Below are 103,410 nucleotides of genomic sequence, written 5' to 3' on the forward strand. Positions count from 1 at the left end.
CGCTGTTGGCGCGGCATCGCAGCGCCTGTTCTACGCGTGGCGATGCGGCACTCTGAGCAGACCTGCAAGAAACACCTTCGACTGTTTCATCTCATTCGTACTCCGTGTTGAATGGATACAAGACTGTCTATAGCCCGGCGCGCTTTTTCGATTCAAGCCTTGATGGAAACTGCCGCACCAGACGATGGCATTTCCCTCCCCCTCGCACGGTGCGTCAATCCACCCTGACGCATCCGGCTCAATGCAACATCGGGCTCCCGTCGTGATCTCCATCTAGGTCAAGTTGCGGACGGTGTGCTAGTCATCCGTTGACTGTGGCTGCATGCAGTTTTCCGCTTTCGCTGCGCAAAGTGCAGAAATGCAGCCATTTTCAGCGTGTCTGAAGAAGAATGCGTGGCGTGCACTGCGCTGGCATGGGTGCGCGCACAGCCAAGGAACCCCGCGACGTGCTTTGAGCTGATGCGGTAGTTGGATGGGCTTCCATCAGAAGCTTCACTGGCCGTCGCGCTGCTTCTGTGCAGTCAGTCATCGAAACAGAGACGGAAGGACGCGCTGCACTGTCGGCAATGCCTGCGTTCTGCTGCGGGATGGCGCGTGCTTGGCCTATCACCCTCCGTGGCATGCCGTTGCATGCGTACGAAGGCCGTGAGCGATGAGTATCTGCGAATCAGTCCACGTTTCTGGAGCAGCTTGGGCTGATAGCGACATGCAGTAGGCGCCGCCTACTCAAGCTCAAAGTTCAACAGAAACAATCGACCTCGTTTCTTCTGCACCACGTCTTCGACAGATCCTGATCGAAGTGGTCGTAGGCGACCCCAAGTGCTGAAGAAGCGTCCGCACCATCTCCTCCAGCACATGCCTTTTCAGCACTGGCAAATGGGATAACCCCCATGAGAAGCGCAGCGAAACCAAGACAGTGAACGTTATGCATCACCGTGTCCTCCCGGCTATTTGCATCCACATCCATCGCCCGGCTTCGGATAGTCAATGTTCCTGACGTTTCCAGTCCTCGGATCAGATCTTTTGATGACCCCACTTGGTGTCGCTGGATAAGAGAAGTAGGGATTGCCAAAACGAGCTGCCGTTGCGGCATCCAATACCGCAGTCCCGTAATCTCCCCCATTGTCTCCCCCTCCGTGAAGAGTTCCGGATGAGGGCTTGCCTGGTACTCGGGTAGACATGGTACGCGCCATTCGATCATTTCAATACCGGATTGCGTGGCGCTCCATCCGGGCTACGCTGACTGAGGATTGTTATATATGTCGAACGCCAAGGTGATCTTCAGCTCCGCGAGCAGCTTCAAAAGGCCATTTTCCAATACGAACCCTGAGTTTTCGGGAGAGAACCACCCAATGAAGTGCTCCACGTGCCCTCCGGTGGAAGACAGGCGATCCAAAAATGACTTTTTTTCAGCCAATTCCTTGCTGAAGCGCGATATCACAAGCTCGAATGGCTCATCGCCTGTGGGCAGCTCATAGCACCAGAAAGTTTCTTTTCTGGTGCCAGGAACCTCTTTCCCTTTTGGTGTCAGCTTCTTATCGCCAGCCGTGTAAGAGATCCTGGGATTGAGTCCAAGTTCAGCGCTTATTTCATCACTTGCGATACTTGGATGTGTTATTCGAAGCGAGATTCTGTATCGGATCGAATTACTCATAGCAGTTAATCACCCAAATGTCCTTGATCACTTCCCACACCATCTTCATTGATCCATACGTTTCTATCAGGACTAATTCCAAACCAGTCTTTGGCCCCGGCATTTATCCCTGCCTTGATTCCATGAATATCGTCTCTGCTAAGGCCCGGCCACTGATCGATTGGTTTTTTACCGGCTGGGCAGTTATCAGGCTTCTGTTCTCTGGAAGCCTTCGCTTTCGACATCTGCGCATTCGGGATAGTGCAGCCAGTCATCCTGCACCATGCCCAAGCGGCAAAGCCGGTGCCTAACGCCTTCGGTGCCAGGTTGGCAGCTCCCCCTCCAGAAACCACTTCTGCACACGCAGCGGCTCCGTAACGAGCGCAACAGGCATCAACCGTTGTCGCTTGTAATCCAAGCCGATCAACGAAGCTGATCGGATTACCCCCACATAGGCATAGGTGCTGATTCCCTCAGCCAACCCAATGGGATCACTTTGCACCTACCGCGCAACGCTCGCATCATAGTCGCGGAAGCCGTTGTACCAAAGCCCTGATTCTGCATCGTAGTACTGCCCAGGGAAGCCAATGTTCAGTCCGCCAATATCGTCCTGCTGAACACTGCGCCCGTATGCATAGGTGTATGCCTTCCAGACCGTCTGCCGCCCTGCGTTGGTCACGAAGTCCGGCCGGCCAAGGTGATCGGTATGGACGAAGTTCAACTGTCCGTTTCGCGCCAGGCCCGACGTCCCCCCGGCTTGAGTAGTGAGCGGGTTTAGAGTCCGGTGCTGATGTTATCTTTCTTCGTCGCCAACTGCGCGGCGTACTGGGCAGGTGTTAGCCCGCCAAGCGCTCGCTTGGGTCTTTCTTCGTTGTAGTCGCGTCGCCAGCTTTCGATGCTGGTACGGGCGTGAAGCAATGTCGGGAACCAGTGCTCGTTGAGGCATTCGTCGCGTAGCCGCCCGTTAAAGGACTCGACGTAAGCATTTTGGTTCGGTTTGCCTGGTTCGATCAGACGCAGGGCAACTCCCTTCTCGTAAGCCCAGGCCACCATCGCCTTACCGCAAAATTCCTTGCCATTGTCTGTCCTGATCACTCGCGGCAAGCCTCGCTGCATGGCCAGTCTGTCGAGCACCCTCGACACACCTTGCCCGGATATTGCCCGCTCCACTTCGATGGCCACAGCTTCGTGGGTGGCGTCGTCGACGATGGTCAGGCACTTGACCACCCGGCCTTCCGCAGTACGGTCGAACACGAAGTCCATCGACCACACCTCATTGGCGGCGGACGGACGCAGGAGGGGCTGGCGCTCGCCCACCGGTACCTTCTTACGCTTTCTGCAACGCACCTGTAGGCCCGCTTCCTGGTACAAGCGCTCCACTCGCTTGTAGTTCACGACCAGCCCCTTCTGTCGCAGTTTCAAATGGATCATGCCCACTCCGTAGCGTCTGTGCCGGTGCGCCAGCGCAGCGATCTGCTCGCGCAGCTCAGCGTTGCGATCGGCCCGAGGCTCATAGCGCAGCGCGCTAGCGCTCATCCGCACCACCGTCAGCGCTCGCCGCTCGCTCACCCCCTTCTCGACCATGCTCCGCACCAGCAGCCTGCGCGCCGGTGCGGTCACCACTTTTTTCGCAACGCATCCTTGATGACGTCGTTCTCGAAGACCTGTTCTGCCAGTAGCTTCTTCAGGCGTGTGTTCTCCGCCTCCAGGTCTTTGAGCCGTTTGGCGTCGGTCACGCTCATGCCGCCGAACTTGCTGCGCGACAGGTAGTACGAGGCCTCGCTAAAACCATGCTGGCGGCAGAGGTCCTTGATGGGCATGCCGGCCTCAGCCTCGCGTAGGAAGCCAATGATCTGCTCTTCGGAAAAGCGCTTTTTCACGTCCAATCTCCTTGTCATTGAGAATTGGACTCCAAACCGCTTCGCTACTCAATCTCGGGGGGACGTCGGGCCCACCAGCTCGCCGTCGAACCATTACGACAACGTCGAGCAGGGCGAAACCGAGTTCCTGTTCAGATCGCGCCGCGCACCGGCAGCCTGCTGATCGCACCGACAGCATTCACCCACACCCATCGCGGCAACCGGCCGCAGGGCGGCGACACGTTCATCGCCACCCGCTGGATCCTGTTCCAGAGCGGGGAGAAGCTGTACGGCGGCGGGTGAGATCTGCGGGCCAGTTCCCATAAACGCCCGAAATGCGGGGCGGGACCGAGCCGATGGCGACACACGGTAGGCGCCACCTACTCAAGCTGAAAGTTCAACAGAAACAATCGACTTCGTTTCTTCTGCACCACTCGGCATGGTGGTCAACGGAGCGCAAAAACTCCACAAGAACCAAAATTATGGATGCCCCATGTCGGGAGGGTGGCTAATACAACACCCTCATGGGGGAATACGCCCGCCGTTCGGTTCTTGCGGTTTTTGACCTCCCGACGCCCTCGCCCTCACCGGCGAGGGCCCTTCCGCATTGGAGGCAATCATGACAACCAACCCGATCAAACCGCCCGAAGGCGCATCCCCCTCGCGCAGGCAGCCCCACGCGCCCCGCAGCATCCATAACGTGCGCGCACTGCCGCAGGTGGGGCCCGAGGACCGCGATGCCGTCGGTCCTATTCCCTTCGTCATGCTGCGTGGCGCCTGGCTGCGCGCACTGGGGTTCGACGTGGGCGTGCAGGTAAGGATCGAAGCCATCCCCGGCCAGCTCACCGTCACATCGCTGTGGCAGACCCCACCGCCCGACGCTGCCGCTCCGGCGCCCGCGAAGCCCACCTTGCGCTACGCGGAAGTGGGAGATCGGTAGCGCAGGCCGGATGCGCTGAAAGCACTCAACGCGGAGGGTTGCCTCAACGCCACCCCGGTGTTGAGCATGTGGCACCATCGCCCTTGAACGCCATTGGCTCTGCATCAACGATGTCCGCGTTTGGGACTCAGAACAGCAACTGCCTGAAGCGCTTTCAGTAGCTTTGCGCGCAGAAGGGACTGAGCGGCGGCTTCCTCACTGTTCCGGTCGTGGTTTGCGCCCGTATCGTAGGGGTCTCTCCGCAGCCGTTTTCACGGCCACGTTTCGTGAGTGCAGAAACATTGGGGGAACCCACACCAACAGGATGCTGGCAAGCAACGCCCCGCCCACCCATAGCCAACGCCCGGTCAGTGCTCCCGCTATCAGGAGTATTCCTACCGGTGCGGCCACAATCTGGGTATAAAACAGAAAAAGCGCATACTTGAGTCCGCCAAAGCTAGACTCAAGCGCTACGCCACAAATCGAACACGACGTTCGCGTTGTCTTTTCGAGTGATCGAAGAATCGAGAATCCTTGTCCCTCCGCATGACAGTATGGACAAGAGAACCTAAAGGGCGACGTCAGTTGCATATCGCTTCCCCGGTTATGGCAGCCACGGCCAGTGCCCCGCAATTATTGCAAGTTGCCTTGAATGCTGATCCATGCTTTGCAGATACTTCGGTTCTCAAACCCACCGCTGGGCCAACGCCCTTAGCCACCGCGCCGCCCAACGGCAGCTCGCCCTGCTACCTAGTAGCCATTGTGGTCGTGCGCCTCATCTATGCGGCGGGATTGATTGCTTTGTCTCGACTGATCTTCTGCACCACAAGAACTGCGGTCTCAAAAGCAAAGTAAACCACGCCAAGCATTGCCAGATAAATCCAGCCGCCTGCAATGGTTGGACCACAGTAACGTCCAGTTAGGCACTTGAAAATTCGTGCAGTGACCTGCACGTCAGCCCAGAGTGCTACTGCTGCTATCAATGCGATGAAGACCAACGATGCCGCTCTTGAGATGGGAGACGACTTGCTTTTGGATAGGCTCCTCAACGTTTGCCAAGCCCGGAACGGAAGTAAGCCGATCGAAGCAAGGCCAACGAAGCCAAACAAGTAAATCAGAGAAGTGAAAAACGATGCGCTCACGGTTGCGTCCTTGGCTGGCGTAGCAGATTCCCAGGGAGCCAGTTTTCCGCTTCCCCCTGGCATAGGCATAGGTCAGCCTCTACATGTAAGGACGCATGCGCTCAATCTTGTGCGAACACTTCTTGACAATGTACTCGGCGCCGCCGCCCTTCACCGTGCCTCCCGGATAGTTTGAGGGCGTGAAACCAACAAGGCAAGCCTCCATCACCGCCTACGAGGTCGGCCGACGGCGCATCCAGGTCTCGGCGCTGCCGACCATCGCGCGGGCGCTGGGCGTGTCGGTCGAAGAACTGATCGGCGAACCCGCCACGCCCGCCAAGCGCGGGCCGGCACCGAAGCTGCAACAGCAGCTCGAACACATCACCCGACTGCCCAAGGCACAGCAGCGCTTCGTCATGCAGATGATCGATACCGTCCTGCAACAGGAGACCACGGGCCGCTAAACGACGAAGCCCCGCGCTTGGCGGGGCTTCTTCTTAAAAGACGTTTCGTAGTAGTAGCACCGCCGCTGCAATTGCAATAGCCGCTACTACTGCGGCAACAGCGCGCTTTTGCCAAAGGCTTCGATTCAAAAGCGCAGAGCTACTTGCTGCCAAGTAGAGTGCTGAAAATGCAGTCCAAGTTGATCGCTCAACACAAGGGCCTGCACTTAGGTTCCCCGGAGAAAACAGCATCAAGAGTGAGTACAGCCAAGCGGCTAAAAGGGGCGCTATAAGAACTCCAAACAACACAACCCACCATTTTTTCGCTAGTGCAAAGGTCAGAATAGAGACGCCTATTGCAACAGCAAAAAAAACTGCTGCCGCAAACATCTCATTTGACGACCACCCGCACCCGTGCAACGAAATCGAGAACAAGCCGCTAATGACGGCCGCCGGTACTAAGCACAGAGCCGCAGCACGAAAGTTCATTGCCCCCATCCTAGCGCTCTACTTTGCGCATCCTCAAGATGCCTTGTGTTCCGCCGCGATAAACCGATGCCATTTCTGGATGAGCGGCGAAGGACGCATTTAGGAAACTCTCCATTGCTGCCTGATTTTGATAGGAGTAGGTCTCGTTGACCTGCTCATTGAAGATACGTTCTGCCTCCGCATCCATGTTGTCGCATTGCTTCCTCTTGTCCTTGTCTGGTATGCGCGACACACCTGCAGGATCAGGGAACAACTTGGATGCTCTGCCGATCCATTTGCCGATACTGCTAACACCACCAGCTGCAGCAGGCCCCCATGTCCGTTGTATCTCGCCAAACCTGGCGGAATCAAAAGTCACCGTGTACTGATAGCCGCGGCCATTGGGCAATCCATAAGCGCGAACGTCAAACAACCCCAACGGATCGATCGCATTAACCGGATTCCCCCCGACATAGGCATAGGTGTTCAATCCACCAGCCAACCCAATCGGATCACTCTGCACATATCGCGCAATGCTCGCATCATAATCGCGGAAGCCGTTATACCAATGCCCCGACTCTGTATCGTAGTACTGCCCGGGGAAGCCGATGTTCAGTCCGCCAATATCATCCTGCTGAACACTGCGCCCGTATACGTAGTTGTATGCCTTCCAGACCGTCTGCCGCCCGGCGTTGGTCACGAAGTCCGGCCGGCCAAGGTGATCGGTATGGACGACGTTCAACTGCCCGTTTCGCGCCAGGCCCACCAGCTTGCCATCGAACCAAAGGTAGCTGGTCCAGGTGCTGTCGGTCAGCTCGGACATCAACTGGTTCTAGCCGGCATAGTAGTAGCGGCTGGTGGCGTTGACGGCGGTGGTAACCGCCGTAGTGGCACCGATGTTCATGTCCTTTCCCCTGGAACGCCCCTCATGGGCGACAGCGGATTGTTGGCGCAGGGCCGGCCGGGTGTCCAGCCGCCGAGCTAGAACAGCGATCCCTGCGGCGAATCCTCGCGCGGGGGCAAGGGGCGCTGGAAGCGGCTGCAGTCCAGGCGTGGCCAGTGGCTGTTCTGGGCGTCGAAGCCCAGCCGCCGGCGCGCGAGTTTGAAGCGGTTGGAGAGCAGGTCGGCGTAGACGCCTTCGCCGCGCATGCGGGTGCCAAAGGCGCTGTTGTAGTCCTTGCCGCCGCGCAGCTGGTTGATGGTGCTCATCACGTGGGCGGCGCGGTCGGGGTGATGGGTGTCGAGCCAGTCTCGGAACAGCGGGGCCACTTCCAGCGGCAGGCGCAGCAGCACGTAACCGGCGGTGGAGGCGCCGGCGTCGTGGGCGGCCTCGAGCACGGCCTCCAGTTCGGCGTCGTTGATCCACGGAATCACCGGAGCCACCATTACGCCCACCGGGATGCCGGCGGCGTGCAGCCGCCGCATCGCACGCAGGCGGGCGTGCGGGGCCGAGGCGCGCGGTTCGAGCCGGGCCGACAGATGGGGGTCCAGCGAGGTCACCGAGAAGTCTCAAGGGGAACGCTGATCGATTGGCAGCGGCTGCTGTCGCCGGAAGCCAAGCCAGCATCGGCAACACAATGAAATGATTGCACGTTTGCTAACGATCTACATTATATTTTCGCCCGTACTTATCAGGCCGACTCAAAGAATTTTTGATTTTTGCGTTTCGAGAATGAAGATACATGGAGGGCACAAACATGACGACACCACCTATTAGCAACGATGCAGAGAATAGTAGCCAATCTGCTCTCAATGCAGTTGAAATCAACATTAGACCGGCCGGTGCAAGCGCAAGCAAAGTCAGTATGTAGCATGCCCCTGATTTCATGGCACCAAGCTCGGAAACTATCTCAGCACCGCAGTTATTGCATTTCGTTTCTATTTTTTTCTCTATCGAATCAGCGATGAGAAAAGCTTGGCCAGAAGCACTGCAGCTGGGGCAAGAAAATCGAAAGATTGATCTCATTCGCATATATTCTCTCCTAGTACGGCTGCAACTGCCAACGCCCCTGAATTGTTGTGAGCGGCCTTCAGTGCGGACCCATACATAGCAAGCATCGCGAGTTTAACTCCGTTACTTCTACCAAATGCAGAACCAACTGCGTATGCAACTGCGGTTCGAGAAGCTAGCTGAAGAGGATACTTGCTTGTCGCAGCCGCTACTACCACTGCGGTCTGATGCGGATGACTTGCTGCTTGTATCGCGGCTCCGGACATCAGATAATTGGCAGTTGACACGTCATTCTGAGCAGTCGCTCCCATGGCGCCTCCGCTCGAGACGGCCGCTGCTATGCCCCAGGCAATCCCATCCTTGTAGCTATTTGCACCATCGGCCAATTGCGTTAGAACTCCCTTGTCTGGAAGCGAGTCTCTGATCTCTGTAAAGGAGGCCGACTGACACGAGCAATCCTTCAATCCCCAGGGATCGAGTCTCGCTATTGGGTTCCCGGCAGCGTATGAGTACGTATTTAACCCACCCGCCAACCCAATCGGATCACTCTGCACATACCGGCCAATGCTAGCGTCATAGTCACGGAAGCCGTTGTACCAAAGCCCTGACTCTGCATCGTAGTACTGTCCGGGGAAGCCGATATTCAGTCCGCCGATATCATCCTGCTGAACACTTCGCCCATATGCGTAGTTGTATGCCTTCCAGACCGTCTGCCGCCCTGCGTTGGTCACGAAGTCCGGGCGGCCGAGGTGATCGGTGTGGACGAAGTTCAGCTGGCCGCTTCGCGCCAAGCCAACCAGTTCGCCATCGAACCAAAGGTAGTTGGTCCAGGTGCTGTCGGTCAGCTCGGACATCAACTGGTTCTGGCCGGCATAGTAGTAGCGGCTGGTGCTGGCGTTGCTCTTGGCGACGCGCTGGCCCTGGGCGTTGATGACGTAGTCCGTTACCAGGCCATTGATGTTGCTCTGACGCATCCGGTTGTACGCGCTGTACGCATACGTCTGAACACGCGAACCGGCCGTCTCGCTGATGCGGTTGCCGAGCGCATCGTACTGATACTGGCGGGCACCATCTTGATTCACATAGTCCAGAACACGATTGCTGTGTGGGTCAATGGTGTACTGGGTGACGTTCGGTCCCGCCTCGTAGCGGTCATGGTTGCCACCGGCGTCATAGGACAGGCGATTGGTGATATCGAACCGGGCTAGTGTGGTCAACCGGCTCAAGGCATCGTAGCCGATCCATTGATTCATCGCCGGCGCGATCGGGTCGATGATCGCGTTGATTTCATTGTTGACGCTATAGGAGTAGCCCTTGTAGTCCCGCGCCGTGTGATCCTGCTCTCTCACCGACATGTCGGTGAGGCGGCCATCAAGGTCATAGGCGTAGTAGCGGACCAGCCCATTGCCGTAGTTCAACCAGTTGCGCCTTCCCGTCGCCTGCCAGTTGGCCTGCACGATGACAGGCTGGGCCACGCCACTGGAAATGAGCGACATTGAGCCCATGCGACCGTCGACACCATATCCATACTCGACACGATCTCCGTTCGGGTAGCGAATCGCACTCAAACGGGAAATGGCATCATAACCATAGCTCACCGTATGGTCGGTTCGGGTTCCTGCGATGGTGGTCCAGTCGCGGCGGCTCATCAACTGGCCACCTCCGTTGTAGGCAAACTCTGTTGCCGTTGCGGGGGTGGACACAGCGCATAGACGACCCTTGCCGCCGCTACAGCCATCGTAGCTGAACTGGTGAATTTCTCCCTCTGCAGAACTCAACGTGAGCCGGCCCAACCCGTCGTGTTCATAGTAAACAACGCTGCCGTCGTTCCGGGTGACCGATGTATGGATGCCGGCTGCGTTGTAGTCGTAGGTTGTGCGCCCCGTATCAGGACTCTGCTGCCAGCGCATCTGACCGAGCCCGTCATGCGCGTATGTCGTATTCAAGCCACGCGGGTCAGTGACACGCACGACCCGGTCGCCAAGGTCGTAGGCAAAGGTCGTCTGGCCGCCAGCGGCATCGGTCTGCTTCACCAAGCGGCCCAGCGGGTCGTACTCCAGGGTTGTCGTCCGGTTCTGGCCTTCGATGATCTGCGTCCGGCGGCCTTCGGCATCGTACGTGTACTGGGTGTGTTGGCCATTGCTGCCGCGTTCGGCGACCAGCCGCCCCATCTCGTCGTACTCGTAAGAGGCACTGAACGCTACGACATTCAACGCCATAAGGCTCAGGGTCATGATCGACATCAGCGCGCACCTCCCTGGACGGAAGCTGGATAGTCCGTGTGGCGAAGCTCGGTGCGCGTCACGTTGGACGCCGCGTCGTACTCGTAGCGCGTCCATGCATAGGTGCCATCTCCTCTGGGCTGCAGCTCACTCAAGCGACGACGGGCCGCATCGTATTCATAGCGCACGACAATGCCGTCAGGCCGGGTAGCACTTGCCAGGTTTCCCGCACCGTCATAGCTCAGGATTGTGGTGGCCCAGCCGCTTCCCAAGTTCCTGCGTTGTGTGGCGACCCGGCCACGCGCGTCGTAGCTGGTCTCGACAACTTCGCCGTTGGCACCCAAGATCCGCCCAGGTCTGCCCATCGCGTCATGGTTACTGAAGACGTTCGCATGCCCGAGCGCGTTGGTCACGCTGAGCAGGTCACCCGACGCGTTGAAAACGGATGTGACGTCGTCAAGCGCCAGCGGCCCATCCATCTTCACGGTCGCCTTCAACCCGTTGGGGTGGTAGGTGTAGTGGAAGTAGGTTGTGCGGCCCTGGCCGGGCACACCTCGGGCACTGATATTGCGTACTGAAATGGAGGCCAGATTGCCTCTGTCTTCGTAGGTGTAGTCGGTCTCGCGATCGCCGTGGACGGTTTCTTTCAGGAGTCGATTGCGGGCGGTATCCCAGACATAGGTAGTCGTACGCTGGGCCGCGCTTCCCACTGCTTCGACCTGCTTGAGGCGATAGCCCTGCGCACTGTAGTCGAAGTCGGTCAGATTGTTGGCAAAGTCGTGAACCAGATCCGGGTTGCCGTTGGCGTCGTAGGTTCGTTCTTTATAGCTGGCGGCACACCGGGGCGACGCGTCGCCAGTGATTGATACCTGCCGTCCATCTTCATAGTCGTAGGTCGTCTGTCGACCAAGCGGATTGACTTCAGTGATCCTGATCTGGACGGGGCGCTGCCTGGTCGACGGCGCCGAATTGCCAGCGATTGCCGATGCGGACGCGCGACCAACTGGCGGAAGCTGTGGTTCCTGGCAGACATATCCGAGCCTGGGATCGTATTCGCACCAGCCCGTTTCTTCGCTTGCCGTGTCGCCGCCAGGACGGATCGGCGCCGGCGGCAGTGACACCTGTTCCGAACTTTGCACCGCGTAGCTGAAGGTGTGTCGCTCTACACCGCCGGCGTGTTCTGTGAGCACTGCACGTTTATTGGCGTCATACGCGAAGGTGGAGTATCGAACCCCATTGAACGATTTTCCCGTCAAACCACCCGGGTAGCGGGCATCTTCATAGTGATAGCTCACCGTGGTGGCCGGTGAGCCCGGCAGCAGGACACTGGCCAAGCGCCCGCGGCCAGTTCCAAACACGTCTGCTGTGTAGGTGTATTGGAATGCAGTGCCGGCTGGGTCGGTCACCTGGGTGAGCTGCCCATTGGTCCAGGTGAATCGTACGGTGCGCCCGGAAGAGTGCGTTACCGTTTGGAGGTATCTGCTTTCGTACGCAAAGTTCCAGAAAACACCCTGCTCATTGCGAAGCTGGGTGATGTAGCCATCGGCATTGTAGGTTTCAACGCCCCGTCGCTCGTTGTACAGCGAGAACCCACCGTCGGCAGTTCGCACGATGTACGCCACCGGCTGCGCCCTGTCTTCGTACCAGCGGTTCGTCGCCGGATCAAACAGGAACTTGATCCGGCGCCCGTCCGGTTGCTGTGCCCATGCGACGTTCTGGCCATCCGAGAAGGCGAGGGAGTAGTCGAAATTGCTCAGCCAGTGATTGCCGAACAGCCCGGTCGCGCTCCAGTGGTGGTTGTAGACACGTTGCAGGTAGAGACCCATTTCCCCGACGCTGGCGAAGTCCTGCTCGACCTCGACCTTGTTGCCGGTGTACAGCACCACCGGATTACCTTGGGTCTCCCCGCAGTCGTCCTTTCGGTCGTCTGTTTCCTGCTCAATCGCGGAGGGTGCGCTCAACGCGCCGCCGAGACCGTAATTGCCCAGGCCAACGATAGATAGTGAAGCATAGAGAGGGGTATCCAGCAGTTGATGCGGGACTTGTACGGCAGGAAGATCAGTGAGCTCCGGCTTGTCTGACTCGTCAGCATTGGCGGCTACGGAAGCAAGTGCAAGGAGAATGGCTAGCGACGTACGTGTCTTTCGGAGCTTCATGCTCTTCCTGATCCTAGGCGAAGGTGGCACGGGGGTCCCTGCCGACGGGCCAGCGACCTTTTCACCTGATGTTAACGCACGGTTCACACAGTTTGAATAGGGGTTCTCCCTCCATTAGTTCACTGTTTTGTATCTCAACGCGACAAGGCAACGGCGACGACAATCGCTACCGCAATCGCCACGAAGATCGGCACCATCACCATCAATGCGGTGCGACCGTCTTTCGCGGTTTTCTTCTCGTAGGTAAGCAATGCGTCAGCATCGAGGTAGGCGCGGCCATCCTCGACGTCCTTGATGATGCCCTGCGCGCGCAGCTGCGTGAGCGTGGAGTGCAGTGCCGGCTCCAGCCCGGCAGTGGGAACTGCCTGCTCGGGGGACAGCGCCTGCTGGTCGTTGAAGTGCGCCAGCACCTTGCGCCGTTGCGCCTGGATCACGGCAATGATCGTGGCGTTGACGGCGGTGGTAACCGCCGTGGTGGCACCGATGTTCATGTCCTTTCCCCTGGAACGCCCCTCATGGGCGACAGCGGATTGTTGGCGCAGGTCCGGCCGGGTGTCCAGCCGCCGAGCTAGAACAGCGATCCCTGCGGCGAATCCTCGCGCGGCGGCAAGGGGCGCTGGAAGCGGCTGCAGTCCAGGCGTGGCCAGTGGCTGTTCTGGGCGTCGAAGCCCAGCCGCCGGCGCGCGAGTTTGAAGCGGTTGGAGAGCAGGTCGGCGTAGACGCCTTCGCCGCGCATGCGGGTGCCAAAGGCGCTGTTGTAGTCCTTGCCGCCGCGCAGCTGGTTGATGGTGCTCATCACGTGGGCGGCGCGGTCGGGGTGATGGGTGTCGAGCCAGTCTCGGAACAGCGGGGCCACTTCCAGCGGCAGGCGCAGCAGCACGTAACCGGCGGTGGAGGCGCCGGCGTCGTGGGCGGCCTCGAGCACGGCCTCCAGTTCGGCGTCGTTGATCCACGGAATCACCGGAGCCACCATTACGCCCACCGGGATGCCGGCGGCGTGCAGCCGCCGCATCGCACGCAGGCGGGCGTGCGGGGCCGAGGCGCGCGGTTCGAGCCGGGCCGACAGATGGGGGTCCAGCGAGGTCACCGAGAAGTGCACGCTCACCAGGTTCTTCTCGGCCAGCGGCGCGAGCAGGTCGATGTCGCGCTCCACCAACGCGTTCTTGGTGATCAGCGAGAACGGGTGCTGGGTTTCCAGCATCACCTCGATCAGCTGCCGGGTGAGCTTGAGCTTGCGCTCGATCGGCTGGTAGGCGTCGGTGTTGATGCCGAGCGCGATCGGTTGCGGCACGTAGCCGGGGCGAGAGAGTTCCTTGCGCAGCAGCTGGGCGGCGTTGGTCTTGGCGAACAGCTTGGTTTCGAAGTCCAGGCCGGGCGACAGGTTGAGGTAGGCATGCGAGGGCCGCGCGAAGCAGTACGAGCAGCCATGCTCGCAACCGCGGTACGGATTGACCGATTGGCTGAAGCCGACGTCGGGCGACTTGTTGCGGCTGATGATGCTGCGCGCAGTCTCCGCACGCACTTCGGTGCGCAGGCGCGGAGTAGCGAATTCGTCGCTGTCGTCCGGCTCCCAGCCGTCGTCCACGGCTTCGCTGACGGTGACCTCGAAACGGCCCGCCAGGTGCGTCGTGGAACCTCGGCCTTTGATCGCGATACCCATGATCACAGGCTAGCCGGACGGGGTCTCAGCGATTGAGACCCTGCAGGCAGGCGAGGGGCTGGCAACGGCGTGTGCATGGTTAGCAGTATTACTAACCACAACCCAAAAGGGAAGCAGAACCCTTGTGCCTGCTGGGTTTGCGGGCCCTAGGCGCGGGTTGATCCCCAATGTTGTCCACAGGCCACGCTGACGGGTCACGCCACGTCAGCGATGGGTCTCAGAGCAGCGCCAGGTAGCCTTTCACTGTGGCGTCGAGGCCGTCGTACAGGGCTTCGCTGATCAGCGCATGGCCGATCGAGACTTCCAGCACGTCAGGGACGGCGCGCAGGAAGTCGGCGAGGTTGTCCTGCGACAGGTCGTGCCCGGCGTTGACCCCCAGGCCCACCGCCTGGGCCCGGCGGGCAGCGTCGGCGAACAGGGCCAGCATGGCGGTGGCATCGCCGGCGGCGTGGGCCTCGGCATAGGGGCCGGTGTAGAGCTCGATGCGGTCGGCGCCGATGGCAGCAGCCTGGGCCAGGTCCGGGTTGCCGGCATCGACGAACAGGCTGACCCGGCACCCGTAGGACTTCAGTGCGGCGATCAGCGGGCGCAGGCGCTCGGCGTCACGGGCGAAGTCGAAGCCGTGGTCGGAGGTGAGCTGGCCGTCGCCATCGGGCACCAGCGTTGCCTGCGCGGGGCGGGTCTGCTCGCACAGCGGCAGCAGGCCCGGATAGCCCTCGCGCGGCGGGGCGAAAGGATTGCCTTCGATGTTGAACTCGATGCCACGCGCGGTGGTCAGCGCCGACAGCGCCAGCACATCCTCGGCGTGGATATGCCGGCGGTCCGGGCGCGGGTGCACCGTGATGCCATGCGCGCCAGCGTCCAGGCAGGCGCGGGCGGCCTGCAGGACATCCGGATCGGTGCCGCCGCGCGAGTTGCGCAGGACGGCGATCTTGTTCACGTTGACGCTGAGCTGGGTCATGGGACTACAGGGGGTCGGGGTCGTCGGTAGCCGGCTGCTGGCGGGCCTGGGCCTGCTCGCGCAACCGGCGCAGTTCGAGGGGATCGATAAGCTGGCTGGTATCGCGCTGCAGCCCACCGAAGCGGGCAACGTACAGACCGCGCACCCAGGCCAGCAGGAACAGCAGCGTGCCGGCCAGTGCCAGCATCATCCATCCCATCTGGGATGCCTTGAGCGCGAGGGCGAAGCAGCCCAGCGCGAGCAGCAGGAACAACCAGTACATGTCAGCACTCCCCGTTTGACCCGGGCAGTGTAGCGCCGAGGCCAAGCGCGGTTCCACGCAGCCGGTCTCAGAGCAGCGGCGAGGCCAGGCGGGCGAAGGCTTCGGGCACCCGGTGACGCCACAGGGCGCGCTGGCGGTCGTTGCGCACCGGCACAGCGGCGTCGAACTCGGCACTGAGCAGGGCGGCGAGGGCCGCCACGCGGTCGGCGTCGCCGAGCATCATCGACAGCTCGAAGTTGAGGCGGAAGCTGCGGTGATCGAAGTTGGCGCTGCCGACGATGCAGACATCGTCGTCGGCGATGAAAGCCTTGGTATGCAGCATGCGCGGGCCGTACTCGTAGATCTTGACGCCGGCCTGCAGCAGCTCGTCGAAGTACGAGCGCGCAGCCTGGGTGACGAACCAGGAGTCGCTCATCTTCGGCACCAGCAGGCGCACGTCCAGACCACCGAGCGCGGCCGAGGTCAGCGCCATGCGGGCGGCCTCACCGGGGACGAAGTACGGGGTGACCAGCCAGACCCGTTCGCGCGCCTCGTGGATGGCGGCCACATGCAGGCGGTGGATCGTTTCCCAGGACGAATCCGGGCCGGATACCAGCACCTGCGCATTGATGCGGCCATCGCCCCGACTGGGCATGTCGTTGGGCCACAGTTGGGCGATGTCGAAGCGCTCGGGCGGTTCGCCGCTGGCGTAGATCCAGTCTTCGATGAAGACAAGCTGGAGGCTGCGCACGACGTGGCCGCGAAGGCGCATGTGCAGGTCGCGGTACGCATCGGCGCGGCGGCTCTCATCTTCCTCGTCGGTGATGTTGATGCCGCCGGTGAAGGCTTCGCGGCCGTCGATGATGACCAGCTTGCGGTGCGTGCGCATGTTGAGCCCTGGCCGCTTGAACGGCTTGAGCAGCTGCCGTGGATGGAACCACACCACCTCGGCGCCTGCCTCGCGCAGCGGCGCCAGGAAGCGTTTGCGGATCGCCGAGGAGCCCACCGCATCGAGCAGAAGGCGCACGCGTACGCCGGCGCGGGCGCGCTCCACCAGTGCGTCGCGCAGGGCGGTGCCGGCGTGGTCGGGGTTGAAGATGTAGTACTCCAGGTGGAGGTGGTCACGCGCCTGCGCGATGGCCGCCAGCAGGGCCCGGTAGGTGGCCGCGCCATCCACCAGCCATTCGACCTCGGTAGCCGAGCTGGGGGCCAGGCCGGTGGTGGCCTGGGCGATCTTGGCCAGCTCGGTGCAGTCGGCATCGGGCGGACACACGCTGCTGTAATGCTCCATGCCCGACCGCGAGCGCCCGCGGCGCAGGCGCTGGCGCTTCACCTTCTGCGGGCCGAGCAGGTAGTAGATGAAGAGGCCGAGGTAGGGCAGGGCGGCCAGCGACAGGATCCAGCTCAGCGTGGCCACCGGCTCGCGCTTCTGCAGCATGATCCAGCCGGTCAGCCAGAGCAGGTACAGCACGTAGGCCACGGCAAGCAGCGGGCCCAGGTGGGGAATGCCCGCGATCCAGTCGCGGAGGGTATGGAAGGTGGCGAGCATGTGCGGATGATAGCGGGCTGTGCCTCCAGCGCGGCGCCAAAAAAAAAACGCCCCTGTCTCCAGGGGCGTTTTCCAGTCGCGTCATGACTGTGGTCTTGCGTATTACTGCTGTACGAAACCGATCTTCTTCATCTGAGCATTCTTCGCGGCAGCCAACACCTTGGCCATCACGTCGTACTCGGAGTCCGGGCTGGCGTCGATGCGCAGTTCCGGCTGGTTCGTCGGGTCCTTCTGGACCTCCTGCTCCATGCGCTGCTGCAGCTCGTGCACGGGAACCGGACTGTTGTTCCACGTCACCTGGTTGCTGGCGTCCACCTTCAGCTCGATCGGCGGCGGCGGCTCGACCAGCTGCGGCGGTGGGTTGAGCACACGCTGCGGCAGGTCCACGGCGATCGGGTAGGTCATGATCGGCGCGGTGACGATGAAGATGATCAGCAGCACCAGCATCACGTCCACGAGGGGCGTGACGTTGATGTCGGCCATTGGGCCCTTGTTACCACCGGTACTGAATGCCATGACTTACTGCCCCTTCTCTTTGGTGGCAACGAAGCCAACATCGAGCATGCCCTGTTCCTGCGCAACCTTGGTCATCTCGTTGATGACGCGCATCTTGGTGGTGCGGTCACCACGCAGGTTGAGCGGCGGCTGCGGGGTCTGCTGGGCGGCGGTCGCCAGGCGAGACTCGAGGGTCTGCTTGTCGATTTCCTCGTCGTTCCAGTAGATCGAGCCGTCTTCCTTGACTGCCAGGGTGATCGGGCCCGAACGCTTTTCAGCGTCTTCCGGGTTCTGCACCAGGTTGGCCTCCGGCAGATCCACCTTGACCTTGTGGGACATCAGGGGCGCCGTGATGATGAAGATGATCAGCAGCACCAGCATCACGTCCACGAGGGGCGTAACGTTGATGTCGGCCATGGGGCCGCCGCTGTTACCACTACTGAAAGCCATAACGGGCTCCGTCTAGATCGTGTTGACTACGTTCTCGCCTGGGTACAGCGCGTCGCAATTAGCGGACGCGCGAACCGGTGGCGAAGAAGTCGTGCAGGTCGTGAGCGAACGTATCGAACTTGCTGATCGTGGCGCTGTTGATCTTGCTGAAGAAGTTGAAGGCGAACACGGCCGGGATTGCCACGAACAGACCGATGGCGGTCATGATCAGGGCTTCACCCACCGGGCCGGCAACGGCGTCGATGGAGGCCGAACCGGTTGCACCGATCTTGATCAGCGCGCCGTAGATGCCCCACACGGTACCCAGCAGACCCACGAACGGAGCGGTTGCGCCGACGGTGGCCAGCAGGGTCATGCCCGACTGCAGGTTGTTGCTTTCGCGGGTCACGGCCTGACGCAGGGCGCGGTCGACGAACTCCGAACGGCTCAGGTTCTCACCCAGGCCACCGGTGGCGCCGCCTTCGGCACGCTGGTGGTGGGCAGCGGCCTGCGCAGCGTCCAGGGCGATCTTCGAGAAGGGCTCGGAAGCCGGCTGCTCTTCCATCGCACGGATGGCGTCCTGGGCGTTCGGGGTATCCCAGAACAGGCTCACGACCTTGTCAGCAGCGCTCTTCAGGCGGGTAGCGCGGAAGATGTTGATGACGGTCCAGTACCAGGACATGGCGGACATGATGACCAGGGTCAGCAGCACGACCCAGGAGACGGCGAAGTCGCCCGGCTTGGTGGTCATTTCGTGGATCAGGTGCTCGAAGCCCATCTGCGAGAGGGCGTTCGACGAGTTGCCCCCGGCAGCAGCGGCGATGAAAATTTCCTGCAGCATGACGCTTACCTTTGTTGTGTGTGGTGATAAAGGGTGTGGCTAGAAACAACCGATGGAACGGTGGCCGGCGGGCCACCGGCGACCATCAGTTCAGCGCAAAGTTGACCGGGACGCGAACGCGACCTGCGACCTTCTTCCCGCCCGACTCCGCAGCACGGAAGCTCCACTTGCGAGCTGCTTCCATCGCGGCGCGGTCAAGGTCACGGTTACGGCTGGACTTCTCGACCGAGACATTGGTGACGTTGCCGTTGGCATCGACATCAATGATCAGGATGACTTCACCCTGGATACCTGCGCGGAACGCGGCCGGCGGGTAGCGCGGGGGGTTCATGTTCTTCGACGAGATGTCGACGCTTGCCTCGATCGACGTCGGCGGAGCCGGCGGCGAGGGGGGCGACGGCGGCGTGACGATGTCGTTCGGACGCGGTTCCGGGACGTCGACCACAGGCGCCTGCGGCGGCGGCGGCACCGGCGAGGGCTTCGGCGGCGACAGGTTCTTCACCGGCGGCGGCGGAGTATCCTGCGGCGGCGGCGGCGGCGGCGGCGGTGGGGGCGGCGGCGGAGCGTCGACCAGGGTCACCATGATGTTGCGTTCCTTCTCCGCAGCGGCCTTGGGAGCCACAGCCGGGATCAGAAGCATCATGAAGGCGGCGAGATGCAGTGCGATTACAAAAGCGATACCCACGATACGCGGCCAGCTGAAGCCGGTGTCATCGCGTTGTTCGTACCTGTGAACGACTAGTTGTTCCGTCATGCGCCAAGAGCTCATTAGTGGGGCCGGGATACCCGGGGACAGGTAGCCCATGATCAGCGGTGCATGACACCGCAGGAACCTCCAAGCTTATACCAATCCTGAGCGCCTGCGCATCAATCGCGCGGGCGTTCAGGCGTTATTCCTACTTACTTCAGGTTGATGATTTTCTTGGCATCCGCCTGGTTCTTCACACCCTTTGCCAGCGCCTGCTGGGCGGCCTGCTTGGCCTCCGGGATGCGACCTTCACTGTGCAAAACACGTGCCAGATTCAGGTAGGTTTCACCGTCCTTGGAAAGCGGGGCGGCCTTCTGCCACGCCTCGATGGCCTGCGGCACCTGGTCGGAGTAGTAGTAGGACTGGGCCAGCGCCAGGTACACCTGGTAGTCCGGCTTCAGGATGCCCTTCTGCAACCCTTCGTTGATGACCGCGATGACGTCCTTTTCCTTGTTGTCGGTGTTGGCATAGATCGAGTACAGCTGCTTGTACTCACGCTCTTCGGTGAGCTGGCCGGAGGCGCGCAGCTTGTCCATCACCGAGGCGGCCTTGTCCATCTGGTCGGCCTGCATGTACATGCTGGCCAGGTTCAGCTGGGCTTTCTTGTCGTTCGGGTTGCGGGCGGCCAGCGCTTCGGCCTGCTTGACCGCTTCACCGGTCTGGCCGGCTTCGGACATGGCGGCCATCAGCAGCTGGTTCCAGCTGTCCTTCGGTTCGGTGGCACCGGCGATGGCCTGCTGCAGCACCGGGATGGCATCGGCGTAGCGCTGCATCTGGTACAGGGCCTGGCCCTTGATCACCAGTTCTTCCGGCTTGGCCGACTTGCTCTCGGCGAAGTACTTGTCCAGCGTGGCCAGGCCTTCCTGGAGCTGGTCGTCCTGCAGCTGCAGCTGGCCGAGCATCAGCATCGACTGGAAGTAGCCGTTGTTGTCCAGGCCGTTGAAGTCCAGCGCCTGCTGCAGATACTTCTTGGCCGCTGCGTTGTCTTCGGTCTGGTAGGCGGCCTGCGAGGCCAGCTGCGCAGCCAGCGACTTGTCGTAGGCATTGGCGTCGGCGTTGGCGAGGATCTCGTCAGCCTGGGCGCGGGTTTCCGGGAACTTCTGCTTGTTGTAGTTGTCTACCAGCTTCTGCAGCTTGCTGCCCATCTTGGCAGAGGCCTTGACGGTCGGCTCCTGGCGGGTCGCGTTCGGGAAAAGCACTTCGGCCTTGGCCTGCTTTCCACCGCGGCGATCACTGGAACGATCGGTCGAACGCGTCTGGGCGACGGCATCGGTGACGACCACGCCACCGAGTGCGGTCGCGATGAGGACGGAAAGCACGGCTTGCTTGTGGTTGCTGAAAATCATCTTTCACCTCGATCGGAACCGCCGTGGCGGCATCAAAACGGACTGTCAGAAAAATCTGAGCCGCCAAACGTATCAGAAACCGATGGCGTGAGAAATCGTTTCCGATGCTGCAATACAGCATCCTTTGGTCGAATCATCCGCACCGTGGACGCCGCCCGGCCGCCTGGGCCTGCTGGTACACGTCTGCGAGGGCGGGCGCGTCGCGCTGCAGTTCCCGGATCCGGTTGCTGGGATCGGGGTGGGTGGACATCCACTGCGGTGAGCGCCCGCTGCTGGCCGCCATCATGTTCTGCCACAGATTGACCGCCTGCGCCGGATCGAAACCGGCCTCGGCCATCAGGCGCTGGCCCAGCACGTCCGCTTCGGATTCCTGGGTGCGCGAGCCGGGCAGCAGGAAGGCGGTCTGCGCGGTCATGCCGCCGAGCTGGTTGACCGTACTGGCCGCAGCATCGCCGTACGCAGCGCCGGCGAGCATGCCGAGCACGCTCAGGCCGGTCTGCGCGCCCATCTGGCGGGTGATGCGCTCCTCGTGGTGGCGGGCGATCACGTGCCCGATCTCGTGCCCGATCACGGCGGCGAGCTGGTCCTGGTTTTTGGCGACGGTGAGGATGCCCGAGTTCACCCCGACCTTGCCGCCGGGCAGGGCGAACGCGTTGGGTTCGCTGTCGACGAACACGGCCGTTTCCCACCGTACGCCACGGTACTGAGGCGGCAACTGTGCGACCAGCGCATCGACCACGCACTGCACGTAGGAATTCTGCCGGCCGTCAGTGCTGACTTTTTCCTTCTGCTTGGTCTGGGCGAACGCCTGGGCGCCGAGCTGGTCCAGCTCGGCCTGGGACACGCCGCCCACCATCTGACGCCGACCGGTCGGCGAGGTGGTGGTCGCGCATGCGCTGACCAGCAGCGCGATCGCAAGTCCCAACAGAACTGGTTTCATCAATGCGTCCCCCGTGTTCATGTCCGCAGTGTCGTATGTGACGGCTTAATTTTTCGTCAATCGGCCCAGCGGTTCAGTGCAGGCCGAGGAACACCAGCGCTGCCAGGGCGATCGCGTTGTTCAGGCCGTGCGCGACGATCGGTGCCCACAGGGTGCCGGTCTTCTGGTACAGCCAGGCGAAGGCCGCACCCATGCCACCGTAGACCAGCCACAGCTGCGCGATTTCCAGCGGGCCGTTGGCGCTGGTGCCGGGAATCTCATGAACCAGGGCGAAGGCCAGGCTGCTCAGCAGCATGCCGAGCAGCGGCCGCCCGGCCTGCCACAGGCGCCCGAACAGGACCCGGCGGAACAGCAGTTCTTCATAGGCCGGCGCAAGCACGACAGCAAACAGCGCCAGGAAGAGCGGAAAGCGCGACAGCGCCTGTTCCATCAGGCCAAGGTTGGTCGGGACCGGCTCGATGCCGGCCTGCTTGGCCAGGAAGGCAATGCCGTTGCTGCCGATCACGACGCCGGCAGCGACGAGGACGGTCCAGCCCCAGGTGCCGGGGCGGCGGGCGGCGCTGCGCGACGCGGCCTGTTCCACGGGGGTGGCGCGACGGCGCCAGAAGTACAGCAGCAGGGCGGCACCGCCGGTGGCGATGAGCGCCATCAGAATCTGGGCGAGTGCGCCGGGTTGGCCCAACTGTGCGGTGAGGTCGGCGGCCGAACCCACCGTATCGCCACTCTTGGCGGCGGCATAGCCGACCATGATGCCGCGATACACGCCCCAGACCAGGCCGGCCATCAGGCTCAACCCGAACAGTACGATCGCGGCGATGCCCAGATCGATGAAGAAACCGGCCAACGGGGAGCCGGGTTTGCTGGTCGCCGGCGGAACCGTCGGCGGCAGGGGAGGCGTCATGGACGCCGGGGCGGTAGCGGACATCGGATTCCTGGCATCGGGAGACGATGGCCGGCCAGGGTGCAGGTCGCACCCGGCCGGCCTTGCCCCGATTGTGTCAGATATCCAGGTTGGCGACCTTCAGCGCGTTGTCTTCGATGAAGTCACGGCGCGGCTCGACCACATCGCCCATCAGGGTGCTGAAGATCTGGTCGGCGGCGACCGCGTCTTCGATGCGCACCTGCAGCAGGCGACGGGTATCCGGATTGACCGTGGTGTCCCACAGCTGTTCCGGATTCATTTCGCCCAGGCCCTTGAAGCGCTGGATCTGGCGGCCCTTCTTGGCTTCGTCCAGCAGCCAGTCGCGTGCCTGCGAGAAACTCTCGACCTCCACCGACTTGGCGCCACGGCTGATCTTCGCGCCAGCACGGACCAGGCCGTGCAGCAGCAGCGAGGACTGGTGCAGGGCGCGCAGTTCGCCGGTTTCGAAGGCACTCAACGGCAGTACCTGGATCAGCTCTTCGCCCATGTGGCGACGCGTGACCAGCACGGCCGCCGGACGCTCGTCGGTGGGTTCCTGCAGCTGCAGGCTGTACCGCGGCGAGCCCAGGCTGCCCTGGTTGAGGCGGGTGGCCAGCGCGGCCAGGCCTTCTTCGGCACCGGCCTTGCGCAGGTGTTCCAGGTCCATCGGGGTGAAGTCGATCAGGGCTTCGAGCAGCTGGCGATCGTAGCGATGGGCATTGCGGCTGATCGCGTCCTGCGCCGCAGCGTAGGTGAGCAGCAGCTTTTCCAGACCCACGCCTTCGATGCCGGGCTCGCCATCGGCCGGCACCAGCGATGCGTTCTCCACGGCGCTGCTGGCCAGGTAGGCGTCCAGCGCAGGATCGTCCTTCAGGTACAGCTCCTGCTTGCCCTGCTTGATCTTGTACAGCGGCGGCAGACCGATGTAGACGTGACCGCGCTCGATCAGCTCCGGCATCTGACGGTAGAAGAACGTCAGCAGCAGCGTGCGGATGTGCGCGCCGTCGACGTCGGCGTCGGTCATGATGATGATGCGGTGGTAACGCAGCTTGTCCGGGTTGTACTCGTCCCGGCCAATGCCGGTGCCGAGCGCGGTGATCAGCGTACCGACCTGGTCGGAGGCAAGCATGCGATCGAAGCGGGCGCGTTCCACGTTGAGGATCTTGCCGCGCAGCGGCAGCACCGCCTGGTTCTTGCGGTTGCGGCCCTGCTTGGCCGAGCCACCTGCCGAGTCACCCTCGACAATGAACAGTTCGGACAGCGCCGGGTCCTTTTCCTGGCAGTCGGCGAGCTTGCCCGGCAGGCCGGCGATGTCCAGCGCGCCCTTGCGGCGGGTCAGGTCGCGGGCCTTGCGGGCGGCTTCGCGCGCACGGGCGGCGTCGACGATCTTGCCGGCGATCGCCTTGGCTTCGTTCGGGTTTTCCTGCAGGAACTCTTCCAGTCGCTGGCCGAACGCGCTTTCCACGGCCGGACGCACATCCGAGCTGACCAGCTTTTCCTTGGTCTGGCTGGAGAAGCTCGGATCGGGCACCTTCACCGACAGCACCGCGATCATGCCTTCGCGCATGTCGTCGCCGGTCAGGTTGATCTTGGCCTGCTTGGCGATGCCGTTCTGCTCGATGTAGTTGTTGAGCACACGGGTCAGCGCACCGCGGAAACCGGCCAGGTGGGTACCGCCGTCCTTCTGCGGGATGTTGTTGGTGAAGCAGTACATCGTTTCCTGGTAGGAATCGGTCCACTGCAACGCCACTTCCACGGTGATGCCGTTGGACTCGCCGGTCACCGAGATCACGTTCGGGTGCAGCGGGGTCTTCAACTGGGCCAGATGCTCCACGAAGCTGCGGATGCCGCCTTCGTAGTGGAAGTCGTCGCGCCGGCCATCGCCGCGCTCATCGATCAGGACGATCTTGACGCCGGAGTTGAGGAACGACAGTTCGCGCAGACGACGGGCCAGGATCTCGTAGTGGAATTCCACGTTGTCGTGGAACGCCTTCACCGACGGCCAGAAGCGCAGGGTGGTGCCGCGCTTGCTGCTGGGCTCCACCTGCGTGAGCGGGACCAGCGCCGCACCGTCGCTGTATTCCTGCTGGTAGTGGAAGCCGCCCTGATAAATGTCCAGCAGCAGCTTCTGCGACAGCGCGTTGACCACGCTGACACCGACACCGTGCAGACCGCCGGACACCTTGTAGCTGTTGTCGTCGAACTTGCCGCCGGCGTGCAGCACGGTCATCACGACTTCCGCCGCGGAGACCTCGCGATCGAGCTTCTTGCTCATCTGCTCGTGCTTGCCGGTCGGGATACCGCGACCGTTGTCGGACACCGACACCGACCCATCGGCGTGAATCGTCACCGCCACGTGATCGGCATGGCCGGCCAAGGCTTCGTCGATGGAGTTGTCGACCACCTCGAACACCATGTGGTGCAGACCGGTGCCGTCATGGACGTCACCGATGTACATGCCGGGACGCTTGCGGACTGCCTCCAGGCCTTCCAGGGCGGTGATGCTGTTGGCGTCGTAATTGCCGGTAGTTGCCGGGGTGTTCTGTTCTTCAGTCATTGCGCTTGCCGTAGGCTCCGCAGGTCGGGCCACCGCCGTGAGGCAGGGCGCCGAGAGATAAGGGGTTGCAACAGCAATTATACCAGTCGGGGGACGGGGCCCCTTGCCGACCACTATGGCACAGGCTGGACCTGCCCATGTTCCACGTGGAACCGAGCGATGTCGCTGACATCCGCCAACGCCGCCGGCGTCTCCGTGGCAGTGATGAATATCTGGGCGGGCCCGGCGCGCAGGCGATCCAGCACCCGCGCCTGATGGGTGCGATCCAGCTCGGAAGCCAGGTCATCCAAGGCGATCACCGGCCATTCGCCGCGCTGCTCGGCATAGTCTTCGGCCTGCGCCAGCAGGCAGGTGAGCGCGGTGAGCTTGGCCTGGCCGCGCGACAGTGCATCGCGCCCGGGAATGCTGGCAAAGCCCACACTCCAGTCGGCACGATGCGGTCCCACCGAAGTGTAGCCGGCCATGCGGTCACGTTCCCGCGCCAGCAGCAGCGCATCGGACAGCGACAGGTCCTGCTTGCGCCAGCCGGGGTTGAGACTCAGCGACTGGATGCCGAGGTTCGGCGCCAACGCGTGCGCCAGCTCGATCGTACGGTCCTGCAGCCGCTCCAGGTAGTGCTGGCGCCGCGTGGTCAGCGGCTCACCCGCCTCGGCCAGCTCGTGGTCCCAAGCATCGAGGGCATTGGGATGCCCACCTTGCTTGAGCAGGGCGTTGCGCTGCTTCAGGGCCCGCGAATAGCGCCGCCACAGCGCCAGAAAGTCGGGTTCCACGTGGAACAAGCCCCAATCGAGGAACCGACGGCGTGGTTCGCCCCCGCCGCTGACCAGCGCGTGGCTGCCCGGCTCGAAGGTCACCACCGCCAGGGCGGCACACAGGTTGCCGAGCTGGGCGACGTCTTCGCCATCCAGTCGACCCCTCCATTCCTGGCCACTGTGGCGAAGCCCGGCCTTTCGCCGCGTCGGCGCCACCGCACCGCGGCGTTGCTCGTCCCATTCGACGAATACATCCAGCGCTTCCTGCCCCTGACGCACCAGGCCGTCGCGAACGCGACCGCGGAAGCTGCGGCCGTATGCCATCACGTGCAACGCCTCGAGCACGCTGGTTTTGCCCGCGCCGTTGTCGCCAGTGATCAGATTGATGCCCGGTTGCGGTGCCAGGTCCACGCTGTCGAAGCGGCGGATCTGGTGCAGGGACAAACGACGGATGTGCATACGGACGATCTGGGCCGACGGCCGGGAAGGGTAGGGGTAATCAGTCAGCTTACTGCATCGGGCAGGTTCCACGGCCCCGTACCCACTCGCGTCCACCGGACACTCGATCCGGCCGCATCGACCACGTGGAACGTCCTCGAATTCGTTGAAATCTGCGCCGGCATCGGGGGTGCAGCCGTGCAGATTTCAAGAATTTCGCGCCATGTGGGGGCGTTGATTTCTTGAAATCTGAGGGACCGCCCAAGGGTTCGGTGAGCAGATCGCAAGGGATTCACGGGTACCGGCGTTGGCTGTCCACAGGGCCTCTGTATGACTTATGCACAATCTCTGCGCAACCTGTGGATAAAAAAGGTCCCTCCGGGTGCCCTTAAAGATATCCACAGGTTCAACCCCAGGCTCAGGGCCTGTTTTACCGGGGGTTTCGAGGTCCATTTCCCCTTTACTTTCAATGAGATAAGGTACTTTTCAACCAAATCTGGCCCTACCATCACCACCTAGCTTTAGATTTATATACAGTTTTTAAAGCATAGAGCTGTGATCCAGCTGCTGGAAGAACCACTCCTACGGCAGCGTCAGATCTGCTGCCGCGTGAATCGAGAAGAACCTGGAATCGCCCCGTTCCGACGCCGGCGGATGTGCCCACCTCTGTCCGCGCTCGCGCTGCCGTCCCCGAGAGGATCGTGTGCAACTCGGAGTGATCTGGAGTCGTGTTGTCGATGCAGATACGGTTCGCGAATGCTCCACGTGGAACAACACTGCAGCCAAAAGAAAACCCGGCACTCGGCCGGGTTTTCCTGATCAGTCTGTTCCACGTGGAACCGTGCATCGGTCAGAGGCGAAGCGGCATCACCACATGGCGCGACTTCTCGCTGCTGGCTTCACGCACCAGCGCCGACGAGTTGGAATCGCGCAGCTGGATCACGACGTGCTCGTCGCGCAGGGCCGACAGTGCATCCAGCAGATAGTTCACGTTGAAGCCGATGGCCAGATCGCTGACCGTGGTGTCGGCCTCGATCTCTTCCTGGGCTTCTTCCTGCTCGGGGTTGTGCGCGCTGATCTTGAGGTTGCCCGGCGAGACTTCGACGCGGATGCCGCGGTACTTCTCGTTGGACAGGATCGCGGCGCGCTGCAGCGAGGCACGCAGCGCTTCGCGATCAACCTTCACTTCGCGGTCGGCGCCAATCGGGATCACGGCCTCGTAATCCGGGAAGCGGCCGTCGATCAGCTTGGAGGTGAACGTCACATCGTCGCGCTTGACCCGCACGTGGCTGCGGCCGACTTCCAGCTCGATCTCGCGATCGCCGCTTTCCAGCAGCCGCTGCAGTTCGGTCACGCCCTTGCGCGGCACGATGATCTGACGCTTGGCACCACTGGCTTTTTCCAGTTCGGTTTCGCACAGCGCCAGACGGTGACCGTCGGTTGCCACGGTCCGCAGGGCATCGCCGCGCAGGTCGAACAACAGGCCGTTGAGGTAGTAGCGCACGTCCTGCTGGGCCATCGCGAATGCAGTGCGCTCGATCAGCTCCTTCAGGGTGGCTTCGCCGATGGCGACACGCTCGGTGGCTTCGACTTCGTCGACAGACGGGAAGTCGTTGGCCGGCAGCGTTGCCAGGGTGAAGCGGCTGCGGCCTGCCTGCACGGTGATCTTGTCACCGGTCTGCGAGACGGTGATCCGGCTGCCGTCGGGCAGGGCGCGGATGATCTCGAACAGCTTGCGGGCGGGGATGGTGGTCTCGCCGTCCTGGGCATCTTCCACCGCGATCCGCGACACCATCTCCACTTCCAGGTCCGTGCCGGTCAGCGAAAGCTGTCCGTTCTGGACCTGGACCAGGAAATTTGCCAGAACCGGCAGGGTCTGGCGGCGTTCGACCACGTTGACGACTTGTGCCAACGGCTTGAGAAAGGCTTCGCGCTGCAGTGTGAAACGCATGTGGTTCCGTGCCCCTATGCTTTAAAAAAATGTGGAATAAATCAAAAGCCTGGTGGTGCTGGTAGCGCCAGAATCGCTGGAAAACACAGCTAAGTCTTTGTAAATAAAAGAGTTTCCGACCGCGAAACCCTCTGCATTACTGCCCCTCAAGGGGTGGGGAAAGCTGTGGATAATTCTGCCGCAGATTCAGCGGGCTTTTTTATCCACAGCCTGTCCCGTGCTTGCTACCGGATTCTGCACCGTTTTATGCGATGACGCCTCAGCGGCGTACATGCATCATTCGCTCAACTTCCGGATCAGCTTGTCCCAGTCTTCCCTCAACTTGCCGTCGGTCTCCATCAGCGTGCGGATCTGGCGGCAGGCATGCAGCACCGTGGTGTGGTCCCGGCCGGCAAACGCGTCGCCGATTTCCGGCAGGCTGTGCTCGGTCAGTTCCTTGGTCAGCGCCATCGCCACCTGGCGGGGACGGGCCAACGACCGGGTCCGGCGCTTGGACAGCAGATCCTTGATCTGCAGCCCGTAGTAGTCGGCAACGGTTTTCTGGATGTTGGGAATGCTGATGGCCTGCTGCTGGGCACGCAGCAGATCGCGCAGGGTTTCCTGGGCGAAGTCGGTGGTGATCGCACGGCCGGTGAAATTGGCGCGGGCGGTCAACGTATTCAGCGCACCCTCGAGGTCGCGAACATTGGAGCGCATCTTCTTGGCAATCAGAAACGCCACATCGTCGGGGATCTCAGCACCGCGCTCGCGGGCCTTGGCGAGCACGATGGCCGCGCGGGTCTCGAAGTCCGGTGGCTCGATGGCCACCGACAGGCCCCAGGCCAGCCGCGACTTCAGCCGTGCTTCCAGGCCCTCGACTTCGCGCGGGTACCGGTCGCAGGTCAGGATGATCTGCTGCTTGCCGTCGAACAGGGCGTTGAACGTGTGGAAGAACTCTTCCTGGGTCCGATCCTTGCCGGCGAAAAACTGGATGTCATCGATCAGCAGCGCGTCCACCTGCTGGAACTGGCGCTTGAACTGATCCATGGTCTTTTCCTGCAACGCACGGATCATCGCGCTGAAGAACTGTTCCGAACGCAGGTAGAGCACCTTGGCGGCCGGGTTGGCCTGGCGCATCGCATTGCCGGCCGCGAACATCAGGTGGGTCTTGCCCAGACCGGTGCCGCCATACAGCAACAACGGGTTATGGGCGCGATCGCCGGGTTTCTGCGCCGCCTGGAACGCCGCGGCCAGACCCAGCTGGTTGCTGCGGCCTTCCACGAAGTTGGCGAAGGTGTAGTGCGAATCCAGGTTGCCGGCGAACGGTACCAGCGGCTCGGCCGGCACCACCGGGGCGGTGAAGCCCGAAATCGGCGCAATCTGCGGCTCCACCGGGCGCGGACGCGAGCCGATTTCAAGAAAAACGTCGCCGAAACCGGCGAAGTGCGTCAGCAGTTCCTTGATGCGTGCCAGGTACAGCTCGCGCACCTGGTCGACGATGAAGGCGTTTGGCGCATAAAGCACCAGGCTGTCCGCGCGCAGATCTGCCTGCAGCGGCTTCAACCAGGTGTGAACATCCTCAGGCGGAAACTCCGCTTCAAGGCGTTCGAGACAACGGGACCAGGCATCCATCGGCAATAATCGTCTGGGGCCAGCGCATAGGCGTAAAAAACCGCCGCACCGCAGGCCGGAAGGGGGAAGAATGGATGGCGCAGACTACCACCGACGAGGGAGGCCGGGAATGGTTGTCCCGAAGTTATTCACAAAATGATCCACAGCTATTGCACAGGCCGATGAAATCCCGTAGTGGGCAGGACTTGACGGCACCGCAGCCAGGTCTATAGAATTTCCGGTTCTTTCCGTCCCCTTCATATAGAGGCCCGCATGGCCACCAAGCGCACTTTCCAACCCAGCAACCTCAAGCGTAAGCGCGACCATGGCTTCCGTGCCCGTATGAAGACCGCTGACGGCCGCAAGATCCTGTCGCGTCGCCGCGCCAAGGGCCGCAAAGTCCTGAGCGCTTGATTGCAATGCCGCTTCCCGCGGCAGACGCAATCCAGACTGTGAGCAGTTCCGACCCGCGCAAGCGATTTCCTCGCTCTGCGCGGGTTCGTACGCGTGCCGAATATACAACGGTCTTCAACGGCGCCCGCCGTGTGTCCGATCCGCTGATGACCCTGCACTGGCTGAAGAGCGATTCTCCGGCCAGGCTGGGTCTTGCGGTGTCGCGCAAAGTCGATCCCCGAGCCGTGGGTCGCAACCGAGTGAAGCGTGTGCTGCGCGATGCCACACGCCATCTACGGCCGTGGATGAGTGCCGGCGATTACGTCGTCGTCGCCCGTAGCGCTGCCCGTACCGCCAGCAATGCCGAGATCCGCCAGGCCTTCGAGCGCCTGTTGCGCCGCCTTGGCACATTGCCCATGCCGGGCGCGGACGGCACAATGCCGCCGCCCCTGGGCGTTGCATCCCTTTCCCAGTCCGAGCCGGCATCGCGTGCCGGCCACGCCGAGCCTCCACGCTGATGAACCAGACCCGCGTTTTCCTGATCTTTGCCTGGCTGATGGTGGCCGTGTTGCTGTGGATGGAGTGGGGCCGCGACAAGGCCGCCCCGGCGACCGCGCCGGTGGCCGCCCAGACCCAGGGCCCGGTGCCCGCCGCCGGCGCCGTACCGGGCGCCACGGTGCCGCACGCGCCGGGCAGCGCCCCGGCCCCGGCGACCGCCCAGGCTGCCGCCGGCGCCCCGCGCGTCACCGTTACCACCGACGTGCTGCGTCTGGTGCTGGATGGCGGCACGGTGCTGGACGCCGAGCTGCTGCAGTTCCCGCAGACCAAGGACGATGGCAGCCCGCCGGTGCGCCTGCTGACCGAAGAGGCCACCCACCCGTATCGCGCGGTGAGTGGCTGGACCAGCCAGGACAAGAGCATGCCGGTGCCGGAAGCCAACGGCTTCACCCTGGTCGGCGACGCCAGGACCTTCGAACTGGCCAAGGGCCAGAACGAACTGCAGATCCCGTTCGTGTGGAATGGCCCGAATGGCGTCAGCATCCGCCGTACGTATACGGTCAGCCGCAACGAGTACGCGGTGAAGATCAAGGATGAAGTGATCAACGCCGGCACCACCCCGTGGAACGGCTACGTCTACCGCACCCTGGACCGCACCCCGACGATCCTGTCGCGCAGCATGACCAACCCGGACTCGTTCAGCTTCAACGGCGCGACCTGGTTCGATGCCGAGAAGAAGTACCAGCGCCGTGCCTTCAAGGATTATCTGGAAGACGGCCCGCTGAACCAGCAGGTCACCGGTGGCTGGATCGCCATGCTGCAGCACCACTTCTTCACCGCGTGGATCCCGCAGGCAGATCAGGCCGCGAACTACGCGCTGTCCCAGCATGACGGCCGCGACCAGATCCAGGCCACCGGCCCGGCCTTCACCGTCGCACCGGGCCAGCAGGTCAGCTCCGAGGCACGCCTGTGGGTGGGCCCGAAGCTGGTCAACCAGATCGCCAAGGAAGACGTGCCGGGCCTGGACCGCGTGGTCGACTACAGCCGCTTCTCGCTGATGGCCATCATCGGCCAGGGCCTGTTCTGGGTCCTGAACCAGGTGCACAAGGTCGTCAACAACTGGGGCTGGGCGATTGTCGGCCTGGTGATCCTGCTGAAGCTGGTGCTGTACCCGCTGTCGGCCGCGCAGTACAAGAGCGGCGCCAAGATGCGTCGCTTCCAGCCGCGCATCGCGCAGCTGAAGGAACGCTATGGCGATGACCGCCAGAAGTTCCAGACCGCGATGATGGAGCTGTACAAGAAGGAGAAGATCAATCCGATGGGCGGCTGTCTGCCGATCCTCATCCAGATGCCGATCTTCTTCGCGCTGTACTGGGTGCTGGTGGAGTCGGTGGAACTGCGCCAGGCACCGTGGTTCGGCTGGATCCAGGATCTGACCGCACGCGACCCGTACTTCATCCTGCCGGTGATCAACGTGGCGGTGATGTGGGCCACGCAGAAGCTGACCCCCGCGCCGGGCATGGACCCGATGCAGGCCAAGATGATGCAGATGATGCCGCTGATCTTCGGCGTCATGATGGCCTTCATGCCGTCCGGTCTGGTGCTGTACTGGGTGGTCAACGGCGGCCTGGGCCTGCTGCAGCAGTGGTGGATGACCAAGCGCCACGGCAGCGACCCGGTGCCCGCCACCGCCGCACCCGCCAACAAGAAGTAACCGGGCAACCGGACCCGGGAAACCCGCCGCAAGGCGGGTTTCCCGCATCTGCGGCCCGCGCACCGGTGTGATCCGTAGAATGCCCCGATCCACCGCACACAGCAGCCCGCCCCATGTCCGCAGCCCCCGACACCATCGTGGCCATCGCCACCGCACCCGGCGCCGGTGGCGTGGGCATGCTGCGCCTGTCCGGCCCCCACGCAGCGACCATCGCCCAGGCGATCGGGGTGCGCGCGCTGCGCCCGCGGCACGCGCATTACGCGCGCTTCCGCGATGCACAGGGGGAGGTGATCGACGACGGCATCGCGCTGTGGTTCCCGGCACCGCACAGCTTCACCGGCGAGGACGTGGTGGAGCTGCAGGGGCATGGCAGCCCGGTGGTGCTGCAGCAGCTGGTCGCGCGCTGCATCGCGCTGGGCGCGCGGCAGGCGCGGCCCGGGGAGTTCAGCGAGCGGGCGTTCCTCAACGGCAAGCTCGACCTGGCCCAGGCCGAGGCCATCGCCGATCTGATTGCCGCCGGCGATACCCGCGCAGCGCGCGCGGCCCGGCGCTCGCTGGACGGGGTGTTCTCGCGCCGCGTGGAGGAGGTCGCAGAACAGCTTGTTCTGCTGCGCATCCATGTGGAAGCAGCCATCGACTTCGCCGACGAACCGCTGGATACCCTCGGTGGCGAGCAGGTGCGCGGCGGCCTGGGCGAGGCGCTGCGCGCGATGGGGCGGCTGCGCGACGACGCCGAACGCGGCCGCAAACTGCGCGACGGCCTGCACGCGGTGCTGGTCGGACCGCCAAACGCCGGCAAGAGCTCACTGCTCAATGCGCTGGCCGGCAGCGAACGTGCCATCGTCACCGACATCGCCGGCACCACCCGCGACACTCTGCGCGAAACCATCCGCATTGACGGGCTGGAACTGACCCTGGTCGATACCGCCGGCCTGCGCGACGGCGGTGACGCGATCGAACGCGAAGGCATGCGCCGCGCGCGCGCGGAGATGCAGCGCACCGACCTGGCGATCATCGTGCTGGATGCGCGCGATCCGCAGGCCGGACGTGTCGCCATCGGCGATGCCGTCGATGCGGTGCCGCAGCAGCTGTGGATCCACAACAAGAGTGACCTGCTGGCCCAATGGCCCGCCGATGCAGCGCCGGATGTGGTGCACGTGTCGGCAGCCACCGGTATGGGGCTGGACCGCCTGCACGCGCGGCTGCGCGAGCTGGCCAGCGGCGGTGCCGGCGAGAGCGTGGACGGCGAGTTCTCCGCGCGCGCGCGGCATGTGGAGGCCATCGTCCAGGCCATCGGCCATGCCGGGCGCGCCGAGGCCGAGCTGGTGCATGAGCACCTGGAACTGGCCGCCGAGGAACTGCGCCTGGCCCACGAGGCGCTGGGGGAGATCACCGGGCGGATGAGTGCGGACGATCTGCTGGGACGCATCTTCTCCAGCTTCTGCATCGGCAAGTAGCCGCGTACTTCCCGCTGTCACACCGCATCGCCACACTACGCCCGTCCTTTCCACGCCCCGCCGCGCTGGCGCGGGCCGCATCAACAGGGGTTTGCGGTGTCGAAGTCGTTGTGGGGTTGTGCGTTGCTCTTGTCGCTGGCCGTGGCACCATCGGTGGCCATGAGCGCTGAATCCTCTCCCGCGCCGCTCAAGGCGGCCGTGTACGGCCACCGCGGTGCGAGCGCGCTGTTGCCCGAGCACACCCTGGCGTCGTACGCCCAGGCCATCGCCGATGGTGCGGACTACATCGAGCCGGACCTGGTGATGACCAAGGACGGCGTGCTGGTGTCGCGGCACGAGAACGAGATCGGCGGCACCACCGATGTGGCCGCACACCCGGAGTTCGCCAGCCGCAGGACGGTCAAGACCATCGACGGCGAGCGCATCGAGGGCTGGTTCACCGAAGACTTCACCCTGGCCGAGCTGAAGACGCTGTACGCCCGCGAGCGGCTGCCGCAGCTGCGCAGCACCGCGTTCGACGGGCAGTTCCGCATCGCCACGCTGGACGAGATCATCGCCTTCCTGGTGCAGCAGGCCGGCCGCGCCAACCGCGGCATCGGGCTGGTGCCGGAGATCAAGCACGGTACCTACTTCGCGAGCATCGGCCTGCCGATGGAAGACTCGGTGCTGGCCGCGCTGCAGGGCAATGCCTACACCCGCGTGGCGCCGGTGACGATCCAGTCCTTCGAGGTCGGCAACCTGCGCTACCTGCGTGGCAGGATCGGCCGCGCGTCGAACATCCGCCTGCTGCAACTGCTGGGCGACCCGGCGCAGCAGCCCGGCGATGTGCTGGCCGCCAAGGGCAGCCAACGCTATGCAGACCTGATCACACCGGCGGGCCTGCGCGAAGTGGCGACCTATGCCGACGGCATCGGACCGAACCTGCGCATGGTGATTCCGCTGGATGCGGCCGGGAAGCTGGGCACGCCGACCGCGCTGGTGCGCGACGCGCATGCGGCCGGGTTGATGGTGATCCCGTATACCTTCCGACCGGAGAACGCCTTCCAGGCCGCCGACTTCCGCACCGGCGATACCACTGCGCGCAACGCCGCCGGGTCCGTGGCCGAGATGCGTGCCTACCTGGCGACCGGCATCGATGCGTTCTTCACCGATGACCCGGCGCTGGGCCGCCAAGCGGTCGACACCGAACGCTAGTCATTGCCGGCACTACCGTCGATCTTCGGGTCTACGGAACGGGATCACGACGTAGTCCTGGCCTTCGCGCGGCTGCCACAGCACCGGCACGCCTTGCGGGGAGGGAGGTTCCAGGTCGTTGTCGCGCATGGGGGCGAGGTCGTCTTCGTCCTCGTCCTCCCAGCTGTAGCGCTTGCGCGGCGCCATCGGGTCGGACAGGCGGAACAGCAGGGCGCCAACGATGCCGGCAAAGGCACCGCCCATGTGCGACTGCCAGGACACGCCCGGCTCGTGCGGAAGAATGGTCAGCAGCATGCTGCCGTAGAACAGGAAGGCGATCAGGCCGGCGGCGATGGCGGGCCGGTCGCGGCGCAGCAGGCCGAGGACGAACACCAGAAACATCAGGCCGTGGGTGATGCCGCTGGCACCGAGATGGCGGCTGCCGATGTCGCCGAGCAGCCAGGCGCCCAGGCCCGAACCGATCCACAGCAGCGGGAATGCGCGCAGGGTTGCCTTGGGATAGACGCTGCCGGCGAGGGTGCCGAGGATCAGCAGGGCTGCCGCGTTGGCGCCCAGGTGCTGGACCGAACCGTGCAGCAACGGCGCGCCAAGAATGCCGAGCAGGCCGGCCTTGTCCAGCGGGGCGACTGCCCACGGGCGCCAGTCGAAATGACCTTGGGCGGTGAACACCGCCACCAGCACCAGCACGAAGGCCAGGCTGAGGTTGAAGGCCCGCATCACACGACCGCGGTCGGTACGGGACGGAGCCGGCGGCTCGCCGGCAGGCAGGGGCAGGTTGGCGTTCATACCCTTAGGGATTGCGTCGCCCGGGCTGAACACAAGGGCAACGCGATGGGAGAGAGAGGTGCCGCCTGCGGGACAATCCCGCAGGCGGCAACCGGGGTCAGGCGTGGCCGTCCTGTTTGGGCGGGTTCTTCAGGCTCAGCACCACCGTGGCGGCGATGATGACGGCCACCACGCCCAGCGAGATCGGGGTGGGGATCTTGAAGATGTCGATCAGCATCATCTTGGCGCCGATGAAGGCCAGCACCAGGGCCAGACCGTAGGGCAGCAGGTGGAAGCGATCGGCCATGCCGGCCAACAGGAAGAACATCGCGCGCAGGCCCAGCACCGCGAACACGTTCGAGGTCAGCACGATGAACGGGTCGGTGGTGATGGCGAAGATGGCCGGGATGCTGTCCACGGCGAAGATCACGTCGGTGACGGCAATCAGGATCAGCACCACGAACAGCGGGGTGTACCAGCGTTTGCCGTCGCGCATCACGCTCATGGCATTGCCGGCATAGTCGGGCAGCAGGCGCAGGTGCCTGCGCATCCAGCGCAGGGCAGGGTTGGTCTCCAGGTCCGGCTCCTGGCCGGCGGAGAACCACATCTTCCAGCCGGTGAACAGCAGGAACGCGCCGAACACATAGAGCAGCCAATGGAACTTGGTGAGCAGCACGCTGCCGGCGAAGATCATGATCGTACGCAGCACGATCGCGCCCAGGATGCCGATGATCAACACCTTCTGGCGCTGTTCTTCCGGCACCGCGAAGTAGCCCATGATCATCAGGAAGACAAAGATGTTGTCCACCGCCAAGGCCTTCTCGACCAGGTAACCGGTCAGGAACTCCAGGCCGACCTTGTTGGCCACGACCTGGCCCGCGGTCTCGTTCAGGTAGTACCAGAGGCCACCGTTGAAGGCCAGGGCCAGGGCGACCCAGCCGATGGACCACCACAGGGCCTCCTTGAAGGTGACCTTGTGCGGGCCGCCGTGGCGCATCAATACCAGGTCGACCAGCAGCGCGATGACCACCACCGCGCCGAAGCCGCCCCACAACCACAAATTACCGATCGTCTGCATGGGTTTATCCGTTGGGAAAAGAAAAAAGCCTCAAGCCGGACGGCGAGGATCTGCAACGGAGGATCGGGGGGATCCGGGGACAGAGCTTCGCCATGCGGCGAAGGTCTCGCTCGCAGTCCCGATGGGTGGGACTGCCGTTGCACCGGAGCCTGCGGGCTCGAATTGACGGCGACAACGTCTGGGAGCTACTCCCCTTCTGGCGCCGATTCTGCGGGCTGTTCGGGCCGGCGTCAAATCGCCGGCCTGCCGGGCCGGGGCGGCGCCCGTTTACAATAGGCCGATGAACAATGCCCCCGCCCCCGTAGTCCGCCTCAAGAACGCCTGGCGCTCCAGCCACCCGTGGATCTTCCAGAAACTGGTCGAAAAGCCTGCCGTCCGGCCCAAGCCCGGTGCCATCGTCGATGTGGTCGGCGTGGACGGGGAGTGGATCGGCCGGGGGTTCTACAACGGTCATTCGCGCATTGCCGTGCGTATCCTGGAAACCGATCAGCGCATCCCGGTGGACGCTGGCTGGTTCTCGCGCAAGATCGCCCAGGCGGTGTCGCTGCGTCGTGACGTGCTCAAGCTGGATGATGTCTCCAACGCCTGGCGCGTGGTGCACAGCGAAGGCGATGGCCTGTCCGGCCTGGTGGTGGACCGCTACGGCGACCTGGTGGTGGTGGAGTTCTTCGCCGCCGGCATGTTCCGCCACCGCGAATGGATCTACGAGGCGCTGCGCGAGCAGTTCCCGGGCTGCCGCTTCCACAGCTTCGCCGACGAACACGTGCAGAAGCAGGAGAGCTTCGACTTCCACGGCAACACCACCACCGAAGCGTCGGTGATCACCGAGTACGGGGTGAAGTTCCGTGCCGATCCGGCCGGGGCGCACAAGACCGGGTTCTTCGCCGACCAGCGCGAGAACCGCGAGTGGCTGAGCCGGCAGGTGGAAGGCAAATCCGTGCTGGACCTGTGCTGCAACACCGGCGGCTTTGCGGTGTATGCCGCGGTGCGCGGCGCGTCCGAGGTGGTCGGCATCGACATCGACGAGGATGTGATCGACATCGCCAAGGGCAACTCGCGCCTCAACAATGTGCGCCCGAAGTTCGTGCAGTCCGACATCTTCCCGTGGCTGCGCGATGCGGCCAACCGCGGTGAGCAGTACGACGTGGTGATCCTGGACCCGGCCAAGATGACCCGTGACCGCGACCAGGTGATCACCGCCCTGAAGAAGTACCTGGACATGAACAAGCTGGCGCTGGGTGTGGTCAAGCCCGGTGGCCTGTTCGCCACGTTCTCGTGCACCGGCCTGGTGGCCGAGGACCAGTTCCTGGACATGCTGCGCCGCGCGGCCTTCTATTCCGGCCGCACCATCCAGATCCTCAAGGTAGCTGGCGCCGGTCCGGACCATCCGTTCATGGCCCACGTGCAGGAATCGCGCTACCTCAAGGCCGTGTTCTGCCGCGTCCTCGACTGACGCAGGGCCGGCGGCAGGTCGGCTCTTTGGGCACCACCGGGGATTGCAGGTGCCGGCCAGCGGCCGGCACTACCGTTCGCTGTGCCTGCGGCGCTATGGTCTGACGCTTCCCGAATGTTGAGAGGCGTCATGACGTTGCGCAGTCTGTCCCTGCTGGTGTCGCTGGCGTTGTGCACGCCGTTGGCCGCCCACGCGATCGAGTTCACTCCGCAGGAACTGGCCCGGGCCTCGGCGCTGCAGCGCACGCTGCTGACGCTGGACAGCCACCTGGATACGCCGGCCAACTTCCACCGCGAGGGCTTCGACATCGCCCAGCGCCATGACCACAACGCGTTGTCGCAGGTGGATTACCCGCGCATGGTCGAAGGTGGGCTGGATGGCGGTTTCTGGGCGATCTACACCGACCAGGGCGACCGCAGTGCGGCCGCTCACCAGCAGGACCGCGACGCCGGTCTGCTGCGGTTGATGGAGATCCGCGAAATGCTCGCCGCACAGCCGGAGACCTTCCAGCTCGCGCTGACCGCTGCCGATGCCGCCAGGATCAAGGCGGCCGGCAAGCGCGTGGTCTACATCAGCATGGAGAACGGCAGCCCGCTGGTGGATGACCCGACGCTGCTCGGTTTCTATCACCGTGCCGGGCTGCGCCTGCTCAGCACGGTGCACTTCGCCAACAACGAGTTCGCCGATTCGGCCACCGATCCCAAGGGCGCCGAGTGGAAGGGGTTGAGTCCGGCCGGCAAGGCGCTGGTCGACGAGGCGGTGCGGCTGGGCATCGTGATCGATCAGTCGCATGCCTCCGACGCGGTGTTCGACGACCTGATCGAGCGCATGCCGGTGCCGTTCGTGCTGTCGCACAGCTCGGCCAAGGCGATCTACGACCACCCGCGCAACCTGGACGATGCGCGTCTGAAGCGCCTGGCCAAGGCCGGCGGCGTGATCCAGGTCAACGCCTACGGCGGGTATCTGATCGACATCGGCAAGAACGAACCCCGCGCGCTGGCCGAGAAGACCGCGATCGACCAATGGGGGGGCTACGATGCCCTGAGCATGGCGCAGGGCGTCAAGCTGGCCCAGGTGCAGGCCGAACTGGACCGCCTGCATCCGGTGCGCAAGGCCACGCTTGACGACTTCTTCGCCCACTTCGAGCACATCCTGACGGTGGTCGGCCCCGATCACGTGGGCATCGGCCTGGACTGGGATGGCGGTGGCGGCCTGGCCGATCTGCAGGACGTGAGCGAACTGCCGAAGATCACCGCGTGGCTGCTGCGCAAGGGCTACACCCGGCAGCAGATCGCCGCCATCTGGGGCGGCAACCTGCTGCGCGTGATGCAGCAGGCGCAGGACCACGCCACCGCACTGGCCGCAGCCCCGTAGAGCCGGGCTCTACCCGGCTCGGTACCGGCGCCGGTGGGCTCACGGTCAGGCACAAGCAGCCCGCCGTAGAGCCGGGTTCTACCCGGCTTGGTTCCGGCGCCGGTGGTCTCACGGTCAGGCGAAAGCAGCCCGCCGTAGAGCCGGGTTCTACCCGGCTTGGTTCCGGCGCCGATGGTCTCACGGTCCGGCACAAGCAGCCGGGCAGAGCCCGGCTCTACGGGTGGCTTGGTTCCGGCGCCGCGGCCCTCATCGGCAGGCGAAAGCAGCCCCGTCGTAGAGCCGGGTTCTACCCGGCTTGGTTCCGGAGCAGGTGGTCTCACGGTCAGGCACAAGCAGCCGGGCAGAGCCCGGCTCTACGGGTGGCTTGGCTCCGGCGCCGTGGACCTCATCGGCAGGCAAAAGCAGCCCCGCCGTAGAGCCGGGTTCTACCCGGCTTGGTTCCGGAGCAGGTGGTCTCACGGTCAGGCACAAGCAGCCGGGCAGAGCCCGGCTCTACGGGTGGCTTGGCTCCGGCGCCGTGGACCTCATCGGCAGGCGAAAGCAGCCCGTCGTAGAGCCGGGTTCTACCCGGCTTGGTTCCGGCGCCGGTGGTCTCACGGTCAGGCAAAAGCAGCCGGGCAGCGCCCGGCGCTACGGGATGTGGGCACGCCGTTTGCCTGTCAGGCGTTGCCCAGTACTGCGTTGCGGCGGCCGTAGGCGAAGTAGGCGATCAGGCCCAGGATGTTCCAGCCCAGGAAGTACAGCTGGGTGGTGGTCGGCAGGCTGAAGAACAGGTACACGCAGCCGATCACCGCCAGCGGGCCGACGACCCAGGCCAGCGGCGTGCGGAACTTGCGCTCGCGGTTGGGCTCGCGTGCGCGCAGTACCACCAGGCACAGGCCGACGGCGGTAAAGGCGGCGAGCGTGCCGGCGTTGGCCAGCGCGGCGATCTCGTCCAGGCGGGCCACACCGGCCAGCGCAGCCACGAGCACCGCGGTGAACAGCGTGGTGGCGATCGGGGTGCCGGTGCGCGCGCTGACCTTGGACAGGCCGCGCGGCAGCAGGCCGTCGCGCGACATGACAAAGAAGATGCGGCTCTGCCCGTACAGGAAGGCCAGCAGCACGGTCGGCAGGGCGATCACCGCCGCCGCGCCGATCCACTTGGCCGCGCCCGGGCTGCCCAGCTCACGCAGGATCAGCGCCAACGGCTCGGCGCTCTGGCCGAAGATGGTGTAGCTCATCGCACCGACGGCGGCGAGCGCGACCAGCACGTAGATGATGGTGCAGCCGACCATCGAACCGATGATGCCGATCGCCAGGTCACGGTCGGGCTTCTTGGTTTCCTCGGCGGCAGTGGAAATCGCATCGAAGCCGTAGAAGGCAAAGAAGATGATCGCCGCCGCCGCCATCACGCCGCGCTCGACGCCGCCTTCGCCGACCGACTTGGCGAAGCCGAACGGCATGAACGGGTCCATGTGGCTGGTGTCGAAGTGCGGCAGCGCGATCGCCACGAACACGGTCAGCGCAATGATCTTGACCACCACCAGGACCGCGTTGAGGGTCGCGCTCTCCTTGGTGCCGGCCATCAGCATGCCGGCCACGACGAAGGTGATCAGCACCGCCGGCAGGTTGATGAAGCCTCCCTCCACATGCGGGCCGGCGGTCAGCATCAGCGGCAGATCAATGCCCCAGCCGTGCAGGAAGCCGACCGCGTAGCCGGACCACCCCACCGCTACCGTACTCACCACCAGCGAGTACTCCAGGATCAGGCTCCAGCCCACCACCCAGGCCACCATTTCGCCGAGGGCGGCGTAGCTGTAGGTGTAGGCGCTGCCGGCGGCCGGCATCATCGTGGCCAGTTCGGCATAGGACAGCGCCGCGCAGGCGCACACCGCGCCGGCGATGGCGAAGGAGATCAGTACGGCCGGGCCGGCCAGGTTGGCGCCCACGCCGATCAGCGTGTAGATGCCGGTGCCAACGATGGCGCCGATGCCCAGCGCGATCAGGTGCGGCCAGCTCAGGGTGGGGATCAGTCGCCTGCCGGCTTCATGAACGGTGACGGTGTCTAGGGACTTGCGCCGGAGCAACGACATGGGGCCTCGCGGTGGTGACTGTTAACGACAAGTCTGCGAGTTTTACCGAACGCGGTGCAGCATTACTACTGCCAAGCGTCCCCCGGTCCGTGCATGAGCACATGACTGGGGGAAGCTTGACGAAACCGGCACAAAGCACCGCGCCCTGGGGGCTGGCGCGGGCAGGGCCGGACGAACGCGCTCAGCGATCCAGCGTGGCCATTGCCGCGGCGGCATAGCGCGGGCCGGCAGCGGCATCGGGCGGGAAGATCGCATCGATGCGGGCGAGGTCGTCCGCGCCCAGCTGCACCTGCAGCGCGCCGAGGTTTTCCTCCAGGTAGGCGAGCCGCTTGGTGCCCGGGATCGGCACCAGGTCCTGGCCCTGTGCCAGTACCCACGCCAGCGCCAGTTGCCCCGGGGTGATGCCTTTGGCGCTGGCCATCGCGTTGACCGCGTCGACCAGGGCCAGGTTGCGCGCGAAGTTGTCGCCCTGGAAGCGTGGCGACTGGCGGCGGTAGTCGTCGGCGTCGACGTCGGCCGGGCTGCGGATCGCGCCGGTCAGGAAGCCACGGCCCAGCGGCGAGTAGGGCACGAAGCCGATGCCCAGGTCGCGGACGGTCTGCAGTACGCCGTTGTGCTCCGGATCGCGCGACCACAGCGAGTACTCGGTCTGCACGGCGGTGATCGGGTGGACCGCATGTGCGCGGCGGATCGTGGCCGCCGCGGCTTCGGACAGGCCGAGGAAGCGTACCTTGCCCTGTTCGACCAGCCGCGCCATCGCGCCCACGGTGTCCTCGATCGGCACGGTGCCGTCCACGCGGTGCTGGTAGTAAAGATCGATGTGGTCCACGCCCAGCCGCGCCAGGCTGGCCTCGCAGGCGGCGATCACGTACTCGGGGCGGCCATCCACGCTGCGCGCCCGGGTGTCGGTGGGCTCCAGTTTGATGCCGAACTTGGTGGCCAGAAACACCTGGTCGCGACGATCGGCAATGGCCTTGCCGACCAGCACTTCGTTGGTGTGCGGGCCGTACATGTCGGCGGTGTCGAGCAGGGTCACGCCGCGCTCCAGCGCGCGGTGGATCACCGCGGTCGCGTCGGCATCGCTGCCACGGCCCCCGTAGAAGGCGCTCATGCCCATGCAGCCCAGGCCGAGTGCGGAAACAGTGGGGCCGTGGCGGCCAAGGGAACGGGTCTGCATGGGAATGCTCCGGAAGCGGGGGAAGGGCGGCGCCTGCACGCGCCGGACCCACAGCATCCTCCGCTGTACCATGTGGATAAACCGGTGTTCGCCACATCGACCTTGAAGGCAGGCTTCACAATGTCCTCCCAGCCGCCGTTGTCTGCCGTGGTCGCGTTCGCCCGCGTGGCCCACCATGCCAGCTTCACCCGTGCAGCCGACGACCTGGGCATCTCACCCTCGGCGCTGTCGCAGACCGTGCGCGCGCTGGAAGCCCGCATGGGCGTGCGTCTGCTGCACCGGACCACCCGCCGGGTCGGCCTGACCGAGCACGGTGCGCGCTTCCTGGCGCGGGTGCGCGACGGCCTGGCGCAGATCGACGCGGCGTTCGAGGACCTGGACAGCGTGCGCGACGTGCCGGCCGGAAAGCTGCGCATCAACGTGCCGCGGATCGCGGCGGAACTGCTGGTGCTGCCGCACCTGCCCGCATTCATGGCGCGCTATCCGCAGGTGGAGGTGGAATTGTTCGTGGAGCCGGCGCTGGTCGACCTGGTCGCCGGCGGCTTCGATGCCGGCATCCGGCTGGGCGAATGCCTGGCGCGGGACATGATCGCGGTGCCGATCGGTCCGCTGGAGCGGCAGGTGGTGGTGGCCACGCCGGGCTACTTCGCCGCCCACGGCACGCCGGACACGCCGGCCGATCTGGTCGGGCATGCGTGCATCGTGCACCGGCGCAGCAACGGCCGTCTGATGGCCTGGGAATTCAGCCACGCCGGCCGCGACTTCGAGGTGGAGGTGAGTGGCCGGCTGGTGTTCAACGATGCGGCGTTGATCCACGCCGCCGTGCGCGCCGGCCTCGGCATGGGGCAGGCGTTCGACGCCGTGGTGGCCAGCGATGTCGCCGAGGGCCGGTTGCAGGCGGTGCTGCAGGACTGGCAGCCGCCGTTCGCCGGATTCCACCTGTACTACCCGGCGCGCGAACAGATGGCGCCGAAACTGCGGGTGTTCATCGACCACCTGCGCCAGGCCCGACGCACCGACTGAGCGCGCTGCGCATCAGCCCGATGCCTCGGCGGCGGTAGCCATCAGCAGGCGCAGCCACTCGTCGTCGCGCGGCAGCCCATGCGGAACGATCACCTGGGCATCGCCCGGGAAGCGCTTGCAGCGGAGTACGCCGTGCTCGTCGAACATCCGCCAGCCCTGCGCGGCATCCTCGGCGTCGCGGATGCGCCGGTGCAGCGCCTGCGCCAGGCTGGCCTGGCAGTCGAAACGGCAGGCGCGCAGGTCGATCCGGTCCAGCGGCTGCAGGTCCGCCAGGATGCGGCAGACGGCAGGATGGGCCAGATCGATACGGCCGGTGTCCATGCCGAGAAGGCGCTCGTCATGTCCGGCCAGGTGCTGCACGAAGTACACGGGAGGCATCGGTTACTCGCGTGGGGCGCGCGGCCGCAACGCAGCGGCCGTGGGGCGATGGCGCCGATTGGACACCCCGTGAGGGGGGTGGGGGAATCTCAAGTTATTGATTGAAGTGCAGCGTCTGGATGACCGTGACTATTTCCCAGCGCAGGCAGCACCGCCCAGGCGACGCGCATCGGCCCACGTGGCGGGGCGTCAGCCGCTGACGCCGAGGCGCACGCCAAATCCGATCAGGAAGATACCGGCGACGCGTTTCAGCAAAAGTCCTATGCGGGGATGCTGAAGAATCCGACGGCGCAACAGGTTGCCCACTCCGATCAGCACCGAGCAGTAGGCCAGTCCCATGACGAAGATGATCACCGCCATGCTCGCGAACGTCATCACGCCCTGGTGGCGCGTCGGGTCGATGAACAACGGCAGGAATGCCATGTAGAAGATGATCGCCTTGGGGTTGAGCAGGTTGATCAGCAGCGCCTGCCGGAAGTAGTGCCCCGGCCGCAGGCGGATGCCGCCTTCCTCGCCTTCCTCGCCTGCCGGCCGTGGACGCCGCAGCAGGCCGATGCCGACCCAGACCAGATAGGCCGCGCCGAGATACTGCACCGCGTGGAACACCAGCGGGTTGGCCTTGAGCAGCGCGGCCACGCCGGCCACTGCCAGCCACATCAGGATCTGGTCGCCGAGCAGCAGGCCGAACAGGGCGGTGTAGCCGCCGCGGGCGCCGCCGCGCCCGGTGGCGGTCAGCAGGGTGAACGTCCCCGGGCCGGGCAGCGCAAGGAACACCAGCACGGCAGCAACGAAGGTCCACAGATCCTGGATGCCCATCCACGGCATGGCGGCGACTCGACAACGGGGGAGCGCCATTGTCCGGCACCGCTGCGGTTCCCGATAGCGTCAGCCCGCCGGCTGCGGCAGATCCTCCAGCAGGGGCTGCAGGCGGCGCTCGAACAGTGCGTGCAGCTGCCGGATCGCCGGCGAGAACTGCTTGCGATGCGGGCACACCAGGTTCAATGGCAGGCTGTCGCCGGCGCCATCGAGCAGCACCTGCAGGCGCCCGGCGCGCACGTCCTCGCGGAGATCCAGCCACGACTTGAACACGATGCCTTCGCCGGCCACGGCCCAGCGCCGCACCACGTCGGCATCGTCGCAGATCATGTTGCCCCGCACCGGCACCACCACCCGGCGGCCGTCTGCCTCGAAGTTCCAGCGGTCGTAGGCACGGCCGGCGAGCTGGTAGAGCAGGCAGTGATGGTCCTTGAGTGCCTCCAGGCTGGTGGGCGTGCCGTGCCGGGCCAGGTAGCCGGGTGCGGCCGCCAGCACCCGGCGGTTGCCGGGCAGCAGCGGCAGCGCCACGTAGCTGGCGTCATCGAAGCGACCAAGGCGGAAGGCGATGTCGACCGGATCGCGGAACACGTCGGCGACCTGGTCGGACAACCGCAGCCGCAGCTGCAGCTTGGGATGCGTGGCGCGGAACTCGGTCAACCACGGCAGCAGCAGGTGGCGGCCCAGGTCCGACGGCGCGGCCACCTGCAGTACCCCGCGAAGTTCGGCATCCTCGCCGCGCACCCGTGCCTGGCCTTCGCTCAGGGTGGCCAGCACATCCTGGGCGTAGGGCAGGTACAGCGCGCCTTCGGCGGTCAGGCGCAGGCTGCGGGTGGAGCGCACGAACAGCCGCAGATCCAGTTCGCGTTCCAGCCGCGCCACCGCCGCGGCAACCTGGCCGGGCAGCAGGTCGGCTTCGCGCGCTGCATTGGAGAAGCTGCCCAGTGCCGCGGTGCGGACGAACAGGGCCAGGTCGTCAACACGGACCATTTTCATTCCAGGAGTGAAAGTGCTGAACGATTTTGCGCCTTTTCCGGCGCGCCGGTGAAGCGCACGCTGTGCGCCTCTTTCCAACGGACCGCGCTTCGATGAAAGCCGTCGCCTACACCCAACATGGCCTGCCGATCAGCGACCCGCGCGCGCTGGTGGACATCACCCTGCCGCTGCCCGAGCCGGGGCCGCGCGATCTGCGCGTGCAGGTCCGTGCGATCTCGGTCAACCCGGTCGATACCAAGGTACGCAACGGCGTGGCCGTGGACGGGCCGCGGGTGCTCGGCTGGGACGCGGTCGGCATCGTCGACGCGGTCGGCAGCGAGGTCCGCCTGTTCCAGCCCGGCGACGCGGTCTTCTATGCCGGGGCGATCGGCCGGGCCGGCAGCAATGCCGAGTACCAGCTGGTGGACGAGCGCATCGTCGGCCGCAAGCCGGCCAGCCTGGACGATGCCGCCGCCGCGGCGCTGCCCCTGACCGCGATCACCGCCTGGGAGCTGCTGTTCGACCGCCTGCGCATCGCCGAGGGCGATGGCGAGGGCCAGACCCTGCTGGTGGTCGGCGCGGCCGGTGGCGTGGGCTCGATCCTGGTGCAGCTGGCGCGCCAGCTGACCCGGCTCACGGTGATCGGCACCGCCTCGCGACCGGATACCCAGGACTGGGTATATGCACTGGGCGCGCACCATGTGATCGACCACACCCAGCCGCTGACCGAGGGCCTGGCGCGACTGGGCATCGCGGCGGTGGACCATGTGGCCAGCCTCACCCATACCGACCAGCACTACGACCAGATCGTGGCCGCGCTGGCGCCGCAGGGCCAGCTGGCCCTGATCGACGACCCCGGCCAACTGGATGTGATGGCGCTCAAGCGCAAGAGCCTGTCGCTGCACTGGGAGTCGATGTTCACCCGGTCCAGCTTCACCACGCCCGATCTGGAGCGCCAGCATGCGCTGCTCGACCGCGTGGCCGACCTGGTGGATGCCGGCGTGCTGCGCACCACCCTCGGTGAGCACTACGGCCGCATCAATGCCGCCAACCTGCGCCGTGCCCATGCCCTGATCGAGAGCCACCGCGCGCGCGGCAAGCTGGTCCTCGAAGGCTTCTGACCCCCCTTGCCGACCCTGTACCGGACCCTGTTCCCATGACCCTCGCTTCTGTTGCCCTTCGCCGGCACACCACCAAGGCCTACGACCCCACCCGCACGCTGCCGCCGGCGGTGCTGGAAGACCTGCTCGAGGTGCTGCACCACGCGCCGTCGTCGGTGAACGCGCAGCCGTGGCACTTCCTGGTGGCGGGCAGCGCCGAGGCGCGCGCCCGCATCGCGCGCGCCACCCAGCCCAACCAGCCGTACAACACCGCCAAGATCACCGATGCCTCGCACGTGATCGTGTTCGCCACGCGCACCGCCATTGACGATGCGTACCTGGCGCAGGTGATCGAGCAGGAAGCCGCCGATGGCCGCTACCCGACGCCGCAGGCGCGCGAGGGCCAGCGCGGCGCGCTGCACCACTACGTGGACCTGCACCGCCACACGCTGGGCGATGTGCAGCACTGGATGCAGAAGCAGACCTACCTGGCGGTGGGCACGCTGCTGCTGGCGGCGGGGGTGCACGGCATCGACGCCACGCCGATGGAAGGGTTCGATGCGGCCGTGCTGGATGCCGAGCTCGGCCTGGCCGAACGCGGTCTGACCAGTGTGGTGCTGGTGGCGCTGGGATACGGCAGCGAGGCCAACTTCAACGCCCACCTGCCGAAGTCGCGGCTGCCCCGCGACCAGGTGATCACCCACCTGTAACCCGGCCGCGCCTGCGGTGACGGCTGCGGCCCGGTTCGCCGGGTCCGCAGCGGCGCAGCCATTGAGACCGGCACGGCCTACACTTGCCGGCATGCAAACCGAATTCCTTCTGCTTGGCGGCCTGCTGTGCGCCGTCCTCATCCTGCAGCTGATCCTCCTGCTGCGGCGTTCCCAGCACGGCGGCCTGGAGCAGGCCCTGCGCGATGAAGCCCGGGTCGGGCGTGGCGAGCTGCGCGAGCAGCTCGAAGGGCTGGGCCGGCAACAGGATGCGCGGCTGGAGAGCTTCGCCCGCGCGCTGACCGATCTGTCCACCCGCACCGACCAGCGCCTGGACCTGCTGCGCGACGCGCTGGGCGAAGACGCGCGCAAGGCGCGCGAGGAACATGGCCTGGCCCAGCAGCGCACCGGCGATCTGCTGGCGCAGCGGCTGCACGACGTGCGCCTGCAGCTGGAAGCGTTCGGCCAGCAGCAGCAGGCGCGCATCGACGCGTTCGGCCAGCAGCTGCTGGAGCTGACCACGCGCACCGATGGGCACATGGCCGCGCTGCGCCAGACCCTGGCCGAGGACGCGCGCAAGGGCCGTGAGGAGAACGTACAGTCGCAGCAGCGCCTCGGCGACACCCTGGGCCAGCGCCTGCAGGACATGACCCAGCGCAACGAACAGCGCATCGGCGAAATGCGTGCCACCCTGGAGCAACAGCTCAGGAGCCTGCAGACCGACAATGCCGAGAAGCTCGACCAGATGCGCGTGACCGTGGACGAGAAACTGCAGACCACGCTCGAAGCGCGCCTGGGCGCATCGTTCCAGCTGGTCTCCGACCGGCTCGAGCAGGTCCAGCGCGGGCTGGGCGAGATGCAGCAGCTGGCCACCGGCGTCGGCGATCTCAAGCGCGTGCTGACCAACGTCAAGAACCGCGGCAGCTGGGGCGAAGTGCAGCTGGACAACATCCTCGAGCAGACCCTCACCCAGGAGCAGTACGCGCGTGGGGTGAAGGTGCGTCCGGACAGCGGTGAGATGGTCGACATCGCCGTGCGCCTGCCCGGCCGTGGTCATGAGGACACCCCGGTGTGGCTGCCGATCGACTCCAAGTTCCCGCGTGAGGACTACGAGCGCCTGCTTGATGCCCAGGAGCAGGGCGATGCCGAGGGCGTGCGCGTGCAGGGCGCGCAGCTGGAACGCGCGATCCGAGTCCAGGCCAGGTCGATCTGCGACAAGTACATCGTGCCGCCGCACACCACCGACTTCGCGGTGATGTTCCTGCCCACCGAAGGGCTGTATGCGGAGGTGATCCGCCGCCCGGGCCTGGTGGACCTGCTGCAGCGCGAGCACCGCGTGGTGGTGGCCGGGCCGACCACGGTCACCGCGCTGCTCAACAGCCTGCAGATGGGCTTCCGCACGCTGGCCATCGAACAGCGCTCCAGCGAGGTGTGGAGCCTGCTGGGCGCGGTGAAGAGCGAGTTCGGCAAGTTCGCCGGCATCCTGGAAAAGGCCGAAAAGCAGATCAGTACGGTCGGGCGCAGCCTGGGCGAAGCCAGCCGCAAGACCCGCACCATCGAACGGCGACTGCGCGGCGTGGAATCGCTGGGCAGCGAGCAGACCGATCTGCTGCTGGCCGATGCGGCCGGTGATGACGACGACACCGGCGTGGACGACACCACGTCGGCACCGACATGAGGAATGCGCCGATGCGCAGTGTGTTGATGATGTTCCTGCTGTGGGTGCTGGCCGGGTGCAGCAGTGCGCCACATGCCGCCGGTTCCGGCGTGCCTGCGGCCAGCGTGGAGACCGCCGCGACGACCGCCCAGCGTGCCGAATGCGAGGCCGCCGGCGGTGACGCCAGACCGCTCGGCCGCCTGCAGCATGTCCACTGCGTGGTGCCCTATGCCGATGCCGGCAAGGCCTGCGGCGGCAAGGCCGACTGCAACGGCCAGTGCCTTGCCCCGGAGGGCGCCGGGCTGGTGGCCGGTGCCACCGCGCGCGGTGTCTGCCAGCGCGACATCAGCCAGAACTTCGGCTGCCACCAACGCATCGACAACGGCGTGGCACAGGGCACGATCTGCGTCGACTGACCCGTCGCCGGCACGGGTATGCTGTGCCGCCAACCTGCCATTGCAAGGATCTCCCGTGAGCCAGACCGTCTACGACATTCCCGTCACCACCATCGAAGGCCAGCCGTCCTCGCTGGCCGATTACCGCGGCAAGGTGCTGCTGGTGGTCAATGTCGCCTCCAAGTGCGGCCTGACCCCGCAGTACGAAGGCCTGCAGGCGCTGTATGCCGAGAAGCAGCGGGCCGGCCTGGAAGTGCTGGGTTTCCCGGCCAACAACTTCCTGGCCCAGGAGCCGGGCAGCGAGTCGGAAATCCAGCAGTTCTGCCAGCTGGAATACAACGTCGGCTTCCCGCTGTTTGCCAAGATCAGCGTCGCCGGTGATGACATCCACCCGCTGTACCAGCAACTCACCGCCGCCCAGCCGGCTGCCACGGGCGAAGGCCCGATGCGCGAGAAGCTGCAGGGTGCCGTGGCCAAGTACCCGGATCTGGTGGTCAATCCGGCGCCGGCCGTGCTGTGGAACTTCGAGAAGTTCCTGATCGGCCGCGACGGCCAGGTCATCGCGCGCTTCGCCCCGGATGTGCCGGCCGATGACGCCCGTCTGGTGGCGGCGATCGACGCTGCGCTGGCCGCGTGATGCCCCTGCGTGCAGGCGCACCACGCGCCTGCACGCACCTTGCGCGCGGCACGCGCAGCAACGAGGATGATCGCCGCCGCGACGCGCGGTGTGCCGACAGGGGACAGGGCATGGAACTGCTGACGCTGGAACATTTTGCAGGCTGCGTGGATGAAACGTTCGCCGTGGACCTGCAGGGCATGCAGGTGGACTTCGTGCTGGTCGAGGCGCGGCCGCTGAAACACGCACGCCCCGATGCGCTGCGCGTGCCGTTCTCGCTGCTGTTCCGCAATGCGGCCCCGATCGTGTTCCCGCAACAGATCTTCGCGATGCGCCATGCGCGCGTGGGCGAGGTGGGCATCTTTCTGGTCCCGATCGCGCAGGAGCGCGCCGGCTTTCTTTACCAGGCCGTGTTCAACTGAGGCCGGACCAGCGCATCGCCACATGGGTCTGCTGGCCTGAATCGCCGCCGGCAACGAAGCCCAGCCGTTCGTAGAGTCGGCGTGCCGCCGGATTGTGGACCTGCACATGCAGGCGCAAGCCGCGTCCCCGCATCGCCGCGGCCTGCTGCAGCCGCCGGATCAGCGCCGTGCCCAGCCCGCGCCCACGCCAGGCCGGCAACAGGCTGATGTCCACCAGCAGATCATCCTCACCGCATTCGTCGAGATACACACGGCCCACGGCCTGCCCGTCGACGTCGATGGCCAGATAGTGCGCCTGCGGGTACTGGCCCAGGTAGTGCTGGTGCTGAGCCACGAACTGCTGGGCCAGAAACTGCTGCTTGACCGTCTCCGGCCAAGGCACGGGCTGCAGTTCCTGCGCGCGGGTGGTGGCGTACAGCGCCACCAGCCACGGCAGGTCGGCGCGGCCCAGCGCGCGCCAGGCCCACGTCGTGTCGCCGGCGACGCCGGCCAGTGCAGGGCGCCGTTCCGGCGGGAACGGCGCCAGGGTGTCCGCCTGGATCATTCGAAGTAGGGGAACTGGCCTTCAAGGGCGATGCAGAAATTGACCGCCAGGTACGGCTGCCGGTTCTCGTGTGCGCCACCGCCGCCGCTGGGCGCCAGCATGTTGGGCGCCATTGACGTATTCGGCGGCGCACTGCTGAAGGACTTGATGGCGTTTGAGCCAGGCATCGACAGCGCGCCGTTGGCGACCGGCGTCGCCACGCGCTTCGCCGCGGCCTGCGCGTAAGCGACCAGGTCATGCGTGTGGGCGGGCAGCTCGTTGAGCGTCAGGCTGACGCCGGCGACGCCGAACGCCTCGCCCATGTCGCGCTGGCTCAACCCGGGGCCGCTGCCCTGCGAGGTGGCCGCGCGGGTGGTCAGGTTGGGCAGTTGGAACGTGTTCTGCCCATCGCCGCCGAAGCGGGTGCCGATCAGGGAGTACAGGGCCGGATTCTGCCGGAGCGGTACCATCGCACCGTTGCAGAAGGCCCAGCCACTGGGGTTGTAGGGGAATCCGAACATCTGGATTTCGCCGAGGAAGCAATCGCTCATGGTGTGATCTCTGCGCCTTGCGAAGGAGGAAGTCAGCTCTGCGTCGGGTAGATGCCGAGGGTGGCGATGAAGTACTGCACGGTGAGGGTGGGCATGCAGTTCTCATGCGGCAGGTTGCCGCCTGCAGCGGTCACCGACGCTGGCGCCAGTGTCATTGCCAAGCCGCCGGTGGTATCGCTGACGTAATAGGTTTCGCCGCTGACAGAGCCGGGTACCACGGAGGGCGAGGGCAGGTCGGCGGTGGCGGCTGCGGTGGTCAACGACAACGCATGGGTATGCGCGGGCATCTGCGCCTGGGTCAGAGTGACCTGCTCGGCGCCGCCCACCTGGCCGATGGAACGCGGCGTGAGACCGACACCGGTTCCCTGATGGAGGGGCAGGCGGCCACGCAGGTCGGGCAGGGCGAAGTTGGTGGAACCGTTGCCGCCGTAAGTGGTGCCCAGCAGCGTGTACAGCACTTCATTGTCCGCGATGGACAGGACGCGGCCATCGCAGGGCAGCCATCCGGCAGGAACGCGGTTGAATCCGAACATGCGGATTTCGCCGACAAAAGGCGTGGTCATCGGTGCGTGCTCCTGGAAAGATCAGCTGCGCGGCGGATAGATGCCCGCCTGCGCGCAGATGAAGAAGTTGATGACCGCGAACGGCTGCATGTTCGTGTGCGGCTGGGTGCTGCCGGCCAAGCCCACCGTTTCCGGGGCCTGCGCAACCCGCGTGTTGCCTGGCGCGGCATACAGCTTGGGGCCGGTACCGGTGCCGGCATAGACGCCGCCGGTCGGATTGCGGACGGTACCGGGGGCGTTCACACCAAGGACCGGGTGCGAATGGGCCGGCATCTGGGTCGAGAGCAGGGTGATGTTCTCCGCGCCGCCGCTATTGCCGGCCTGGAGAGGTTGCGGTTGCCAGGTGGCATCGACGGAAGGACCTGCCGACACCGGCACCCGGCCGCGAAGATCCGGCAGGCCGAAGGTCGTGCGTCCATCTCCCCCGTACTGGACGCCAAGCAGCGAGAACAGGGCCTGATTGGTCGAGATCGGCAGCAGCTGGCCGTTGCAGGGCAAAAAGGACCTCGGTGCAAAATTGAAGCCGGCCATGACAATCTGGCCCAGATAGTATTCGCCCATCTATTCCCCCTTGGATGGTGAGCGCGCGGCGCCGGACTGGCGCCCGCGTACTCTGAACGCCATTCAGGTTGTTCACAAGTCCCTGCCGTTGCAGCGATGCGACCGTACGTTGCACCTATCTTCCACGCCGGGAGTCTGTTCCAATGGCGCCAACGGGGGAGGCGTGGATGGCCTACCGCTGGCAGCGCCGGGGATCGGCAGGGGATTGGGTTCTCCGGAAGCACGCCAGTTGGGACGCGCACCTCGATGTTGTTCCGCATCCAGGTGGGATTCTTCTAAGGGGGAAGAGTCATGTCGTTCCTTTCCGGTACCGCGCGTTCCGCGCGTCTGCTCGCCTTCGTCTCGTTGCTGTCCTGTCTGGCGCTGTTCTGGCCCGGCGCGGCGCGCGCGGCCCATACCTCGCTGCTGTGCGGACCGCAGACGGTCCATGTGCCCAGCGGCGGCAGCGTGGCAATCAACGTCACCGCGTGTGCAGGCGGCAACATCTTCCTGGCCGGCGACGGCGTCGTGGACGGGCCGCTCCTGCCACAGCGCGGCAGCGCCATCCTGCGCGTCGATGATCCCAACTGGTATGTGGACTACAGCCACAACGGCGTCAACACCACCGGCGATGTCTTCGAGTTCTCCGACACGGCCAACCGCACGGTGCGGGTGACGATGATCGTCGACCCGCCGGCCTCGTCGATCGTGGTCAGCCCGGCCACCCTCGACACGATGACCGCCGGTACGGCGTTTGCGCAGACCCTCAGCGCCACCGGCGGTACGTCGCCATACACCTACACCACCAACACCGCGCAGCTCCCGCCGGGGATCACCCTCTCCAGCGCCGGGCTGCTGTCGGGTACCCCGTCCGCACGCGGTGCCTTCAGTTTCACCGTGCGTGCCACCGACAATACGGGCGCCGTGGTCGACAAGGCGTACGCGTTGACGGTGCAGAACCCCAGCCTGTCGCTCAGCCCGAGCTCGGCCACCGCCGTGCAGAACGTCCCGTTCTCGCTGACGCTGGGCGGCCAGGGCGGCGTGGCGCCGTACATCATCGCGCTGGAAAGCGGTTCCCTGCCCACCGGCATTTCGCTGGCCGGCGGCGTGCTGTCCGGCACGCCGACCGGTGCCGTACAGGGATACCCCGTGACCTTCCGGGTCACCGACAGCAGTGCCGGTGCCGCGCCTTACTACGAACTGGAGAGCTTCACCTTGACGGTCAGTTCGGCGCCGTCGGTCAGCATCGCCGTGGCACCGTCCAGCGTGCTCGAGGACAGCGGCCTGCCGCTTGTCTACACCGTCACGCGCAGCGCCAGCCTGCCCACGCCGACCACGGTGACTCTGGCCACCTCCGGCACGGCGACCAGCGGTGACTACACCGGTGCGGTACCGAGCGTGGTCATTCCGGCCAACGCCACCAGTGCCACGGTCAGCATCACTCCGGTGGCCGATACCGCAGTGGAGGCCAATGAAACGGTGATCGTGACCGTGGCGGCCGGTGCCGGCTACACCGTGGGCGCGCCGGCGTCCGCGACCGGGACCATCCTCAACGACGACCTGCCCGTTGCGAGCATCGCCGTCTCGCCCGCCTCGGTGGATGAAGACAGCGGCACGCCGCTGGTCTACACCGTCACCCTGGACCGCCCCAATCCGGTTCCCCTCACGGTGCCGATTTCGGTGGGCGGCACGGGTACGTTCGGCGTGGACTACACCGGTGTCGTGGCAGCGGTGGCGATCGCCGCCGGCAGCACCACCGGCACGCTCACGTTGTTCCCCATCGCCGACAGCGTGGCGGAATCCAACAAGACCGTCGTGGTCACTCTGCTGCCGAGCGCCGGTTACACGATCGGCACGCCGGGCAGCGCCACCGGCACCATCCGCGATGACGACCTGCCGGTGCTGCGCGTCAACGACGTCACCGCGACGGAAGGAGACAGCGGGGCCAGCGCCTTCATCTTCACTGTGTCGCTGGACGTACCCGCAGGCCCGGGCGGGGTGACGTTCGACATCGCCACCGCCGATGGCACCGCCACGGCCGGCTCGGACTACGTGGCGCGCAGCCTGGTCGGCCAGACCATTCCGGCCGGCGCCCAGAGCTACACCTTCGCCGTGCAGGTCAACGGCGACACGCTCTATGAGCTCAACGAGAGCTTCACGGTGAATGTGAGCAACGTCGTGGGCGCGACCGTCGCCGATGCGCAGGGCGTGGGCACGATCGTCAACGACGATCCGCTGCCGACGGTGTCCATCGCCGATCTCGCCCTCAACGAAGGCAACAGCGGCTCCACCCCCGCACTGCTGACCGTTACGTTGTCGGCTCCCAGCTCGCGGCCGGTCGCGGTCCAGTACGCCTCCGCCGATGGAACCGCCACGGCGTCCAGCGACTACACGGCCGTGAGCGGCATCCTGGTCTTCCCGGCCGGGACCACCACGATGTCGATCAGTGTCCAGATCCACGGCGATACCACCGTGGAGCTGGATGAGACCTTCCAGGTGAACCTGAGCAATCCGGTCAACGCCGTCCTTGGCGACGCGTCGGCCGTGGTGACCATCCTCAACGACGACCAGCCGGTGGTGCTCTCGCCCGGCAGCCTGCCGATGCCGACGGCGGGCGTTCCCTACGCGCAGGCGGTCTCGGCCAGCGGGGGTACCGCGCCGTACTCCTACGCCATCATCGCCGGCAGCCTGCCGCCCGGCATCAATCTCAACACCGCTTCGGGGGCCCTCAGCGGCACGCCCACCACCGTGGGCAGCTACGCATTCCAGGTACGTGCCACCGACAACAGCGCGGTACCGAATTCCAGCATGCAGCCCTACACGCTGCTCGTCGCCGCGCCCACGTTGACGCTGCCGGGCGCCGCCCTGCCGCAGGCGATCCGAGGCCAGTCGTTCACCAGCGACCGCGGCCCCGTCGATGGCGGCAACGGGCCGTACACCTTCAGCGCCATCGGCGTGCTGCCGCCGGGACTGAGCCTGAGCCCGACCGGTGTGCTCAGCGGCACGCCGACCCTGGCGGGCAGCCATACCTTCACCGTCAGCGCGCAGGACAGCACGCTCGGGCTTGGTGCACCGTACCGCGTCAGCGAGACCCTCACGCTGACCGTGGCAGAACCGGTGCCGCTTGCGGGCAACGTCACGCTGCTGACCAGCTACAACGCCCCGGCCATCCCGGTGAACCTGGCGCTGTCCGGTGGTGCGGCCACCACGGTGACGGTGGCCACGGCCCCGTTGCACGGCACGGCGGTGATCATCAATGCCGGCGTGATCTCCTACCAGCCGACGACCGGTTACGCCGGCCCGGACAGCTTCACCTACACGGCCACCGGCCCGGGCGGCACCTCCACGCCGGGTACCGTCGACATCACGGTGGGCAACCCCGTCATCTCCGTCACTGCCAGCGGCAGTCTGGCTGCCGAGGCCGGCACGCCGTACAGCCAGACGTTCACCTGGAGCGGTGGCGCGTTGCCGTATGGCAGCCACCAGGTGGCCAACCTGCCGGATGGCCTGTCGATCACCGCCACCAGCGCCAACAGCGTGACCGTCAGCGGCACACCGACCCGCTCGGGCAGCTTCTCCCTGGTGCCCAGCGCCACGGACAGCAGCACCGGCGCGGGCCCGTTCACCGTGGACGGCACCTTCACCCTGGTGGTGGGCAGCCCGGTGCTGTCGGCCACGCCGGCCGTCCTGCCTGCCGGCACCGCCGGCAGCGCCTACCAGCAGACGATCGCGGCCACCGGCGGCATCGCGCCGTACCAGGTGGCGCTGAGCGGCACGCTGCCGGCCGGCCTCAGCTTCAACGCCGCCACCGGCACCCTGTCCGGCACGCCGACCCAGTCGGGCAGCTTCGCGCTCACGGCCACCCTCACCGACAGCACGGCCGGCACCCCGGCCAGCCTGGTGCAGAGCTATACCCTGGTGGTGGCCAGCCCGACCCTGTCGGCCACGCCCGTCGCGCTCCCCGCCGGCACCGCCGGCAGCGCCTACCAGCAGACGATCACGGCCACCGGCGGCATCGCGCCGTACCAGGTGGCGCTGAGCGGCACATTGCCGGCCGGCCTCAGCTTCAACGCCGCCACCGGCACGTTGTCCGGCACGCCGACCCAGTCGGGCAGCTTCGCGCTCACCGCGACCGTCACCGACAGCACCAGCGGTACGCCAGCCAGTGTTGCCCAGGGCTACACCCTGGTGGTGGCCAGTCCGACGTTGTCGGCCACCCCGGCCGCGTTGCCGACCGGTACCGCCGGCAGTGCCTACCAGCAGGCGATCACGGCCACCGGCGGCATCGCGCCGTACCAGGTCACGCTGAGCGGCATGCTGCCGACCGGCGTCACCTTCGATGCGGCCACCGGCACGCTGTCGGGCACGCCGCTGCAGTCGGGCACCTTTGCCCTGACGGCGACGATCACCGACAGCACCGGCGGCACCCCGGCCAGCACCACCCAGGCCTACAGTCTGGTGGTAGCCAGCCCGGTGCTGGTGGCCACGCCGTCGGCGCTCGCCGGTGGCACCGCGGGAACCCCATACCAGCAGGCGATCACCGCGACCGGTGGCATCGCGCCCTACCAGGTGGCATTGAGCGGCACGCTGCCGACCGGCGTCAGCTTCGATGCCGCTACCGGCATGGTGTCGGGCACGCCGCTGCAGTCGGGCACCTTCGCCCTGACGGTCACGATCACCGACAGTACCGGCGGCACCCCGGCCAGCGTCACCCAGCCCTACAGCCTGGTCGTGGCCAGCCCGGTGCTGGCGACCCCGCTGACGGCCCTGCCGGGCGGCACCGCCGGCAGCGTCTACCAGCAGGCATTCACTGCCACCGGCGGCATCGCGCCGTACCACGTGGCGCTCTCCGGTGCGCTGCCGGCCGGCCTGTCGTTTGATGCCGGCACCGGCACGCTGTCCGGCACGCCGACCCAGTCGGGGACGTTCGCGCTGACGGTCACCATCACCGACAGCACGGGCGGCACCCCGGCCAGCCTCACCCAGCCCTACAGCCTGGTGGTGGCCAGCCCGGTGCTGGTGGCGACGCCGGCGGCACTGGCGGCTGCCACGGCAGGCACGCCCTACCAGCAGGTGTTCTCTGCCACGGGCGGCATCGCGCCGTACCGCGTGGTGCTGTCCGGCGCCCTGCCGGCCGGCCTGTCGTTCGATGCCGGTACCGGTACGCTGTCCGGTACACCGACCCAGTCGGGCAGCTTCGCGCTGACCGCCACGGTCACCGACAGCACCGGTGGCACCCCGGCCAGCCTGGTACAGGTCTACACGCTGACCGTGGCCGCGCCTGCCCTGTCGTTGAGTCCGGTTGCGGGCGCGCTGCCGGCGTCCACCGCCGGCAGCAGCTACACGCTGGCCTTCACCACCCAGGGCGGGCTCGCGCCGTACCGCTACACGCTCGCCACCGGTGCACTGCCGACGGGCCTGGTGCTCGACGCGGCCACTGGCCGGGTCGCCGGCACACCGAGCGTGGCGGGCAGCTTCGCCTTCAGCGTGACCGTCACCGACGCCACCGCCGGCGGTGCCGGCTCGCTCACCCAGGCCTACACGCTGAGCGTGTCGGCACCGGCGCTCGTGCTCACCCCGGCCTCGCTGCCGGCCGGGCTATTCGGCAACCGTTACGAGCAGGGCCTGACCGCCACCGGGGGTACCGCACCGTACCGCTATGCGGTGAGTGCCGGTGCGTTGCCGGAAGGGATGACGCTGGAGGCTGCCGGACTGCTGGCAGGCACGCCGACCGCAGCGGGCGCGTTCGCGTTCACCGTCACCGCCACCGATGCGCTGGGCTTCACCGGCAGCCAGAACTACGTTGTGCAGATCGCCCAGCGTCCCGATCCGACCCGCGATCCGGAAGTGCGGGGTCTGCTGACGGCCCAGCGCGATGCGGCACGCCGGTTCGCGCACTCGCAGATCGAGAACTTCCAGCAGCGCATGCAACGCCTGCACGGCGCCAGCGGCAGCAACGGGTTCAGCAACAGTCTGAGCCTGTCCTACGCACCGCGCCGCTGCGAGCCGATGGTGGGCAACGTGCCGGGGCCGGACTGCGACGCGCAGCGCCGCCAGCCGTTCGACCGCGAGACCGGGCTGGAGCAGCCGGCATCCCGCGTCGACACCGGCTCGCAGGCTCCGCTGGGGCTGTGGGTGGGCGGCACCCTGCGCTCCGGCCGCAGCGAGGGCGGCCAGCGTGCCGGTACCGACTTCGAGACCGATGGCGTCACCGTCGGTAGCGACCTGCGGATCAGCGAAGCCTTCGCCGTCGGCGCCGGGCTCGGCTACGGCCGCGATCGCAGCGACGTCGGCGAAAGCGGCAGCCGCAGCGATGGCCAGGCCTACAGCATGGCGGTGTACGCCAGCTACAGCCCGGGCCGCAGCCTGTTCGTGGACGCCCTGCTGGGCCACCAGCTGCTGGACTACAGCCTGCGCCGCTACGTGACCGGCGACGGCGGCTTCGTGCATGCACGTCGCAACGGCAGCCAGTGGTTCGGTTCGCTCGCCTTCGGTGCCGATCTGGCCCGTGGCAACTGGCAGTTCACCCCGTACGCCCGCCTGGATGCATCGCAGGGCTCGCTGGACCGCTACGTGGAGCAGGGCAACGACCTGTTCGCGCTGCGCTACGGCGACCAGGACGTGGACGCCACCACCGGCAATGCCGGCCTGCGCGTGGAAATGCGCCAGACCGCCACATGGGGTGCATGGACACCGCAGCTGCGCGTGGAATACCAGCACGACTTCAGCGGCAGTGGCCTGGCCACCCTGCAGTACGCCGATCTGGTCGACGTGCCGTTCTACCGCACCCCGCTGGACGGGTTCGACCGCAGCCGCTGGATGCTGGGTGCCGGGGTGATGTTCGACGTCGGCCGCACCTGGGGTCTGCGCGTGGACTACCGCGGGTTGGTGGGCAGTGGCAACGACCGCGACCACGGCGTGCAGATCAGCCTGGACAAGGAGCTGTAAGGAGTACAAAAAAAAACCCCGCCAAGGCGGGGTTTTTTACTTTCTTCAGTTGCTCCAGTCCGGCATCGGCATCGCATCGACCGGGATCGGGGCGGTGTCGTCGGCATCCTTGCCGCGCGCGTGCTTGCCGCGCAGGTCGTTCTCGATCTGGTAGTTGCGGCGCTGCAGCCAGGCATCCCGGGTCAGGGCGTACTCGTCCACCGCGTTGTCGCGGATGTCGTCCAGCGCCATCAGCTGCGAGCGCATGTCCACCAGCTGCAGACCCTGCAGGCCGATGCGGACCTTGTCCTCTTCGATCGTACGGATCGGCGAGAGCGGGATGTCGCCGGCCAGGCCGAACACATCGCGCACGGTACGCGGCCCGAAGAAGGGCAGCTCCACGTAGCGCGACCGGCGCCAGCCCCAGGCACCCAGGGTCTGGCCGAAGTCTTCGCTGCGACGTGGCACCAGCGCTTTGCTGGCCGGATCGAACAGGCCACCGAGACCCAGCGTGGTGTTCATCAGGAAGCGGCCCAGGGTGTCCCACGCATCGTCCGCGCGCCCCTGCAGCAGCTGGTTGGTCATGGTGACCGGTGCACGCAGGTTGCTGAAGAAGTTGGTCACGCCGGTACGGGCGAAGCGCGGCACCACCTTGGTGTAGGCCGTGGCCAGCGGCCGGGCGACCGCGCGGTCGACCACGTTGTTGAAGCTGTGCACGCGGCGGTTGAACGGTTCCCACGGATCGTACGGCGCGCTGGCCGCCAAGGTGCCATCGGCGCTCGGCGCCGGGCCGCCGTACAGCGCGGCGAAGTCGTCTTCGGCATCGGTCGGGGCCGTGCCGCCCGCGCTGGCCGGCGACGTGCCGTCGGCTCCGGACTGCGCCGGATCCCCGACGGCATCGGCCGGCACCGGCGCCGGCACTTCGGATTGCGGCAGGGCGTCGGCGGGTGCGTCGAGCGCTGCATCGGCGGCGGTCGGTGTCACCGGCACGCTGGTCGGCGCACTGTCGCGCGCGGGCTTGCCGGCACACGCGGTCAGCGCCGTGGCGAGCACAAGGAGGGGAAGGGTGCGTAGGACGTTCATGTCAGCTCGCCGCAGAAGGGGCATTGAAATCCAGGGTGGGCGCCAGCCGGTAGGCGGCACACAGTTCGTTGAAGCCGGCCGGCGAACCGACGATGGTCGGCGCACCGCCGCGGTCGCGCAGACGCGCGGCCAGTTCGGCCAGCAGCGCCACACCGGCGCTGTCGACCCGCGTCACCGCGGTCAGATCCAGCTGCAGCACGCCGTCGAGCGAGGTCAGCGACGGCCACAGGGCCGTTGCCGCCGCGCGGTCGAGCACCCCGCTGAACACCAGTGCGGTGCCGTCGCGACGGGCGCTGGCCGCATTACTTGCCACGGGGCGCCTGTCCGGCCTGCATGGTGCCGTTGCGCAGTTCGGCAGCCACCTGCTGGATGGTCTTCTGGCGCAGCGGGGCGTCGAACTGGGTCTTGAACGTCTGCACGTAGGAGATGCCCTCGATCATCACGTCGAAGATCTTCCACTGGCCGCTCACGTTGCGCATCAGGTAGTCGACCGGGGTCGGCTCGCTGCCGGCGCGGATCAGCTCGGTGGACACGCGCACGCCCCGGTTGCCGGGCAACGGGGACTCGGACTTCAGGCGGAACGTCGGCTTGCCCTGGATTTCCAGCAGGGCCGAGCCGTAGCGCTGCATCAGGTTGTCGGCCATCGCGTCGGCAAACAGCTTCACATCGGCATCGGACGCGCCGCGGCCGTGCACGCCGAGGACCAGGCGCGCGGCATAGTCGCGGTCGAAGGTCTTGTTCAGCTCGCTGTTGATGAAACCGCGCAGCGCGGTCGGATTGCCGCGGAACTCGGTGCGGCGCGCCTGCAGCGTGGTCAGGATGCGGGTGCTGGCGTCGAGTACGGCGCTGCCGGCCTGGCCCTGCTGGGCGCCGGCGGCGGCCGGGGCGGCCTGGGCCATCGACAGCGACGGCAGCGAGGCGAGCAGGGCCGTGGCGAGCAGGGCGGGGATCAGTCTGGTTTTCATGGTTGCGGTTCCTTTGCAGGCGCCTGTGCGCCATTGCCCTCGTGGGAATCAGCGCCGCCGGCGTTGCCCGGGCCACTGAACATGTATTTGCCGACCAGTTGCAGCAGGTCTACCGCCGGCTGGGTGAAGACGATCTCATCGCCGGACTTGAGCACGTCCGGATCGCCGCCCGGCTGCAGACCGATATAGCTCTCGCCCAGCAAACCGCTGGTGAATATGCCGGCGGAGGTGTCGGCCGGCAGGTCCTTGAACTTGCCGTCCAGCGTCAGGGTGACGATCGAATCGAACTTGGTCGGATCCAGCTCGATCTGCGCGACCTGGCCGACGGTGACGCCGCCGATCTTGACCGGCGCCTGTTTGCGCAGCTGGCCGATCTGGGTGAAGCGCGCCTTCAGTTCGTAGCCGCTGCTGCCCAGCCCCCACCGCTGGTTGGTGGACGCCACGGCCAGCACCAGCAGCGAGGCCAGCGCCAGCAGCAGGAACGCGCCGACGGAAAATTCGAGTCTGGGACCGCGGATGGCCATGTCGTGTCTCACTGTTCTTTGTCAGGTGCCCGGACAGCTCGCCGGGCGGGAGGATCTGCATGCGTGAAGCAGTACCGGCCGGTTCAACGGCCGGTGGGTATCTACTGGAACATCATTGCCGACAGCACGAAGTTGAACATCAGCACCAGCAGCGAGGCGTTGACCACCGCACGCGTGGTGGCCACCGAAGTACCTTCGATGGTGGGCTCGGCGTTGAACCCCACGTACGAGGCCACCAGCGCCGCCGTGCCGCCGAAGATCGCCGACTTGAGCATCGCCACGCCGAAGTCGTCCCAGAAATCCACGCTGTTGCTCAGCGCCGACCAGAACACGCCGTTGTCCAGCCCGAGCACGTGCACGGCCTCGAAGTAGCTGGCGCTGATCGCCAGCGAACAGAAAATGCCGGTCAGCAGCGGCACGGTCAGCACCGCGGCCCAGAAGCGCGGCGCCACCGCCTTGGCAATCGGGTCGATGGCCATCAGCTCCAGCGCCTTGATCTGGTCGGTGGCACGCATCAGGCCCAGCTCGGCGGCGATGGAACTGCCCGCGCGGCCGATGAACAGCAGCGCGGTCAGCACCGGGGCCAGCTCGCGGTACAGCGACAGGCCGAGCAGCGTGGACAGCGCATCGGCGGCACCGAAGGTGGTCAGTGTGCGATAGCCCTGCAGGGTCAGCACCAGCCCGACGAAGGCGCCGCCCACGGCGATGATCGGCAGCGAACGCGCACCGATCTTGTAGATCTCGCGGGTCAGTTCGGCGAGGAAATCGGCGGTCGGCACCGAGCCGCGCAGTACCGTCAGGGAGAACAGGCCGGCGCGGCCGAGCGAACGGGTGGCTTCAACGAACGGCATCAGGCAACCCTCGCGCGCGGTGCGGCATCGAATGGAATCGGGCCATCCGGTTCGCCGTGCAGGAACTGGCGCAGCAGCGGGTCCTGGCTGGATTCCAGATCGGCCGGGCTGCCCTGGAACACGATCCCACCGTTGGCGATCGCGATCACCTGATCGCAGATCGGCAGGGTCTCGTGCACATGGTGGCTGACAATGATGCTGGTCAGCCCCAGGCTGTGGTTGAGGCGCTGGATCAGGCTCATGATCACCCCGCTGGCGATCGGGTCCAGCCCGGTCAGCGGCTCGTCGTAGATCATCAGCGGCGGATCCAGAGCCAGCGCGCGGGCCAGCGCGACGCGGCGCGCCATGCCGCCGGACAGCTCGCGCGGCCAGGCATCGGCGGCGGCCAGCAGGCCCACCGCGTGCAGCTTCATCTGCACCAGGCGGCGCAGCACCGGCGTCGGCAGGCGGGTATGGGTGCGCAGCGGCAGCGCGACGTTTTCGGCCACGGTCAGGTCGGTGAGCAGGCCATTACCCTGCAGCAGCACGCCGACGCTGCGGCGCATCTCGCGCAGCGCGCTGCTGCCGGTGGGGATCGGCTTGCCGAACAGCGTGACGCTGCCGGCCACCGGACGCAGCTCACCGGTCAGCGCGGCCAGCAGGGTGGACTTGCCGCTGCCGGACGGGCCAAGCACGGCGGTGATGCTGCCACGGGGTACGGACATCGAGACGTCGCGCAGGATCGTGCGCCCGCCGCGGTCGATCCGCACGTTGGACAACTGCACCAGATCATCTTCGGAAGCCGTCATGGGCACCATTAACAAATTTCCAACGTTGTAAGATCGTGGTGAACGGCTGAACATAACCGAACTGGACCGTGCAGTATTGTCGCACGCCCCCATGCCGGAACAACGGCCGTGGCCCTGACGGGCGCTGCAACACACCGTGTCGGCCGGCGATGGGACACGCCATTCCTCCTCCGTGCGTGCCGCCGCGCTGCGTCGGTGCGCCCGCTGCGGCACACTCCTGCGATGACCCACGCTGTTTCCGATTTCCGCCTGTACCACTCCAACGCGCTCGATGTGCTGGCCGCCCTGCTGGCTGCCGAAGTGCGCACGCCGGTACCGGGCCAATCCGTGCTCGAACCGGAGGTGGTGCTGATCCCGCAGGTGGCCATGCGCCGCTGGCTGCAGTCCACGCTGGCGGCCGAGTATGGCATCGCCGCCAACCTGACCTTCCTCACCCCGGGTGAGTTCGTGGCGCGCGCGCTCAACGCCAACGTGCCGGGCGAACACGACGATCTCAACGCCGAAGGGCTGCGCTGGCGGCTGTACGCGGCGCTGCAGGACGCCACGCTGATGGCGCGCCCGCCGATGCGCGCGCTGCAGGCGTACCTGTCGGCGGCCGATCCGCTCAAGCCGTGGGCGCTGGCCGGCGAGCTGGCGGCGGTGTTCGAGAAGTACCAGGCCTGGCGTCGCGATTGGCTGCTGCGCTGGGAAGCCGGTGCCGAACCGAACGATCCGCAGGCCATCCTGTGGCGGCACATCGCCAGTGGCGAGCAGTACCGCGCGCGCCGCATCCACGCCTACCTGGAGCGGTTCGAGGGCGCAGGCAAGCCGGTGCCGCAGGGCCTGCCCGCGCGCGTGTTCGCCTTCGCCACGCTCAACATCTCGCCGGACGTGCTGCGGGTGATGGCGACCCAGGCGCGGGTCGGCACGATGCATTTCTACCTGCCCACGCCGACCCAGGCGTACTGGGGCGACCTTCAGACCCTGGGCGAGAAGCTGCGCAGCGGCGCGGCCGATCCGTTCGGCGGCAGCGCCGGCGAGAACCGCCTGCTGCAGGCGTGGGGTGCGGCAGGCCGCGACTTCATGGCCGTGCTGGGCAGCTACGAGGTGGTGCACCCGGCCGGTGAGATCGCCGCCTACGACGATCCCGAGGAAGATACCGGCCCCACGCTGGACCAGGGCGGGCTGTCGGACAGCCTGCTGCATCGCCTGCAGCGCGACCTGTTCCACCGCCGCGGCGAACCGGCCGGCCCGCGTCGCCAGGCGCTGCGCCATGACGATCCCAGCCTGCAGGTGCATGCCTGCCATACGCGCCTGCGTGAACTGCAGGTGCTGCATGACCAGCTGCGCGGCCTGCTGCAGGACAACCGGTTCGATCCACCGCTGCAGGCCCGCGACATCGCGGTGCTGGCCCCGGACATCGACCCCTATGTGCCGTACCTGGAAGCGGTGTTCGGCGGGCGCAGCGGTGGCGAAGAGCACATTCCCTATGCGCTGGCCGATACCAGCCCGCTGGCCGGTGAGCCGCTGGCCGATGTGTTCGTGCACCTGCTCGGCCTGCCGGTGTCGCGCTTCGGGGTGAACGAAGTGCTCGACCTGCTCGCCAGCGCGCCGCTGGCCGACGCCGCCGGTCTGGACGCAGCGGCGTTCGACCGCCTGCACGACTGGCTGGACGCGGCGGGCGCGCGCTGGGGGCTGGATGCCGCGCACCGCCGCGAGCACCAGGCACCGGACGATGACGCCTTCACCTGGCAGTTCGCGCTCGACCGGCTGCTGCTCGGCCATGCCAGCGGCAGCGACGACGACATCGCCGGCGTGGCGCCGTGGCCGGAGCTGGAAGGCAGTGCGCTGGACGCGCTGGACCGGCTGCTTGGCCTGCTGCGCGTGCTGGAGCGCTATCAGAAGGCGCTGGGCCAGGCGCTGTCGCCGGCGCAGTGGCGCCAGCGGTTGCTGGCCATGCTGGATGCGCTGCTGCCCGACCCGCCGCAGGCGGCCAACAGCCAGCGCGCGCTGGAGCGCCTGCGCAAGCTGATCAACGACTTCGCCCGTGACGCGGCCACCGCCGGCTATCAGGGCGAGGTGCCGCCGGAGGTGGTGCGCGCGCACTTCGCCGGCGCGCTGGCCCAGGCCGATACCCGCGCACCGCTGCTGACCGGCGGCGTCAGCTTCGGCCGCATGGTGCCGATGCGTCTGCTGCCGTTCCGGGTGATCTGCGTGCTGGGATTGAACGACGGCGACTTCCCGCGGCGCGATCCGGCCGCCGGCCTCAACCAGCTCACCGCCGAACTGGGCACGGACAAGCGCCGGCATGGCGACCGATCGCTGCGCGAGGATGACCGTTTCCTGTTCCTGCAGCTGTTCGCCTCGGCGCAGGACGTGTTCTACCTGAGCTACCTTGGCGCCGACCCGCGCGATGGCAGCGTGCGCGAACCGTCGGTGCTGGTCAGCGAACTGATCGACGCGGCGGCCGAGTACCACCAGGCGCCGGCGACGGTGGCCCGGCAGATGACCGTGCGGCATTCGCTGCAGCCCTTCGCCCCGGCTGCCTTCGGCGGCGGCGATGAGCCCCGGCGCTTCAGCTACCGCCAGCAGTGGCACCCCGCGGCCGGGTCGCTGGGCGGTACCCGCCGCGCGCTGGCGCCGTGGTTCGCCCAGGCGCTGCCGCCGTCGGAGACCGCAGGCCTGGAAGCCGACCTGGGCCTGGACGCGCTGCGCCGCTTCCTCACCGATCCGGCCAGCCAGTTCCTGTCCCAGCGCCTTGGCCTGCGCCTGCCCGACGAGGTGGGCAGTGCCGACGACGTCGAGCCGCTGGTGATGGCGTCGCGTGGCCACGACAAGGTCCACCTGCAGCACGCGGTGATCGCCGCCACGCTGGCCGGGGACGAAGCGCCGTTGTATCCCCGCCTGCGCGCCCGCGCTCTGGTGCCGTCCGGCGCGCTGGGCGAGCGCCAGTTCGCGGCGCTGCAGGCGCAGACCGAACCCTATGCAGATGCGTTGGCGGCCTGGCAGGCCGGCAGCGTGGCCGACAGCCGCCGCTACGAGGTGGACATTGATGGCGTGCGCCTGCACGGGCGCGTGGATGACGTGTACCCGCATGGGCTGGCGCGCCTGCGCGCGGATCGCCTGAACGGTCGCGCGGCCATCCGCCAGGGACTGGACTGGCTGCTTGCCAACGCGGCGGGCGATGCGTTGCCGCTGGTCCAGTTCCACGATGCCGGCGACGAGGGGCTGGGCCCGCACGTGCTGGCGCCGCTGCCTGCCGACCAGGCACGCGCCGCCCTGCGCCGCCTGCTGCAGCTGCGCAGTGAGGGCCTGCGTGCGCCGTTGCTGTACGGCCCGTCCACCGGCTGGGCGCTGTACACCGCCGCGGAGGCCAAGCGTGCCACCGAGGGCTATGCCAAGTGGCATGGCAGCGAGCGCAGTTGGGCCGAATCCAGCGGCGCCAGCTACCAGCTGGCCCTGCGCGGTCGCGATCCGTTCGCCACCGCCGACAGTTACCGCCAACTGCTGCACACCAGCTTCGTGGTGTTCACCGCGGTGCGCGAAGGCCGGGTCTTCCCGGGCTTCGATGAGGAAGGAGCCGCGCAATGACCGACCACACCCTGCTCGATGATCCCTACCTGGCGCTGCCGCTGGACGGCGTGCGCCTGATCGAGGCCAGTGCCGGCACCGGCAAGACCTTTACCCTGGCCACGCTGTTCACCCGCCTGGTGGTGGAGAAGGGCTGGCGCATCGGCCAGATCCTGGCGGTGACCTTCACCGATGCGGCCACCCAGGAACTGCGCAAGCGCATCCGCGAGCGGCTGGCCCTGGCGGCCCAACTGGTCGAGCGCGCGCCATCCCCCGACGACGGCCCCGACGTGGTGCTGACCCGCGCCCTCCTGCAGCGCCAGCTGGCGCGCGGCGAGGAAACCCCGGCCGCACTCGCGCGGCGGCTGCAGACCGCGGCCGACGAAATCGACCTCGCCGCGATCTTCACCATCCACGGCTTCTGCACCCGTGTGCTGCGCGAGCACGCCCTGGAGAGCGGGCACACCTTCGACCCACCGACGCTGCTGCCGAGCGAACGCGAGCTGCACGACGAACTGGCGGCCGACCTGTGGCGCGTCCATGCCAACGACCCGGCCACCGTCGAGGCGCTGACCTGGCTGTGGTCCACGCCCGATGCGCTGGCCGGCGATCTGGCGACCCTGATCAAACCGTTGCCGCTGCTGCCGGCGGCACCGACCCAGACCTGCCCCGATCCCGCGCCGCAGCTGGACGCCGCGGCCGCCGCGCTGGCCGAGGCGATCCCGGCGCATGCAGACGACGCGCAGGCGCAGATCGCGAGCGCCTTCGACCGCAAGGTGTTTGATGGCCGCCGCGCGAAACGGCCGAGCTTCGACAAGGCCTTCGGCGAGCTGTTCGCCGGCGTGGCCACGCAGCACTGGGCCCGCGGCGACAAGACCCACCTGGGCAAGCTGCTGCCGGTGAACCTGCTGGCGTTCTGCCGGGACGCCGAGCAGGGGCAGTGCCCGAGCTCGCCCCTGTTCGACGCGCTGCAGCGCTGGTGGCATGCCGCCGATGCCCGTGAACAGTGGCTGCGGCAGGCGGCCATCGTGTTCCTGCACGCGTTGCGCGCCGAGGCGCGCGCGCGCCTGGCCGAGCTCAAGCGGATCGGCCGCGTGCAGACCTACGACGATCTGATCGAGGGCGTGGCCGATGCGCTCGACGGCCCGCACCGCGCCACGCTGGTGCGGCAGCTGCGGGCGCAGTACGCGATCGCGCTGGTGGACGAATTCCAGGATACCGACGATCGCCAGTGGGGCATCTTCCAGCGGGTGTTCGGCCGCTCCGAGGAGACGGAGGACGCCGGACTGGCCCCGGCGCTGTTCCTGATCGGCGATCCGAAGCAGGCCATCTACGGGTTCCGCGGCGGCGATATCCACACCTACCTCAAGGCCAAGCGACAGGCGGACGCCGCCCCCGCGCTGGACCGCAACTTCCGCTCGCGTCCGGCCGTGCTGCATGCGATCGAAGCGCTGTACGCCCATGCCGGCGAGCGCGCGTTCCTGGAAGAGGACATCGCCTTCGAGCCGGTGCACCCGGGCAACACCCGCAGCGACGACGACTTCCTGCGTGACGGCGCGCCCGCACCGGGCCTGACCGTGCGCGTGCTGCACAACCCCGACGGTGGCGCGCTCAAGGCCGATGCGTCGCGCCAGCAGGCCAGCGATGCCTGCGTGGCCGAGATCCACCGCATTCTCGTCCAGGCGCGGCAGGGCCGCGCGCTGCTGCGTGGGCATCCGGTACAGCCCGGCGACATCGCCGTACTGGTGCGCTCGCACAAGGAAGCCACGCGCATCCAGCAGGCGCTGGGCGCGGTTGGTATTCCTGCCGTGGCCGCCGGCAAGCAGAGCCTGTACGCCACCGACGAGGCCCACGAACTGCGCCTGCTGCTGCTCGCGCTGCTGCAACCTGCCGATGAAGGGCGCCTGCGCGCGGCGCTGTCCACTGTGCTGCTGGGCGAAGACGCGCAGGCCATCGACGCGATGGAACGCGAGGGTGAGTCGCAGCGCACCTTCCAGCTGCGCCTGCTGCTGTGGCGCGAGCGCTGGCAGCGCGGCGGCCCGTTCGCGGTGATCGCCGATCTGTGCGCCGAGCACGCCGAGCGTCTGCTCGGCCTGCTCGATGGCGAGCGTCGCCTGACCAATTACCTGCAGCTGGGCGAACTGCTGCAGCAGGCGGCCGGGCACACCCTGGGCATGCATGGCCTGCTGGACTGGCTGCAGGTCCAGATGGCGCACGCCGACCAGAACGACGAGCAGCAGCTGCTGCGGCTCGAATCGGATGCGCGCCGCGTGCAGATCATTACCCTGCACAAGAGCAAGGGCCTGGAGTATCCGCTGGTGTTCCTGCCGTTCGTGGGCATCGACGGCGGTGGCAACCGTGCCGATTCCAACTGCACCGTGCACGCCAACGGCCGCCGCGAGCTGCACTGGAAACTGGACCGCGACGAGGCGTGGAACGCGGCCGTCGAGCGCGCCGCGCTGGAGCAGAACGCCGAAGACGCGCGGCTGCTGTACGTGGGTCTGACCCGGGCCGAACACGCGCTGTGGATCGCCGCCGGCGACCTCACCGGCCTGGCCAGAACCCGCCTGGCACCGATGCTGTCGGACCTGGATGCGCTGCGTTCGCACCCGGACATCGCTGTGGTCGAGGGACCCGCCGAGCCGCGCCCGGCCCAGCTTGCGTTCCTTGCCGAGGGCGAACTGCCGCCGGTGCGCGCGCTGACCCGGCGCGTGCCGCACGATTGGTGGGTGTACAGCTTCACCCAGTTGGCGCACGCCGACGCCGGGCACGACACCGAAGCCGCCGCGACCGAAGCGCCGGCGCCTGCGGCAGACGAACCGGCCGGCATCGACCCGGCGGTGGAGGCCGGGCCGGACACCGTCGCCGGCGCGGACCCGGTCGACCCGCGCTTCACGGGCAGCCGCTTCGGCAATGTCCTGCACGATGCGCTGGAGAACACCGACTTCGCGCGCTGGGCGGGCTGGCAGCCCGGGCAACCGGCGCCGGAAGAACAGGCGCAGGTACTGCGCGATGCGCTGGCGCAGGAAGGCTATGCCGACGAAGACCTCGACGATGGCGTGGACATGCTGACCGCACTGGTGGGGCAGACGTTGACCGTGGCCCTGCCCGAGGGGGGCGCGCTGCACGACGTGCCTGCCGACGCGCGCCGCGCCGAAATCGAGTTCCACTTCGCCATGCAGCCCACCGCCGTGCCGGCACTTCTCGACCTGCTGCACGCGCACGGCCTGGTGCGCGAGCGGCGGGGCTTCGGCACGCGGCGCCGGCTGGAGGGCCTGATGACCGGCAAGATCGATCTCACCTACGTGCGCGATGGCCGCTGGTACGTGCTCGACTACAAATCCAACCGGCTGCCCGGCTACGACCCGGCACGGCTGGCCATCGCCATGCAGCACAGCGAGTACGACCTGCAGGCGCTGATCTACACCGTGGCGCTGCACCGGTGGCTGCGCTTCCGGCTGGGCGCGCAGTACGACCTGGCGCGCGACATGGGCGGCATCCGCTACCTGTTCTGCCGTGGCCTGGATGCCACCCGCGCCGACAGCCCCGGGGTGTATGCGCACCGATTCGACCCGGTGCTGGTCGATGCGATGGACGCCCTGTTCGCCGGGGGCGAGCATGCCCAGGCACGCATGGCTGCACGCGCACGGGGGGAGGCATGAGTCTGCTCGCCGCGCTCTACCGCAGCAACGCGCTGCGTACCCTCGACCATGCATTGGCGAACAGCCTGCGCCGGCTGCGTCCGGACACCCCGGACAGCGTCCTGGCGGCGGCCGCGCTGGCCTCGCTGGCGGTGTCGCAGGGCCACGCCGGCTTCGACCCTTGCTGTCCGCAGCGGCTGGTGGACACGCCCGCCGATTGGCCCCCCGCAGCGGCATGGCTTGCGCAGCTGCGCGCCTCGCCCTGGGTGGAGGTGCCCGACACGGCCGATGCCGACGCGGGCGATGTTCCGCTGGTGCTGGAGAATGGGTTGCTCTACCTGCGCCGCTACCGCGAGTACGAGCGCCGCCTGGCCACCGGCCTGCAGCGCATCGCCTCGCACACGCTGGCCACGGACGAACCGGCCGCGCTCGCGGCGCTGTTTGCCCAGCTGTTCCCGCAGGCGCACGATGGCATCGACCACCAGGCGCGCGCCGCCGCCATCGCGCTGCGCCACCCGCTGGTACTGGTCACCGGTGGACCCGGTACCGGCAAGACCACCACCATCGCGCGGCTGCTGGTGCTGCTTGCCGCACAGGCCGTGCAGGCCGATCGACCGGTGCCGCGCGTGGCCCTGGCGGCACCGACCGGACGCGCCGCCGAGCGCATGGCCGAGAGCCTGCGGCTGGCCGTGCAGCGCCTGCGCCTGGTCGGCATCGCACCGGCCCTGTGCGACGCCATGCCCGCGACCGGCACCACCCTGCATCGCCTGCTCGGCGTGATCCCCGATTCGCCGCGCTTCCGCCACCACCGCGACAATCCGCTGCCGTTCGACGTGGTGGTGGTCGACGAAGCGTCGATGATCGATCTGCCCTTGATGACCAAGCTGGTCGACGCGGTGGCCTCCGGCACCCGGCTGGTGCTGCTCGGCGATCCGGACCAGCTGCCCTCGGTGGAAGCCGGCGATGTGCTCAGCGCGATCCTGCGTGCCAGCGGCGATGGCCTGGGCACCCAGGCCGACGATGCGCAGGCCCTGCGCACGCTGCTGGCACCGGCCGCCCTGCAACCGCTGGCGGCGGCCACGCCGTTTGCCGGCCGCCGCGTGCAGCTGCAGCGCGGCTACCGTCAGACCGACGCGCTTGACCTGGCACCGCTGGCACATGCCGTGCGCGAGGGCGACAGCGCCACCGCCGTGGCGCTGCTGCGCGGCCGCGCGCTGGCCGGCGTGCACTTCCACGACGACCAGAGCGATCCCCTGCAGCACCACCGCGAGCACCTGCTGGCGCATTGGCGCGGGCTGGGTGAGGCGGCCGACCCCGGCCAGGCGCTGGCCAATGCCGGTCGCATCCGCCTGTTGACCGCGGTGCGTGAGGGGCCGCAGGGCGCACGCGGGCTCAACGCGCGCATCGAAGCGATGCTGGCCGGCGTGCCGCGCCCGGGCGCGGCGCCCGGCTACTTCCACGGCCGCCTGCTGCTCATTACCGAGAACAGCTATCGCCACCGTCTGTTCAACGGCGACATCGGCATCTGCCTGGGCGACCGGCATGGCGCGGTGACGGCCTGGTTCCCCGGCGAGACCGCCGACCAGCCACGCGGCTTCCATCCCGGTGCGCTGCCGGCGCACGAGAGCGCTTTTGCGATGACCGTGCACAAGGCGCAGGGCTCGGAGTTCGACGAGGTCTGGCTGCAGCTGCCGCGCCGCGACAACCGCGTGCTCTCGCGCGAGCTGATCTACACCGGCATGACCCGCGCACGCCACGCCCTGCACGTGCTGGGCAGCGCGGAGGTCATGGAGGCCGCACTGGCGCGGCATGCCAGCCGCCTGTCGGGGCTGGCAATGCGGTTGCAGGGAGAGAACACCGATACGGCGGCGGTGCCACCGGGACAGCATGCCGAGCCGCCGCCGTCACAAGGCGCGTTGTTCTAGACCGACGGCTTACGCCGGGATCAGGGTGGTGCCATCGGGATACACGATGGCACCGTCGCCACTCACGTCGAAGAAGCCCAGGCCGTGCTGGTGGGCAAGTTCCTGCACCCGGCCGTGCGCATGCTCGGCCACCGAGTGCGCGAAGGCGGCGTAGATCACCTGGCGGCCGACGCTGTAGTCGGTGACCTGCGGCCGATCGTCGTCGTCATCGGCGAGCGGTCCGTTCATCGGCGGATACTCGGTGGTGATATCGGCGTACCACGCCTGCAGCGCCGGCGCACTGACCGACGCGTCGTCGTAGTCGTGGTCTTCATTCCACTCGGCCTGGCGCTCGAACCAGGCGATGAAGGCGGCCACCTCGCGCGGGGCGGCTGCGGGATCAAAAACCATCACGTCATAACTCATGGGGCGTCCTTCACATCGGAGAATGCGGCGGCGTTGGTCCGCCGCCGCGCAAGCCTAGCTGACGGCGGCGCCTGCGCCCATCGTGCGCTGCAGTGATGCCTTCACAACGCCTGCGATCACGCGGGGCGCGCCCCTCTTCACAGAAGCAAATGTGCTGAAATGCGCACTTCACAGGTGCTCTGCATCACAAATGATGTCAGGGCCTCGCGATGCAGATACCCAAAGCCGATCCAGTATCGCGGCGGATCTGCCGATAAAGAAGCGCCTGCAACGATCTGACAAGTATCTGCAACGCGTCGCCAAATCTGCGAACGCCGCTCCGGTTACACCGGTACTCAAGGAACTGCGATGTCGTTTTCGACGCACTCGCAGTGGGGATCCCGCGTAGTCGCGCATGCCCGGACGCGCCATCGGCCGCCCGTGAGCGGGGTCCGTCGATACACCGGCCCGGCTTATCAGCAGAAGGAAGCGGCAATTCTATGGACGTGATCGAGCGTGGATTGAATCTCCCCGACAGCAGCGCGACGCCCGGTGCCGGGTACGTGGACGGGGCCGATGATGGGGATGGTCATCTGCTGGCGTGGAGCCTGGCGCTGCTGACCCGCATGCGGCACTGCAGTTGCCACGGCACGTTGGGCGAAGGCGTGGGAGGCAGTCGCGAAGAGGTGTTGGCGCGTGCACGGATCCGGCCGCAGGGCGCTGCGGCGTCGCGCCTGGTCGAGCGCGCCCGCGACTGGATCGAACGCCACATCGATGATGAAGACCTGTCGGTGGACCGGCTTGCCTTCGCGCTGAACATGTCGCGCACCAGCCTGCATCGCAAGCTGGTGGCGAGCATCGGCCATCCGCCGGGAGAGTTGATCCGGCTGGTGCGTCTGCAGCTGGCGCACCGGCTGCTGCGCGATGGCGAGGGCAATGTATCGGAGGTGGCCTACGCGGTGGGCTTTGTGAGCCTGTCCGGTTTCAGCCGCGCCTATCGCCATCACTACGGTGAGCCGCCCTCCAGCATGCGCGGCGGCTGCTGCGCGCGACCGGCACCGCGTCGCGCCGTTGCAACGGACGGTTGAACCCCCGCAACACCGCGCCGCGCGTGCGCGCGGCCTGCCCGCTATCAATAACCCTGTGGCTTCGCACTGCCATCGCATCACCGCGGTGGGCAGTGCGCCACGACCAGGAGCAGAGGCGAAATGAGCCGGACCATGTCGTTCCACACATTGATCGAAGCGCTGGCCGGGGCCGTCATCGAGGCCCAGGACAGCGTGGAGATGCATCAGATTTCCCATCTGCGCCATTACTTCGACGAAGACAACCGGCCCCGGAGCGTCACCATCCGCCTGCCCTCGCTGCACCCGCAGGCCGAGGAAGGCGATGAAGACCTGTACCGCGCACCGCTGTTGCCGCTGGTCTCCACCAACACCCTGCGCATCCGGGAAGTGGAGATCAGTTTCGACGCGGACCTCGCGGACCTGGGCCACGAGGACCCTGAAGCGCCTGCGCCGGGCGCGACGGAGGCCTGGGAGTCGCCGCGGCCGGCGGCGCGACACGTTGGACTGGATACCGGCCGTGGCAAGGGCGTGGGCAACGTACACGTGCAGCTGCGTGTCGAAGGAACCGAACCGACCGATGGCGCGGCGCGGTTGATCAACCACCTGGCGCAGTGCCAGGGGGTGTTCAAGACCATCAAAGCCACTTGACCCACACCGCCAACCAACAGGAGTAATCCGCAATGAGCGACCTGGTCAATATTTCCAGTCAGTTCAAGGGCCTGCCGATGGGCGATCTCATCGGCGGCCCGCTTACCGCCGCCTGCGATTCGCAGATCAAGCTCGCCCAGGCCACCGCCAGCTTCATCCGCTCCGTCGGCTTCCTGCCGCCGGACCCGGCCAACACCGATCCCAACGCAGTGGGGGCCACCCGCACCGCGCTGTTCCGCTTCAAGCGTCCGGTCGACAACCTGGACCCGGCCACCAAAGCCGCCCAGCCGTTCGCCGAGGAAGAAGTGGAACTGGAAGTGCCGCTGCTGGCGATCGTCAAGGTGCCCAACCTGAGCATCCAGAAAGTGGACATCAACTTCGAGATGGAAGTGAAGTCCTCGTTCTCGACCAAGGAATCCAGCGACTACGCGGCCAGCATGCAGGCCGAGATGAAGGTCGGCTGGGGCATCTTCTCGGCCAAGGTGAACATCCAGGGCTCGGTGGCCGCGCACAAGGAAACCGCGCGTGCCTCGGACAACTCGGCCAAGTACACCGTGTCGGTGCTGGCCGAGGATCGCGGCATGCCCGAAGGCCTGGCCCGGGTGATGGACATCCTGCAGACCGCGTCGGCACCGCGCAAGGTGGGCGCTCCGGTTCCGGTGTGAGGCCGGCGTCGCCCCGCATGGCAGCGTCATGGCCCGTCGTGTCGCGATGATGCGGCGGGTCCGTTTGTTCCATCGCAGCGGAGTCTTCCATGTTCGACCTCAACGACGTCAAGTTCGTCAAACGCATCGTGGTGGGCAGCAACAACCCCACCCAGATGCTCACCGACGATGACCTGGCCAGTGCCCAGGACCTGCTCAACCGCTGCCTGAGCGACACGCCCAAGGGGGCCATCCTCGGCATCGAGCGCAGCTTCACCATCCTGCAGATCGGCGAGCACCAGGTGGTGCTGCAGTGGCTGGCCTACCACGTGGGTTTCCCGCGCAAACCGATCTGGATGGTTGATTGACCCTACCTGGAGCACGCGCATGGCCGACCACCGGCTGGATGATCTGATCGAGACCCTGGCCCACGCCCTGGCCCGCACCCGCGGACGCTGCGCGCGCGAGCACCTGCACCGCCTGCAGCAGCGCTGGGGCGCACGCGGCCTGGACGTGGCGACCCTCGTCGATGGGCACTGGGAGCAACGCACGCTGCCGCTGGCCGACCTGGTCAAACCGCGCGGCATCATGGCGATGGCGCTGGAAGTCCAGATCGACTGCCGCATCGAAGAACTGCGCGGCACGCGCGGCCAGCCGCCCGGGCTTGCCCTGTGCCCGTGCAGCGACCGGGCCGACCACCGCCTCACCATCTGTCTGCAGGGCGGCAACCCGATGCATGGGCAACTGCTGCTGGACGGGCAACCGCTGCGGACCTTCAGCGTGCCCCTGGATACCGGCGGGGCGGCCTGACCGTGGCCCGCCGCGACCGGGTGCGCCTGCTGCTTTCCGCTGACGACACCCAACAGGTGCAGCAGTGGCTCGGCCCGCTGCTGGCGCGCCGCCGTGCCGCCGCCCGGCGCCGCCGCCAGCGCCTGCTGGCCACCTTGTGGCTGACCGCGCTGGCGGTGGCACTGCTGACCCGCGGCTTCTGAGCCGCCGTCCCTTCACCCTGGAGCACCTGATGAACACAGTTCTTTCCTCACGCGTGTGCGGCCTGCTGGCACTGCTGGCCCCCGCGCTGGTCACGGCGCAATCATCCTCGCCCCCTCCACTGACCTGGGTCGGCACCGATCTGGTGGACGGGCGGCCGTCGTCGGTGCGCTTCACTGCGGCCGATGCCGCCGCGCCGGCACTGATCGCGTTCGGTGCCGGGCGCGCGTGCCGCCTCGAGGCACGCTTCGTCACCCACGATGGCAACCAGTTCCACTACGACGTGACGGCCGGCAACGGCGGCTGGTGCGACCGGTTCCAGCCGGGACGCGTAGTGCTGCGGGTTGACGGCCGGAAGGCGACGCTGCAGGTGCGAACCCAGGGCGCGCCCCTGCAGGTGGCGATGTGGCCGGTGGGCGATGCCACGCGCGCGCCGCCGCCGCGCGGTACGTGGACCGGCCTGTCCAATCCTGCCGATCCGGACGCATCGCTGGCGTCGCTGCAACTGGCCGACCACGATCCCGGCGACACCCGCAGCCGCCTGGTGTTCGGCAGCCCGGACAGTTGCCGGCTCAGCCTGCGCTACGAAGGCGCCACCCCCGCCGGTGCGTGGTACGCGCCATTGCCGGGCAATGGCGGCGCCCGCTGCGATCGCCTGCTGGATCAGTGGGTGGTCGTGCGCGAGGCGGGGGATGCCGCCACCGTCCATGTCGAACCGACACCCGGCGACTGTGCCGACGGCTGTCGTTGGACGCGGTCGTCGCGTTGAGGTCGCGTGCCGCCACGGTCGCGTATGACCGTGGCGGCACGCAGGGCCTCACCAGTGCGCGTAGCTGCCGCTGTCGTACATGCGCCATTCGGCGGCGCGCCGGTTGACCAGGCCCTGCATCACCTTGCCCTGCGAGCGGGTCCAGGCCATCCACGCGGCCTGCAGGCTTGCGTAGGACGTCGGGGCCTGCGGGCGGTTGATCATCCGCACCACCGAAGACGCCTTGAAGCTGCCGCCGCCGATGTTGAAGCACAGGATGGTCAACGCATCGAACTGGCATTGGGTCAGCGTGGTGCCGATGCAGCCGCGCACGGTCGCCTCGAACGGCGCCAGGTCCTGGCGCAGCAATGCCTCGGCTTCCTCGAGCGTGATCACCCTGCCGAGCGTCTTCCATTCGGTTGCCACGATCAGATGGCCGTAGCCCACGGTGGCGCCGGGTACCCAGGCGGTGATCGCCTTTCCGGTCTGGTCGTCATAGGGTTGCAGGCGTTGGCCTTCCACCCGCTTGAGCCAGTCGATTCCCTGCTGGCTGAGTGTCATCGTGTTCATCGTGGATCCTCGTGTGGTCTGGGTGCATCCAGGGGGAGGGGCCACGCCGGGGGGCGCGGGCTCATGTGCGGTCGGGGAACTTGAAGCCGATGTAGGTGCCCGAGCTCAGGCCCATCAGCCCCAGCAGCGTCGGGCTCAGCTCGGGCATGCTCAGGTTGTTGTAGACGTCGGCGATGAAGATCACGCCCAGAATCAAGGTGAACGCAAAGATCTGGAAGCGATCGAAGCGGTAGCCCTGCGTGTCCGAGAGCAGGTCGTGCAGCAGCCCCTGCGAGCGGGCCGGCGGTGGTGTCGGCACCGGCGCTGCCGCGGGCGGATCGGCAGCAGGGTCGGTGTGCTGTGCTGACCGGCGCTGCGCGCTGCCGGCATCGATCATCGCCTCGCTGAGCGCGGTGCCGGCACTGATGCCCAGCAGAGCCAGCAGCGAGGCGTGGATGGTGTCGGTGGCGTCGGTGACCAGCCAGATCGCGGTGTAGGACACGTAGATCAGGAAGAACCAGACGGCCATCTGGAAGCGCCCGAGGTCGTAGGGCTGGTGCGGGCCCGGGCCCGGCTTGCGGATGATGCTGGTGGTGCGCGCCAGGTGCACGAAGACCGCCAGCATCAGCACCACCAGCACCAGCGCGATGGTGCCGTACACCGGGGAGATCACCGTCAGCAGCACGCGCTGGCTGGCATCGTGGTGAGTGTCGAACGGCGAGCCATCCACACGTCCCACACTGAACGTCACCGGGCGCCGCAGTCCGGCCGGCGAGCCGAGCAGGTCCATCCACACCGCGCGGTTGTCATCGGTGATGCGCAGGTGGAACAGCAGCCGCCCGTGCGCCAGGTCGATTGCCTCGGGCGCGTTGCCGGGCAGGGCGCGTCCATCGATATACGGCACCAGGTGGCGCGGGTCGTTGTGCTCGGCCCACGCCGCCAGGTTGTCCACGTGTACTTCCACGGTGTAGTCCAGCTCCAGGTGGCCATGCAGGCGGGTGACGCGGGGCAGGTCGTCGGCGTGGGCCGGCGCGGGCGGCGCGCACAACCCGAGCAGGACCGCGCACAACAGCGCGGCGATGCGTACCAGCGCCATCCGCACGAACGCGCGCCGCCGGCGCGCAGCATCCAGGGTGTCGGCGGGCGTCGGGTTGGCGGGCAATGGCATCGCGGCACTCCTTGCGGAAACGGATTCGGTGCGCCTGGCGTGCGCCAGCACAGATATAGGGCGCCGCCCAGCGCCGCGCCGGTCGTCGTGTTTCAGGGGTTTGCCGCGTCGTTCCAGCGGCGTGCGCGACGGGGCGTCGGCGTGCTCGGGGCGGGCATGGACCGCGCCGGCCGGCTGTCGGAGAGGATCACCACACTGGCCGCGCTGTACGGAAACACGCCCAGGTCGGAGATCTCGTCCGGGCCGGACTCGGGAAACACCTGGCGGCGTCGCCCGGCGATGATGCGCTCGACGGTGATCTGGTCGGCCATTGCGCCCATCTGCAGCGGCTGGGTGAACACTTCCACGGTGATGCCCAGCCGTCCGTGGCCCTGCACCGGCTGGGCGAACACCAGGTCCACCGAACGCCCCGGGTCGATGACGTGCCAGCCCGACGACTCCGCACCGAATGCGAAACGCGCGCTGCGCCCATCCCGCCCCGCTTCCAGGTGGAAGGGACGCAGTCCGATCGGCAGTGCGCCGGGTGTTTCCTGCAGCAGCGTGCTCTGCAGCCACGGCGCCTGCATGCCGTCGGCCAGCAGCAACCCGATCTGCACATCAAGCACCGCAAAGCTCAGCTCGCCCACGTTGCTGATGGTGATGGTGTGGCGGGTGTCGATCCCGGTGGCGTCCTCGGCCTCCAGTTCGCTGGCGATCGACAGCGACGCCAGCGCGCGCTGGTGCTCCCACAGCACCGGCCGCGCCGCCAACCATGCGTCGAGCGCGATCACGAACGAGACGCCGGCGATGGTCAGCGGCAGCGCCTGTTCGGCGACCAGATGCACCAGCCGCAGCAGCCGCGCGCGCCAGACCGACGGCGTGCGCCCGCGCCGCCCGGATGGCGGCCTCGCACGGCGCGGCGCGCTCATGCAGTCGCGTCGGGCAGGAGGTGGGCATCCACCCCGAGGATCATCCGATAGCCCTCGAACGCAGCCGCATCGGCATGGATCGTGCTGACCTCGTGCCACCAGGGCGAGCGCGTGTCCGGCTGGAAAATGCCTTCGCCTTCAGCCAGCGCGCGTTCCAGGTGCACCGGGCCGGTCGGACCGCGGCGCACCCGCGACACCCCGCCGTGAATGCCGCGCCGGCGCACCACCAGCGCCGACACGATGAAGTCCGCCCCGTCCTGGTGGATGCCTTCGGGGGCGGGTTCGGTGCCGCCGGCGAGGCCGGCGACCGTCAGCATCTGGTGCACCACCAACCGCAGCCGGGTGGCGGCGCGGCGGGCATGCACGGTTTCGGCGACGCAGGCGAGCAGCCGCAGCAGGCCCGGATGGTTGCTCAGCATGGGCGAGAGCGGTGCGAACTGCCGGCGCGCGATGCGATCGGCATTGCCGGGTTGCTCGAAGACCGTGTCGGGCAGAGGTTGCAGCCACCAGCTGCCGTCCACACGGCGATCGGCCAGATACGTGCGCATGGCCCGTCGCCGGTGCGGTGCGACGCGGCGCAGGGCGTCGGCGAGGATGCCCGGCAACCCGTCCAGCAGGACCGGCCAGGCCGGGTGGCCGGCATCGCCATCGCAGGCATCAAGCAGGTCGCGCTGCGGCGCGGCCAGAATGCAGCGGTAGCGCTGCAGGACACGGCGCCGCCGCACCTGTACGTCGTAGGGATCCCAGCACAGGCTGTCGGCGTGGCTGGCGACGTCATCCAGAAACGAAGCGGGCAGGCCGAGCGTGTCCAGGGTGAACAGCTGTGGGCCCGGCGCGGCCGGCAAAGGCGCGGCCAGGCAATGCGCCGCGCGCAGCGGCGGGGGAGCGGGAAGCGGGACGGCGTGCATGCGCAGGTCTCCGGAAAGAGTCGCATCGCAGGCAGCGCGGTGCCCGATGCACCTGCTGTATAGCCAGCCCACGGCAGCGCCGGCGGGCAGGGCGTTGCACGCCGTTGTCGGCATCTGCCAACCCGTGCCGGTGACTCAGCGTGCGGCGGGTACCGCGCCCACCGGCGGCGGGGCCGGCACCGGCATGCGTTCGGGGAACAGGCCGTAGCGCAGGCCCAGCACGCCCATCAGTGCCTCGTCGCGGGCCTTGCCCGGGTCCACGGTCTGCACGCGCTTGAGCGAGGCATCCAGGCGCGCCTGCAGGCCTTCCGGCGCCGGCAGCGGACGCCGCTGCGCCACCTGCGCGCGGTAGTGCGCGGCCACATCGTCCAGGATCGCCTCGATCGCCTGCGCGCTCGCCTCGGGCAGGCCATGCCGGGCGCGGCGCAGCTGCAGGATGTTCAGGCCGACGCGCGCTTCGGTGAGCATATCCACCGAGGCGATGTCGCTGCCCTCCGGCGTGGCGGCCAGGCGCGGGGCGAGCAGGCCCAGCAGGTCCAGCATGCGCGCGGCAAACTGCTGGCGGTCCTGCTGGCCGCGCCCTTCGGCCGCTTCGGCCAACGTACTCCAGCCCTGGCGGACCAGTCGTCGTGCGGTCCATTCGGCACCGACGGAGCGGAACAGGCGGGTCATCACCACCGCGAACCCGATGCCGATGAACATCGCCACCGAAGAGTTGATGAAACTCTGGATGTTGGCGTTGTAGGTGTTCTGCACATTGAGCAGCGCCACCAGGTTGACCGTCAGCGGCAGCCCGATCAGGGCCGTCTGCGGCCGGTGCAGCAGCAGCCCCAATGGCAGGAAAATCACCGCCAGCACCAGGGCCAGGCTGCCGAAGTCGTGCACCGCGGGGAAGATGCCGAACAGGTACACGCCGGCGACCAGGCTGGCCACGATCGCCCACAGCAGGAAGGACAGCATGCTCGGCGCGGGGTCGTCCTGCGCGGCGAAGAAGGCGGCGGCCACCGCGGCCATCATCGCGCCGTTGCCACCGCCCTCCCAGCCCAGGCCGATCCACAGCGCGCAGTAGGTCATCAGCGCCACCCCGGCGCTGGCGGCCGAGAACAGCGCCATGCCGTAATCGACATGGCGCGCATCGCCGCCACGACGCGCACGGATGCGGTAGTGGGTGGCGTCGCGCGGCGCGCTGCCCGCTTCGATTGCCTGCTGCAGGGACGTGCAGTCCTGCCACAGGTCCACCAGCTCCTCCAGCCGCAGCAGCAGCGTGACCAGCAGCAGGTGGTCCAGTTCGCCGTCCACCGCCGGCTTCAGCGCGCGGATGCGCTCGCGCAGCGCCGCATACCCGCTGGCGCTGGAGCGCTCGGGGTGTTCCAGCCACTGCGCGATGTCGTCCACCAGCGGTTCCAGGCCCGGCGGCAGCGCGCGCCCGCCGGCGCGCAACGCGCCCAGCCGGTCGGCGATGGATGACAGCACCGGCAGCATCAGCAGCATGCGCTCGCGTAGGCGCTCCATCGACACGGCAGCCCCCGCGTGGCGCGGGTCATCGCGGCGCAGGAACTCGATCAGCGCCTCGAACTGCACCAGGTCAGCCGCCAGCCGGTTGCGTGGCGCATGCGCGTGCCCCCGGGTGAGGATCTGGCGGCACCACTGCGCCGCATCGCCCATCCAGTTGCCGATCCGCGAGCGCAGCATCGGCCGCACCGACGTCGGGAAGAACAGCGAAGCGAACAGCACCGCCACCACCGTGCCCAGGATGATCTCCTCGCTGCGCGCCACCACGGTGTCGAAGATGGTGTCCGGCGAGGTCACCGCCGGAAAACCGATGAACGCCGTGGTGTAGCCGGCCAGCAGGAACGCGTAGCCGCGCGGGCCCCGGTTGAGCAGGGCGATGAACAGGCAGGCCGACAGCCACAACGACATCGCCGCGCTCAGCAGCAGCGGCGTCTCCACCAGGTGCGGCAGCATCCACAGCGTGGCCGCGCCGGCGATCAGCGTGCCGACGATGCGGTACACGCCCTTGGCACGCGTTGGCCCGAGCATCGGCTGGGTCACGATGTACACCGTGGCCATCGCCCAGTACGGGCGCGACAGATTGCCGGCCAGGCCGATATAGAGCGCGGCGAGTGCGGCCAGGAAGGTCTTTACCGAGAACAGCCAGGCTTGGCGGTCGAGCAGCAGCATGGGTCAGTCCTGCCGACCAGCAACCGGCGCCTGGGCTACCGCATCGGCGTTCCAGCCGCCACCGAGGACCAGGAACAGCTGGATCTGGTCGCGCGAGACCTGCGCCTGCTGCTGTGCGAGCGTGGCGTCGGCCGAAACCAGGGTGCGGTCGGCGTCCAGGCTGGACAGGTACGGCGTGCGCCCGCCCTGGTACAGCCGGCGGTTCTGCTCGGCGGCCAGCGCCGCCTGGGCCTGCGCCTGCTGCAGCGACTGCAGGCGCTGCAGGTCGTGTGCGTAGCGGCTCAACGCGGTCTGGGTTTCGCGCAGCGCCTGCAGCACGCTGTGGTCGAACTCGGCCAGCGCCGCATCTGCCCCGGCTTCGGTGGCGTGGATGCGCGCGTGGGTACCCGAGGACGGCAGCGTCCACGAGATCAGCGGGCCGAACGACCACTGCCGGGTCAGCGGCTCGCCGACATCGGCGAGCAGGCCGGCCGCGCCAAGCGACGCGCCCAGGCGGATGTCCGGGTACAGCTCGGCGGTGGCCACGCCGATCCGCGCGGTGGCCGCAGCCAGCTTCCGTTCGGCCTGGCGGATGTCGGGGCGGCGCTGCAGCAGCGCGCGGCCATCGCCCACCGGCAGCGGCTGGGCCAGGGTCGGGGCGTGGTCGCACGCGTCCACGCCCTCGGGCAGCTGGCCCGGGGTGCGGCCGAGCAGGGCGGCCAGCTGATACTCCGAGGCCTGGCGGTGCGCGCGCAGCGGCGGCAGCGCCGCCTCCAGCATCGCGACCTGTGCGTTGGCGCGGGCCAGCTCCGGCGGCGTGCCGCGCCCGGCGCTGATCAGCCGCTGGGTCACCTCGCGGCTGCGCTGCTGCAGCTGCAGGGAATGTTCGGCCACGTGCAGTTCGTGGTTGGCGTGGCAGATCTCCACGTAGCTGCCGGCGACCTGGGCCACCAGCGAGACCCGTGCCAGGTCCATCGCCGCGGCCACCGACTGCTCATCGGCCCGCGCCGCTTCGGAGGCGCGCTTGAGCTTGCCGAACAGGTCGAACTGGTAGGACACCGCGAATGTGCCGTCGGCCAGGTTGATCGGCGGCAGCTCGTGCTCGAGCAGGAACGATTCCGCCGACAGCTGCGCGCGGCTCACCCCGGCCTCGACTTCGTACTCGAAACCACCGGCATCCAGCGCCTGCTCGTACACGGCCGCAGCGCGACGCAGGTTGGCATCGGCGACCTTCAGTTCCACGTTGTCGCGCAGCGCCTGTTCCACCAGTCCATTGAGCGTGGCGTCCTGGTACAGCTCCCACCAGCGTGCCGGCAACTCGGCGCCAGGGGCCACCTGCGGGTTGGCGGTGTCGATGAACGCTGCGTTGGCCTCGGGGCGCTGGAAAGCCGAACCGGCCGGTACCGCGTAATCCGGGCCGACCGTGCGGCATGCCGCCAGGCTGCTGGTCAGCGCCAGGGCGAAGGCGATGCGGTGCAGGGCCGGGCGGTTCACAGTGCCGCCCGTGCCGGTTGCGCCGGGGTGGGAGTGGCGACGTCCGGCTCGATGGTCACCGTGGCGGTGCGCCCGGCGATCAGGTTCACGCCGGCCGGCACGCGGTCGATATGGATGCGCACCGGGATGCGCTGGGCCAGGCGTACCCAGTCGAACGCCGGGGTGACGTTCGGCAGCAGGCTGCTGCCTTCGCTGCGGTAACGGTCCTCGATGCCGGCGGCGATGCTCTGCACGTGGCCCTGCAGTGGCTGTGCCTCGCCCATCAGGCGGATATCGACCTTCTGCCCGGCATGCACGCCGCGCAGGCGGGTTTCCTCGAAGTAGCCGTCGATGCGGAAGGATCCGGTGTCCAGTACCGCCATCACCGGTCGCCCGGCAGTCACGTAGTCGCCGGCGCGCACGGTGCGGTCGTTGACGTGCCCGTCGCTCGGGCTGCGCACCTCGGTCCGGGCCAGGTTGAGCCGGGCCAGGTCGACGGCGGCCTGCGCGGTGGCCATCGACGCCTGCGCGGCCTGCAGCCTGGCGCGGCGCACTTCGGCGTCCTCGGCGGCCACCAGGTCGGCCAGGCTGCGGTCGCGGGCGATCTCGCGGCGCAGCTGTTCCAGCGTCGCGCGGCGTTCGCCGAGCGCGGCCTGCGCCTGTTCCAGCGCGATCCGGTAGCGCGCCTGGTCAACCACGAACAACACCTCGCCGCGCTTTACCGGCTGGTTGTCGGCCACCTTCACCGCTTCCACCAGCCCGGACACGTCCGGGGCCACCTGCACCACATCGGCGCTGACGTGCGCATCGCGCGTCCACGGCTCATCCATGTAGTACGCCCACAGATGGCGCAGCACCAGCACGGCGGCGAGCACCGCCACAACGGTCAGCACGACCGGGAAAGCACGCTTGAGGGTCTTGTTCACGATTGCATCCAACGCATCAGGGAGAACAACCCGCCAAGCACGATCACGTACACGGCCAGGTTGAACAGGGCGGGGTGCCAGATGTGGCGGTAGGCGCCGGTGCGCTGCAGAACCAGGCGCAGCCCGCTCTTGAGCAGGTAGGCCAGCAGCATCAGCCCGAGCAGAGTCGGGACGAACACACCATAGAGACTGAATTCACCGTACATCGAGGCAAGGGATTCGCAGGGAGAGCGGAAAGGGGATTGCCCGGCGTCGCAGGACGGCACCGGGCGGCACAACGGGGAAAGCGGCTTACGTCACGCGTTCGGCGGCATCGGCCAGCAGCTGCCAGAGCTTCAGCACGGTGCGCAGTTCGTCCATCGACAGCGCACCGAACACGTCCTCGCGCAACCCGATCAGCTGCGACTCCAGCTCGCTGACCAGGGCCTCGCCCTTGTCGGTCAGCCACAGCAGGTTGGCGCGGCGGTCGCTGGCATCGCATTCGCGGCGCACCAGATCACTGGCTGCGAGTTTGTCCAGCAGACGCACCAGTGACGGGCCTTCCATGCCCAGTTGCTGGGCCAGCGTCACCTGGCGGATACCCCCACCGGCGCGCCCGATCATCAGCAGCGGCATGGTGCACGCGGCGGAAATGCCATAGCTGCCCAGGGCCTGGTCGGCCAGACGCTGCCACTGCCGCCCTGCGTAGAGCAGGCCGGAGCTGAGCTGCATCTGCAGCTGGGTACGTTCGTCGAGGATGCGTTTCATGGCAGATAGATAGGATACTACTAATTTCCATCCTATCAATAGCCGTGCCCCAACCGCCGCCCAACGGAACCGGGCGCCGGCGGCATGGCGGGGGACGCCCGAGGGGTCTCTCGGGTACGATGCTCGCCCCCCTTCGGGTGCTGTATGTAATGAGCGAAAAAGACAACGACGCCACCCCGGTCACCCAGGCCGATGCCGAATCGGCCGTGCGCACGCTGCTGCGCTGGGCCGGTGAAGACCCCACCCGCGAAGGCCTGTTGGATACGCCGCGGCGTGTCGCCGAGGCCTATGGCGACTGGTTCAGCGGCTACCGCGACGACCCGCGCGCCTACATGGAGCGTACCTTCGAGGAAGTGGCCGGCTACGACGAACTGATCGTGCTGCGCGACATCGAGTACGAAAGCCACTGTGAACACCACATGGCGCCGATCATCGGCCGCGTGCACGTCGGCTACCTGCCGGCGGGCAAGGTGGTGGGCATCAGCAAGCTGGCCCGCGTGGTCGAGGCGTATGCGCGCCGCTTCCAGGTCCAGGAAAAGATGACCGCGCAGATCGCCCAGTGCATCCAGGACGTGCTGCAGCCGGTCGGCGTGGGCGTGGTGGTGGAAGGTGCGCACGAGTGCATGACCACCCGCGGCATCCACAAGCGCGGCGTCAGCATGGTCACCTCCAAGATGCTGGGCAGCTTCCGCGAGGACGCGCGCACCCGCGCCGAGTTCCTGCGCTTCATCGAAGTGGGCGGCAAGCGCTGAACCTGCCGCGCGCCCGGCACCTTGGTGCCGGGCCGGTACCCTTCCTGCTGCGCGGCGTCTGGCTGCGCGGTGTTCTTCCGGATGTCCTGGCTGCATGAAGCACCGCGAACGCATCACCCGTTACCGCGCCCTGCGCGAACAGCCCCAGTGGAAGCTGCTGGCCGCTGCCAACGCCCCGGAGATCATCGGCCTGCTGCAGAGCCTGCTGATGGACGGCGAACGCACCCTGCCGGCGGCCGCACTGCATGAACGCCTGCAGCGCGCGCTGGACCAGCTCAACGGCGAGGAGCTGTCGCGCGAGCTGCCGCGTACCGCCCAGGCCTACATCGCCCATTGGCTTGCCCAGGGCTGGCTGGAGCGGCGCCTGCCCGACGGCGCCGACCAGGAGCAGTACGAACTGTCCACGCAGGCACTGCAGGCGATCCGCTTCGCCGACAGCCTGGAACAAAGCCGCGTGGCGGCCACCGAAAGCCGCCTGGCGCTGGTGATCGAGCAGCTCTCGCAGCTGGCCGCCCAGACCGAATCCAATCCCGATGCGCGCCTGTCGGCGCTGCGCGACGAACGCGACCGCATCGATGCGGAGATCGCAAGGGTGGGTGAGGGCCGGGTAGTGGCCCTGGACGGCAAGCGCGCGCTGGAACGTGCGCGCCAGATCATCGGCCTGGCCGACGATCTCACCGAGGACTTCCGCCGCGTCCGCGATGATTTCGAGCGCCTCAACCGCGAGTTCCGCGAACGCATCATCGACGATGAAAGCGAGCGTGGCGACGTGCTCTCCAAGCTGTTCGAGGGCGTGGATGTGATCGGCGACAGTGATGCCGGGCGCAGTTTCCAGGCCTTCTGGCGGCTGCTCAACGACGCCGAGCAGAGCGCCCAGCTCGATGCCGCGCTGGAGGCGGTGCTGGCACGCGGCTTTGCCCGCAAGCTGGACCGCAACGAGCGCGCCTTCCTGCGCGGCTTCACCGGCACCATGCTCGACCGCGGCGGCCAGGTCCACGATGTGCTGCAGCATTTCGCGCGCAGTCTGCGCGGGTTCGTACAGAGCCGTGGCTACCTCGAGCAGCGCCGCCTCAACCAGCTGCTGAAGCAGGCGCAATCGGAGGCCCTGGCGCTGCGCGATGATTTCGCCGCCCAGCGCCCGATCGGCCGCGATCTGCAGCTCACCACCAGCCGCCTGCGCTCGTGGTCGCAATGGAAGCTGCACGACCCGCGCAGCGCGCAGGTGGACGGCAGCGTGCAGCGCAACGACGCGGCCAGCATCAGTCTGGAAAGCGTCGGTGACCTGGTGGCGTCGTCGGAAATCGACTTCCGCACCCTGCGTCGCGACCTGCACGAACTGCTTGGCGCGCAGCCGCGGCTCAGCATCGCCCAGGCCCTGTCGCAGCGCGAGGCGCCGCAAGGGCTGGGCAGCGTGATCGGCTACCTGTCGCTGGGCACCCGCCACGGCACCGTGGTGCACGGCGAACAGGAAACCGCCCATTGGCGTGGCGGCGATGGACAGTGGCGACGCGCCCGCATCCCGCTGGTTTGGTTCACCCAGGAGAAACGCCATGAACTGGCATGAAGATTCCCATGACGTCGCCCCCATCGACGGGGCCGCAGACGATCACGATGCCGAACCGGTGGTGGTGACGCCGCTGCCGCGGCGAAGCAATGACGTGTTCTACATGGGCGACACCGGGCGTCTGCCGCTGGATGGGCGCCGCGCGTTGTGCCAGCTGCTGATCGGCCCGAGCATCGACCAGCTGCGCCACGCCAAGCTGTGGCCGGCGCTGATCCGCAATGAGGCCGCGATCCGCTCGGCGCTGTCGGACCTGTTCCTGGAACTGGTGCTGGATCGCGACAGCGGCGTGGCCTTCACCCGGCAGGCCGACACCGAGGACATCGATGCACCGGTGCTGCTGCGCAGCTCGCCGTTGACCTTCATCGACTCGGTGCTGCTGCTGTACCTGCGCCAGCAGCTGGCCGAGGCCGATGCGCGCGGCAACCGCGCGGTGGTGGCCGACAACGAGATGGCCGAGGCTCTGGCCATCTACGAAAAGAACCTGTCCACCGATCGCGCCGGCTTCAATCGACGCGTGGCCGCGGCGGTGCAGAAGATGAAGGAGAACCACATCCTGACCCGCCTCGCCGGACAGGACGACCGCCACGAAGTGTCGCCGGCATTGAAATTGCTGTTCTCCGCCGAAGACGTCTCCGCGCTGTCCCATGTGTACCGCCAGTTGCGCGACACCCCCGCAGCAAAAGCCTGAACGGACCACCGATAACGCATGGCCATTTCCAAGCACACCCCCGCCCTGTTCAATGACGGGCTGCCCGATCCGCGGCTGCAGCAGTTCCGCATGCGGCGCCTGCAGGTGCACAACTGGGGCACCTTCAACGGCCTGACCGAAGTGCCGATCGCCGAGCGCGGTTTCCTGTTCGTGGGCCGGTCCGGCTCGGGCAAGTCGACCTTGCTCGATGCCATGTCGGCGATGCTGGTGCCGCCGTCGATCGTCGACTTCAACGCCGCCGCGCGCGAAGCCGAACGCAGTGGCCGCGACCGCAATCTGGTGTCCTACGTGCGTGGCGCGTGGGCCGACCAGCAGGACCGCGGCACCGGTGAAATCGCCACGCAGTACCTGCGCAAGGGCGCCACCTGGACCGCCCTGGTGCTGGAATACCGCGCCGGTGATGGCCGCGTGGTCAGCCTGGTGCGCCTGTTCTGGATCGCCGGCAACGGCGCCGCCGCCGCCGACGTGCGCAAGCACTACCTGATCGCCGAACGGCCGTTCGACATCGCCAAGGACCTGGGGGGCTTCGACCTGGACCTGCGCAAGCTCAAGCAGCGCCTGGGCGACGTGCACCACTTCGACAGCTTCACCGGCTATGCCGAACGCTTCCGCCACCTGCTCGGCATCGACAACGACATGGCGCTGCGGCTGCTGCACAAGACGCAGTCGGCCAAGAACCTGGGCGATCTGAACGTCTTCCTGCGCGATTTCATGCTGGATACGCCGCGGACTTTTGATGCCGCCGAGCGCCTGGTCAGCGACTTCGCCGAGCTGGACGGCGCCCACAAGTCAGTCGTCACCGCCCGGCGCCAGGTCGAAACCCTCCTGCCGGCACGTGCCCTGTACGCCGAGCTGAAGGCCATGAACCTGCAGCGTGCCGATGAGGAAACGCTCAAGCTCGGCCTGGACAGCTTCCGCGAATCGCGTCTGCAGCAGCTGCTGGAAAAGCGCCTGCAGGCCATCGACGTGCGCCACCGCGGGCTGCTGGGAGAAGAAACCCAGCGCCGCCAGGCGCTGGCGAACCACGAGGAGCACCTGGCCGGCCTGGAACTCCAACGTCGCCAGCAGGGCGGCGAGCGCATCGAGGAGCTGGAACGCGAGCATGGCCGCGCCCAGGCCGAGCGCGACCGGCGCCAGGCCAAGCGCGGGCAGGCGCAGCAGGCAGCCGAAGCGCTGCAGGCCGTCGTGCCCGATGACGCCCACGGCTTCGCACAGCTGATCGCCCGCGCACAGGCTGAGCTGGACAATCGCCAGCAGGCGGCGGCCGCGCTGGACGATGCCATCACCGAACGCCTGGCCGGCAAGCAGGACGACACCCGCCGCTTCGGCGAGGTCCGCGCCGAACTGGAGGCGATGGAGCGCAATCCGTCGAGCATCCCCGCGCCACTGCAGAAGCTGCGCAGCCGACTGGCCGAGGAAACCGGCGTGCCCGAGGCGGCGCTGCCGTTTGTGGGCGAACTGATCCAGGTCCGCCAGGAGCAGGGCGCCTGGCAGGGCGCGATCGAGCGCGTGCTGTTCGGCTTCGCGCAGTCGCTGCTGGTGGAAGACAAGCACTACAACGAGGTCAACGCATGGGTGAACCGCACCCAGCTTGGCATGCGGCTTACCTATTACCGGGTGCGCCGCAACGACGACGCGATCGCCCGCGAGCCCTCCGCGCGCTCGCTGCTGCACAAGCTGGAGTTCCGCGACAGCGTGTTCGAGCCGTGGCTGCGCCGTGAACTGGGCAAGCGCTACGACTACGAGTGCGTGGACGCGAAGCAGCTGCGTGATGTGGACCGTGGCATTTCCCGCGAAGGCCAGGTCAAGCATCCGGGCGACCGGTTTGAAAAGGACGACCGCAACGCCATCAGCGACCGCCGGCGCTGGCTGCTCGGCTTCAGCAACAGCGACAAGCTGGCGCTGTTCCGCAAGGAAGCGCAGGCGCTGGCGCAGCGCATCGCCGAATGCGACGAGGATATCGCGCGGCTGCGCAGCCAGCGCGACCGCGACAACGACCGCCGCCTGGCCTGCAACCAGCTGGTCAACTTCGTGTGGGAGGAAGTGGACGTCGCCACGGCACTCCAGCGCCTGGACGACATCGCCTCCTCGCTGCGCGAACTGAAGGAAGGCAACGCCGATCTGGCCCGCCTGGCGCAGCAGATCGACCAGGCCCGCGCGGACATCGCGCAGGCCCGCCGCACCTACGAAGACACCCGCGTCGAACTCATCCAGCTCTCCCGCGAACGCGACAAGCTCGATGCCCAGCGCCAGCGCAGCCGCGCCCTGGTACTGCCGGCGCTCGGCGCCACGCAGGAAGCAGGGCTGCAGCAGCGCCTGGACCTGCTGGGTGGGCTCAGCCTGGAAACCCTCGAAGCGCACATGCGCGAGATCAGCAAGGGCATCAACGAAAGCCTGGCCGCCTCGCAGCACGAGGTGCATCGTGTCGAGACCCAACTGGTGGCCTGCTTCCGGCGCTTCGCCCAGGCGTGGCCGGAGGAATCGGGCGACTTCACCGCGTCGGTCGCCTCGGCCGACGACTTTCTGGCCCGCCTGCAGCGCCTGGAGCGCGACGGCCTGCCGCAGCACGAAGAGCGTTTCTTCGACCTGCTGCAGAACCAGAGCAAGAACAACCTGCTGGCCCTTCAGCGGCACAGTGCCGAGGCCCGCAAGTCGATCGGCCAGCGCCTGGACGAGGTCAACGCCTCGCTGGAGCAGGTGCCCTTCAACCGCGGGACCCTGCTGACCATCGAACTCAGTGACCGCCGCCTGCCGGAAGTGCTGGAGTTCCACCAGCAGCTGCGTGAAGTGCTCTCGCACCACCAGACCGAAGAGCGCGAGGTGGCCGAGGCACAGTTCGCCGTCCTGCGTGAGCTGGTCAAACGCCTTGGTTCACAGGAGGGCGAGGACCGGCGCTGGCGCGAGAACGTGCTCGACGTGCGCCTGCACGTGGAGTTCATCGGCGTCGAGCTGGACGCGGCCACCCGCCAGCAGGTGGAGATCTACCGCAGTGGCGCCGGCAAGTCCGGTGGCCAGCGGCAGAAGCTGGCCACCACCTGCCTGGCGGCCGCGCTGCGCTACCAGCTGGGTGGTGCCGAGAGCCAACTGCCCAGCTATGCCGCCGTGGTCCTGGACGAAGCATTCGACAAGGCCGACAACGAGTTCACCGCCCTGGCGATGAACATCTTCGAGAACTTCGGCTTCCAGATGGTGGTGGCCACGCCGCTGAAGTCGGTGATGACGCTGGAGCCGTTCATCGGCGGCGCCTGCTTCGTCGAGATCAGCGGCCGCCACGACTCCGGCGTGCTGCTGATCGAGTACGACGAAGAGGCCAAGCGGCTGAAGCTGCCCGAACGCAGCCGCCAGCAGGACGCCGAACCGGTCGCCTGACCGGCCGGCCACGCCCGCGCACCCCGGGGAGAGCCGACCGATGGGAGGCTCCAACCGGGCGGCGCCCCGCGCGACGGGGTTATCCGCCGAAGGTATCCCAGCCCATCCGGGCGATCAGCACCACTACCAGGCCGACGAACAGCTTGCGGATGAACGGCGTGCCGCCGCGCAGCGCCAGCCGCGTGCCGACCACCGAGCCGACGATGTTGGCGGCGGCCATCGGCACCGCGAACAGCCACAGGATGTTGCCGGTGGGCACGAAGAACGAAATGGCCGCCAGGTTGGTGGCCAGATTGACCACCTTCGACGCGGCCGAAGCGCGCAGAAAGTCCAGCCCGAAGAAGCGCACGAACAGGAAGATCAGGAAGCTGCCGGTGCCCGGTCCGAAGAAGCCGTCGTAGAAGCCGATCACCGCGCCGATGGCCAGTGCGGCGGCCAGCTCCCTGCGGCCGATCTCGCGCGGCCGGTGCAGTGCGCCGAAGTCCTTCTTCCACAATGTATAGCCCAGCATCGCCACCAGCAGCACCAGCACCAGCGGGCGCACCGCATCCTTGGGCAGCAGGCTGACCGCTGTGGCCCCGGCAAACGAAAACACGAAGGCGGTGCCTGCCGCGAACAGCACCGGTCGCCACGGGAAGCGCACATTGCGCGCATAACGCACGGCCGCGGCCGCGGTGCCGAACATTGAACTGAACTTGTTGGTGCCAAACAGCATCGCCGGTGTCTGCTGCGGCAGCACCGTGAACAGGCCCGGCAGCTGCACCAGCCCGCCGCCACCGACGGCGGCATCGACCAGACCGGCGATGAAGGCAATCGCCACCAACCACAACAATTCAGGGGGAACCAGCTCGAACACGGCAGGGCATCGTGGCGTAAAGCGCGCCAGCATACGCCCGGCAGGACCCCGCAGGTAGAGCCGGTCGTTGGTCGGCAGCTCACCGGCGATGACGGTGGTCGACGCAACAGCGTCGCGTCACAATGTCCGCATGACCCATTCCGACCCCTGTCCCTGCGGCCGACCACTGGCGTATGCCGCCTGCTGCGGCCGCGTCCACGCCGGTGAGGCCGCAGCGGATGCCGAAGCGCTGATGCGCTCGCGCTACAGCGCCTATGTAAAGCAGTTGCCGGACTACCTGCTTGCCAGCTGGCACCCCGATACCCGCCCCCCCACGTTGTCGCTGGACGACGCGGACGGCCAACGCACCCGCTGGTTGGGCCTGACCGTCCACGAGCACACCGTATCGGACCCGGACCACGCCCGGGTACGTTTCACCGCACGCTACAAGGTGGGTGGCGGCAGCGCGGTCAAGATGCTCGAACACAGCCGTTTCGTCCGCGAGGACGGCCGCTGGTACTACCTCGACGCGCTGCCCTGAGCCGCCTCGCTGCTGCGTACCGCCACGGGGCGCTGCTGGCCGTGCGCGCGCACGCAATTGCGGCCGGCGTCCTTGGCCGCATACAGCGCCTGGTCGGCGGCCTTGATCACGGCCTGCGGGCTGTCGCCAACGCGGCTGTCGGCCACGCCGATGCTGACCGTCACCTGCACCACTTCGCCACCGCCGCCACGGCCGCGCTGCAGGCGGCCCACCGCGTCGTCGCGGGTCCGCGCCGCGCGGTCGCGCAGTGTCATGCGGGCGTCTTCCACCGTCGCCCGGATCGCCTCCACCGCTGCCACGCAGGCCGGGGCAGTGCGGTCCAGGAACACCAGCGCGAATTCTTCGCCGCCGTAGCGGAAGGCCCGCCCGCCGCCGCCCACACCTGCCAGCCGCGCCGCGACCAGCCGCAGCACGTCATCGCCGATGTCATGGCCGTGGGTGTCATTGAAGCGCTTGAAGTGGTCCACATCGACCATCGCGATCGTGTACGTGGCGCCCACGCGCTGCAGGCATTCGTTCAGCGCCCGCCGGCCGGGCAGGCCGGTCAGCTCGTCGCGGAAGGCCATGTGGAACGATTCCTGCACCATCGCCGATACCAGTGCCAGCAGCGCCACGCTGGTCAGCGCGGGCAGCAGCGCCGGCGACAGGAAGATCCGCGGCAGCATCGCCCACACTGCCAGCAGCGCCAGCAGCATCGCGGTATGCAGGGCGCGTGGTGCGCGCACGGCCTGCACCGACAGCGTGATCGCAGCGACCACGAAGGCCAGCGTCGGCAGTTGCGCCAGTCGGCTCAAGCCGGTCGGCAGCCACGCCCAATGGCGGTTGGACAGCAGATCGTGCATGCCCTGCGGCCCCTGCGCGGCCAACAGCGCGAAGATGCCCAACGCCAGGCCGCTCAGCACCGCGCGCAGCAGCAGGTCCTGGCGCAGGCGTCCGCGCTCGGGCCAGAGTCCATGCAGCACAAACAGAACGGGCAACCACAACGCGACCGCATGGAAGGTCAGCGGCGTGGTGGCAGAGACCACGCCATCGCGCAGGAAGCCGGCCACCAGACCGTGCAGCAACGCGAAGGCCAGCGCGATCGCCAGCAGCAGGCACAGCGCCCGCACGCGGTTGTAGACCAGGGCCACGCCCACGCCAAGGCAGGTCAGCAGCAGGGGCAGCAGGCGGTGCACCGGGCTGCCGACCTCCTGCGCCGGGGTGGCCGACCACAGCACCAGCCCGGCAAGCACGGCGGGCAGTACGAACAGATAGTGGCTGGGCTGGCGTAGCAGGTGATTCCGCAAGGACGGTTCCACAGAGCGGGCCGGCGCGCCGTGGCTGCATCGTGCAAACCGGACCACACAGGCGATGGTCCTCCCGGTAGCGGCCGATGCGCATTCAACTTGAGCTGCGTAACGCGGCGTGAGCCGTGCCATGACGTTGCGCTCACCCGCGCTGTTCGATCCTGATCGCGATGAATACCGCCGTCGCCCCATCGCCGCCGACCACCGACCCATTGGCCGCGGCACTGGCCACCCGCTACGCCGGCATCCGTGCCCGCAGCGTCGCGCTGGCCGCACCGCTCAGCGCCGAAGATGCGATGGTGCAGAGCATGCCGGACGCCAGCCCGACCAAGTGGCACCTGGCCCACACCACCTGGTTCTTCGAGCGCTTTGTGCTGGCCAACCGCCCGGGCTATGCGCCGTTCAACCCCGACTGGCACTACCTGTTCAACAGCTACTACCAGAGCATCGGCCCGGCGCACGCGCGCCCGCAGCGCGGCCTGCTCTCGCGCCCGTCGCTGCAGGAGGTGCTGCACTACCGTGCCGAGGTCGACCAGCAGGTGATCGCTCTGGTGCAGGCCGGTGTGCTCGATGCCACCACACACCATCAGCTGCTGCTCGGCCTGCAGCACGAACAACAGCATCAGGAGCTGCTGCTGACCGACATCAAGCACGCGCTGTGGTGCAACCCGCTGCAACCGGCCTACCGTGATGATCTCGCCTGTTCGCCCAGCACGGCCGTGCCGCTGCGCTGGCAGGAAAGCCCCGAGCAGATCGTGGAGATCGGCGCCCCGGCATGGCCAGCCCACGCCGGGTTCGCCTACGACAATGAGTCGCCCGTGCACCGGGTGCTGGTGCCCGCACACGCGCTGGCCAACCGGCCGGTGAGCAACGACGAGTACCGCCAGTTCGTGGCGGCCGGTGGCTATCGCGAGCCGGCGCACTGGATGAGCGAGGGCTGGGCGCTGTGCCAGGCCGAGCACTGGCAGCATCCGCTGTATTGGGACGATGCCCTGCAGCGCGAGTTCACCCTGGGCGGCTGGCGTGCGCTCGACCCGCACGCGCCGGTCTGCCACCTCAGTTATTACGAAGCCGATGCCTACGCGCGCTGGCGGAGCCTGCGCCTGCCCACCGAGTTCGAATGGGAGGCCGCCGCCGCAGGTCAGCCGGTCGACGGTCACTTCGCCGACGCCGATCGACTGCACCCTGCCGGCGGCCGCGAGGCCCCGCTGCAGCAGCTGTTCGGTGATGTCTGGGAATGGACCAGCAGCGCATATGGCGCCTATCCCGGCTTCCGCCCCTTCGCGGGCCATCTCGGCGAATACAACGGTAAATTCATGAACGGTCAATGGATCCTGCGCGGCGGCAGCTGCGCCACACCGGCCGGACACGTCCGCGCCAGTTACCGCAACTTCTTCGCCCCCTCGGCGCGCTGGCAGTTCGCCGGCCTGCGCCTGGCCCGGGACGCCGCATGAGCACGGTCAGCGACGCACTCGAAGCGCTCACCGACCTGCAGCCCGACCGCGCCCGCATCACCGCCGATATCGTGCAGGGCCTCTCCATCCGGCCGCGCCAGTTGCCGTCCAAGTACTTCTACGACGCCCGTGGCTCGGCGCTGTTCGAGCAGATCACCCGCCAGCCCGAGTACTACCCGACACGCACCGAGCTGAAACTGCTGCAGGACTGCGCGCACGACATCGCCAAGGTGGTCGGCCCGCGCCTGCATGTGGTCGAGCTGGGCAGCGGCAGCGGCCGCAAGACCGAACTGCTGCTGCACGCGCTCACCGATCCGGTCGCCTATACCCCGATCGAAATCTCGCGTGCCGCCCTGCTGGCCAGCATCACGCGGCTTGCCCAGGCCTTGCCGGACATCGAGATGCTGCCGGTCTGCGCCGACTTCACCCGCCCGGTGCAGGTGCCGGCGCCGCAGCGCCCGCCGGCCCGTCGGCTGCTGTTCTTCCCCGGCTCCACGCTGGGCAATTTCGCCCACGCCGATGCCGTGGCGCTGCTGCGGGCCATGCGCCAGACAATGGGCGCTGATGGCCTGGCCCTGATCGGCATCGACCTGCACAAGGACCCGGTGCTGATCGAATCGGCCTACAACGATGCCGCGGGTGTCACCGCCGACTTCACCCTCAACCTGCTGCGCCGGCTCAACCGCGAGATCGGCAGCGACTTCGACCTCGACGGCTTCCGCCACCGGGCCCGTTACAGCGTGCCGCGCCTGCGCATCGAGACCGAACTGGTCAGCACCCGCGCCCAGACCGTGCACGTCGACGGCCGTGCGTTCGACTTCGCCGACGGCGAGGCGATGACGGTCGAGTACAGCCACAAGTACACCGATGCGTCATTTGCGTCATTGGTCGCCGAGGCCGGCCTGCGCGCGAGCGCGGCGTGGAACGCGTTTGAGCCGGCCTTCGGCCTGCGACTGCTGCAGCCGGCTTGAACTGCGCGCGCACCGTTATGATGCAGGTCCACTTGGCTGCAAGGATTTCCGCCAATGAGGCTCTACACCGGCTGGCTGCTGGGCGCGATGTGCCTGGCCAGCGCCTCGGTTGCCGCCGCGCCGCAGGACGATCTGGACCGCTGCCTGGCCACACTGGAACCGCAGGCGCTCAAACAGGGCATCAGCGCTGACGGATTCACACGCCTCACCGCCGGTCTCACCCCGGACCTGAGCGTGTTGCCGCTCCTGGATGCCCAGCCCGAGTTCACCACGCCGCTGTGGGACTACCTCGCCGCGCTGGTGGACACCCAGCGCGTGGACGATGGCCGTGCGCGTCTCTCCCTGCATCACGATCTGCTCGCCACGGTATCGGCGCAGTACGGTGTCGATCCCGCCACCATCGTGGCCGTGTGGGGGGTGGAAAGCGACTACGGTCGCGTCTTCGGCAAGCGCCCGCTGCTGCAGTCGCTGGCCACGCTGTCCTGCAACGGCCGTCGGCAACCGTTCTTCCGCGGCGAGCTGCTGGCCCTGCTCAGGCTGCTCGACGCCGGTGAGCTCCAGGCAGAGGGACTCACCGGCTCCTGGGCCGGTGCGTTCGGGCATACCCAGTTCATGCCGTCCACCTACGCTCGCATCGCGGTGGACGGTGATGGCGACGGTCGCCGCGATCTGGTCGCCAGCATCCCCGATGCCCTGGCCTCCACCGCCAACTACCTGGCCAAGGCCGGCTGGCGGACCGGCCAGCCCTGGGGCCTGGAGGTCAAACTCCCGACCGGCTTCAACGCATCGCTGGCCGGCCGCACCCAGCGCAAGCCACTGGCCGCCTGGCGCGCGCTGGGCATCGTCCCCGTGGCCGGCGGCGCGCTTGCCCCGGACGGCCTGCCCGCCGACAGCAACGCCGCCCTGCTGCTGCCGACCGGCGCCACGGGACCGGCCTGGCTGGTGTTCCGCAACTACGACGCGATCTACGCCTACAACGCCGCAGAGAGCTATGCCCTGGCCATCGCCACCCTGTCCGACCGTCTGCGCGGCGGGCCGGGCATCGTCGCGGCCTGGCCCACTGACGATCCCGGCATCGGCCGCAGCGAGCGCCGTGAGCTGCAGACCCTGCTGCTCGCACGTGGCCACGACATCGGCGCCGCCGATGGCATGATCGGCACCGCCACCCGCCGCGCCATCCAGATCGAACAGCAGCGCCTGGGCTGGACCACCACCGACGGCCGCGCCGGCCAACGCATCCTCACTGCATTGCGCAGTGCGCCTCCCATTCCGATCCCTTCGACCACCACCATGCCCGCATCCACTGTGTTCACCCTCCCGCCCAACCACGCCCGCCTGGTGCAGTCTCCGGCCGGCCCTGGCGCCGCCCTGCCCAAGGTCGAGGGCCTGAGCCTGGGCACCGTGCAGGGCTTCCCCGTCTGGAAGGTGGACACCCCGTTTGCCAGCGCCGCCATATCGGTGTTCGGCGGGCAACTGCTGTCCTATGTTCCCAAGGGCGGCCAGGATCTCCTGTGGCTGTCACCCAGCGCGCAGCCGATGCCCACCCCGATCCGGGGCGGCAGCCCGGTGTGCTGGCCGTACTTCGGCCGCCAGGGGCAGGGCACCGATGTGCCCTCGCATGGGTTCGTGCGCAACGTGGCGTGGACGCTCAAAGAGGCGCGCCGCGAAGCCGACGGCACCCTACTGCTCACCTTGACCCCGCCGCCGCTGGACAACCTGGCGCTGCGCCTGACCATGCAGTTGCGCATCGGCCGCACGCTGGAGCAGCGCCTGATCACCGAGAACAGCGGCAGCCAGCCGGTCAGCTTCACCCAGGCCCTGCACAATTACTTCCGGGTGGACGACGCCACGGCCGTGGACGTGCAGGGGCTGGATGGCCTCACCTATCTGGACAAGTTCGAGAACTACGCCACCCCGCGCGTGCAGCAGGGCGACTGGAACCTGCGCGACCCGCGCGATCCCGGCCGCAGCGACCGCATCTATACCGGCGCTGGCGGCCGCTACGTGCTCAAGGACCCCGGGCTGAAGCGGCGCATCGAAATCACCACCCAGGGCAGCCGCTCGCTGGTGGCCTGGAACCCGGGCCAGGCGGGGGCGGCAGGCATGGCCGACGTCGGGGCAGGCTGGCGCAACTATGTGTGTCTGGAGGCCGCCAACGCCGGTCCGGATGTCATCACCCTGCCGGCCGGCGCCAGCCACACGCTCACCCAGACCTTCCGCGTGCTGCCCCTGTAATCCCCCAGCCGACGCCCGGACGGGCGAACCGGTGCTTCTCCCTCCAGGAACGAGTCATGTCCGATACCCCGTGGTACTACGCCGATCACCAGCAACAGCGGCAGGGACCGCTGCCCGCTGTGCAGCTCCAGCACCTGCTGGGGCAGGGCCAGATCACCGCCGACACCCTGGTCTGGCGGCAAGGCATGCCGCAATGGGAGCCCCTGCACAGCGTGGCCGAGCTGGCGATGACCGCGCCGACGCCGGTCGAGCCGTCCCAGGATCCCTATGCTGCGCCGGCATCTGCCGTCGATGCCCGCGCCATGCCGGCGCACGCACCACTGGTGGACGGGCAGCAGGCGTATGCCGCCTTCGTCGGCAGCAACTTCCCGGTATACCGCCGCAAATGGCGGCTGGACCTGGCGCCCGACGGTCAGGCGGCCAGCGCCACCGCCTGGAGCTGGCCGGCCTTCCTGTTCGGCGCGTTCTGGATGTTGTATCGCCGCATGTACGCGCAGGCCGCCATGTGGATCGGCGCGCTCACCGTCCTGTCCATTCTGGAAACCCTGGCCGGGGCCAGCGACAGCGTATCGCTGGTGGTCACCGTGGCGACCAGCGTCGCGGCCGGTTCCGTGGGCAATTACCTGTATCTGCGGCATGCCCAGCGGATGATCGCGTTGGCCCAGGCACGTCATCCCGGTGACGCGACGGCCCAGCACGCCGCACTGGCTGGCCTGGGCGGCACCCGCTGGTCGGCGGTGTTCGTTGGCATGGCCATTTATGTGGTGCTGATCGGCGCGTTGACCTTCCTGCTGGATCCCTGATCCGGCTCAGCCGCGCGCTGCGGACGGCCGCAGCACCAGCAAGCAGATACCCCCGGCCACCAGTCCCCAGAAGGCCGAACCGATGCCGGCCAATGACAGCCCCGACGCGGTGACCAGGAACGTCACCAGGGCCGCTTCGCGGTCGGCCTCCTCCCGCAGCGCCATCGACAGGCTGTTGGCGATCGTGCCGAACAGGGCAATGCCGGCCACGCAGGCCACCAGCTCCTTGGGGAAGGCCGCGAACACCGCCGCCACCGTCGCACCGAACAGGCCCACCAGAATATAGAAGCCGCCGGCGGCCACCGCGGCGGTGTACCGGCGCGCGGGATCCTCATGCGCCTCCCGGCCCATGCAGATCGCGGCGGTGATCGCCGCCAGGTTGAGTCCGTAAGCACCGAAGGGCGCCAGCAGCGTGTTCACCACGCCGATCCAGCCGATCACCGGCGACACCGGTGTGTCGTAGCCGGATGCGCGGATGACGGCCACGCCGGGGATGTTCTGCGAAGCCATCGTCACCACGAACAGGGGCAGCGCAACGCCGATCACCGCCGCCCACGACAACGTGGGCCAGGTGAACACCGGCGTGGCCAGTTGCAGGCGGACATCCTGCAACTGCAGCAGTCCTTGGCCGGCAGCCACGGCAATACCCACGCCCAGCGTGGCGATCACGGCATAGCGCGGGAACAGCCGGCGCCCGATCAACCAGGTGGCGAACATGGCCAGTGCCATGCCCAGCTGCGTCTGCATGGACACGAACACATCCAGCCCAAAGCGCAGCAGTACACCGGCCAGCATGCCTGCGGCCAACGCCATCGGTACCCGCTGCATCAGCCGCGCGAAGATCCCCGAGAAGCCGGCGATCATGCCCAGCACCGCTGCCAGCACAAAGGCACCGATCGCATCGCTGTAGCCCACCGCACCGGCACCGACCACCAGCATGGCCGCGCCTGGCGTCGACCATGCTGTCACCACGGGCACGCGGTAGCGCAGCGACAGGCCAATACAGGTGATGCCCATGCCCAGTCCAAGCGCCCACATCCACGAGGCGATCTGCGCCTGCGATGCGCCCATAGCGCGCGCGGCCTGGAACACGATCACCGCCGAGCTGGCAAAGCCCACCAACACCGTAATGAAGCCGGCCATCACCGCAGGCAACGACATATCGCGCAACAACGAACGCTTGGCTACCGCAGACATCGCATGCATCCCTGACGACAAGACATGCATTGTTAGCAAGCCTGCGGCAGCACGCGCAACGCGCGTGCTGCCGCGGCTGCAGATGAGCAGCACGCATTGATGACGCGTCGATGAAAAAGATCGAAGAAAAGCCTTGACGAATTTTCAGAAGTCTTTAGTATTCGCTCCCTCGCTGCGACGCGGTCTTCACCCCGGTGAACACCCAACCAAGGCGGCGGCAACATCCTTCGAAAGAAGGTGTTGACGGAAACGAAAAGCCTGACATAATAGGCGGCTCGCTTCGACGAAAAGACCTCCGGGTCGCACGACGAAGCAGCATCGGCAACAACGTCCACTTCGGTGAGACGGCCTTGAAAAAAGGTGTTGACGAGGCGGAAAAGCCGGCTATAATGGGCGGCTCGCAACGACGGAAACGTCGGGCACACGGAGGAAGGCGCTGAGGCCGACTCCAAGGTTCTTTGACAGTATGCGCAGGTATCTTGTGAAGGCGCCTGCAGGAAGGATGATTTGTC

The 103,410-nt window shown here is 67.1% G+C and carries 91 protein-coding genes and 3 pseudogenes; 37 read left to right on the forward strand and 57 right to left on the reverse strand.

Going from position 1 to position 103,410, the window contains the following annotated elements:
- Positions 1 to 1,234: 1,234 nt before the first annotated feature.
- The 4 genes from ACPEH8_RS12595 to ACPEH8_RS12610 form a co-directional block, all read right to left on the reverse strand.
- The gene (locus ACPEH8_RS12595; protein WP_262071550.1) at positions 1,235 to 1,654 is read right to left on the reverse strand and encodes a DUF4279 domain-containing protein; all 420 of its coding nucleotides are present in this window, start codon (positions 1,652 to 1,654) and stop codon (positions 1,235 to 1,237) included.
- Between the two features lie 5 nt (positions 1,655 to 1,659).
- Positions 1,660 to 1,878: a hypothetical protein gene (locus ACPEH8_RS12600; RefSeq protein WP_423666951.1), complete on the reverse strand. Its 219-nt coding sequence runs from the start codon at positions 1,876 to 1,878 to the stop codon at positions 1,660 to 1,662.
- 257 nt (positions 1,879 to 2,135) lie between these two features.
- Complete coding sequence (locus ACPEH8_RS12605) at positions 2,136 to 2,354, reverse strand: RHS repeat-associated core domain-containing protein (protein WP_423666953.1); 219 nt, start codon at positions 2,352 to 2,354, stop codon at positions 2,136 to 2,138.
- A gap of 53 nt (positions 2,355 to 2,407) precedes the next feature.
- Positions 2,408 to 3,531, reverse strand: a protein-coding gene (locus ACPEH8_RS12610; protein ID WP_423666956.1) for an IS3 family transposase whose coding sequence is annotated in 2 segments (ribosomal slippage) — positions 2,408 to 3,255 and positions 3,255 to 3,531 — 1,125 coding nt in all. Because the reading frame shifts where the segments join, the coding sequence is not laid out codon by codon here.
- A gap of 79 nt (positions 3,532 to 3,610) precedes the next feature.
- On the opposite strand from ACPEH8_RS12610, the pseudogene ACPEH8_RS12615 reads away from it, so the two are divergent.
- Positions 3,611 to 3,795 (forward strand): annotated as a pseudogene (locus ACPEH8_RS12615) (2OG-Fe(II) oxygenase); the annotation flags it as partial.
- A 316-nt stretch (positions 3,796 to 4,111) separates the two neighbouring features.
- Positions 4,112 to 4,432, forward strand: coding sequence for a SymE family type I addiction module toxin (locus tag ACPEH8_RS12620; protein ID WP_136005779.1), 321 nt, complete (start codon positions 4,112 to 4,114; stop codon positions 4,430 to 4,432).
- 758 nt (positions 4,433 to 5,190) lie between these two features.
- On the opposite strand, the gene ACPEH8_RS12625 is transcribed toward ACPEH8_RS12620, so the two are convergent.
- Positions 5,191 to 5,553, reverse strand: coding sequence for a hypothetical protein (locus tag ACPEH8_RS12625; RefSeq protein WP_153165496.1), 363 nt, complete (start codon positions 5,551 to 5,553; stop codon positions 5,191 to 5,193).
- Positions 5,554 to 5,732: 179 nt separating this feature from the next.
- Between ACPEH8_RS12625 and ACPEH8_RS12630 the strand changes: the two genes are divergently transcribed.
- Positions 5,733 to 5,996, forward strand: a complete 264-nt coding sequence (locus ACPEH8_RS12630) for a hypothetical protein (protein WP_423666959.1) — start codon at positions 5,733 to 5,735, stop codon at positions 5,994 to 5,996.
- A gap of 33 nt (positions 5,997 to 6,029) precedes the next feature.
- Here the strand turns inward: ACPEH8_RS12630 and ACPEH8_RS12635 are convergent, their stop codons facing one another.
- From ACPEH8_RS12635 to dnaA, 21 genes and pseudogenes are all read right to left on the reverse strand, one after another.
- A complete protein-coding gene (locus ACPEH8_RS12635) occupies positions 6,030 to 6,464 on the reverse strand; it encodes a hypothetical protein (RefSeq protein WP_423666962.1) in 435 nt (144 codons plus the stop codon).
- A 10-nt stretch (positions 6,465 to 6,474) separates the two neighbouring features.
- Positions 6,475 to 7,266, reverse strand: coding sequence for an RHS repeat-associated core domain-containing protein (locus ACPEH8_RS12640; protein ID WP_423666965.1), 792 nt, complete (start codon positions 7,264 to 7,266; stop codon positions 6,475 to 6,477).
- Positions 7,267 to 7,424: 158 nt separating this feature from the next.
- Positions 7,425 to 7,949, reverse strand: a pseudogene (locus tag ACPEH8_RS12645) (SPL family radical SAM protein); the annotation flags it as partial.
- A gap of 456 nt (positions 7,950 to 8,405) precedes the next feature.
- A complete protein-coding gene (locus ACPEH8_RS12650; protein ID WP_423666968.1) occupies positions 8,406 to 10,637 on the reverse strand; it encodes an RHS repeat-associated core domain-containing protein in 2,232 nt (743 codons plus the stop codon).
- Complete coding sequence (locus ACPEH8_RS12655) at positions 10,637 to 12,772, reverse strand: DUF6531 domain-containing protein (protein WP_423666971.1); 2,136 nt, start codon at positions 12,770 to 12,772, stop codon at positions 10,637 to 10,639. Before ACPEH8_RS12655 ends, ACPEH8_RS12650 begins: the two co-directional genes overlap by 1 nt.
- A 134-nt stretch (positions 12,773 to 12,906) precedes the next feature.
- The gene (locus tag ACPEH8_RS12660) at positions 12,907 to 13,263 is read right to left on the reverse strand and encodes a hypothetical protein (RefSeq protein WP_423666974.1); all 357 of its coding nucleotides are present in this window, start codon (positions 13,261 to 13,263) and stop codon (positions 12,907 to 12,909) included.
- Between the two features lie 77 nt (positions 13,264 to 13,340).
- Positions 13,341 to 14,432: a PA0069 family radical SAM protein gene (locus tag ACPEH8_RS12665; protein ID WP_423666977.1), complete on the reverse strand. Its 1,092-nt coding sequence runs from the start codon at positions 14,430 to 14,432 to the stop codon at positions 13,341 to 13,343.
- A 217-nt stretch (positions 14,433 to 14,649) separates the two neighbouring features.
- Positions 14,650 to 15,393 carry a pyridoxine 5'-phosphate synthase gene (locus tag ACPEH8_RS12670; RefSeq protein WP_136005788.1) on the reverse strand — a complete coding sequence of 248 codons (744 nt, stop codon included), beginning with the start codon at positions 15,391 to 15,393 and terminating at the stop codon, positions 14,650 to 14,652.
- A gap of 4 nt (positions 15,394 to 15,397) precedes the next feature.
- The gene (locus tag ACPEH8_RS12675) at positions 15,398 to 15,655 is read right to left on the reverse strand and encodes a hypothetical protein (RefSeq protein ID WP_017356927.1); all 258 of its coding nucleotides are present in this window, start codon (positions 15,653 to 15,655) and stop codon (positions 15,398 to 15,400) included.
- 67 nt (positions 15,656 to 15,722) lie between these two features.
- Complete coding sequence (gene cls / locus ACPEH8_RS12680) at positions 15,723 to 17,183, reverse strand: cardiolipin synthase (RefSeq protein ID WP_017356926.1); 1,461 nt, start codon at positions 17,181 to 17,183, stop codon at positions 15,723 to 15,725.
- A 102-nt stretch (positions 17,184 to 17,285) separates the two neighbouring features.
- The gene (locus tag ACPEH8_RS12685) at positions 17,286 to 17,699 is read right to left on the reverse strand and encodes an ExbD/TolR family protein (RefSeq protein ID WP_017356925.1); all 414 of its coding nucleotides are present in this window, start codon (positions 17,697 to 17,699) and stop codon (positions 17,286 to 17,288) included.
- A gap of 3 nt (positions 17,700 to 17,702) precedes the next feature.
- Positions 17,703 to 18,128, reverse strand: coding sequence for an ExbD/TolR family protein (locus ACPEH8_RS12690; protein ID WP_017356924.1), 426 nt, complete (start codon positions 18,126 to 18,128; stop codon positions 17,703 to 17,705).
- Positions 18,129 to 18,186: 58 nt separating this feature from the next.
- A complete protein-coding gene (gene exbB / locus ACPEH8_RS12695; RefSeq protein ID WP_017356923.1) occupies positions 18,187 to 18,948 on the reverse strand; it encodes a TonB-system energizer ExbB in 762 nt (253 codons plus the stop codon).
- A gap of 85 nt (positions 18,949 to 19,033) precedes the next feature.
- Entirely contained in the window at positions 19,034 to 19,702 is a 669-nt protein-coding gene (locus tag ACPEH8_RS12700; RefSeq protein ID WP_136005792.1) for an energy transducer TonB, read from the reverse strand.
- A 146-nt stretch (positions 19,703 to 19,848) separates the two neighbouring features.
- Positions 19,849 to 21,042, reverse strand: a complete 1,194-nt coding sequence (locus ACPEH8_RS12705) for a tetratricopeptide repeat protein (protein ID WP_136005793.1) — start codon at positions 21,040 to 21,042, stop codon at positions 19,849 to 19,851.
- A 133-nt stretch (positions 21,043 to 21,175) separates the two neighbouring features.
- Positions 21,176 to 21,982: a M48 family metallopeptidase gene (locus ACPEH8_RS12710; RefSeq protein ID WP_017357102.1), complete on the reverse strand. Its 807-nt coding sequence runs from the start codon at positions 21,980 to 21,982 to the stop codon at positions 21,176 to 21,178.
- 73 nt (positions 21,983 to 22,055) lie between these two features.
- The gene (locus ACPEH8_RS12715) at positions 22,056 to 22,907 is read right to left on the reverse strand and encodes a CPBP family intramembrane glutamic endopeptidase (RefSeq protein WP_017357101.1); all 852 of its coding nucleotides are present in this window, start codon (positions 22,905 to 22,907) and stop codon (positions 22,056 to 22,058) included.
- Between the two features lie 73 nt (positions 22,908 to 22,980).
- Positions 22,981 to 25,440: a DNA topoisomerase (ATP-hydrolyzing) subunit B gene (gyrB, locus tag ACPEH8_RS12720; protein WP_136005795.1), complete on the reverse strand. Its 2,460-nt coding sequence runs from the start codon at positions 25,438 to 25,440 to the stop codon at positions 22,981 to 22,983.
- Between the two features lie 113 nt (positions 25,441 to 25,553).
- A complete protein-coding gene (gene recF / locus ACPEH8_RS12725; RefSeq protein WP_017357099.1) occupies positions 25,554 to 26,651 on the reverse strand; it encodes a DNA replication/repair protein RecF in 1,098 nt (365 codons plus the stop codon).
- An 829-nt stretch (positions 26,652 to 27,480) separates the two neighbouring features.
- On the reverse strand, positions 27,481 to 28,581 hold the full coding sequence (gene dnaN / locus ACPEH8_RS12730; protein ID WP_019184048.1) for a DNA polymerase III subunit beta: 1,101 nt from the start codon (positions 28,579 to 28,581) through the stop codon (positions 27,481 to 27,483).
- Positions 28,582 to 28,857: 276 nt separating this feature from the next.
- The gene (gene dnaA / locus ACPEH8_RS12735) at positions 28,858 to 30,192 is read right to left on the reverse strand and encodes a chromosomal replication initiator protein DnaA (protein WP_017357097.1); all 1,335 of its coding nucleotides are present in this window, start codon (positions 30,190 to 30,192) and stop codon (positions 28,858 to 28,860) included.
- 252 nt (positions 30,193 to 30,444) lie between these two features.
- On the opposite strand from dnaA, the gene rpmH reads away from it, so the two are divergent.
- The 5 genes from rpmH to ACPEH8_RS12760 all read left to right on the forward strand — a co-directional run bounded on the left by rpmH (position 30,445) and on the right by ACPEH8_RS12760 (position 35,427).
- Positions 30,445 to 30,585, forward strand: a complete 141-nt coding sequence (gene rpmH / locus ACPEH8_RS12740; RefSeq protein WP_006404565.1) for a 50S ribosomal protein L34 — start codon at positions 30,445 to 30,447, stop codon at positions 30,583 to 30,585.
- Between the two features lie 5 nt (positions 30,586 to 30,590).
- Positions 30,591 to 31,082, forward strand: a complete 492-nt coding sequence (gene rnpA / locus ACPEH8_RS12745) for a ribonuclease P protein component (protein WP_017357096.1) — start codon at positions 30,591 to 30,593, stop codon at positions 31,080 to 31,082.
- The gene (gene yidC / locus ACPEH8_RS12750) at positions 31,082 to 32,776 is read left to right on the forward strand and encodes a membrane protein insertase YidC (RefSeq protein WP_136005798.1); all 1,695 of its coding nucleotides are present in this window, start codon (positions 31,082 to 31,084) and stop codon (positions 32,774 to 32,776) included. Before rnpA ends, yidC begins: the two co-directional genes overlap by 1 nt.
- A gap of 113 nt (positions 32,777 to 32,889) precedes the next feature.
- Positions 32,890 to 34,233 carry a tRNA uridine-5-carboxymethylaminomethyl(34) synthesis GTPase MnmE gene (mnmE, locus tag ACPEH8_RS12755; RefSeq protein WP_136005800.1) on the forward strand — a complete coding sequence of 448 codons (1,344 nt, stop codon included), beginning with the start codon at positions 32,890 to 32,892 and terminating at the stop codon, positions 34,231 to 34,233.
- A 159-nt stretch (positions 34,234 to 34,392) separates the two neighbouring features.
- On the forward strand, positions 34,393 to 35,427 hold the full coding sequence (locus tag ACPEH8_RS12760) for a glycerophosphodiester phosphodiesterase (RefSeq protein WP_051008647.1): 1,035 nt from the start codon (positions 34,393 to 34,395) through the stop codon (positions 35,425 to 35,427).
- Positions 35,428 to 35,439: 12 nt separating this feature from the next.
- Here the strand turns inward: ACPEH8_RS12760 and ACPEH8_RS12765 are convergent, their stop codons facing one another.
- Both ACPEH8_RS12765 and ACPEH8_RS12770 read right to left on the reverse strand, forming a co-directional pair.
- Positions 35,440 to 36,213 (reverse strand): rhomboid family intramembrane serine protease, encoded by a 774-nt coding sequence (locus tag ACPEH8_RS12765; protein ID WP_136005802.1) that lies wholly within the window; start codon positions 36,211 to 36,213, stop codon positions 35,440 to 35,442.
- A gap of 97 nt (positions 36,214 to 36,310) precedes the next feature.
- Positions 36,311 to 37,270: a TerC family protein gene (locus ACPEH8_RS12770; RefSeq protein ID WP_017356971.1), complete on the reverse strand. Its 960-nt coding sequence runs from the start codon at positions 37,268 to 37,270 to the stop codon at positions 36,311 to 36,313.
- Positions 37,271 to 37,550: 280 nt separating this feature from the next.
- Here ACPEH8_RS12770 and ACPEH8_RS12775 point away from each other — a divergent pair, with 280 nt between their 5' ends.
- Both ACPEH8_RS12775 and ACPEH8_RS12780 read left to right on the forward strand, forming a co-directional pair.
- The gene (locus tag ACPEH8_RS12775; protein ID WP_017356972.1) at positions 37,551 to 38,723 is read left to right on the forward strand and encodes a class I SAM-dependent rRNA methyltransferase; all 1,173 of its coding nucleotides are present in this window, start codon (positions 37,551 to 37,553) and stop codon (positions 38,721 to 38,723) included.
- A 129-nt stretch (positions 38,724 to 38,852) separates the two neighbouring features.
- A complete protein-coding gene (locus tag ACPEH8_RS12780; protein ID WP_017356973.1) occupies positions 38,853 to 40,097 on the forward strand; it encodes a dipeptidase in 1,245 nt (414 codons plus the stop codon).
- A 659-nt stretch (positions 40,098 to 40,756) separates the two neighbouring features.
- On the opposite strand, the gene ACPEH8_RS12785 is transcribed toward ACPEH8_RS12780, so the two are convergent.
- Together ACPEH8_RS12785 and ACPEH8_RS12790 are read right to left on the reverse strand one after the other, a co-directional pair.
- Entirely contained in the window at positions 40,757 to 42,169 is a 1,413-nt protein-coding gene (locus ACPEH8_RS12785; RefSeq protein ID WP_017355178.1) for an amino acid permease, read from the reverse strand.
- Positions 42,170 to 42,350: 181 nt separating this feature from the next.
- Complete coding sequence (locus tag ACPEH8_RS12790) at positions 42,351 to 43,346, reverse strand: aldo/keto reductase (RefSeq protein WP_423666980.1); 996 nt, start codon at positions 43,344 to 43,346, stop codon at positions 42,351 to 42,353.
- 120 nt (positions 43,347 to 43,466) lie between these two features.
- Between ACPEH8_RS12790 and ACPEH8_RS12795 the strand changes: the two genes are divergently transcribed.
- Entirely contained in the window at positions 43,467 to 44,369 is a 903-nt protein-coding gene (locus tag ACPEH8_RS12795; RefSeq protein WP_262071991.1) for a LysR family transcriptional regulator, read from the forward strand.
- Between the two features lie 12 nt (positions 44,370 to 44,381).
- Here the strand turns inward: ACPEH8_RS12795 and ACPEH8_RS12800 are convergent, their stop codons facing one another.
- The 3 genes and pseudogenes from ACPEH8_RS12800 to ACPEH8_RS12810 all read right to left on the reverse strand — a co-directional run.
- Positions 44,382 to 44,747, reverse strand: coding sequence for a hypothetical protein (locus ACPEH8_RS12800; protein WP_136006826.1), 366 nt, complete (start codon positions 44,745 to 44,747; stop codon positions 44,382 to 44,384).
- A gap of 189 nt (positions 44,748 to 44,936) precedes the next feature.
- The gene (gene leuE, locus ACPEH8_RS12805) at positions 44,937 to 45,572 is read right to left on the reverse strand and encodes a leucine efflux protein LeuE (RefSeq protein WP_423667020.1); all 636 of its coding nucleotides are present in this window, start codon (positions 45,570 to 45,572) and stop codon (positions 44,937 to 44,939) included.
- Between the two features lie 16 nt (positions 45,573 to 45,588).
- Positions 45,589 to 46,556, reverse strand: a pseudogene (locus ACPEH8_RS12810) (LysR family transcriptional regulator); the annotation flags it as partial.
- 92 nt (positions 46,557 to 46,648) lie between these two features.
- On the opposite strand from ACPEH8_RS12810, the gene ACPEH8_RS12815 reads away from it, so the two are divergent.
- The 6 genes from ACPEH8_RS12815 to ACPEH8_RS12840 all read left to right on the forward strand — a co-directional run bounded on the left by ACPEH8_RS12815 (position 46,649) and on the right by ACPEH8_RS12840 (position 51,432).
- Positions 46,649 to 47,656 (forward strand): zinc-binding alcohol dehydrogenase family protein, encoded by a 1,008-nt coding sequence (locus tag ACPEH8_RS12815; protein ID WP_136006829.1) that lies wholly within the window; start codon positions 46,649 to 46,651, stop codon positions 47,654 to 47,656.
- Between the two features lie 35 nt (positions 47,657 to 47,691).
- Positions 47,692 to 48,345 (forward strand): oxygen-insensitive NAD(P)H-dependent nitroreductase NfsB, encoded by a 654-nt coding sequence (locus ACPEH8_RS12820; protein WP_017355185.1) that lies wholly within the window; start codon positions 47,692 to 47,694, stop codon positions 48,343 to 48,345.
- A gap of 91 nt (positions 48,346 to 48,436) precedes the next feature.
- Positions 48,437 to 50,020 (forward strand): DNA recombination protein RmuC, encoded by a 1,584-nt coding sequence (rmuC, locus tag ACPEH8_RS12825; protein ID WP_017355186.1) that lies wholly within the window; start codon positions 48,437 to 48,439, stop codon positions 50,018 to 50,020.
- Positions 50,021 to 50,031: 11 nt separating this feature from the next.
- Positions 50,032 to 50,415 (forward strand): hypothetical protein, encoded by a 384-nt coding sequence (locus ACPEH8_RS12830; protein WP_166473611.1) that lies wholly within the window; start codon positions 50,032 to 50,034, stop codon positions 50,413 to 50,415.
- A gap of 55 nt (positions 50,416 to 50,470) precedes the next feature.
- A complete protein-coding gene (locus ACPEH8_RS12835; protein ID WP_423666983.1) occupies positions 50,471 to 51,031 on the forward strand; it encodes a glutathione peroxidase in 561 nt (186 codons plus the stop codon).
- Positions 51,032 to 51,141: 110 nt separating this feature from the next.
- Positions 51,142 to 51,432, forward strand: a complete 291-nt coding sequence (locus ACPEH8_RS12840; protein ID WP_017355189.1) for a DUF6916 family protein — start codon at positions 51,142 to 51,144, stop codon at positions 51,430 to 51,432.
- On the opposite strand, the gene ACPEH8_RS12845 is transcribed toward ACPEH8_RS12840, so the two are convergent.
- From ACPEH8_RS12845 to ACPEH8_RS12860, 4 genes are read right to left on the reverse strand one after another with little or no spacing between them, the layout of a single operon-like run.
- Complete coding sequence (locus tag ACPEH8_RS12845; RefSeq protein WP_017355190.1) at positions 51,425 to 51,976, reverse strand: GNAT family N-acetyltransferase; 552 nt, start codon at positions 51,974 to 51,976, stop codon at positions 51,425 to 51,427. The genes ACPEH8_RS12840 and ACPEH8_RS12845 overlap by 8 nt on opposite strands.
- The gene (locus ACPEH8_RS12850) at positions 51,973 to 52,506 is read right to left on the reverse strand and encodes a phage tail protein (protein ID WP_017355191.1); all 534 of its coding nucleotides are present in this window, start codon (positions 52,504 to 52,506) and stop codon (positions 51,973 to 51,975) included. The genes ACPEH8_RS12845 and ACPEH8_RS12850 overlap by 4 nt, the downstream gene beginning before the upstream one ends.
- Before the next feature lie 32 nt (positions 52,507 to 52,538).
- Positions 52,539 to 53,069, reverse strand: coding sequence for a phage tail protein (locus ACPEH8_RS12855; protein WP_017355192.1), 531 nt, complete (start codon positions 53,067 to 53,069; stop codon positions 52,539 to 52,541).
- A 21-nt stretch (positions 53,070 to 53,090) separates the two neighbouring features.
- On the reverse strand, positions 53,091 to 53,630 hold the full coding sequence (locus ACPEH8_RS12860; RefSeq protein WP_136006839.1) for a phage tail protein: 540 nt from the start codon (positions 53,628 to 53,630) through the stop codon (positions 53,091 to 53,093).
- Between the two features lie 291 nt (positions 53,631 to 53,921).
- Between ACPEH8_RS12860 and ACPEH8_RS12865 the strand changes: the two genes are divergently transcribed.
- A complete protein-coding gene (locus ACPEH8_RS12865; RefSeq protein ID WP_423666986.1) occupies positions 53,922 to 60,557 on the forward strand; it encodes a putative Ig domain-containing protein in 6,636 nt (2,211 codons plus the stop codon).
- Between the two features lie 45 nt (positions 60,558 to 60,602).
- Here the strand turns inward: ACPEH8_RS12865 and ACPEH8_RS12870 are convergent, their stop codons facing one another.
- The 6 genes from ACPEH8_RS12870 to ACPEH8_RS12895 form a co-directional block, all read right to left on the reverse strand.
- Positions 60,603 to 61,619 carry an MlaA family lipoprotein gene (locus tag ACPEH8_RS12870; protein WP_423666989.1) on the reverse strand — a complete coding sequence of 339 codons (1,017 nt, stop codon included), beginning with the start codon at positions 61,617 to 61,619 and terminating at the stop codon, positions 60,603 to 60,605.
- Position 61,620: 1 nt separating this feature from the next.
- Positions 61,621 to 61,932: an STAS domain-containing protein gene (locus tag ACPEH8_RS12875; RefSeq protein ID WP_136006848.1), complete on the reverse strand. Its 312-nt coding sequence runs from the start codon at positions 61,930 to 61,932 to the stop codon at positions 61,621 to 61,623.
- Positions 61,922 to 62,584 (reverse strand): MlaC/ttg2D family ABC transporter substrate-binding protein, encoded by a 663-nt coding sequence (locus ACPEH8_RS12880; protein ID WP_136006851.1) that lies wholly within the window; start codon positions 62,582 to 62,584, stop codon positions 61,922 to 61,924. Before ACPEH8_RS12880 ends, ACPEH8_RS12875 begins: the two co-directional genes overlap by 11 nt.
- A complete protein-coding gene (mlaD, locus tag ACPEH8_RS12885; protein WP_136006853.1) occupies positions 62,581 to 63,108 on the reverse strand; it encodes an outer membrane lipid asymmetry maintenance protein MlaD in 528 nt (175 codons plus the stop codon). The genes ACPEH8_RS12880 and mlaD overlap by 4 nt, the downstream gene beginning before the upstream one ends.
- Before the next feature lie 101 nt (positions 63,109 to 63,209).
- On the reverse strand, positions 63,210 to 63,959 hold the full coding sequence (locus tag ACPEH8_RS12890; RefSeq protein WP_136006855.1) for an MlaE family lipid ABC transporter permease subunit: 750 nt from the start codon (positions 63,957 to 63,959) through the stop codon (positions 63,210 to 63,212).
- A complete protein-coding gene (locus tag ACPEH8_RS12895; protein WP_136006856.1) occupies positions 63,959 to 64,747 on the reverse strand; it encodes an ABC transporter ATP-binding protein in 789 nt (262 codons plus the stop codon). Before ACPEH8_RS12895 ends, ACPEH8_RS12890 begins: the two co-directional genes overlap by 1 nt.
- Before the next feature lie 222 nt (positions 64,748 to 64,969).
- On the opposite strand from ACPEH8_RS12895, the gene recC reads away from it, so the two are divergent.
- The 3 genes from recC to recD are packed head-to-tail and all read left to right on the forward strand — an operon-like array spanning position 64,970 to position 73,862.
- Positions 64,970 to 68,317 carry an exodeoxyribonuclease V subunit gamma gene (gene recC / locus ACPEH8_RS12900; RefSeq protein WP_313161020.1) on the forward strand — a complete coding sequence of 1,116 codons (3,348 nt, stop codon included), beginning with the start codon at positions 64,970 to 64,972 and terminating at the stop codon, positions 68,315 to 68,317.
- Complete coding sequence (recB, locus tag ACPEH8_RS12905) at positions 68,314 to 71,958, forward strand: exodeoxyribonuclease V subunit beta (RefSeq protein WP_423666991.1); 3,645 nt, start codon at positions 68,314 to 68,316, stop codon at positions 71,956 to 71,958. The genes recC and recB overlap by 4 nt, the downstream gene beginning before the upstream one ends.
- Entirely contained in the window at positions 71,955 to 73,862 is a 1,908-nt protein-coding gene (recD, locus tag ACPEH8_RS12910; RefSeq protein WP_136006862.1) for an exodeoxyribonuclease V subunit alpha, read from the forward strand. Before recB ends, recD begins: the two co-directional genes overlap by 4 nt.
- Before the next feature lie 9 nt (positions 73,863 to 73,871).
- Here recD and ACPEH8_RS12915 read toward each other — a convergent pair whose 3' ends face one another.
- Positions 73,872 to 74,267, reverse strand: coding sequence for a hypothetical protein (locus tag ACPEH8_RS12915; protein WP_017355685.1), 396 nt, complete (start codon positions 74,265 to 74,267; stop codon positions 73,872 to 73,874).
- 479 nt (positions 74,268 to 74,746) lie between these two features.
- On the opposite strand from ACPEH8_RS12915, the gene ACPEH8_RS12920 reads away from it, so the two are divergent.
- The 7 genes from ACPEH8_RS12920 (at position 74,747) to ACPEH8_RS12950 (ending at position 78,364) form a co-directional block, all read left to right on the forward strand.
- Complete coding sequence (locus tag ACPEH8_RS12920) at positions 74,747 to 75,334, forward strand: helix-turn-helix transcriptional regulator (protein ID WP_017355686.1); 588 nt, start codon at positions 74,747 to 74,749, stop codon at positions 75,332 to 75,334.
- Positions 75,335 to 75,454: 120 nt separating this feature from the next.
- Complete coding sequence (locus ACPEH8_RS12925) at positions 75,455 to 75,961, forward strand: DUF2589 domain-containing protein (protein WP_026070722.1); 507 nt, start codon at positions 75,455 to 75,457, stop codon at positions 75,959 to 75,961.
- Positions 75,962 to 75,993: 32 nt separating this feature from the next.
- Positions 75,994 to 76,626: a DUF2589 domain-containing protein gene (locus ACPEH8_RS12930; RefSeq protein ID WP_017355688.1), complete on the forward strand. Its 633-nt coding sequence runs from the start codon at positions 75,994 to 75,996 to the stop codon at positions 76,624 to 76,626.
- Between the two features lie 89 nt (positions 76,627 to 76,715).
- Positions 76,716 to 76,973 carry a hypothetical protein gene (locus tag ACPEH8_RS12935; RefSeq protein ID WP_017355689.1) on the forward strand — a complete coding sequence of 86 codons (258 nt, stop codon included), beginning with the start codon at positions 76,716 to 76,718 and terminating at the stop codon, positions 76,971 to 76,973.
- A 19-nt stretch (positions 76,974 to 76,992) separates the two neighbouring features.
- The gene (locus ACPEH8_RS12940) at positions 76,993 to 77,415 is read left to right on the forward strand and encodes a hypothetical protein (protein WP_037591072.1); all 423 of its coding nucleotides are present in this window, start codon (positions 76,993 to 76,995) and stop codon (positions 77,413 to 77,415) included.
- A gap of 2 nt (positions 77,416 to 77,417) precedes the next feature.
- Positions 77,418 to 77,597: a hypothetical protein gene (locus ACPEH8_RS12945; RefSeq protein ID WP_136006864.1), complete on the forward strand. Its 180-nt coding sequence runs from the start codon at positions 77,418 to 77,420 to the stop codon at positions 77,595 to 77,597.
- Between the two features lie 29 nt (positions 77,598 to 77,626).
- Positions 77,627 to 78,364 (forward strand): hypothetical protein, encoded by a 738-nt coding sequence (locus ACPEH8_RS12950; protein ID WP_423666994.1) that lies wholly within the window; start codon positions 77,627 to 77,629, stop codon positions 78,362 to 78,364.
- A 48-nt stretch (positions 78,365 to 78,412) separates the two neighbouring features.
- On the opposite strand, the gene ACPEH8_RS12955 is transcribed toward ACPEH8_RS12950, so the two are convergent.
- From ACPEH8_RS12955 to ACPEH8_RS12995, 9 genes are all read right to left on the reverse strand, one after another.
- Positions 78,413 to 78,913 (reverse strand): lysozyme, encoded by a 501-nt coding sequence (locus tag ACPEH8_RS12955; protein ID WP_017357512.1) that lies wholly within the window; start codon positions 78,911 to 78,913, stop codon positions 78,413 to 78,415.
- A 61-nt stretch (positions 78,914 to 78,974) separates the two neighbouring features.
- Positions 78,975 to 80,060 (reverse strand): hypothetical protein, encoded by a 1,086-nt coding sequence (locus ACPEH8_RS12960; RefSeq protein WP_037591828.1) that lies wholly within the window; start codon positions 80,058 to 80,060, stop codon positions 78,975 to 78,977.
- A 92-nt stretch (positions 80,061 to 80,152) separates the two neighbouring features.
- On the reverse strand, positions 80,153 to 80,968 hold the full coding sequence (locus tag ACPEH8_RS12965; RefSeq protein WP_423666997.1) for a hypothetical protein: 816 nt from the start codon (positions 80,966 to 80,968) through the stop codon (positions 80,153 to 80,155).
- Complete coding sequence (locus ACPEH8_RS12970; protein ID WP_423667000.1) at positions 80,965 to 81,876, reverse strand: 2OG-Fe dioxygenase family protein; 912 nt, start codon at positions 81,874 to 81,876, stop codon at positions 80,965 to 80,967. Before ACPEH8_RS12970 ends, ACPEH8_RS12965 begins: the two co-directional genes overlap by 4 nt.
- Before the next feature lie 135 nt (positions 81,877 to 82,011).
- A complete protein-coding gene (locus ACPEH8_RS12975) occupies positions 82,012 to 84,057 on the reverse strand; it encodes an FUSC family protein (protein ID WP_423667003.1) in 2,046 nt (681 codons plus the stop codon).
- Between the two features lie 3 nt (positions 84,058 to 84,060).
- On the reverse strand, positions 84,061 to 85,530 hold the full coding sequence (locus ACPEH8_RS12980) for an efflux transporter outer membrane subunit (protein ID WP_423667005.1): 1,470 nt from the start codon (positions 85,528 to 85,530) through the stop codon (positions 84,061 to 84,063).
- The gene (locus ACPEH8_RS12985) at positions 85,527 to 86,435 is read right to left on the reverse strand and encodes an HlyD family secretion protein (protein WP_017354741.1); all 909 of its coding nucleotides are present in this window, start codon (positions 86,433 to 86,435) and stop codon (positions 85,527 to 85,529) included. Before ACPEH8_RS12985 ends, ACPEH8_RS12980 begins: the two co-directional genes overlap by 4 nt.
- Positions 86,432 to 86,641 (reverse strand): DUF1656 domain-containing protein, encoded by a 210-nt coding sequence (locus tag ACPEH8_RS12990; RefSeq protein ID WP_017354740.1) that lies wholly within the window; start codon positions 86,639 to 86,641, stop codon positions 86,432 to 86,434. Before ACPEH8_RS12990 ends, ACPEH8_RS12985 begins: the two co-directional genes overlap by 4 nt.
- An 85-nt stretch (positions 86,642 to 86,726) precedes the next feature.
- Positions 86,727 to 87,182: a MarR family winged helix-turn-helix transcriptional regulator gene (locus ACPEH8_RS12995; RefSeq protein ID WP_017354739.1), complete on the reverse strand. Its 456-nt coding sequence runs from the start codon at positions 87,180 to 87,182 to the stop codon at positions 86,727 to 86,729.
- Positions 87,183 to 87,331: 149 nt separating this feature from the next.
- Between ACPEH8_RS12995 and folE the strand changes: the two genes are divergently transcribed.
- From folE to ACPEH8_RS13015, 4 genes are all read left to right on the forward strand, one after another.
- Positions 87,332 to 87,934: a GTP cyclohydrolase I FolE gene (gene folE / locus ACPEH8_RS13000; RefSeq protein WP_017354738.1), complete on the forward strand. Its 603-nt coding sequence runs from the start codon at positions 87,332 to 87,334 to the stop codon at positions 87,932 to 87,934.
- 94 nt (positions 87,935 to 88,028) lie between these two features.
- Positions 88,029 to 89,498 (forward strand): DUF3375 domain-containing protein, encoded by a 1,470-nt coding sequence (locus ACPEH8_RS13005; RefSeq protein WP_017354737.1) that lies wholly within the window; start codon positions 88,029 to 88,031, stop codon positions 89,496 to 89,498.
- Positions 89,485 to 90,186: a DUF4194 domain-containing protein gene (locus tag ACPEH8_RS13010; protein ID WP_017354736.1), complete on the forward strand. Its 702-nt coding sequence runs from the start codon at positions 89,485 to 89,487 to the stop codon at positions 90,184 to 90,186. The genes ACPEH8_RS13005 and ACPEH8_RS13010 overlap by 14 nt, the downstream gene beginning before the upstream one ends.
- An 18-nt stretch (positions 90,187 to 90,204) precedes the next feature.
- On the forward strand, positions 90,205 to 93,576 hold the full coding sequence (locus ACPEH8_RS13015) for an ATP-binding protein (RefSeq protein WP_017354735.1): 3,372 nt from the start codon (positions 90,205 to 90,207) through the stop codon (positions 93,574 to 93,576).
- A gap of 79 nt (positions 93,577 to 93,655) precedes the next feature.
- Here the strand turns inward: ACPEH8_RS13015 and ACPEH8_RS13020 are convergent, their stop codons facing one another.
- A complete protein-coding gene (locus ACPEH8_RS13020; RefSeq protein WP_136006881.1) occupies positions 93,656 to 94,432 on the reverse strand; it encodes a sulfite exporter TauE/SafE family protein in 777 nt (258 codons plus the stop codon).
- A 130-nt stretch (positions 94,433 to 94,562) separates the two neighbouring features.
- Between ACPEH8_RS13020 and ACPEH8_RS13025 the strand changes: the two genes are divergently transcribed.
- Entirely contained in the window at positions 94,563 to 94,952 is a 390-nt protein-coding gene (locus tag ACPEH8_RS13025; protein WP_017354733.1) for a YchJ family metal-binding protein, read from the forward strand.
- On the opposite strand, the gene ACPEH8_RS13030 is transcribed toward ACPEH8_RS13025, so the two are convergent.
- Positions 94,931 to 96,238 (reverse strand): GGDEF domain-containing protein, encoded by a 1,308-nt coding sequence (locus tag ACPEH8_RS13030; protein ID WP_153165506.1) that lies wholly within the window; start codon positions 96,236 to 96,238, stop codon positions 94,931 to 94,933. The two genes, ACPEH8_RS13025 and ACPEH8_RS13030, sit on opposite strands and share 22 nt — an antisense overlap.
- A gap of 170 nt (positions 96,239 to 96,408) precedes the next feature.
- On the opposite strand from ACPEH8_RS13030, the gene egtB reads away from it, so the two are divergent.
- From egtB to ACPEH8_RS13050, 4 genes are all read left to right on the forward strand, one after another.
- Positions 96,409 to 97,692 (forward strand): ergothioneine biosynthesis protein EgtB, encoded by a 1,284-nt coding sequence (gene egtB, locus ACPEH8_RS13035; protein WP_423667008.1) that lies wholly within the window; start codon positions 96,409 to 96,411, stop codon positions 97,690 to 97,692.
- Positions 97,689 to 98,663 carry an L-histidine N(alpha)-methyltransferase gene (gene egtD, locus ACPEH8_RS13040; protein ID WP_287255307.1) on the forward strand — a complete coding sequence of 325 codons (975 nt, stop codon included), beginning with the start codon at positions 97,689 to 97,691 and terminating at the stop codon, positions 98,661 to 98,663. Before egtB ends, egtD begins: the two co-directional genes overlap by 4 nt.
- A gap of 87 nt (positions 98,664 to 98,750) precedes the next feature.
- Entirely contained in the window at positions 98,751 to 100,898 is a 2,148-nt protein-coding gene (locus tag ACPEH8_RS13045; protein ID WP_423667023.1) for a lytic murein transglycosylase, read from the forward strand.
- Positions 100,899 to 100,954: 56 nt separating this feature from the next.
- Positions 100,955 to 101,701, forward strand: a complete 747-nt coding sequence (locus tag ACPEH8_RS13050) for a GYF domain-containing protein (RefSeq protein ID WP_262071975.1) — start codon at positions 100,955 to 100,957, stop codon at positions 101,699 to 101,701.
- 6 nt (positions 101,702 to 101,707) lie between these two features.
- On the opposite strand, the gene ACPEH8_RS13055 is transcribed toward ACPEH8_RS13050, so the two are convergent.
- Positions 101,708 to 102,898: a benzoate/H(+) symporter BenE family transporter gene (locus ACPEH8_RS13055; protein ID WP_026070633.1), complete on the reverse strand. Its 1,191-nt coding sequence runs from the start codon at positions 102,896 to 102,898 to the stop codon at positions 101,708 to 101,710.
- Between the two features lie 32 nt (positions 102,899 to 102,930).
- A partial coding sequence (locus ACPEH8_RS13060) for a hypothetical protein (RefSeq protein WP_423667011.1) occupies positions 102,931 to 103,410 on the reverse strand: 480 nt, incomplete at its 5' end.

This window comes from Stenotrophomonas sp. NPDC077461 (assembly GCF_049545475.1).
Lineage (GTDB): Bacteria > Pseudomonadota > Gammaproteobacteria > Xanthomonadales > Xanthomonadaceae > Stenotrophomonas > Stenotrophomonas nematodicola.

Bases quoted from the DNA above. Each gene is read 5' to 3' on its own strand.
- ACPEH8_RS12815 (WP_136006829.1), top strand. From the start codon at position 46,649: ATGAAAGCCGTCGCCTACACCCAACATGGCCTGCCGATCAGCGACCCG.
- dnaN (WP_019184048.1), bottom strand. From the start codon at position 28,581: ATGCGTTTCACACTGCAGCGCGAAGCCTTTCTCAAGCCGTTGGCACAA.
- ACPEH8_RS12935 (WP_017355689.1), top strand. From the start codon at position 76,716: ATGTTCGACCTCAACGACGTCAAGTTCGTCAAACGCATCGTGGTGGGC.
- folE (WP_017354738.1), top strand. From the start codon at position 87,332: ATGAGCGAAAAAGACAACGACGCCACCCCGGTCACCCAGGCCGATGCC.
- ACPEH8_RS12865 (WP_423666986.1), top strand. From the start codon at position 53,922: ATGTCGTTCCTTTCCGGTACCGCGCGTTCCGCGCGTCTGCTCGCCTTC.
- ACPEH8_RS12845 (WP_017355190.1), bottom strand. From the start codon at position 51,976: ATGATCCAGGCGGACACCCTGGCGCCGTTCCCGCCGGAACGGCGCCCT.
- ACPEH8_RS12690 (WP_017356924.1), bottom strand. From the start codon at position 18,128: ATGGCTTTCAGTAGTGGTAACAGCGGCGGCCCCATGGCCGACATCAAC.
- ACPEH8_RS12770 (WP_017356971.1), bottom strand. From the start codon at position 37,270: ATGCAGACGATCGGTAATTTGTGGTTGTGGGGCGGCTTCGGCGCGGTG.
- ACPEH8_RS12655 (WP_423666971.1), bottom strand. From the start codon at position 12,772: ATGAAGCTCCGAAAGACACGTACGTCGCTAGCCATTCTCCTTGCACTT.
- ACPEH8_RS12800 (WP_136006826.1), bottom strand. From the start codon at position 44,747: ATGCCTCCCGTGTACTTCGTGCAGCACCTGGCCGGACATGACGAGCGC.
- ACPEH8_RS12960 (WP_037591828.1), bottom strand. From the start codon at position 80,060: ATGCCATTGCCCGCCAACCCGACGCCCGCCGACACCCTGGATGCTGCG.
- ACPEH8_RS12620 (WP_136005779.1), top strand. From the start codon at position 4,112: ATGACAACCAACCCGATCAAACCGCCCGAAGGCGCATCCCCCTCGCGC.
- ACPEH8_RS12595 (WP_262071550.1), bottom strand. From the start codon at position 1,654: ATGAGTAATTCGATCCGATACAGAATCTCGCTTCGAATAACACATCCA.
- ACPEH8_RS12830 (WP_166473611.1), top strand. From the start codon at position 50,032: ATGCGCAGTGTGTTGATGATGTTCCTGCTGTGGGTGCTGGCCGGGTGC.
- mnmE (WP_136005800.1), top strand. From the start codon at position 32,890: ATGTCCGCAGCCCCCGACACCATCGTGGCCATCGCCACCGCACCCGGC.
- ACPEH8_RS12765 (WP_136005802.1), bottom strand. From the start codon at position 36,213: ATGAACGCCAACCTGCCCCTGCCTGCCGGCGAGCCGCCGGCTCCGTCC.
- ACPEH8_RS12640 (WP_423666965.1), bottom strand. From the start codon at position 7,266: ATGTCCGAGCTGACCGACAGCACCTGGACCAGCTACCTTTGGTTCGAT.
- ACPEH8_RS12965 (WP_423666997.1), bottom strand. From the start codon at position 80,968: ATGAGCGCGCCGCGCCGTGCGAGGCCGCCATCCGGGCGGCGCGGGCGC.
- ACPEH8_RS12895 (WP_136006856.1), bottom strand. From the start codon at position 64,747: ATGACGGCTTCCGAAGATGATCTGGTGCAGTTGTCCAACGTGCGGATC.
- mlaD (WP_136006853.1), bottom strand. From the start codon at position 63,108: ATGGCCATCCGCGGTCCCAGACTCGAATTTTCCGTCGGCGCGTTCCTG.
- ACPEH8_RS12780 (WP_017356973.1), top strand. From the start codon at position 38,853: ATGACGTTGCGCAGTCTGTCCCTGCTGGTGTCGCTGGCGTTGTGCACG.
- cls (WP_017356926.1), bottom strand. From the start codon at position 17,183: ATGCTCGCCACCTTCCATACCCTCCGCGACTGGATCGCGGGCATTCCC.
- ACPEH8_RS13015 (WP_017354735.1), top strand. From the start codon at position 90,205: ATGGCCATTTCCAAGCACACCCCCGCCCTGTTCAATGACGGGCTGCCC.
- yidC (WP_136005798.1), top strand. From the start codon at position 31,082: ATGAACCAGACCCGCGTTTTCCTGATCTTTGCCTGGCTGATGGTGGCC.
- ACPEH8_RS13050 (WP_262071975.1), top strand. From the start codon at position 100,955: ATGTCCGATACCCCGTGGTACTACGCCGATCACCAGCAACAGCGGCAG.
- ACPEH8_RS12635 (WP_423666962.1), bottom strand. From the start codon at position 6,464: ATGAACTTTCGTGCTGCGGCTCTGTGCTTAGTACCGGCGGCCGTCATT.
- dnaA (WP_017357097.1), bottom strand. From the start codon at position 30,192: ATGGATGCCTGGTCCCGTTGTCTCGAACGCCTTGAAGCGGAGTTTCCG.
- ACPEH8_RS12955 (WP_017357512.1), bottom strand. From the start codon at position 78,913: ATGAACACGATGACACTCAGCCAGCAGGGAATCGACTGGCTCAAGCGG.
- gyrB (WP_136005795.1), bottom strand. From the start codon at position 25,440: ATGACTGAAGAACAGAACACCCCGGCAACTACCGGCAATTACGACGCC.
- ACPEH8_RS12670 (WP_136005788.1), bottom strand. From the start codon at position 15,393: ATGACCCAGCTCAGCGTCAACGTGAACAAGATCGCCGTCCTGCGCAAC.
- ACPEH8_RS13045 (WP_423667023.1), top strand. From the start codon at position 98,751: ATGTGCCTGGCCAGCGCCTCGGTTGCCGCCGCGCCGCAGGACGATCTG.
- ACPEH8_RS12790 (WP_423666980.1), bottom strand. From the start codon at position 43,346: ATGCAGACCCGTTCCCTTGGCCGCCACGGCCCCACTGTTTCCGCACTC.
- ACPEH8_RS12915 (WP_017355685.1), bottom strand. From the start codon at position 74,267: ATGAGTTATGACGTGATGGTTTTTGATCCCGCAGCCGCCCCGCGCGAG.
- leuE (WP_423667020.1), bottom strand. From the start codon at position 45,572: ATGCCGTGGATGGGCATCCAGGATCTGTGGACCTTCGTTGCTGCCGTG.
- ACPEH8_RS13010 (WP_017354736.1), top strand. From the start codon at position 89,485: ATGAACTGGCATGAAGATTCCCATGACGTCGCCCCCATCGACGGGGCC.
- ACPEH8_RS12920 (WP_017355686.1), top strand. From the start codon at position 74,747: ATGGACGTGATCGAGCGTGGATTGAATCTCCCCGACAGCAGCGCGACG.
- exbB (WP_017356923.1), bottom strand. From the start codon at position 18,948: ATGCTGCAGGAAATTTTCATCGCCGCTGCTGCCGGGGGCAACTCGTCG.
- ACPEH8_RS12700 (WP_136005792.1), bottom strand. From the start codon at position 19,702: ATGACGGAACAACTAGTCGTTCACAGGTACGAACAACGCGATGACACC.
- ACPEH8_RS12715 (WP_017357101.1), bottom strand. From the start codon at position 22,907: ATGTCCGCTACCGCCCCGGCGTCCATGACGCCTCCCCTGCCGCCGACG.
- ACPEH8_RS12685 (WP_017356925.1), bottom strand. From the start codon at position 17,699: ATGGCATTCAGTACCGGTGGTAACAAGGGCCCAATGGCCGACATCAAC.
- recF (WP_017357099.1), bottom strand. From the start codon at position 26,651: ATGCACATCCGTCGTTTGTCCCTGCACCAGATCCGCCGCTTCGACAGC.
- ACPEH8_RS12795 (WP_262071991.1), top strand. From the start codon at position 43,467: ATGTCCTCCCAGCCGCCGTTGTCTGCCGTGGTCGCGTTCGCCCGCGTG.
- rpmH (WP_006404565.1), top strand. From the start codon at position 30,445: ATGGCCACCAAGCGCACTTTCCAACCCAGCAACCTCAAGCGTAAGCGC.
- ACPEH8_RS12925 (WP_026070722.1), top strand. From the start codon at position 75,455: ATGAGCCGGACCATGTCGTTCCACACATTGATCGAAGCGCTGGCCGGG.
- egtB (WP_423667008.1), top strand. From the start codon at position 96,409: ATGAATACCGCCGTCGCCCCATCGCCGCCGACCACCGACCCATTGGCC.
- ACPEH8_RS12705 (WP_136005793.1), bottom strand. From the start codon at position 21,042: ATGATTTTCAGCAACCACAAGCAAGCCGTGCTTTCCGTCCTCATCGCG.
- ACPEH8_RS12860 (WP_136006839.1), bottom strand. From the start codon at position 53,630: ATGGGCGAATACTATCTGGGCCAGATTGTCATGGCCGGCTTCAATTTT.
- ACPEH8_RS12660 (WP_423666974.1), bottom strand. From the start codon at position 13,263: ATGAACATCGGTGCCACCACGGCGGTTACCACCGCCGTCAACGCCACG.
- ACPEH8_RS13005 (WP_017354737.1), top strand. From the start codon at position 88,029: ATGAAGCACCGCGAACGCATCACCCGTTACCGCGCCCTGCGCGAACAG.
- ACPEH8_RS12840 (WP_017355189.1), top strand. From the start codon at position 51,142: ATGGAACTGCTGACGCTGGAACATTTTGCAGGCTGCGTGGATGAAACG.
- ACPEH8_RS12880 (WP_136006851.1), bottom strand. From the start codon at position 62,584: ATGAAAACCAGACTGATCCCCGCCCTGCTCGCCACGGCCCTGCTCGCC.
- ACPEH8_RS12650 (WP_423666968.1), bottom strand. From the start codon at position 10,637: ATGTCGATCATGACCCTGAGCCTTATGGCGTTGAATGTCGTAGCGTTC.
- recB (WP_423666991.1), top strand. From the start codon at position 68,314: ATGACCGACCACACCCTGCTCGATGATCCCTACCTGGCGCTGCCGCTG.
- ACPEH8_RS12855 (WP_017355192.1), bottom strand. From the start codon at position 53,069: ATGACCACGCCTTTTGTCGGCGAAATCCGCATGTTCGGATTCAACCGC.
- ACPEH8_RS13055 (WP_026070633.1), bottom strand. From the start codon at position 102,898: ATGTCTGCGGTAGCCAAGCGTTCGTTGTTGCGCGATATGTCGTTGCCT.
- ACPEH8_RS12785 (WP_017355178.1), bottom strand. From the start codon at position 42,169: ATGTCGTTGCTCCGGCGCAAGTCCCTAGACACCGTCACCGTTCATGAA.
- ACPEH8_RS12600 (WP_423666951.1), bottom strand. From the start codon at position 1,878: ATGTCGAAAGCGAAGGCTTCCAGAGAACAGAAGCCTGATAACTGCCCA.
- ACPEH8_RS12760 (WP_051008647.1), top strand. From the start codon at position 34,393: ATGAGCGCTGAATCCTCTCCCGCGCCGCTCAAGGCGGCCGTGTACGGC.
- ACPEH8_RS12775 (WP_017356972.1), top strand. From the start codon at position 37,551: ATGAACAATGCCCCCGCCCCCGTAGTCCGCCTCAAGAACGCCTGGCGC.
- ACPEH8_RS12995 (WP_017354739.1), bottom strand. From the start codon at position 87,182: ATGAAACGCATCCTCGACGAACGTACCCAGCTGCAGATGCAGCTCAGC.
- recC (WP_313161020.1), top strand. From the start codon at position 64,970: ATGACCCACGCTGTTTCCGATTTCCGCCTGTACCACTCCAACGCGCTC.
- ACPEH8_RS12975 (WP_423667003.1), bottom strand. From the start codon at position 84,057: ATGCTGCTGCTCGACCGCCAAGCCTGGCTGTTCTCGGTAAAGACCTTC.
- ACPEH8_RS12710 (WP_017357102.1), bottom strand. From the start codon at position 21,982: ATGAAACCAGTTCTGTTGGGACTTGCGATCGCGCTGCTGGTCAGCGCA.
- ACPEH8_RS12665 (WP_423666977.1), bottom strand. From the start codon at position 14,432: ATGGGTATCGCGATCAAAGGCCGAGGTTCCACGACGCACCTGGCGGGC.
- rmuC (WP_017355186.1), top strand. From the start codon at position 48,437: ATGCAAACCGAATTCCTTCTGCTTGGCGGCCTGCTGTGCGCCGTCCTC.
- ACPEH8_RS12820 (WP_017355185.1), top strand. From the start codon at position 47,692: ATGACCCTCGCTTCTGTTGCCCTTCGCCGGCACACCACCAAGGCCTAC.
- ACPEH8_RS12950 (WP_423666994.1), top strand. From the start codon at position 77,627: ATGAACACAGTTCTTTCCTCACGCGTGTGCGGCCTGCTGGCACTGCTG.
- egtD (WP_287255307.1), top strand. From the start codon at position 97,689: ATGAGCACGGTCAGCGACGCACTCGAAGCGCTCACCGACCTGCAGCCC.
- ACPEH8_RS12970 (WP_423667000.1), bottom strand. From the start codon at position 81,876: ATGCACGCCGTCCCGCTTCCCGCTCCCCCGCCGCTGCGCGCGGCGCAT.
- ACPEH8_RS12870 (WP_423666989.1), bottom strand. From the start codon at position 61,619: ATGAACGTCCTACGCACCCTTCCCCTCCTTGTGCTCGCCACGGCGCTG.
- ACPEH8_RS12990 (WP_017354740.1), bottom strand. From the start codon at position 86,641: ATGTACGGTGAATTCAGTCTCTATGGTGTGTTCGTCCCGACTCTGCTC.
- recD (WP_136006862.1), top strand. From the start codon at position 71,955: ATGAGTCTGCTCGCCGCGCTCTACCGCAGCAACGCGCTGCGTACCCTC.
- ACPEH8_RS12930 (WP_017355688.1), top strand. From the start codon at position 75,994: ATGAGCGACCTGGTCAATATTTCCAGTCAGTTCAAGGGCCTGCCGATG.
- ACPEH8_RS12890 (WP_136006855.1), bottom strand. From the start codon at position 63,959: ATGCCGTTCGTTGAAGCCACCCGTTCGCTCGGCCGCGCCGGCCTGTTC.
- rnpA (WP_017357096.1), top strand. From the start codon at position 30,591: ATGCCGCTTCCCGCGGCAGACGCAATCCAGACTGTGAGCAGTTCCGAC.
- ACPEH8_RS12850 (WP_017355191.1), bottom strand. From the start codon at position 52,506: ATGAGCGATTGCTTCCTCGGCGAAATCCAGATGTTCGGATTCCCCTAC.
- ACPEH8_RS12940 (WP_037591072.1), top strand. From the start codon at position 76,993: ATGGCCGACCACCGGCTGGATGATCTGATCGAGACCCTGGCCCACGCC.
- ACPEH8_RS12675 (WP_017356927.1), bottom strand. From the start codon at position 15,655: ATGTACTGGTTGTTCCTGCTGCTCGCGCTGGGCTGCTTCGCCCTCGCG.
- ACPEH8_RS13025 (WP_017354733.1), top strand. From the start codon at position 94,563: ATGACCCATTCCGACCCCTGTCCCTGCGGCCGACCACTGGCGTATGCC.